Source organism: Vibrio sp. B183 (assembly GCF_000740665.1).
GTDB classification, from domain to species: domain Bacteria; phylum Pseudomonadota; class Gammaproteobacteria; order Enterobacterales; family Vibrionaceae; genus Vibrio; species Vibrio coralliilyticus.
The window spans coordinates 1-115,343 of sequence record NZ_JPQB01000026.1 but is presented as its reverse complement, the minus strand read 5'-3'; the positions used below and the strand labels follow the sequence as shown (position 1 = coordinate 115,343).

Genomic DNA, 115,343 nt, shown 5'->3' with positions numbered 1-115,343 from the left:
CCTGATAATATTCCCCTAAATCGATAGCTGCTAACATCTCTTCACGGCTTAGCAGAGATTCGTATAGCTTTTCACCATGACGAGTACCGATAATGTTAATCGGATGATGAGCAACACCCAATAAGCGGCACATCGCCTTAGCTAGAACTTCAATGGTGGCTGCTGGGGCTTTTTGGACAAAAATATCGCCATTGCGACCATTATTAAACGCATAGAGCACTAAATCGACTGCATCCTCCAGCGTCATCATAAATCGAGTCATACTTGGGTCTGTGATCGTGATTGGCTGCTTTGACTGAATCAAGTCTGCGAAAACTGGTATAACAGAGCCACGAGACGCCATCACATTACCGTATCTCGTTCCACATATCACCGTCTCACTTTCATCCACATTACGCGATTTGGATACCATCACTTTTTCCATCATGGCCTTCGAAATACCCATCGCATTAATTGGATATACTGCTTTATCTGTACTTAAACAAACGACTTTAGATACTTTATTGGTTATTGCAGCTTCCAGCACATTTTCGGTACCTAAAACGTTAGTTTTAACAGCCTCCATTGGGTGGAACTCACAAGAAGGAACTTGTTTCAGTGCAGCAGCATGAAAAATATAATCGGTACCACGGGTGGCGTTAAGGATACTTTGATAGTCTCTTACATCTCCAATGTAAAATTTCAATTTAGAGTTGCTATACTTCTTACGCAGATCATCTTGTTTTTTCTCATCTCTGGAAAAAATACGGATCTCTTTGATATCCGTATCTAAAAAACGATTTAGCACTGCATTACCGAAAGATCCTGTGCCTCCAGTGATCAGTAAAGTTTTATTTTTGAACATACACCCTCAATTTTCTGTCAACTAGGCAGAATCGTTTAACATTGCTAATCTAAAAAGCAATTGCCTAAAACCTCAAGTAGCTTAGAGCACATTAACAACGGTTTGGACAGAAGTTCCACAGAAACCGCGTCATACAGAGCCACAGTTAAAAATACCAGTATCTAAGTCCATAACCGATAAACCTAGAATAAATCGCGAGTATTCTGCACTTTTGCCCTCCCTTAATCAAGCTCACCATTCGATCAACAAATACCCAAAAAACAAAAAAACACTTAAATTTCAAAAATATAAAATCTTGCTGCGTACTTTTTTCCTATGAATTTTTCACGGTCGGACGGTATGGACATAACGAAGAGACTTACGAATCACTCACCTCTTTTCATTAATGAAAAACAAAAACGAAGCTTCATAGTATCGTAGACATTCAAAAAAGGATAATTTCTCTAATTAGACTTGAGCATTTTTCAGGCATATCTTAACATATACAGTCCACCGCTTATTAATAAATGACAGCCATCAATTATTAATAATTTCATATAGCAATAGAAACAATTTAGACAAAGTAAAAACTATTTTTATATGAAAGTCATTTCATTTTTGAAACACTTCGAGTCAATACTAAAAACGTACTCAATGCTAATAACCATATTTAGGAACTATTAATGGAAAAGTTAACTTGTTTTAAAGCCTATGATATTCGGGGAAAGTTAGGTGATGAGCTCAATGAAGATATAGCGTATCGAATAGGGAGAGCTTTCGGCCAATATATCAAACCTAAAAATGTAGTCCTAGGTGGTGACGTACGTGAAAGTTCTGAAAGTCTAAAGCAGGCTACTGCTAATGGCCTTATGGATGCGGGCGTTGACGTCATTGACATAGGTATGACTGGTACCGAGGAAGTTTACTTTGCAACCAAAGCATTGACCACAGGTGGTGGCATTGAAGTAACAGCTAGCCATAACCCTATAAACTACAATGGAATGAAGCTTGTAAGAGAAGAATCTAAACCTATTAGTGGAGATACTGGTCTAAAAGAGATACAAGAAATTGCCCAATCAAAAAAATTTGACGAGATCAAAAAACGTGGAACAATCAAGAAAGTCAACCATTTGAAGAGTTATGTAGACCATATTTTAACCTATATTAATACCAACAATATCACTCCGATAAAACTAGTCGTCAACGCTGGCAACGGTTCCGCGGGGCACGTAATTAATGCCATAGAAAATGAATTCTCTGCTCGCTCTGTGCCAATCGAATTTATTAAAATTAATCATGAACCTGATCCGAGCTTTCCAAATGGCATTCCCAACCCATTGCTCCAAGAAAATAGAAAAGACACTTCAGATGCAGTAATAGAATATGGAGCTGATATGGGGATAGCTTGGGATGGAGATTTCGATAGATGTTTCCTGTTCGATGAAAAAGGTAATTTTATTGAAGGTTATTATATAGTTGGCCTACTCGCAGAAGCCTTCTTGCAGAAACAGCCTAACTCTAAAATCATTCACGATCCACGCTTAACTTGGAACACAATTGATATCGTTAACTCTAATAAAGGTATTCCAGTTATGTCAAAAACCGGTCATGCTTTTATTAAGGAACGAATGCGGAAAGAAGATGCTGTTTATGGTGGAGAGATGAGTGCACACCATTACTTCAAAGGCTTTGGTTACTGTGATAGTGGTATGATCCCATGGCTACTTGTATCCGAATTACTATGCTTAAAACAAAAGCCATTATCTAGTTTGGTTGAACAACGTATAGGTGCTTATCCTTCTTCTGGAGAAATTAACTCTGTACTAGACAACCCAGAGCAGTCAATACAGAGAATACTTGAAAATTACTCAGATTCGGCACTAGAGATTGATCATACTGACGGGATTAGTCTTGAATTTACACACTGGCGCTTTAACTTAAGAACATCAAATACAGAGCCTGTAGTCAGGTTGAATGTTGAATCTAAAGGGGACTTCGAACTAATGGAGGCAAAAACCAAAGAAGTATTGAACATTCTCCGTCATAGCTAATCTCTATTTCTACCAAGTCAGGTATCATTGATTGTTACCTGACTATACATTTTCAACTGGCTACTTCTGATTGCCCTTATACTGTCAATCGACCATTAAAAGTACTCACTAAATAACTACCTAAGAGAGCGATTTCTTTTACGCGTTATTATCAATCTTCTTCTTGCTTTAATTTTTCTAATTCCCTTTCTCAAAAAAGTCGTGATTTTCCATATATTAGTCAGAAGAACGGTATAAACTAAAAAGCACCCAATGAATCCATAAAACATTATGTACTCTTCCACACCTATAAACTCAGAGTAGATTCCGACACCCGCATATAGAGTGGCTATAAAGCATATCACGATCAAAGTAGCAACCGGACTCAAACCCAGTCTTTGAAAAATATGATGAAGATGCTCACGATCAGGTTTAAAAGGTGAATCTCCCCTCCGCACGCGTCGAATCATTATGGCGGCCATATCCATAAGAGGTACAGCGATCAACCACAATGCCGTAACAGGGCGTAAAGGAGATGCAGAGCCGTTTTGGCTTGAAAGCAACAGTAACCAAATTACCGTAAACCCAATCAACATACTCCCAGCATCTCCCATAAAAATCTTTCGTTTTCGACCAAAAGCACCAAGATTAAGCAATATATAAGGAATAACGGCAACAATTAATACTAGGCAAAAATAAGCTAAGTCATGCTGACCATCCAAGAACAGCATAAGTCCAAGCCCACCGAAAGTAACAACAGATAAGCCACCTAGTAAACCATCGATCCCATCTACCATGTTAAAAGCATTAATAGCACCAACAACAGCTAGGATAGTTACCAAATATCCAAACCATCCCAAAGTGATAAGCTGCCCCGTCCCTAAAACATCCCCAATAGTATTTAGTTCAATATTACCTACAACCATCATTAGTACAGACAGTATAGCTTGAATAAAAAACCTAACCTTAAAGCTTATGTCGTATTTATCATCTAATGCACCAACTGCAACAAGTACAATGATGCATATAGAGAACAAAGGGGTACTTGGTAACAAATAAGGATTATTAAATAAAAAGTAAAGTAACGAAGTACAAAGAGCCACTCCACCAACAAGAGGTACGGCCCCTTCATGAAGCTTTCGTGAATTCGGCTGATCAACCAGTCCAACTCTCTGAGCCACTTTTCTCAGTGTGAATGTAGTAACTAATGAAAAGAAGAATAAAAAGAAGAGATCTATGAATGGTATTAACACAATAAAGTCCAGTGGAATTAGTTAAATGGTAACATTGAGCAATTAAAGCTAATTTATTCTCACAAAATCTGCTTCAACACTCTATCCGCTCTCACACGAGTTATCTTTCGTATTAGTTTCTGCACTGCGTCAGGGTAGTCTTCCGCTTTTTCTAATTGTCTATAAGTACAAATTAGCTCAGTGTGCTGAAGAATATTTTCCACTTCTTTTTCAAACTGAGGTGTCAAGTGGTGGAAGTTGTCTTGAATAAAGAGAGCGTTTTCCAAGTCTAAACTCCAAGCTCGTGGATTGAGGTTATTGCCCGTAATCAACATATAGCGTTTATCTACCCAAATACCTTTTAAATGGAAACTGTTTTCTTCGTGCTTCCATAAATTGATAGACAGCTTGCGGCTCGCGATATTGGCTTCATTCGACTTAGCAAACTGACGCAAATTACGCTCATAAAGATAAGGCAGACCACCAATGGTTTTAAACTCTTCCTCCGGTGAAATATAAAAGTCATTGGCCGTTTTATCACCTACGACGATAGTCACCTTCACACCACGCTTTAACGCTTTTTTTACTTCCTTAGCCACGCTGCGTGGGAAGTTAAAATAAGGTGTACAGATGAAAATCTCATATTTGGCTTGGGCAAGTAACTGGTTAATACCTTGATTAAGCTTATTACGTTTTTTCCCAACCCCTACGATAGGTGTTATAGCAACCTGTTCTTGAGAGACCGTCTGTGACTCAAATTGATAAGAGGACTTGGCAAGAGAAGCCCTTAATTGGCGAATCTGAGCTTTTATCTCTTTGGTCTCCGGCTTATTTGAACAGGCTAGATTGTTCACCGCAGGGTGGTCGATCATCTCTTTATGAACGAAGTTGACCATACTATCAGCTAGTGCTTTGTTATTTAGCACATGATAGCGATCGAAACGATAACGTTCTTTGTAGTTGAGATAGATGTTATTAAGGCTTGCACCACTGTAGATAACCTGGTCATCAATAATGAAGCCTTTTAAGTGCAAAACGCCGAATACTTCACGTCCACGAACTGGAACACCATAGATTGGAATTCTGTGCTCGTAATTGTCCGCGAAGCTTTTATACATAGAGGCGTTGGTTTCGCCAGGTTCAGCACCGATTAAGCCGCGCTGAGCACGATGCCAATCAACACATACATTGATTTCTAGACCAGGGTTGCGCTGTTTGGCTTCATAGAGTTCAGTTAAGATCTCTCTTCCTGCTTCATCATCCTCCAAATAAAGAGCAACCAGGTAGATTCGTTTACTTACCTGACGAATCGCTTCTATTAAGCGAGTTCGAAAATCTTTAGCGGCATAAAGTGTCTCAAACTGAGCAGGGTCTTGCGCCAAAGTAGGAAGTTGTTCGAATAAGTTCCTATTAGTCATCATGTTGGATGGGTTACCTTTACTTAAAGTGGACAAGGATATTAGCAAAATGTGCTAGCAGTTCCTAGTTACCAGATCCTAGTTCGACAATGCGAGTTGTAAAACCTGTGATTTACTGATTAGGACGAAGACTGATTTCACCACCGATGAAGGTTTCTAAGCCATTTTCGGTTTCTAAAAGAACCGCGCCTTGTTCGTTGATGCCTCTGGCGATTCCGCTAATCTCCCTAGGTCCCATAAGCAATTTTACAGGTCGGTTGATAAAGTTATCCAAGCGATTCCATCTCTCGACAAAGCCTGCCATCCCATACAGTTCATAGTCATCCAAAGCCTTATGTAGGGTGGTTATCATGCTAATCGCAAGTTGGTTTCTATCAATCTGTTGATTATCTGCCACCACATCTAGGCTAGCCCAAGGTTGGGTAATGCCTTCTGTTGCCTCTGACATCATCAAGTTGAGCCCCATACCAATGACAAGGTTGGCCGCTGCACCAGCTTGGCCTGACATTTCGACCAGAATACCTGCGAGCTTCTTGTCTTGATAATAGAGGTCGTTTGGCCACTTTAGTTTTACCCCTGTCAGCCCCATCTCTTCGAGAGATTCAACGATTGCCACACCAACGACTAGACTTAGTCCCATTGCGGCCGCCATACCAGCATCTAAACGCCAAAACATCGAGAGGTATAGGTTCGAGCCGAAAGGGGATACCCACTCGCGCCCACGGCGACCTCTTCCTTTAGCTTGATACTCAGCAAGACACACTGACCCTGACTCTAAGCTATCGACTCGATCAAGTAGATATTGGTTGGTTGAGTCAATAATAGGTATGAGTTCTACTCGATTAGCTAAACTATTTTGAAGGGTCTCTTTGTCGAGCAATTGCATAGGCTTGGCGAGTTGGTAGCCCTTGCCCTGCACGCGAAACATATCGACGCCCCAAGCTTGGATGCCTTTAATATGCTTACTGATCGCGGCTCTGGATACGCCAAGCTTGTCTCCTAGCTCCTCACCGGAGTGAAATCCCCCTTGTGATAAAACCTTCAAGATAGAAAGTTTTACGGAATGCTCTTTCATTGCTGGCTCTCTAATATTGTCTCTAGATTAGTTTCTGCATGAGAACCGATAAATCTCACTTCATGCTCTAACGCTATCTGATATTTTTCCAATACAATTTGACGCACTGTCGCTGCTAATTTGATTACATCATTTGCGGTCGCATTGTCTGTATTCACTAGCACCAAAGCCTGCTGAGGGTGGACTTGAGCACCACCGATTTGATGGCCTTTAAATTGGCATTGATCTATTAGCCAGCCAGCGGCGACTTTTACGCCATCTTGTGTTGGGTACGCGGCAATATTGGGAAATTGTTTGCTCAAATTTTCGAATTGCTGGTTCGAGATAACCGGGTTTTTAAAGAAGCTCCCTGCATTGCCTAGTTTGGCAGGATCTGGCAGCTTTTCCATTCGGATTTGGCAAACTCGCTCAAACACTTGCTGCGCGGTGAGCGTTTCGCTTTGAAGAGATTGGAGCGGGCCATATCCAATATTCGCTGACCATTGCTTGGAGAGCTGTAAGCCAATCGCGACAACCATGACTTTCTCAAACAGCTCATGTTTAAAAATAGAGTCTCGATAGCCAAATTGACACTCTTCAGCACGCAGCCGTTTGGTATTGAAGGTTTTTAAACAAAGTACGTCGACATATTCGCAGATGTCTTTCAGCTCAACGCCATAAGCGCCGATGTTCTGAATAGGAGCGCTGCCCGCACAGCCGGGGATCAGAGCGAGGTTCTCTAATCCAAAGTAACCTTGATCAACACTCCATTTCACCAAGCTTGGCCAATCTTCACCGCCAGCGATATGCAGATGCCAATGCGTGTCAGTTTCACTGACCGACTTACCGAGCAATTTATTGATTACCACCACGCCTTGGTAGGGCTGGGTAAACAAAACATTACTGCCTTTGCCCAAAATCAGTTTAGGAAGGTTTAACCACTCTTGCTTTTGATAGACATATTTGATTTCTTCAACGGTTGTGACTTCAACCAGATAAGAGCAGGTTTGCGAGATAGAAAAGGTATGAGAGCGACTAAGATCTGCGTTAGCTAATATTTGCATCGGATTTATCGAGTAATCTAAACTGCCTGCATTCTACCCTAAATTGAAGTTTGGTGATAATGAGCCCAATGTAATTTGGGCCGTCTACCTGCTCAACTAGAACCTCATTTAACGTCGCTTTTATTGCAAAAAAATCATATTGCATTGTGTATATTTGTAAACATCCACGTATTCGTGTGCCTTCAAGACAAGGCTTAGTAGATATGCACTTCGCATGTTATACTTGTGGTTATTTGAATTGACGAGAAATCAGTATGATAATTGTAACTGGCGGTGCTGGTATGATTGGCAGCAACATCGTTAAAGCTCTCAACGATAAAGGTATCAACGATATTTTAGTTGTAGATAATCTAAAGAATGGCAGAAAGTTCCAAAACCTTGTAGATCTAAACATAGCGGATTATATGGATCGTGATGATTTCCTTACGCAAATTATGGCTGGTGATGATTTCGGACCAATCGATGCAATCTTCCATGAAGGTGCATGCTCAGCGACTACTGAGTGGGATGGAAAGTACGTAATGCTCAACAACTATGAATACTCTAAAGAGCTTCTTCATTACTGCCTCGAGCGTGAAATTCCGTTTCTTTATGCTTCTTCCGCGGCTACTTATGGTGAAACTGACACCTTTATCGAAGAAAAAGAGTATGAGGGCGCGTTAAACGTATATGGCTACTCGAAGCAGCAATTCGATAACTATGTACGCCGCATTTGGCAAGACGCAGAGGAACATAGAGAGAAACTATCTCAGGTAACAGGATTCCGTTACTTCAATGTTTATGGCCCTCGCGAGCAGCACAAAGGTTCTATGGCATCAGTAGCCTTTCACCTAAACAACCAAGTGAACAGTGGCGAAAATCCAAAGCTGTTTGCTGGCAGTGAAACGTTCAAGCGTGATTTTGTTTACGTCGGCGATGTTGCAGCAGTAAACTTATCGTTTTTGGAAAACGGCCAGTCAGGCATCTTTAACCTCGGTACAGGAAACGCGGAATCTTTCGAAGAAGTAGCTAAAGCTGTAATTAAATTTCATGGCAAAGGCGAAATTGAAACTATACCGTTTCCTGAACACTTAAAAGGTGCCTATCAGGAGTTTACGCAAGCAGATCTAACCAAGCTACGCGCTGCAGGTTGCGATCATGAGTTCAAATCAGTGGCAGACGGCGTTGCTGAATACATGCAGAAGATAAACAAGTAGCCTCTAATATTTTAAAGGCTTATTATAGAAAGGTGGTTTCAATGCCACCTTTTTTATTACCTCTCCACTAGATAAAGGTAAATTGTGCCAAAACCAGCAATTCTTCATATTTGTCTTTCCCAAGGTTGGGGGGGATTAGAAATGTATCCGATCAGAACTGGCAAAGAGTTTCTTAAACGTGGCTATAAAGTATACGGGCTATGTACAGGTGGAACACAAGTTGCTGAAGGAATGCGAAACTCTGGTATTGAGCTCTTTGAGATATCAAGTAAAGGAAAGTTAATAGCATCTCAACTTTTACGGCTAAACTACTGGTTAAACAAAAGAAACGTCGAAATTATCCATTGCCATAAATCTGGTGATATTCTAGTTTCTGCGCTACTGAGCTTATTAACTAGACGGAAAACTTTTTTCACGGAGCACATGGGGGTTACTCGCCCTAAAAAAGATCTCTACCATAAGTGGGCCTATTCACATGTTGATCAGATTTTTTCGATCAGCGATGAAACCTACAGACGTAACCTAAAAGCACTCCCTGTACCTGAAAATAAAATTACCCGACTCTGGTTAGGCACTGATATCCCAGAGCAGACAATTGATAACCAAAATCAAATCGCTACGATTAAAGTTGAATTGGGGCTACCTACAGATAGTATTATTATTGGTAATCTAGGTAGGGTCTGCTCTGGTAAAGGGCAAATGGAGCTTTTAGAGGCCTTCAGTTTACTAAAAGACAAATACCCCGAACTTCATCTATTGCTAGTAGGAGGGCTAGATGTTTCAGAAGGTTCAGACAACACCTACGTTGACAAGCTAAAAGATAAAATTAATCACTTAGATTTAACTCAGCGCGTTCATCTAGCTGGATTTAGGACAGATACTAATCGCATGCTAGCAACAATGGATATTGTATGCCTGCCAAATCACAATGAAGCTTTTGGTTTAACTGCAATAGAAGCTATGGCAGCCAAGAAACCTATAATAGCAGCTAGTACTGGAGCACTGCCAGAAATACTAGTATCGACAGCTTTACTAACAAACCCATTAGAGCCTCAAAGAATAGCAGGTTGCATAGAGTCCTATCTTCTTGACAATGAGTTGATGAAGAAAAATTCAGCTCTAGCTTATCAACGAGCGCAGTCAGAATTTTCGATGAGTGCACATATTGAGAAGCTAGCAAAGCACTATCATGAGTAACCTCAGTCAACCAATTAACTCGACCTTGAGTTCATCTGATTCAAAGAGAATAGACCAGCTACCAAGGTGAATAAATAAACTACATGCGTATGGTGAAAAGGCACATCAGATAATCCCGCAATGAGCACAAGCATAACTAACACTTGAGTGATGACACTACCTCCTTCTCGAGCTTTATTAAGCCTTACTGGATAGAAAAACCAAACCATCATGATAAAAAGGCCAACAGAGCCATATCTAGCAAGTGTATCTATGTACTGGTTATGGAGGTGAGGTTGTCGATAAGCCATTCTGTTTGGTACTTTTCGAATACCTTCTTCTAGCATTATATCGCCTTCTCCAACCATAGGTTGCGTTTTCCAAACATCAACACCGAACGTCCATAAGTCTAATCGTGCCCCAAAAGATGTCTCATAATTCCCTTTACTTATAGAGTTAAACTCAGAGACTGTCCTGTCAACACGTTCATCTATTATAGGCTTAAATGAAAGATAGATAGCACTTAAACCAATCAATGTGAAAGCACTCAGCTTAACGAGTGATAAAGTATTAAAGCTCCTATAAACTACAAGCATCATTGCTATTGGGTATGCCACCCAGACACCACGAGAGTCTGTCAAAATTAATGCCCATAAAGACAATAAGAATCCAGTAATACATAAACCTTGAATTACCCGAGATTTATATTGCTTAGTTAAAGCCAAAGAAGATAAAGACACAAAAGAGCAGTAAAGTGCATAGGGTATTGGATTAGTTGCTATACCAACCCTAGCTACATTTAAATAGTAATGTTCAAATATCGCATTAAGCCCACATACAGATGCAGAAAATATAATTGTATTATATAACCAAGAATTAGAGAATTTACTCCAAGGAACAACAGATAAGTAAACTAAACATGTCAATAAAGTCCTAGGCAATCCAAAATTGTCACCTCTCCAAACATGCATAATAGAAAAATATGCAAAAACTAGAATGCTAGCTAAAAAAAACTTTTTGTAACCATACCGATTAAAATTAGTTTTAATACATTGCCTATATCTTATTATGCTATAAGCAATAACAATAACAGTAACCCTAGAAACTAAAGACTTAGTATCTGTGAAGTTAAATATTGAGATTAAAACTAAAAAAATTGGAGAGAAAAGAAACGCCTTCTCCAATTGCTGAACTAAATTCTTCATTGATACTTTCTGTTATAAATACGCAGGGCAATCTTTCTGTATAGAGAGTAAAGCTCTCGAGTAGGTTTTCGATACAACCTAGCTTTACTTTCTTCACCTAGTTGAATTGTTGTTGCGAATTCTTGAGGGTTTTCAACAACAGCAGGGGAAAGAATATAGGATGGCATATCATGAAGATACAAGGAGCCAACATAGTTATCTACTGGCATACACCATCGTTCAGAGTTACTAACAAGCTTTTTTGCAGCATACGGTGAAATGGCATAACACCTAAGTCCACCATAGTTATTCGTCATAAAAGAGATGCTAAAGTTATCACCCTCTTCCTTCAGACACAAAACCCCTTTGTCTGTTTTAGATTCTAAACGCAAGAAACCGTAGCTATCGATTTTTTCTTGAACCACTTTCAAGCTACTTGGAAATGAAGGCAAGATAGCAGCGTCATCTTCAAAAACTATAATTGGCTCATCAAGTTCAATCGACTTTTTCCATAGAAGGTAATGACTTCCGTATACACCGAGCTCTCCTTTCGAGGGCATTCGGCCACTCGTAAGCCATAGTCGTTTAGCATAGTTATAATTTTTGAACAATTCGTGAGGGGGCTCTGTCCTACCGTCAACTGCGTCAAAAAAATCAAAGTCAATATCAAGTTGGTCTAGCTGCTTCTTTATGTAGTCTCTGCGCTCAGGACTACGTTTTAAACTAATAACAAATATTTTCACTTAACAATACCAAACCAAGAGAATCGGACGCTATTAGACCATATATGGCAAACAAATTGAACTGACTTTAATCAACTCTCACGCACGCTTAACGTTGTCCCTTCAACATACTAAGCTCTTAACTCCTGATGCTTCTATATAACTGAGAACACAAGGGCAACTAGTTTCACTTGAAGAAATATTCCATATGTTTAGCACACCTCATTCATAGCTAAGCTCAATAACTATAAATCCAACTATACTTACTGCTCTTTCAAGTAGTCATAGTCAATATAATTATGCCGTCATAGCTTTATATTTAAACTAAAGAACTATAACATAAGAAGGTGATATGGATTGATACAGGTGAATAAAATGTTCAGCTTGGCTAACAAGTTAAGAAACAAAATAAAAATATCGGGCAGGCATCAAATTACGATAGATTCATCCTCAAAAATACGACAATGCAAGATTGTTATTAAAGGGGAGAACAACAACCTAAAGATAGGGAAAAACGTAAACTTACGTCATAGCAACATTGAAATAGATGGAAATAATTGTCACTTAATAATAGACGACAATACTATCATAGGACACGACTGCTACCTTTCTGCTAGAGAAAATGGAATTAAGCTAAAAATTGGCGAAGGAAGCATGCTATCCCGAAACGTGAAGATTATGACCAGCGATGGCCATAATATTACTAAAGATGGAAAGCGCATCAACAGTGCTCAGAGTATCGAAATTGGTCCTAAGGTGTGGCTTACGGATAATGTAACAGTTTTAAAAGGAGTTACTGTCGGTGAAGGATCAATCATTGGCATCAACTCTACCTTGACCAAATCAGTCCCATCGGGTGCCATTGCTGTTGGTAACCCTGCCAAAGTAGTACAGAATGGAGTATCATGGCAGCATGAACTGACTTATTAGATGAACCCTAGCTTCCTAAATGAAAATTCTCATTATCGGTCCCTCTTGGGTTGGCGACATGGTGATGTCGCAAAGCTTGTATACGACTCTCAAAGATAAATATCCAGACTGCGAACTGGATGTCCTTGCTCCTGCTTGGTGTAAACCTATCCTAGAACGCATGCCAGAAGTACATCAAGCCATAGAGATGCCGATTGGGCATGGGGACTTCAATCTATTTGGTCGAAGAGCAATTGGGCATGAGTTACGTAAAAATCATTATAGTCATGCATTCATATTACCTAATTCTGCAAAGTCAGCCCTAATTCCATGGTTTACTGGAATACCAGTACGAACTGGCTGGAAAGGTGAGTTCAGATATGGACTACTTACAGATCTTCGTCCTGATAAGCGTATATTTCAATATATGGTTGAAAGGTACGTCGCTCTCGCTTCAACTTCTAAAAAAATGTTGGAAGAGGTTAAGTTAGCCAATTGCCCAAAGCCCAGTTTAACCGTCGACTCCACTTCACAACTCGCTGCTCGTCAGAGGCTCAATCTAGATTTACAACTCCCAATTGTAGGTCTCTGCCCTGGCGCGGAGTTTGGCCCGGCTAAGCGCTGGCCAGACCGGCACTATTCTAAACTTGCTAAACATCTTGTAGATAAAGGCCAGCAAGTTTGGCTGTTCGGCTCAGAAAAAGACAGAGCTGTCACCGAAAAAATCAAATCAGCTCTCACATCAGAACAACAACAATATTGCTTTAACTTAGCTGGCGAAACATCACTAATCGAAGCAGTAGACTTATTAGCAGCTTGCCATACCGTTGTATCGAACGATTCAGGATTAATGCATGTTTCTGCTGCCGTAGGGTGCAATATAGTTGCAATTTATGGCTCTAGCTCACCAAAATATACGCCGCCTCTGACTGACAAGTTAGAAATGGTGCATACTGATATCGAGTGTCGGCCGTGTTTCAAACGCGAGTGTCCGCTTGGCCACCAAGACTGTCTCAATAAACTAATGCCTTCTCAAGTCATCAATGCTGTTGATAAATTTCTAGAGCAATAACTCATGAAACACCTATGGTTTGAGCGTGGTGCTTACGCTTCTAAAAAAGCACGCAAGTATATTCAAGATGATTTTCAGCCTCAAAAAATCAAGAAAATAGCAGTAATTAGACACGCAGCACTTGGTGATCAGGTTGTTGTTCGCCCATTTCTAGTTGAAGCCAGAAAGTTTTTTCCTAACGCTGAAATTACGTTAGTTCCAGTTTCCAACTATATGTATGGAATACCGAGTGACTTGGTTGATCATGTTCATGTGATGCCAGGAAAAGAGCCTGGGAAAACAACACCTGTCAAAGAAAAAGTTCGAAACATCAAACAACTAGGCGAGCAAGACATAATTTTCGATTTGGCGAGCACTAACCGTTCTCATTGGATGACAGCATTAAGCAAAGCCAAACTAAAAATAGGCTTTCCATACAAATGGTACTTCTGCGGTACTTTATTTAATGTTGCTGTTCATCGCTCTGATTTTCAGCCAGAAGTGGAATGCATGTTAGATATGCTCAAGTTACTAGGCCACAACCCCTCTCATCCGCTGGACTTTGCCTATCCAGATCATCGCGAACTGGTAGACACTGAAGCTCCCTATGTGCTCTATTTTAACGGCGCCTCGCAGCTGCGAAAAATATTATCCAAAGAACAAATGTTTGCGGTATTAGAGAAGGCCGTCCAAGAGAACCCAAATCATACTCACGTGTATCTGGAAGGAAAAAATGATTTTGAGAAAGGGGATTTTTGCCAAAGCCTTTTAAAATATCCTAACTTCAAAATTCAACCATGCTTACCACTTGAAGAGTTAGTTGATCTAACGGCAAAAGCTACACTAATGGTCGCTCCTGATACCGGCGTCCGGAATATTGCAATATCGACCCATACACCAACTGTAGGGATTTTCTATGCCACAGTACCGTTTAGATATACGCCTTTGTATGAGCACCATGACATCGTGATGAATGCTGATGGCTCAATACCGACCACAGGACAAATCACAGATGCAATTTCCCGTGCCCTATCGAGCCAATAACTTCATTTCGGAATTTTATAAGCAGCAATGAAAAATCTATCAATTTTAGTTTCCAATCGACTCATTAGGCTCATCGGCAACATTTTTAAAATGTTGTCATACCCTTTTCATGCCTTGTTTCCAAATAAGCGCTTTACGATTCCATCGCTCTCCAGTCCAAAGGTCAACTCTAACAAGCAAACCAAGATACCTAAGATAATCTGGCAAACAAACTTTTCTGCACAAAGCACTCTGCCTGTTTATCTCAACTATTTGTTCAATCGCCTGATGTCCTTAGATTATGAATACCGCTATGTGAGTACAGAAGAACGAGCCGAGTTCATTAAAGCAAATGCTCCTGAGCGAGTGTATAACGCCTACATGCAATTGAATGATGGTGCTGCGCAAGCAGATTTATGGCGACTCATCACAATCCACACTCACGGTGGTATCTATATGGATATTGATGCGACGCTTGTATGGCCACTTAAACGCATCTTACCTACCGATGAAAATGCGATGTATGTGAAGTTAAAAAAGAATCAGCACTATACCAATTTCTTTCTCGCTTCAGCTCCGAACAATCCAGACTACAAACTTGCGATCAATAAGATTGTCGAAAATATAGAAAGCCGAAACATAGAACAAGGTGTTTATTTTCTGACAGGTCCAATGGTTATAACTGGTGTACTGGATAACAAGCCAGTCGTATACAAAGAAAGAAAATACGTTTGCATACAAGGCACATTTACGAATGAATATTTCCAATACCTAGATAAGCCTCGTAGCAAATGGACACATAAAAAACCGGAAGATCTCCTCAAGTGATACGAGTTCTATATACACTCTTACTAGTCATTGCACTTCCTTTCCTGCTACCAAGCTTATATAGACGTAAGCTTGGTAAACCTTCCGTAGGCACTCGTTGGAAAGAACATTTCGGCTTCACACCTAGCCTGAACAACCCAGAAAAGAAGCCCGTAATATGGGTTCATGCTGTGTCAGTGGGAGAAGTTATTGCTGCATCACCGTTGATCAAGAAGATATATCAAGCCCAGCCAAATGCTAAAATCCTTGTCACTACTACAACTCCAACAGGTGCTAAGCAGGCAGAAAATTTAAAAGAATATGCTGAACACAGATATATGCCTCTGGATTTTACTTTCGCGGTAAAAGCATTTTTAAAAGTCGTCAGACCGAAACAGTTAATCATTGTCGAAACTGAGCTTTGGCCTAATACATTAATTACGGTATCAAAAAAACAGATTCCAATCACAGTAGTCAACGCTCGCTTGTCAGATAAATCTTTCCGCGGCTATTCAAAGGTCAAGCCTTTATTTAATCTACTCTCACCCTCTTTAAGTAAAGTTATATGTCAGCATAAAGATGATGCTAGAAGATTTGAAAATCTCGGGGTACGTCAAAGTAAAATCTTTGTCTCCGGATCAATAAAGTTCGATATATTCATTTCATCTGAGCAGTCAATCAAAGGAAGCCAACTCAGGTCTGAATTGAATAGCTCCCGTCCTATTTGGATCGCAGCCAGCACCCATGAAGGTGAAGATGAAAAAATACTCGCTGCTCACTCTCTGGTCTTAAAGCACGTGCCTAATGCTCTCCTCATACTGGTTCCTAGACATCCAGAGAGATTTAATGATGTCATGGATCAATGCAGTGAACTCTTCACGACTGTCCGTCGGACAGGTAATTCAACCGTATCAGCCAGTACACAAGTCTACTTAGGTGACACCATGGGTGAAATGTTAACACTCATTGGTGCTAGCGATGTCTGTTTCATGGGTGGAAGCTTACTTGGAAAAAAAGTAGGTGGGCACAACCTCTTAGAGCCCGCGGCATTGGCAAAGCCAACTCTGACTGGGCCTAGTTATTTCAATTTTTCTGACATCACTCGACAACTAGTTGCAGCGAATAGTTGTCAGCTCATCAACTCTGAATTTGAGCTCGCAGAAAAAGTTATTGAGCTTTTTCAATCCTCAGAGCTTAGGGACGAGCAAGGTCAGGCCGCATTAAGTGTGGTAGAGCGAAACCGAGGTGCACTCAATAACACTATCCAACACATTTTCGGAGAAGCAAGATGAGTTTGAAGAAGTTATCCAAGCTGTACCACTATGTGAGATGTATACCCAAAACTCTATTCTTTAATTTCTATTACCTACCATTTCACCAAGCGATAAAACTTCCAATTTTAGTCAATCATCGTACCAAGTTTATTTCTTTAGGCGGCAGAATATCTATCCCTGAATCAGCCAAACTGGGCAAGATCAAACTAGGATTTGGTCGAGTGCAAATTGCTGACAACAAATACTCTCGTTTTATATGGAATATTGGTAAGAATGGACATATAAAGTTTGGCCATCACATTAAGGTAGGTACAGGTTCCAAACTCCATATCAATGGCAAGTTAGCAATTGGCTCAGGTAGCAATTTTACTGGTGAAGCAACTATCATTTGTAATCATGTGATCTCTTTTGGTGATAACTGTCTAATCTCTTGGCAAACTCTTTTTATGGATTCAGATCTACACAAAATTACAGATTTAGAAAATCAACAAACTAATCCAGATCAGCCAATAACCATTGAAGAAAAAGTATGGGTTGGCGCTAGGTCCACTATCCTCAAAGGGACTCACATAGCAACCAATTCTGTTGTCGCAAGTGCCTCAACTGTAACTTCACAGTTTGGCAGTAATAATGTTATCGGGGGAAACCCAGCCAAAGCTATTTCTTCATTTTCTGGCAAGTACTTTCATCATTAAAGTCGCGTTAGAGACTTAGCTCTGCCCTTTATTAGGTAGTGCTTTGATGAATAAAATACGGTTCCAAGCGCTCATACGTAGAAACCTGTAAAACCTATATAACTCTCGGTTCAGTTTATTGATTAAAGATACTTTACTTTTCTCACCTAGCTGAATTGTAGATTCGTACTCAGCTTTTGAAGACGCATAAGGCATAATCCCTAGACAGGGAATCTTTGTTCTATATGCTTCGCCTATATAGTTATCTACTGCACAAATCCATTTTTCACTTCGTTTCAATAACTTGGCAGCACCTCTAGGTGAAATACTGTAGCATCGTGTAGAGCCACTTTGGTTATCACACCAATGCACTATGTTTTCATTAACATCTATAACTTGAGGAACTTCGCTAGTATCACTTATCCCTAATCTAAAATATTCGAACCCTTTGCTGTGTAGTTTTTCAACACGATTACATATTGAAACAAAACAATCTTCGAGGACCACGTCGTCTTCCATGATCAAAAAAGGTTCATTTTGCTGAACGCACTTTTCCCATAATAGATAATTGCTAGCATATATACCGCGCTCTCCATATGATAAAGGCCTGCTTCTAAATTTCTTCCGGTGTTCATCATCAACTTTGTCAGCTAGATAACTAGGCATCTGACTGCCATCGATAGCTTCAAAAAACTCATAATTGGCAACCCCAAGCTTTTTTAGCTGAGCTTCCATAGAAATTCGACGATCAACTGACCTTGGTAGGTTAATAACAAATATTTTCATATATACACTGACGGTTTAAAGCTATAAATTTGCGAATATCTCTATACGAGATTACTGTTTTAGATGCTGAAAATCATCTAGTTTCCAATGAATCCCACACTTACCTACTTCCTTCTCAAACGACCTTTTCAATCTATCCAAGTTGCTCTGCTTCCAGCCATTTCCTGACTGCTGGAAGCATTTATCAAAATCGATAATCCACACCTTGTCATGCTCATCTATGAGGATGTTGTGGATATTGAGATCAGTATGATTGACTTGTGCATCATGCATCTTACGGATTTCGTAGCCAATCTTTTGATACATTTCTGCGGGAAGTGGCTTTTCCATCAAAATGGAAACCAAGTCTCGTGCATTTGGGATTTTTTCGCTCAATAGATCCGCTTTGTAGGTTACGCCACTTTTTACCGCGCGAGCAGCGATGGGTCTAGGTACATTGACGCCAGCTTCAATCAAGGAGTTTAGCAACTGAAATTCCTGATAGCTGCGAGTTCTTTCCCAGCTTGAAAAGAGATAACTATCTTCTACTAGTTTTCCAAACAAGCCACCGCGACGATAATGCCTGAGCGCCGCTTCAATAGTTTCCGTTTGTACAAACCAAGTGGTACCACGTCCTTGAGCACTGCCGATAACTTTACCGGCATTTTGCCAAAATTCAGCGTCAAACACCTGCTGAGGATCTTCCTTAAGCAAGGTTTCGTCATACCAGATGGTTTGGTTATCCAATTGCACGGTTTTCATGCGGAGGCTATCTCTGATTAAATTTCAGTGGCCATTTTACATTTATTGAGCGCCTCTGCATAATCTTCACCATTGCTAGCTAAAAGAATTGTTTATGAGCCTTTTTTCTTCTGCCCCTGAGTCTTTGTGCATTCTGCGTTTATCTGCGATTGGCGATGTGTGTAATACCGTTGCGGCAGTTCAAGCCATTCAACATCAGTGGCCACAAACCGACATTGTCTGGATCACAGGTAAGCTTGAAGCCAAACTGATTGAAGACATACCCGGCATTCGTGTGATTGTGTTTGACAAGAAGGAAGGCTGGCAGGGCTATAAAAAACTCTGGGCAACGCTAAAAGGACACAAGTTTGATGCACTGCTGCACATGCAGTACGCATTCAGAGCCAGCATTGCCACTCTAGGGATTAAGGCGAAATACAAGCTCGGTTTTGATTCTATCCGCAGTCAGGACTTCCAAACTCTGTTTACCAACGTCAAAGTGCCTTCACCTGATTCCATGCACGTCTTAGATGGGCTACTCGCCTTTGGCCACACACTTGGTATTGAAGATATGAGCCCTGTCTGGACGCTTGAATATTCAGATGAAGATGAACATTGGGCACAACAGCAATTATCTACCGACAAACGCAACTTGGTTGTCGTACCTGCGGCAAGTAAAGCCTACAAGAACTGGACAGTCGAAGGCTACGTCGAACTTATCCAGCACGCCGTCAACCAAGGCTGGCAGGTCACCTTAGCCGGTAGCCCAGCACAAGTAGAATTAGACCTAGCAACGAAGATTGAGAACAAGCTGACATGCACCGTCAACAATCAAGTCGGTCAAAGTTCGCTGAAGCAAATGCTGGCACTGTTAGACCAAGCTGATTTGGTGGTCGCACCGGATACTGGCCCTGCTCATATGGCCAATGCGGTCAATACACCGATTATTGGTTTGTATGCCCACCACAACCCTGCACGCACTGGGCCGTATCAATATCGCCAGTATGTGGTGTCTGCTTATAAAGAAGCAATTCAGGCTGAAACGGGGAAATCTGCAGCTCAGCTTAGCTGGCGCGCCCGTGTCAAAGACAAAAACGCCATGCAGCGCATTCAACCACAGCAAGTCATCGCCATGTTTGATAAAGTAACCACAGAACTCCATTTACAATAAACTCCGAGAGACTTCAGAGGTACCACAGTGAGTAAACCAACCATTGCCGTCGCACTTATCGTTAAGAACGAAGCGCAGCACCTGAAAGCTTGTTTAGAAACCGTTCACGACTGGGTAGACGAGATAGTGGTACTTGACTCAGGGAGTACAGACAATACCGAACAGATTGCACGCCGTTTTACGGACAAGTTTTACATCAACCCTGACTGGCCTGGCTTTGGCCCTCAGCGCCGCCTAGCTCAGTCCTATGTCGAGTCGGATTACGTCCTGTGGCTAGATGCCGATGAGCGTGTCACTCCTGAGCTCAAGCAAAGCATTTTAAATTCAGTAAGTGCAAACAAGGCGGATACCATTTATCAAACGGCTCGTCTAAGTTGGGTGTTTGGACGCTATATTCGTCATTGTGGCTGGTACCCAGATCGTGTATTGCGCTTATACCCAACCAAGTTAACGCAATACAATGACTCTCTGGTCCATGAAAAAGTCGAAGTGACGAAAACCATGAAAGTCGAAAACTTGAATGGCGATTTGATTCACTTCACCTATAACGACATGAATCACTACTTAGTGAAGTCGGCGGGCTATGCCAAAGCATGGGCTGAGCAGCGCGAGAAAAAAGGTAAGAAAAGCAGCATCTCACAAGGCATTTTGCACGCATTAGGCTGCTTCTTGAAAATGTATGTTGTTAAAGCCGGTTTTCTTGATGGCAAGCAAGGCTTCTTGCTCTCCCTGCTTTCGGCACATTCTACTTTTGTGAAATATGCGGATCTGTGGATTCGCAGTGAAACAGACAAGATGCCAGATAAATTCTAAGTCTTTCAATACAAACAAAGGGTGATATTTCTATCACCCTTTTTATTAATTCAGTTTACGACTGATCCATGGTTGTAATTCTCTCGAGACCAAATCTATATCAATTCTGGCCATATTTTCCTGACTGGCTTTATCTTCTGCCACTGGTGGGCAAAAAGCGATATGGTTGCCTGCCGAGTTAATTGGTTTCCAGCGCAGCGGTGTCGCTGAACGCTTACTTGGGAAAAAGCCAACAGTCGGCACATCTATCGCCGCCGCGATATGCAAGGGCCCAGTAGAACCAGCAACAAACAAGTCAGCACAAGCGATAGAACAAGAAAAATCGACTAAGCCATCGTTCTTATCGTACACCACCGATGCTCTGCCCTTTTCTTTCAGTAGGCTATGTAACTCAGCGGCTTTCTGTTCTTCTCCCGGCCCAGCCGTCAGTATAATTTCAAACGGCTCTGGCATATCGCAGATTAACTGAGTGTATTGCTGTAGAGATAAGTTATTGGCTGAACCACCGCTACCAGCATGAACGAACAGCCATTGCTTCTCTACGTTCAAATTCAATTGTTGTGAGAGCTTGTGCTTTTGTCGCTGTATATCGTCAACTGAGAAAGAGAGATAAGGTGCGCTAGGCTCAGCCACCGCTTGACCAATATCCGTTAAAAACGCGCGCACTAAGTCCAGATTGTATTCGTATTCTGGTTTTGCTGATTGTGAACGCTTTTGTTTGATACGTTTGTTGTAAAAGATCTGCGCCAGCTTTGTCGCCGGAGCAAGACGGTAAGGAATCTTCGCTTTCCAGACCAATTTCGCGTTATATGTCGTAGAGAAAAGGTTGATGGATGCATCAAAGCGCTCCGCTTTTATCTGTTCAATCAAAGTTGATTGCGCCTGCTTAGTGCCCTTCTTCGTTGGATCAATCAACACTTTATCAATCCAAGGACAAAGCTCTGCCAGCGCTACCGTGTAATTAGGTACCAGCGCTGTAATCTGACAATCCGGCATCGAAGCTTTCAGCATCGCGAAACTGGGCCAAGCCAGCATAAAGTCGCCTATTTTGTCGTTACGAACCACCAGTATCTTTTTCATTACTTTTCCTAACTCTCAATCTTTGCTCCCAATGATAACGGCTAAGTTGGGTAAATGTGAGCCTTTTTGTTACCATTAAGCGATATAAAAGAATCATTTGAGTAACTGACTGTGAGCAAAAAACGCCTTTCCCGAGTGATCTATCCAGGAACCTTTGATCCGATTACCAATGGCCATTTAGATTTAATCGAACGTGCGGCAGATATGTTTGATGAAGTGATCATTGCTGTTGCTGCCAGCCCAAGTAAGAACACCATGTTTACGCTAGAAGAGCGCGTAGCCTTTGCACAGCAGGTGACTCAGCATTTGGACAATGTAAGCTCGAAGGGATTTTCGGGTTTGATGGTCGACTTTGCGAAGCAAGAAAATGCGAACGTTCTTATCCGTGGTTTACGTACCACCGTCGACTTTGAGTACGAATTTGGTTTAACCAATATGTATCGTAGACTGATGCCCGGATTAGAAAGCGTTTTCCTCACACCCGCGGAAGAGCACGCATTTATCTCCTCGACCATAGTCCGTGAAGTGGCTATTCATGGAGGGGATGTCACCAACTTTGTGCCTAAAGCGGTAGCTGAGGCATTGAAAAACAAAGCGAAGGTTTAAAAAGGCGAGCACATAGCTCGCCAATTTATAAATCACAATTCGTAGTATTTTTTGTACCATTCAACAAAGGCATTTACACCTTCTTTCACTTTTACTTTTGGTACATAGCCAGTCGCTTCAAATAGATCTTCAGTTTCAGCGTATGTCGCATAAACATCTCCCGGCTGCATCGGCATATAATTCTTCTTAGCTTCGATACCCAAAGAGGTTTCTAGAGACTCAATGAAATCCATCAACTTAACCGGACTACCATGACCAATGTTAAATACCTTATATGGAGCAGAACTTGTTGCTGGCGAACCTGATTCCACCGACCAATTATTTGATTTAACTGGAACAATATCTTGTATACGGACAATACCTTCAACAATATCGTCAATATAAGTGAAATCACGACGCATATCACCATTGTTATAAACGTCAATTGTCTCCCCATTCACAATTGCCTTAGTGAACTTAAACAAAGCCATATCGGGCCGTCCCCATGGCCCATAAACTGTAAAAAACCTGAGACCTGTCGTTGGAACGCCGTATAGATGGGAGTAGGTATGAGCCATCAATTCATTCGATTTTTTGGTTGCAGCATAGAGTGAAATTGGATGATCTACCGAATCCGAGGTACTAAACGGCATTTTTTGATTAAGTCCATACACTGAACTAGATGAGGCATAAACAAGATGCTCAATCTTATTATGTCGGCATCCCTCTAGAATAGTAAGGTGACCAACTAAGTTGCTATCCGCATATGACATTGGGTTATCAAGCGAGTAGCGAACCCCAGCTTGAGCAGCCAAGTGAATTACACGATCGAACTTTTCCTGACTAAACAGATTTGCAATACCGTCGCGATCGGCAAGATCCATCTCTAAAAACTTGAAATTTTCATGCTGAATGCGCTCTAGACGGTCATGCTTTAGCGATACTTGGTAATAATCATTAAGGTTATCAATACCTACAACACAGTGACCAGCTTCACACAACTTTTCCGTTACTGCAGACCCAATAAAACCTGCTGCACCCGTTACTAAATACTTCATCTATAATTCTCAGATCTACTTAATTACTCAAAGTCTAACGACTAGGACGCATAACTGCTAGTCATTAAAAACTAACCTAGGTTCAATTATTTATAACTGACACTTACAACAAAAAAACGTATTACGCTGACCAATTTTCTGCTCTTCAATCGCTTCGCCACAACTAGGACAAGCTTCACCGGCCTTGCCATAAATCTGCAACTCTTGAGCAAAGTAGCCCGGTTTACCATCGGCTTGAGCAAAATCTTTTAATGTGGTCCCGCCCTGCTTAATGGCCGTATCGAGCACCTGTTTAATCTCTTTAACCAAACGTTGCCACTCCTTCGCCGTTAGCGTGCCTGCTGATCGTGTCGGATGGATACGTGCACTAAACAATGACTCATTGGCGTAGATATTTCCTACCCCAACTACGACTTTGTTATCCATAATGAACTGCTTCACCGCGACACGCTTATTCTTTGCCTTATCCGCGATGTATTGCGCATCAAAGTCTTCCGTTAGCGGCTCTGGCCCCATATGGCCCAACGCATCATGTTCACCATCTTCGGTCCACAACCAAGCCCCAAAACGTCTGGGATCGTTATAACGTAGTACCTTGCCATTGGTCAGCTTTAAGTCGACATGATCGTGTTTTCCCGGCTCCATGTCTGCATCCAGTACACGTAAAGACCCCGACATACCCAAATGCACAATCGCGCTACCTACATCGGTTTCAATCAGCAAGTATTTAGCACGGCGAGAAATACTGCGGATCACCTGACCTTCCATCTTCTTTAGCTCATGTGGGATATCCCAGCGCAGCTTGGGGGTGCGAAAAGTCAGCTTGGCAACGGTTTGTCCAGCCAGATGAGGAGTGATCCCCATGCGGCTGACTTCAACTTCAGGTAATTCAGGCATAGTGGTATGGCAATTAATAACTCAGGGCGTTTAAGGTAGCAGATATTCTGGAGCAACTGAAACTGCTATCCATTGATCCTGCCAGTTTTTCAACAACCAGAATTGTGGTGTTTGATAGAAGGTGATCCTTTGAGGCTCTTCTTGATCGCGATACCAAACTTCAATCGTCTGTGGTGAGGTCAATTGAGGCTTCAATCCATCAAAAGTGTCCTGATCAACTTCGGTCCCAACTAAGCCCGACCAGCGTTCAACTAGCTCCTGTGGTGAAAGACTACTTTGCTTCGTCAAACTCCACTCACCGTTCAAGTGCTCCAGTGACCAGTCAGAAAAATGCAGTGCTTTCAACTCCGCCGACGGATTGAGCAAATAGGGGTAAGGACTAACTTCAGCGACCGGCTCGTCATCAATCAAATAGGTTTTGATGATAGTCGGCAAATTGAGGATCGCGATAAAAGCGATGATGCCCAATATCATGATGTTGTTCCAGCGACGACGCCGTGAAGTAGAAACACGCATGAACTTTGATTTCCCTGTAGGTAACTATAAGAAAAGGTAGCAGAAAACAGGAAAGAGGGAAATGAGCCGAGATAGTCTAGACTGTGACGCCTTTTGGGAATTTCAGGTAATAAAAAACCCAGCGAGAACGCTGGGTTTCTAATTCAGACTTCTGTTTAAGAAGCTTCAAAGAAGAAATCAATTACTTGATTTTAGCTTCTTTGTACATAACGTGCTGGCGAACAACTGGATCAAACTTTTTGATCTCAAATTTGCCTGGCATGTTACGTTTGTTCTTATCAGTAGTGTAGAAGTGACCAGTACCTGCAGAAGATACTAGACGGATTTTCTCACGTACGCCTTTCTTTGCCATTGCCTATTTCCTCTTAAACGTTTTCGCCGTTTGCGCGAATGTCAACAAGAACAGCATCGATGCCCTTCTTATCGATGATACGCATACCTTTAGCAGATAGACGTAGTTTAACAAAACGTTTTTCGCTCTCTACCCAGAAACGATGAGTTTGTAGGTTCGGCAGAAAACGACGCTTAGTAGCATTGCGTGCGTGTGAACGGTTGTTACCCGTTACTGGACGCTTACCAGTTACTTGGCATACTCGTGACATGAATGTCTTCTCCAAAATCGTTTCAGCTCGATATCAACCTTGGTGGCCGAACCTCTCAGTTTCTAAATATAGAAGTTTGAGGTCTTATACCGCTATGGAAACCCATACAAGGCTATCAAAGGTCGCGCATTATACTAACTTGACTAGCATTGCTCAAGACCCGAACAGATCCTTTTTCAAGGTTTTCGTGATCTTTTTTAGGCAGAGCTGATAATAGTTCAAAAAATGTCGGGGGATTGTAGCAGAATTCGCGCAACTCACAACAAATAATGTGATTTAAATCCATCCACGCTCAGCGAAGGAAATTACATCGCCATCTCCAACCACAAAATGGTCGAGAACTCGAATGTCGACCAAAGCCAGCGCATCACTGATACGCTGGGTGATTCTGCGATCAGCCTGACTCGGTTCTGCCACCCCAGACGGATGATTATGAGCAAGAATCAAAGCCGCTGCATTATGCTCCAATGCCCGCTTCACTACCTCTCGGGGATAAACAGACGCGGCGTCTATGGTTCCTTCAAACATCACTTCATCCTTGATTACCCGATGTTGGTTATCAAGAAACAATATATAGAAAGCTTCCCGCTGGCGATCACGCAAAATGCTAGAAAGATAAAGCTTGGTCTGCTGAGGGCTGATTAACGCTTCGCCACGTTGTAAGGTTTCACTTAGGTAGCGCTGTGTCATCTCAAGCACGGCTTGCAGCTGGACATATTTGGCTTCTCCCAGCCCTTTGTGCTGACAGAACTCCTCTTTGCTCGCCGCAAATAAGCGGCGTAGCGAACCGAGATCCTTAAGCAGTTTGTCCGATAACTGGAGTACATTCATGCCTTGCGTACCAGTGCGAAGAAAAATCGCTAACAGCTCCGCATCGGTGAGCGATTGTGGGCCTCGGCTGAGCAGTTTTTCTCTTGGCATGGACTCTCTAGGCAACATGCAAACACTTATCCTTGAGACAATAAATAGGGTGGTATTAGCTTAAACTTTCTTATTCACTCACTGGCGAGCAAAAGAATTATCTTCGTCGCAGTGAAAGATTTTCTGCAAATGATAGGTATATAAAGAAGCATTAAAGAGAAAGGCAAAAGCGTACGGAATCTGCAACAACACTTTCCATTTCTAGAGTCTCTATTGGCTGCGTGGTAATCTACTCGCAGTATTTTTTAAGGATGATCATCATGCAAACACTCGCGGGCAAAAAGATCCTACTTGGTATCGGTGGTGGTATTGCCGCTTATAAATGTGCCGACCTGACGCGTCGTCTGATTGAACGTGGCGCTGAAGTTCAGATTGTTATGACTAAAGCCGCAAAAGAATTCATTACACCACTGACAATGCAGGCGGTCTCCGGACGTCCAGTCTCCGATAGCTTATTGGATCCGGCGGCAGAAGCCTCTATGGGCCATATTGAGCTGGCTAAATGGGCGGATTTGGTCTTACTTGCGCCAGCCACCGCCGATCTGATTGCACGCATGGCAGCGGGCATGGGCAATGATTTACTCACCACACTGGTTCTTGCGACCGATGCTCCAATTGCAGTGTCTCCAGCCATGAACCAACAGATGTACCGCAATCAAGCAACACAAGAGAACATTGCGACGCTAGAGCGACGTGGCATGCATATCTGGGGGCCAGCAGCCGGTGAACAGGCCTGTGGCGATGTCGGCCCTGGCCGAATGTTAGAGCCAATGCAACTGGTGGGATTGTGCGAACAATTCTGGGGCGACAAACCTCTCAAAGGTAAATCAGTATTGATTTCTGCCGGGCCAACCCGTGAAGCCATCGACCCAGTACGTTACATCACTAACCACAGCTCAGGAAAAATGGGCTTCTCATTAGCGGAAGCGGCGACTCAACTCGGTGCAACGGTCACGTTAGTCGCAGGCCCGGTGAATCTTAAAACGCCAGCTGGTTCGCAGCGCATTGATGTGGCGAGCGCAGAAGATATGTATAACGCCGTAATGGACAAGGCTGGTGAGCATGATGTTTTCATCAGCTGTGCAGCCGTGGCGGATTATCGCCCACAAGCAATTTCAGAGCAGAAAATTAAGAAGACGGATGACAGCGAACAAATGACCATCACTATGGTCAAAAACCCTGATATTGTCGCTTCAGTGGCCGGTATGACTCAACAACGCCCGTTTACCGTTGGTTTTGCCGCGGAAACTCAGGATGTAGAACATTACGCTCGAACTAAGCTGACCAAGAAAAATCTCGATATGATTTGCGCCAACGATGTCTCAGTAGAAGGACAAGGCTTCAACAGCAACGACAATGCGATTAACCTATACTGGAAAGATGGTGAGCAATCACTTACCCTTGCATCAAAACAACAAATTGCGAAGCAGATACTTACAATTATCGCCGCAAAGTTAGACAATTAAGTCGCTATTCTAACAATCAGAAATTCGTCTATTCCGCCCGTCTTAGCCTGCTAAGTTGGGCGAATGCCTGTGTCTATGGGCATCATCAGTGGTAACAAAAGGAACACGTTCATGGCCGGAACAAGAAAAAGCAACCGCCGGGAAGAAATCTTACAAGCACTCGCACAAATGCTCGAATCTAACGATGGTGGTTCTCGCATCACCACCGCCAAGCTAGCGAAACGCGTCGGCGTATCAGAAGCGGCGCTATATCGACATTTCCCGAGCAAAGCTCGCATGTTTGAAGGCTTGATCGAGTTCATTGAAGAATCCTTGATGTCGCGCATCAACCGTATACTGGATGAAGAAAAAGATACCCTGACCCGCATTCGTCTGGTGTTGCAACTGATTCTGGCCTTTGCTGAACGTAACCCTGGGCTTACGCGTATCCTTTCTGGACACGCACTTATGTTTGAGAATGAGCGACTGAGAGAGCGCATCAATCAACTGTTTGAACGCATTGAAACGTCTATTCGTCAAATTCTGCGTGAACGTAAGCTCAGAGAAGGTAAGTCCTTCCCTGTGGACGAAACCATTCTGGCCGCTCAGCTTCTTGGGCAAGTAGAAGGCAGCTTGAACCGTTTCGTACGCTCAGACTTTAAATATCAACCGACCGCCAACTTTGAAGAATACTGGTCACTGTTGAGTGCACAGATTAAGTAATCACTATGAGCAAAAAAAATATCATCGAAAAGCCTAAGTTTACTCCAGCCCTACTCCACCCTAAATATTGGGGCGTATGGTTTGGGTTTGGTTTACTGGCCCTGACCGTCAACCTTCTGCCTTATGCATTACTGCTTAAAATCGGCCGAGGTATCGGTGCGTTGGGTATGAAGTTAGGAAAATCCCGAGTCAAAATCGCCAAGCGTAACCTTGAGATGGCTTTTCCTGAGATGGAAGCCAAAGAAGTCGACCGCATGGTCGTAGAGAACTTCAAAAACACCGGTATGGCTTTGATCGAAACGGGCATTACTTGGTTTTGGCCGACTTGGCGTTTCAAGCGTATTTTGATTGCGAAAGATATCAAAGAGCTACAGCGGCTCAACGATGAAGGTAAGGGTGTGCTGCTCTGTTGTGTGCATGCGCTGAACTTAGAAATTACCGCTCGTGCATTTGGTGTACTAGGTTTACCTGGATACGGCGCTTACCGCCCCCACACAAACCCTGCTTACGAATTCATCCAATATAGAGGACGCACACGTAACGGCAACCAACTCATCTATCGTCGTGATCTTAAACAGATGGTGCGCGTTTTACGCCAAGGCCATCGCCTGTTCTACCTACCAGATCAGGACTACGGCCATAATAAATCTGTGTTCGTGCCTTTCTTTGCTGTCGAAGAAGCTTGTACAACAACAGGAACCAGCATCCTTGCTTACACTAGTAAGAGTGCCATCGTGCCAGGTTCTGGATTCCGTAATCAAAACGGTAAATATGAAATCATGGCCGACAAGTCTATCGACCAAGATTTTCCGCAAAAAGATGAAACTGCGGCCGCTGCCTACATGAATAAATTCGTCGAAGAGATTATCATGCGCGCTCCGGAACAGTGGATGTGGTTACACAAGCGATTCAAATCGCTGCCAGACCACTCTCTTACTAACTCAAGATATCAATAACATAGGTGCTGCTTTCAATGAGCAACAACGATAAAAATAGCATCGATAAACATTTGCATAACCCAACCTTTGAGTGGGCATTTTTACACCCTAAACACTGGGGGACGTGGCTGGGCATTTTATTTGCCGCCTTGTTGGCCTTTATTCCATACCGCTGGCGCGATAGCTTGGCGCGAAAACTGTCTGTATTTGTGGTACGCAAAAATGGTCGTGTTGTACGTCGTGCACGAGTGAACCTAAAGTACTGTTTTCCTGAAAAGTCAGACCAAGAGCGTCAGGATATTCTGGAAGAGACTTTTGTTAAGGCAGCTCAGTACCTGTTTGGCTACTCTGAGTTTCTGGTACGTTCTACCAAGCACAACCAAGATCGTGGTGTCATGATCGGCGAAGAGAACATCTTACCGCTGCTCGATGCAGGGGAGAAAGTGATCATCTTAGCACCTCACGCTTGGGCAGTTGATTACCCAGCGGTAATGCTGGCTGCAAAGGGCTATAAAGTCACCACCATCATGAAGCCGCAGCGCAACCCAATCGGCGACTGGCTGATGCAAGTACAGCGCATGCAATATGGCGGTCGTATCTTTGCTCGTGAAGCGGGGGTAAAACCTTTTGTACGCTCGATTAAAGATGGGTATCTTGGCTACTGGCTACCAGACGAAGACTTCGGCGCCGCCAACTCGGTATTTGTCCCATTCTTTGGTACAGAGAAAGCGACTCTAAAAGGCTTTGGCAAGATGGCTCGCCTATCAAAAGCCAAGGTGATTCCGGTTTTACCTGCTTACAACGACAAATCAGGCAAGTACGAAGTACACATTCTGCCAGCCTTGGAAAACTTCCCGACAGGCGATGAAGAAGCCGATGCGCGAGCAATGAACCAAGCGATCGAAGACTTGGTCAGACCGCATCCTGAACAATACATGTGGAACCTGTCGTTATTGAAAACGCAGCGCGACGGGAGCGAAATCTACGATAACTCTCACTAAGGCAATAAAAGCTCGCGAGAGACAAGAAGCAAAAAGGGTTGATGCATCAGCATCAACCCTTTTTAACATTTGCAGCTCGAGGTTCAGACACTAGTTACTGACTGTGGCTAAACCTCTTCTATAGTGCTCTGCTAGATGCCGTACTCAGCTCGATAAGCTTTCACCGCTTCAAGGTGCTCGGTCGCATTACCTTTCTCTTCAAGATAAGTCACTAAGTCACCCAAGCTAACAATGGAAATCACTGCACAGCCAAAGTCACGCTCGACTTCTTGAATCGCAGACAACTCACCTTTGCCTTTTTCCTGACGGTCAATCGCCACCAATACACCAGCCAAATCTGCACCGTTTGCCTTGATGATTTCCATCGACTCACGGATTGCGGTACCCGCGGTAATCACATCATCAACCAACATAATACGGCCTTCCAGCGCACTGCCGACCAGATTTCCGCCTTCGCCGTGATCTTTCGCTTCTTTGCGGTTAAAGCAGTATGGCGTGTCAATCTCGTGATGATCCGCCAAGGCAACGGCTGTGGTCGTCGCAATTGGAATCCCTTTGTATGCTGGGCCAAACAAAACATCGAACTCGATGCCAGAATCTGCCAGCGCAGCGGCATAGAATCGACCCAGACGCGCCAAATCTCGACCCGTGTTGAAAAGACCAGCGTTAAAGAAATACGGGCTCTTACGACCTGACTTTAAAGTAAACTCACCAAACTTCAGTACTTCTTTCTCTAGTGCAAACTCAATAAATTCACGCTGGTATGCTTTCATCACTTTCTCTCTAAATAAAAGGTCTAGTTTTCTAGACGGTTTATAAACAGGTCAAAACTTCGCCGGAGCCAAGTCTTGATAAAAAAATAGCTTCCTTTTTAGGGAAGCTATTTAACAAAAATTAATTTTCTAACGCCGCCTTCTGCGCCGCTACAATCTCGGTGATCCCTTTGGTCGCCGACTCCAATAACTTCATCAGCTCAGCATGGGTGAACGGTTCGCCTTCTGCGGTACCTTGAACTTCAATCATGCGGCCATCTTCCGTCATGACAACATTCATATCCGTGTCAGCGGCAGAGTCTTCGACATACTCTAGGTCACACAATACGTCTTCACCTAGGATGCCGACTGAAACGGCAGCAACATGGCCTTTCATCGGGTTTTTCTTCAGCTTACCGTTCTCAATTAGGTGCTGGAACGCATCGGCCATTGCCACGCTTGCGCCTGAAATCGATGCAGTACGTGTACCGCCATCAGCCTGAATCACGTCACAGTCTACAGTCACCATAATCTCACCCATCGCTTCTAGGTCAACCACGGCACGAAGGCTACGTGCAATCAGGCGTTGGATTTCCATGGTACGACCGCCCTGTTTACCACTTGCCGCTTCACGACGCATACGTGAATGCGTTGAACGTGGCAACATGCCGTATTCAGCCGTCACCCAGCCTTTGCCCTGACCTTTTAGCCAACGTGGCACGTTCTCTTCAACGGTCGCATTACACAATACTTTTGTATTGCCGAATTCCACTAAAACTGAGCCTTCAGCGTAAGCCGTGTAATTACGAGTGATTTTGATTGGGCGAATTTGATCCGCCTGACGGTCATTTGGACGCATGGGCATCTACCTTAGTTATCTACCTAACGAGAGGGGGAGACGAATTTGGTTGGAGCAGGATTCTAGCAGAAAGCGGGATATCGGGAAAGCATCCCATCTGCGTTACGTTCCAAATCTCGTGCATTCTGCTACTATTGCAACGCGTTATTTTCAAAGATGATGAAATAGGAAAATTCGATGATCTACAGTATGACCGCCTATGCACGTAAAGAAGTGAAAGGCGATTGGGGTACCGCTGTTTGGGAAATCCGCAGTGTGAACCAACGTTACTTGGAAACCTACTTCCGCCTGCCGGAACAGTTCCGAGGTTTAGAGCCCGTTCTTCGTGAGCGTTTTCGCAAGCGCCTAGCACGCGGTAAAGTGGAATGTGCATTGCGTTTTGAAGCTAACCCAGCAGCAAAAGGCGAGCTGAGCATTAATGAAGGTTTGGCACAACAAGTGATCAACGCTGCTAGCCAAGTGATGAAGATGACAGGCGACGAAAGCCGACTTAACCCATTCCAGATCATGAACTGGCCGGGTGTGATGGAAACTTCTGAGCAGGACATGGATGCGGTCAATAAAGATTTGTTGGCGGCTTTTGACCAAGCGGTAAGCGAATTTATCGAAGCCCGTGGCCGTGAAGGCGAAAACATGAAAGCGCTGATTGAACAGCGTTTATCAGCGATTACTGACGAAGTGGTCAAAGTTCGTGCTCGCATGCCTGAAATTCTCGATTGGCAACGTGAGCGCCTATTTGCCAAATTTGAAGAAGCCAAAGTGGAACTTGACCCTTCACGAGTTGAACAAGAGCTGATCTTATTAGCGCAAAAGTCAGACGTAGCAGAAGAGCTGGACCGCTTGGACTCTCACGTTAAAGAAGCGACCAATATCCTGAAAAAAGGTGGCGCTTGTGGTCGTCGTCTCGACTTTATGATGCAAGAGTTCAACCGTGAATCGAACACGCTCGCATCTAAGTCTATCAGCACTGACATCACCGCATCTGGCGTTGAACTCAAAGTTCTGATTGAGCAAATGCGCGAGCAGATCCAAAATATAGAATAGATTCCCCTCTACTCCACACACTTCCACAAAGCCCTTATTAATAAGGGCTTTTTTTTGTTGTTATCATCCATACACATCCATTAAATTCATCAACAGCCACGAACAAACGGGGAGTATTGTGGGTAGCACTTTGCTATTTACTCCCCACCGTAGTATAAATATCACAATATACTCCCCACTTATGGAGGGTGATGTAATGATAACTTCGATTAGAGCTATAAATTCAAGGAGATAGAGATGGGTAATCTCACCGTCAACCAAGTTAAGGCGATAGTAAAAGACCAAAAAACAGGTCGGCATGCCGATGGTGATGGTTTCTATCTAATGATTCCTAGAGTAGGTCGACCATACTGGATGCTAAGGTACACCCTTTTTAAGAAAAGAAAGGAGGTGACTATTGGCAAGGTCGATGAACTTTCTCTTGCAGATGCAAGGTTGAAAGCATCTGAGCTTCGAAAGCAAATCAGCGAAGGGATTAACCCAATTGCAGAAAGAAAACGGAGTAAGCAAGCTGATATACAAATAATCGATGATCTCTTCGAAGACTGGTACAAGGAGCTATCCAAAAGGCTCAAGCACCCCAATATACCTAAGCGTATCTACCAGAAAGAGATCTCTCCGCAAATTGGTCAATACACGTTGAAACGTGTCACACCTTTAGATATCCGTAACATCATCCAAATAGTCGCTGACAGTGGCCGTCCAACCACAGCTAACGACACGCTAATGTATTGTAAGCAGCTTTTTAAACACGGTATGAAGATTGGTGTTATTGAGTCTAACCCTGCACTAGCATTTTCTAACTATGATGCTGGTGGCATTGAAGAGAGCCGAGATCGGGTCTTAGAGCTTGAAGAGATTAAACATGTTTTTTCCGTCTTCAACCAAAACATTTATAGCTTCAATCGAGACAACTACCTAGCTTGTGCTCTGCTTCTTTGTCTTGGCGTTCGTAAATCAGAGCTAACAGAAGCAAAGTGGACTGAGTTCGATCTAGATAATGCTTTATGGCACCTACCAGCGGAGCGAAGCAAATCAGGGACAGGTTTCACTATTCCGCTTCCGGAGCTGTGCGTAGAGTGGTTTAAAGAACTGCATATGCGAGCTTGTCGTTCGGAGTACGTCTTCCCAAACAGAAGGGAAAGCAAAGTACCTCACATGGGCAAAGACACACTGAACAGAGCTATTTCAAAGCTATTTGGTCGAGAGCCCGGTCGTAAGGTACAACCACCAAATAAAATGGGCGATATCAAACATTTTGCGGTTCACGATCTACGCCGCACCTGCCGCAGCCTACTCGCTTCGGTAAAAGTTCCTAGCCATATCGCAGAGCGCTGTTTAAATCACAAGCTGAAAGGTGTTGAAGGTATCTATGATCGATATGACTACTTGGAAGAGCGCAAAGAAGCACTGGAAAAAGTCACCGGTCTGGTTAAGAATCATATTGTCATTTAGACATAAGCAAAAAAAAAGAGGATGCCAGTGGCATCCTCTTTTCAAATGTGCGGACTCATACATGATCTGACAATTTTGATTTAGTAGCGTGACTTAATCGCCCTATACAGCCAACTTATGGACGAAATATGCCAGCGGCCATAATAAATTAGTAATTTATGAATAACTATAAGTATTGAAACTGCTTTAGTCAGCGCCCAAAACTTCCGATGCGAGTCACTTTATTAACATAGCCAAACACAGCGATGGGAAAATCGTCTACCTACGCTGAAGTTCTTAATGCTCATCTTGCAGCATATCGCATGCAAAACAAGCAAACGTTGACCGAATAGAACTGTTGTTACTCAGTAAACGCCCCATGACCCCACGGGGCGTTTACTAAATTCGTCGGTGTAGCGGCTTTCCTTTGCCATAAAAAGCGTCTATGGCGCTCAGGCCGAACCAGTCACTCACTTTACCTTCTGCATAATTGATAAAACTAGCTCACACCATTGCCGCTTCGTACACTTTTTCAACCTCGGTAAACTTAGTGACGCTCTCTAGGCGCGTTAAGGTTGTGAGTTTCATCGAGTTTTTCATTGGCCGATGCGGCACATTGGTCACTGGCGTTTGCAGTGATAGAGGTTTGCCAAGCTCAAATAAATAATACAAATCAGCAGAACCTGACTTCTTACCCGATTGTTCTTCAGTAATGGCATAGCGTGGTAACACTGTGACTCGTTTAACTGGCCAGAGCTTGTCAATTTGCTTGGTTGAACTTTGATTGTCTGAGGTAGACGCCAACGCTAAATAGCGAACTTCCTCGGCAATATGTTGCTTAAATTTCTGCAAAAACGTGCTTTGCGGCAGGTGATACCACAGCGCTGTGCCTTGCTCAAATTTTTCAAAGTAGCCATTATCTCGGCCACGTTGCCCACCTAATGCCACGGTCATCGTCAAATCAGGGTACAGTACTTGGCGCATGCCGTAATAAGGTATGCGTGCAGCGTCTTGTACGTAGAGCCTTTCCGCCATGCCAGCCACAGGGTAAATAACTTCATTGCCCAGTCCTGTTTGTGCATTTGGCGCAGTGCCAATTTGAGCTTGCAAGAACTCTAGCAACCACTGGTGACCGGAATAACTGCTCTTAGTCTGAATAGGAAGTTCGTTTTGGCTTGGCCTATTTTGGCTAGGTAACAGGGCAAATGCGCCAATACCCACCTCTTCTATCGCGGCTGCGTAGGGGTTGGTTTTTGTGGCTTGATCAAAAAAGCCTGGGTATAAAGCAAACGCACCAAAAACAGGACGGCTTTTCTTAGGAGATTGGCCAGCGTTTCCACTTGATGGTGATTTAGAATCGTGAGGTTCTGATAGGCGAATCAGTGCATCCCGATAACGATGCATTTGGTTGATAGCATCGTCTGGTACGTAATCCGTACTTTCAATATCTTCATTACTGTCATCAAAGCGGTTTTTCTCGGTTTTAATACGGTACTTGGCATCAAACAGCCAAATAAACTGCTTTTCTTCTGATGAGTCTGGTTTTGTTAAATGGGCGCTTTTAGGCAGTGTCACTTCCAACACAATATCCGGCTCTTGGTTAACCAAGTACGAGCGGATTGATTTTCCTTTTTTGGTAAATTTAGGCTCGTGTGCCAGCCTAGCAGTCACACCATCACTGCGTTTAAAACGAAAGGCACCGGCAAACCCATCTTTTAGTTGGTACTCAAAAAAGTCATTTTGGGCGAGATTAGTCGCACTGTTTTCCACCAATTCAAAGCCAAGATCCTGCTCTAAAATCTGTTTCAAACACAAAAAGCACCACACTTCGTAAATCTCAGCCACCGACTTCATTGAAATGCTCGACTGATTGCCAAACACATCTAAATAAAATTTCAGCTCCTGCCAAATACGATACACCGCGCTGTAACCGGTTTTTTGCTGTAGCACTAACGACTCGCGGTTTAACCCTGTGTATGTACCCACCTCTTTTAAAAAACTCTGACCTAACACTTTTTGCAGCGGTTGTTGCCAACTATGTAGCTCATTTAAAAATGAATCTGACAACCGTTGCCGTTCTGGCGCTTGGTTACTTTGCCTAAGCTTTTGTTCAAACTCCGCTAATTGCCGCTTGCTTTTACGCACCGCCATTTTGATAAAGCGATTTTCAGGGGTATCCACACTCAGTTGCTTTTTTTCGACTGCGTAGCGTTTATCGTACTGACCATTCGCAAAGTCTTGCTTGACTTGCTCGGCTAACTTATGGGACAGGCGGCCTTTTAATTTGGCCGCTTTTATGTTGGCCACTGTGGGTTGCAAGCGGCTATGGGGTGCGGCACAAATCACTTTTAAGCCTTGCTCAAAGCGCTCCCGTAACGCGGCAAAATTAGCCAACCACATGAGTGGAAAATGCCCGCGTTGTTGGCTAGTTGCTGCGTCTTGTTCTGTTTTTTCTACCAAGCTAAAGCGCCAAAGGGGGTAAACCTTATCAATGGCTTGATACATGGCGGGCAAGTCTTGGTGCAGTGCCATTTTGGTTGGCAACACTTCAAAGGCAATATGCTGAGTCTGTGTGTTGCCATTGTGTTCAAAGGTAAGTGGCAACCGTAACCAGCCCACATCATTGCCGGTATTGATGGTGCCGGTTAAACGTGCGGGCACCACGCCCCTTGCGGTTTTTACTTCGGGGGCAAAACGAAATGCCTCATTCACGCTTTGGCTGCGATGAGTTAACCGCGCATTAGTTACTTCACTAAAAAAGACCCACTCAAACTGGTACTGAGTATTCTCAAAAAACAGCGGATAATTTAATGTCAGCTCAGCGTGTTTCGCTAAGCCATTGGCAACAAGGTCATTTTCGGCTAAGTCACTTTCATCTAACGCACTTTTGCCTAAGCCATCTGCAACTAGCCCTTGCGGTTCAATAGCATTGCTCAGCTGCGCCGCAGGCGCAAAGCGCAATTCGTAGCTAGGTTGTGCATGATTAGCGCTCGCCCTGTGCGCAATTGTATTCTGATGCACGCTCAACCGCTGGCTAATATCATTCGCCCAAACCGAAAACTCAAAGTCAGGGGTTTGTAATCGTATTAACTCTGGCATTCCCTACCACTCCTTACACCTTCGCTGTACGGTTTTTATGGGTTGCACTCATTGCAAAAAGCATCAAAAAACACCAACCCATTAAGGCCAGAAACTGGTGAAGGTCGCACTAGCTAATCGCTCGCTCATCCACTGCAACTTAGCTTTTGAGCGGCAAGGTATGCGAAGTACTTTTTCCTCATCAGTAGCACCATCGGCCACGATTTTTTCGCGATACAAGTCAGGGCGTTGACTGTCTTCGTCTGTGTCAGACGCCAGCCAAATGGAGGCTAACTGGTCTGCCAACACTGTATTAAGTTCAACCAACAAAGCCTTACCATCAGATGTAGTCAGTTTGTCGGTATCGCCTTCGATGCGCGGCAGAACCTTGCACATCATAAAGTCGTCCCATACGGCTTTTAGGGTCAGGTCATCTTGTGGTTGGCTGCTAGCCACTGCGAGGAGCAGTTCATTGAGCGCACGGAACGCTAATTCAAACGGTGTATTTTTTAGCACTGCATTAACAGCCGATAAAAACGCTAGAGTTTTAGCGCCATCCGCATCAAAGGTATTGGCTAAGTCTGCCTTGCAGGCGTTTGACCAAATAGGATAGCTAAGGCGTTTATTGCAACTGGTTGGGGTGAAAAAGTCGTTATAGTCATTAGGGAAAAACGCACCAAAATCAAAGCTCAGCGCTCGGTCAATCACCTTGCGAGAAAAGCCATGGGTGGTTTCATCCATATTCACCGTGCCTGCGACCAACAGGTTAAACGGAATACCTAAGCCATATTGGCAAATCAAATCCCAAAGCTCGCTGTAATCTTCACTACCAAAACCTAGTGCTTCGCGTAGCTTTTCTTTGTCTGCGACTTCTTTAATGGTGGCAGGCTTTAATAAGGCATCACTGCTGTAGGTAAAGCTGTCATCAGTCCAACACCATTCGCGAGTTTCCAGTACAGATAAATAATCAGCAAAATACTGCTCAACAGGGGCAAGGTTCATTTCATCCAAACACAGCCAGTAAGGCAGCACCTTATCTAACTCATCACGTTCACCTGCTACGACTAAACGCTCGCCTTGGTCTTCGCTCTCTTGTACTTCAACGGTTAAGCCGCTATCAGCAATGGCACGCCAAGCTTTGGCCATAAATTGCAATACATCGGTAGTGATGTATTCGGCTTCGCCGTCTTTTGCAAGGCGAGAAATATAACCAAGCAAATCGCTAGGCTCATGCCAATCGGGGCGCACCGAAGTTAAACAATAGGTTTCAGCAAACTGGCCCGAGGTTTTAGCCTGCTCACGTACAAAACGGGTTTTACCTGTACCAGAGATGCCAGCGAGAAGAAGGAAGGGTTTGGATAAACCCGTTTTAACTAAGCTGAAAGGCTGACCAGATTTATTTTCTACATACAACGTTATTGATATAGGTTTCTGACTAGGCTTAACGATGAGAGCTGTTACACCGTATGAGCTTAAAATATCTACGACAGCCCCAAGCTCATCTTTCTGCTTCTCTACACCACCACAAGTCAAAAAAGCAAATCTAGTTTTTCCATTACTTCTTTTTCCGAATCGTTTTAAAACCGTTTGCCATTCGTTAATACTTGAACTAGTGCACTCAAACTCCTCACCTAAATATGAAATTTTAAAGACCCCATTCTCAAGATCTTTTTTTGCACCTAAAACAGAAATATCAGTCAACTCAACGAATACACTAAGTACATCATCTTCTGATATATATCTCTGCTTCTTACTATAATTATTTAAAATAGTGTCCTTAATGTAATTTCGAGAGAGCCTCTCTCCAGCAATTCTAATCAACTCAGGATCACTTTCCAATTCATCTTGAAACTTACCAGACCTAGCGGAATCAAGTCCCATGTAACCAACTTCATCGGCTTTTGAAAAAACATAAGCAAAAACCTCATCCCTATTTCCTTTCATATATTAATCAATCCTGTTTTAATAAAAATTCTCTGATTGATGTTGCCACCTCATATGACAACATAGGTGGTACTGCATTACCTATTTGCATAACATTTGAAGTAGCAGAATGAGGAAAAACAAAAGAGTCGGGGAACGTCTGTAGACGAGCACACTCCCTGATCGTTAGCCTTCTATCTAATTCATAATGAAATTGGACTCGAGACTTAGCGTTTGCTCTAATTGTGTAAGAGGGTTCGTCTGCTTTACAGTGCTCATCACCTTGACCATTTCCTTTCTTGGCTTTTGATGCCTTGAAGTACTGGCTCTGGTTTGGAATGGTTTCATCAATAACTTTTTCCAAATCTTCGATTGCCCATTTGGTTCCGCGATGCATGTTAACAAATTTTGGTTCTGGCTTTAAAGGTTCGCCTTCAAGATCATTTCTGGTACAAATAAAAAATAGTCTTCTACGACTTTGTGGCACACCGTAATCTGGAGCAAAAAGATCCCACACTTGGACTTTATAACCTTGCTCACTAAAATCATTAACTATAGTTTCTAGCACAGCCCCTTTTTGCATTCGCGCTAAATTAGGAACATTTTCAGCGCATACAATTTTAGGTTTGTGATGTTGCATATATCTAACTAGAACTTTGTATAGTTGACCTCTGTCAGAGCTAAGGCCTCTTTTAGGGCCACAAGAACTAAAATCTTGGCATGGAAAGCCACCGATTAACACATCAGCACTTGGAAAATCATTAACAAGCTCTTCAGATAACTCCACTTGGCTAATAGGTATATTTAAATTTTTCTTTATTGTTTCTACACACTTTTCATCTTTCTCATAAGCAGCCAGAGTTGAGAATGGTTGGCATTCAAAGTATTGATCTTTGTATTTAAAACCACCTTCAAATCCCATATCTAGCCCACCAACACCTGTAAACATTGAGACCAAAGTAAATTTATCTTCTAACAAATCTTTTTTTTCGTTATTCAAACTCAAATCACATAATATATTAAAATTACTATACTTAACTTTCGGTTTAATACTTTTCCCGCAGTTCTCAATATTAATAAGACCATGTTTCTCTAACGTTTTAATAGTCCGAGAAAGATTACTTACTGCTCGCCCAGTTAATTCAGATAGCTCTGTAATATTCTCAGGTTTCTTATCTGCAATAGTCCTTAGCAAATGCTGATTTTCTTCAGATAGAACCGATGCAATTGATTTAAGTGAGTCAAACCAAACATCTACTTGGTTTGTGGAACTTGGAATTTGACCTTTAATACCAATAATGCAGCTAGACACGCCTATACCCACCTCTGACACAAAACATCCTTAATACTAGGTAAATAAAAACAATGTATGTTATCAGTTAATGATAAGACGTCAACTGTAATTCAGGCGCTAATCATCCAAGATGTAGCCTTTAACACAGTACATGCTTGGGTGTATGTTGTCGAACGGGCAACCATACAAAGGCATCATAGACAGCCACTAAGGGTTGTTTTCCAAGAACTCAGTGTCCCAATCACATCCAGATTCGAATGACAATAAATAGGTCAATTAATGACGAAAGAAATATTCGTTCATTCCTTGATTGAGAAACTTTGGGCATAAATCATTTAGAGTAACGGCTCAATGAATTGTGTTCACACGCGATTCTGTCCTACCCTCTCTCATTCTAACGCTATCAGTGCTTTCTTCCTCAAAACTAACACCCCATATGCTCTCATTAAGAGCACGCCACCTCCTTCTACTGCCTACGATAGCCCTTCACCCTAAACCAAAAAATTTTCAGGCATATGTCATCAATGTGAAACCCCATCATTGATTCCGACAGGAGCCTGAAATGAACCCCAAAACCTCCGATTACCAAAAGCAGCAACGCTATCAGGAGAATGAAATCCTAGAGCATGCCGCAGAGATATTGGCTACACGCTACGTGCGTGGTGATGCCCTAACCAAACCTGAAGCCACTATAGAGTATGTGCGCTGTAAGCTAGGTAGCCATGAGCGTGAAGTGTTTGCCTTATTACTGCTGGATAACCAAAACCGATTGATTGAATTTAAAGAGCTGTTTCATGGAACGGTGGATGCGGCCAGCGTCTATCCACGTGAAGTGGTAAAAGCAGTGTTAGAAGTGAATGCCGCTGCGGTGATATTCGCGCATAACCATCCATTTGGTGACTCAACACCATCTCAAGCCGATAGGCGCATAACCGAAAGACTCAAGGACGCGCTCGCGCTGGTGGATGTCCGTGTCCTTGACCATATTGTGACAGGCGATACCTGCACCTCGTTTGCCGAAAGGGGGTGGTTATGATTGAACAACATTACGGAGAACTGTGCATTGATGACGCTTTACATTCGTCACTGGAAGCACTTCTGAATAAATACACTCTGCCAGAAAACGCAGAACGACTCGTACTGAATTGCCGTCAGATGAGTTACTACCGACATCGACAAGGTTTACATCCGATAGAGGTACAGCTTAAACGTGAGTCAGCCACGAGCTCTTGGCTAATGGTCTTCTTTGCCAGTTTCTCTTATCCCGATGACAACAGTACAACCGTTGAGCCTGAGTTGTACTTTCACCTTGCTAATCGTTGGTGCTATCAACCCGATGTGGGGAGCGTTGATTTATCCCACCCTGAGGTACAAGAGCTGCTCTCGGTATGGATGAAAGCCTTTGCTCGGCACCTTTCCAGAAACATCTTTGATGATGTGCAACTGACGATGGTCGGCACTTTCAACTAAAACCTAATCTCTCATTTCTTATTTGAATCCTGAAACAAGGAGGACCCACTATGTCCAAATTAAACTTCACAGCATCATTATTGCCTGTGTCAAAGAAACTGCAAAAGCTGCTAAGTGAACAGCTCACCGTTCATTTGCTGAGTAATGAAGCGCTGACCACCAGCCGTTATCTGGTGTTTAACTTTCGCGATAAAAGTTATAGCGCTGATGCTGGTGGCTTCCATCCGGTTGAGATAGCAATTTGCCACACCTCAACAGGAGAATGGAGCGTTGAGTACATCACCGACTTTGCTTATATGGGAAACTACTACCCAGAGCTAGAGCGCAACTTGGATTTTGATTTTCGGGTTGGACAGTTCTTTGTCGCCTATCGTGGTTGGCTGCCAATGCAGGGTAGCCATGATGCCAAAGAGCTCTATCAGTTGTGGGAGTGTAACTTTCTTACTTATGTCGATACGGACGCCTACAACGAGATAGCCGTCACTCCACAATAACTCATGACTTCTCTTCTCCTTAACACCATTAAGCTTGTCACCGCTCTTATTACTTTGTTTACCCTCTCTCCTTTCTTTGGCGCTATCGGAACTCTAACGACGTTAGGTTTTCTGGTGGTACTGCTGATTGGATTATTGGCTGCGATTGCAGAGTTCAGTGATAAGCATAAGCCTCGTTAATGTTAATCGGCTCACGCTTTCGTGTTGCCGATTGATGCAGTTTTCACCGTTGGACATTATGTGTCTGACTCACCTCTACTCTCCCGACATTAAATGTCCACCTCCGGTCTTGGAGCTTTGATGTATTGAGAGTGTAGTCATGAGCAATAAAACCAGCATTGAAGGGTTATCCGCTTTGCTGCACACGCTGATGCTTATTCCTCAACATCGTTGGATTACCGTTAGGGAGTTGCAGCAGCAGTTAGCCCAACTCGATATCCACCGCACCACGCGCAGCATTAAACGCTATCTCGATGAAGTCATTGTTGAGGTGTTTAACGTGGAGTGTGATTCGATGAGCATGCCCCATGTTTATCGCAAAACCTCAGAGCAATTACTGAAGCTCAACAAGCAGGAAACGCTCTATTGGCAACTGACCAACAAGTACTTACTGCCGCTTGTTCCTGATGCACTGAATTATGGGCAAGGTCGCTCCTCGGAGAGAGACAAACCCTTACTACACAAGGGTTCAGCGTATTCAAAAGAGCAAGCATGGTTAGCCAAAGTCCATGTAGCACTGCCCACTATTCGTGAGTGGAGTAATGAGCAGCGGCAAGTACTGAATGCGGTACACACGGCATTACTCAACAACCGTATGCTCAAGATATCGAGTCAAGTTTTGCAGCAAGAGAAAGCGCTCATCGAGCCACTGGGACTCTCGGTTCAATGTGACGCACTCTTGCTGCTTTTTCGATTATCCGGTCAACCCACGATACGCACCCTAACCCTACCTCTGATTGATGAGGCTAGCGTATCGACGTTTTCTTTTATCTATCCCACGGGTTTCAACCTAGAGCAGTTCATGCGTGAACACGCTGAAATCCGTGCATCCCAAATTTAACTCACCACTACGGAGAGATACCTATGAATACCTTAACTCGGACCATTATGCTGAGTGTACTGATCCTCGGAGTCACCGCTTGCAGCGAACAGGAAGAAGCGCAAACCGTCACCGCCGATATTGAAGTGTCGATATCCACCAACCCACATTGGGGAACATTGACCTTTGATATTCAAGCTATCACTGACAGCACAGTAGTAAGCAATGTCATTGTCAACCGAGGTAACTGCCGCCTGCCCGCTGGAACAAGCTCAGAACTTTCTAGAAACGTTTCATTAAAATTCGGTGAAACCTACACCGGATACAGCAACAACTGCACCGTAGACAGCGTGAAAGAAATCGAAGTCACTTCTAGCGCTGGCACCTTTGTCTACACCTTCTAGCCCTCAACAAACCTAACCAAAATTTACCCAATAAGGAAACACTATGAGTCACACTACAACGAACATTCTCGTTCTACTCGCAACCCTAATCACGCCTTTTGTTTTCGCTCAGGGAGGGGGAGCATTAGGAGGTAATCCAGCCGCTGAAACTGGTGCAGTCAACGTCAGTATTGGCAAATGCACTCAATACAAAATAGATGTGAAAGCAGCGCAACAGGCAGGTATGGACGCATCGACTATTACGATTCCTGAAGGCTGTGAAGCCATCAAAGAAAAGTAAGACCACCAGCAACGATAAAAAATGACAATGGGGAGCAATTTCGCTCCCCATTCTTTTTTGTCTCAACGCATCTGTTTGAAGGTATATGTTATCTATAAAAAATGCTTATCCGTACCCAAAATGATCGCGATATTTATCCTTTATACAAAAATAAATAGATAAAGCACGGTCATAAAAAACAACCAGTTTAAAAACATAAAAACGTCAGAAGAACACTTTTTCTCTCTTCTTCGATGTCTTACAAGAGGGTAAACTAGGCAAAAGTATGAGAATAAACCACCAGCCCCCATGCTATTCATAGCAATGTAGTTTTTACTCTTAAAGCTTTCGGGCTCTTTCGCTAAGTTGTCCACTAATTGATTGATACGTTTTTTATCTCCTAAGGAATAAACGACAAGGTGATAAAAATAGACGCCCCCCCACACGAAAAATAACAACCCTAATAGTGGTTTTATGCCCAACATTTATCCCCCTAGAAACTCGATCCAACACTGAAATCATTGAAAATCTGCTTATTTATATACTCTTCGATATCATCAGGTATATCTTTCTCAATATTGCTTTCAATTTCTTTCAAAAATAGGTCTAACTCGAAAAATTCATAAGCTTTTTCCGCTATATCCTTACCAGAGCCTGCACCATAGATTCCTGCTCCCAAAGCTCCGACTCCAACCACAAGCATAACAACGGGCGCGGAAGTTATCCCAACAAAAGCAACAAAAGCCCCAGCGGCCGCAGCACCAGCAGTACCTCCAGCCCAGCCTCCAATTACTCCGCCAGTCTCTTTAGCAGTGCTACGTGCACAAGCTTCAAGACTCCCACAATTCTCAGACACGTTATACACACCACTAGCTACACTGAGTCCTATAGCAACTTTTCCTGCTTTCTCCGCATAAGTTATCCACTTAGCGGTATTGGCTACACGGGCTCCCAGCTCGGGAACCGAACCTGCCTTTAATATTTCATCAGCATTGTGAATGAGTGACTTAGTAGAGTCTATGCCCAAACTTGTCTTTAAGCCTTGGTCGACTGGTATCTTCAGAGTACGCTGCGTAAGTTTATCCAACTGCTTATCGAGGATTTTCTTCAAACCTTGCCTCTGTCGAACAAAGCTTGCTCGGTCGATTTTTTTAGCTAGGAGATCGAGGTATAGACGATCCATCTTTTTAAGTGATGACGATACATTTTCCAGATTTTTCTGCATTGCTGGCGCTATTGTTCCAACTGCTGCTCCCATGTATGCGAATGAGTCCGACGGCTTACCCGTATTCCAATACTCCACCAGCTTATTTTCTATTACTTCAAAGTAAGCTTGATGCAACTCGATTTGATCGGAGCTCAGCTTGCCCAATTCTTCACTCGCTAGCACTGAATTATCTTTTATTGACTTTAGCTTCGCCTTGTCCTCTTCTGAAGACGGTTCCTTAGTTAGGAAGATAACCATTTCTCCAGGAATTAGGGGATCATTCAGATGTTGGTTATGTTCTTGGATCAGAGATTTCGTTTTCGAAGAGACACCACTTAGCGCTTGTTCCCAATAATCACTAAGGGACTGAGACTTTTCAACCCTCGCAAAGCCAAGTTGGAACTCTATCTGCTCTTCAACCTCTTTTAAGTTAGCAATGGTGAGATCATCGTGAACAATACCTTCAGAATTCACCGACTTAAATGTGGAGCCTTTGATGTAAGAACTTGAATAGTCATAAATTGAGTTTGAGGGCTTGTTGTACTCCTTCACTTCAACACTTGGTTTCCCATACTTTAAATCGGTCTGTTGTTCAATCTCGGCCTTATTACTTACTACTAATTGGTCACCAACCTTCAATTTCATCGGGTCAGCATCATACTGCGGGTTCATATCAAGTAACTGTTTCGCCGACAAACCATATTGCCCTGCAATGGTTCCCCATGATTCCCGTTGGTTGGTTTTGGAGTCAGCCCCAACGATATGCGTCTCTGGCTTGGTCTTTGCTTTATCTGCTTCCACAGATTGAGTGGTTTGCCTTTCCACGACAGGCTGTTTGGGTGTAGCAAGCAGCTCATTGATATCAAGCTTAATACCGTGCTCAACCAACCAGTCATCATTCAGGTTATTGAGCTCTTCTCGGGTGATTTGCTTTTCTAAGTAAATCAAATGTTGGTTATCAATCTCTTTACCTTCGAGCTTCCAGTAAACCAGAATGGCACTTTGGTAGACGTTGTAACCCTGCTCGTTATTCAATCGTTCATGAGTGGAGCATGTGGCATAGAACGCCCACTTGCCCTCACCCAGCAGCTTGTATTCTTGAACCAAACGGCCATTATGAAAGTGGTAATAATAACCTTCCGTCGGCAGCCCTAAACGCTCCCCTAGCCGCACAGATGGGATAACTGGAATAAAAGCCTCCCTCACTACACCTGAGCCTATCGGCTTGACCTGCACACTTTCAGGCACACTGATACCCATTGAGTTGTTCGCCACTTTCGCAAACAATTTTTTCGGCTCATCAAAGGCAGTATGGGCGGTGTATTTAGTACCGCGCTCCGTAGGCTCCGTCTCCCAGCGACCAATCATGGCTTCTTGCTTAGTCTTACCCAGTTGAAACGCACAGCCTACGCTTTTTCTTAACGTTTCATCGGAACAAGCGACCTCAAAACAATATTCATATTTGAGCTTAGGTGGTGCATCAGAAGTATCAGGCTTAATGGGCTCAGGGACATAGGTCTCTTCGATACTTGGAGCGTATGCCGCACGGCTTTGACTTGACGCTGCTCTACTTACCGCTCCACGAGATATTTTCGCTCTAGAGAGAAAGGCATTTTTTGCCTCTGGCGATAAGGTCTCCTGCCCTTCAGTAGACAAGCTCCACGATTTACTCATTCCATTTCTAAGCATCACTGGCTTAGATGGAGTGTCCGTCAACAGGGCCAATTCACCACTTTTGAGTTTATCTATAAAGCGAGAGAAACTCATCCCATGAGGGATTGCAGAACTCAGTGCCCTTTCCGTTAACCTTTCTATATCCCCTTCGACTTGACCGAACTCATGCGTCATCAGCTCCGTTAGCCGTACCACTCTATAACTCACTGTTAATTCCACCGCCACTTTTTAATGAGGCATATTCTACTCAATCCATAGAGTGAGCAGGACTGATAACCTCTATTTGTTCTCAGCAATGCGCTAGAGTGTGACCGTTGTTCCTTCAGCCTCTTATGTTAGTAACTCACTCATCAATAGGTTTTATCTCTTTCGTGCATCAACACTCAAATAGATAACTCTGTAGCTGTACTCGTTGCTTATCGGCCTTACACGCCGCATCATTGAACTACACCTAGGTGCTCTCACCATTAGCTCATAAGGACATGGATTTGATTGATATAGACTCTGAAAAGAAAATTGCCGTCTTAATCGACGCAGAAAACGCACAATATGCAGTTTTAGATTTTGTGCTCAAAGAGCTCTCTAAACACGGACATATTCTGGTAAAAAAAGCGTACGGAGACTGGAGTTCAGGATGTTTAAAGAACTGGAAACAACCACTCAATGAGTTGGCAATCAATCCTATTCAGCAGTTTTCGTACACTCAGGGCAAAAACTCCTCTGATGCTGCCATGATCATTGATGCCATGGATTTGCTCTACTCGAATAAGTATGACGCTTTTGCTCTCATCAGTAGCGACAGTGATTTCACCAAGTTGGCTTCACGCCTCAAAGAGTCTCAAATTTATGTCTTTGGTGTCGGTGAGAAGAAAACACCACTCGCCTTTCGTAATGCGTGTGATGATTTTATTTACACTGAAGTCCTTAAAGAACGATACGCGCCAAAAGAAGAAGTCACTGCCGTCATTTCAGACAAACCCAAGAAAGCAGAGCCTCGCGAGACTCGCAATAAACTACGAGGTGATACGAAACTGTTGAATATCCTACGAGGCGCTGCCAGTGAATACCAAGACGAGGACGGCTGGTCTTTTCTGGGCCAATGTGGTGGCCTAATCAAAAGACAATACCCGGACTTCAGTTCAAAAAACTACGGGTTCAACACTCTGAGCCAACTCATTGAGGCGACTGAACTGTTTGAAATAGACAAAAGGCAGACTCAAGCAGGGGCGGTACATATCTACATTAGAGATCAACGAAAAAGTACTTAATCACTCCCAGTAACTTTCGCTCTTTCCCCCCTCCCAATCACTCTCCGTATTCATGCATGATGGCTGTCGACGAATATTCGTCGACAGCCTCAACAAAAAGGAGCAACCCATGGGAAATAAACAACAATCAGGCAACAACGCCCCGCTATGGCCGACCAAAAATGGCACCTCGAATCCATCAGGTGGAGGTCGCACCAATAACCCACCCAGCAAAAAGTAAAAGCGGACCTAGGCTGCTTTAGTGCAGCCTAGTAAGCATGGTGTTGGTAGTAACGCTGGTAACGATTTGTCGTATAGATATCAGGTAGCGTACAGCCCCCTTCCTTATCAAGCGCTCTCATAAACAGTGCGTATATCAGTAAATCCGTACCTTGGCGCCCTAAGTCCATGTTGTCAAAAAACGTACTCAAGGCTTTTACAGAAGGGAGGCTTTTTCCGCTACGCCACTCTTTGAAGCGTTCTTGTTGAACATCGCGCTTTAGTACTCCATTTCGCTCATGCTCACTAAAAGGTAAGGCAACATACTCCGATAACTGAGCGTAAGTCTGATTAGTCTGCTCTTTTAATAGGCCAAAAAACTTGCCAAGGAATGTGCTCTCTTGTCGCTTAAAAACCTGACCGAACACCCCGTATTGTCGGGCATACGAACTAGGAGTGTACTCTTCATGGTGTTTATCCCAATCTTCAAGAAATATTGCATCAATGACCGACATTAAGGACCACCAAAAATCATGGCAGAAACACAGCATAGCCTGCTCAGTTTCTTGTGAGGCAGATTCACTTGGCGATTTGAGCCAGTTTTTTACAAGCACCTTTTCTGGCTCACTGAGCAACGTAAAGTCGAGAGCTGGTAGGTAATAGCCTGAGATTAACTCGCTTTGGTTGCACTCATTGATACCAGGCGCATCCTGCATAAAAGCCAACTGTTTTTGATAGGCGGCGCAGCGCCTATCGATATAGCTAACCAAGAGCCCGAGATTCAACTCACCAGACGTCGAAGACAACCCTTGCTGAACGCCTTTAAGAGTGTGTGACCACCAAAAAGATAAGTCTGCTTTATGAATACCACCATCGGGGAAAGAAACGTTAAGGGACCATCCTTTACGAACAAACACTCTCGCCAGTTGCCAAGCAAACTGACGTATCGATTTCCACCGTATTCCCTCCTTACTTATGTTATCAAGCGTGCGGTCTGTCGGCAGCTTACTCTTGACCACTGACGCATTTAACCACTTTATTTTTTCTCTGGGAGAAACAGGGAGTCCCAAAAACTCTGAGACTTCATCCGGCGAAGGTAGAAATGGGTTACCCAACTTGATAATGGGCATTCTAAACTTTTCGTTGAGCATTAGAGATAACTCGTTCCTCAGGCAATACCGGAACGTTAAGAGAAACAATCGAAACCATCAATACCAATAATAAATAAGAATAACAGCTTGTGGGGTACATCCCACAAGCTGCGTGCCACTGACCTTATAACGCCGCGGCTTCAACCGCTAACAAGTCAGCTCTCTCATTTCCTTCAACACCAGAGTGTGCTTTTACCTTTTCAACTTCAACATACTTCCTAGAACTCAGCTCATCCACTTGTTGCCACAGGTGACGATTTTTGACGGGTTTCTTATCCGCACGGCGCCAACCTCGGTCTTTCCAATCGTCCATCCAGATGTTGAAGCCTTTCACGCAGTAATCACTATCTGAGTAAATCACGTCCCCATCTTCGGCGTACTCCAACGCCTCAACCAAGGCCAGTAGCTCAAGCTCAGCACTATTGGTTTTGCGGTCAATGGTAATGCTCTCTTCATGCACTATCTCATTGTCTTCATCCATCACTACCAGCCCGATGCCACCTCGTGTACAGACGTGTTGATTGTTTGGGGCTGCGCCGTCTACGTAAATTGAATAACTCATTTTTTATCTCTCTCTAATTGAAAAAGGGCGCATGACTTTGCCTAGCCAGCGCCCTGTTGATGTGTAATTTAATGTTTGTGTTACTGAAAAGATTCTTGGTTGTCTCGCAGTGCTAGACGCGATTCCATCCATTCTTCGATTTCACTTTCTAGCCATCCCACTGCTCTTCCTCCCAATGGAATGGTTTTTGGAAAAATGTCTTCATCCATGAACTTGTAAATAGTGGAACGGCCTAGCCCTGTTAGTGACATCACGTCTTGTAGTCTTAAGAACCTCATTGTCATTGGGAATTATCTCCTGTGTATATACTCATGAGATAAGCCGCTACTGTAAAAAAATGCAGTCGGTCTAATCTGCACTAGAGCCAAAGAAGTAACGCTGCTCATTCCATGCTTCAGCAAGACTGCTCATGCGATGAAAGACACAACGCTTGATGTTCTTGTCCTGCTCCCTACAGCGTGTCCCCAAGCCATAGTTGCCTCGGTCATTGAGAAACACCAATGAGCGCGCTTTGCCGCTGTAGTGCTTTTCTATCGCTTCTTGCCAAGCCTCTTTAAGGTGCTCAACCAATTCGTTGCGTTTTTCCCAGCAAATGGCGGGGCCAAAATGCTGGCTGTAGTCAGTAAACAGCATCACGCGATAGTTGTGGGACGGCACCTTGTCCTCTCGCTTACGCCATACATAGAACACAGATTCCGTATCGAGCTTTTCTTTAAGCAGCTTAAAGTAATCGTTAATGATGCTGAGGTCGGTATCTTGATGGTCTTCTGGTAGAAACAAATCTAAGCGCGTAGCCAAGACCGCATCAAACACCTCCGTTGCTTGTTCAAAGACTTCCGTCATTCTGGTTAAGGCCGATTCGTATAACCCCTTGTCACTGAAAAATACGGGGTAGTCGTTAAACGTTTTTGAATGGGTAATGTTGGGAAGGTAAGTATTGTTAGACATGAGCAATTCCTATAAGTCTGTAAATGACATAGGAATTACTCACGCTGTATTTTTTTAAGGTGAGTCATGACTGCAACCAAAACTCATGCTGCGGTTCTCGTCGTTTAGGGAGACGGGCTTCGCGAGACGACTTATCCGATAGAAGAGCTCATTTAACTGCAATGGAAACGCTTCATCCCCTTTTTGAAGCTCATACACATCATCAGCTGGGGAATAGGCCAACCCCAAGCACCTTCTACCGCAGCTGGTTTCGACTGCTCTATCCCATGCTTTTCTAACTCTAGACAGATAGCGACTCCTCTCGCCCCCACTTTTACCCAAACAAAGATAAAGCCGTTTATCAAAGAACAAGACAAGGTGGTACTGGCTGGTGGACTCACACGCCTTGAACCAAACATGGCGAATGACCGTTTGGTGATATTGGTGAGGCCTACGCCTGTACTTCATTAGGCACAACTCATTGGTTTCCAGCTTCAAGGTACGAAAGAAACGACTGAATACCTCAGAATGGTTTCTATCAAAGTCACTTGGTAGACGTACAGTAAAGTGAGCGACACAAAGTTTAGGGTATTGGCCGAGCGCTTCAGTCAGCACTCGGTCGATGTCCTCCAAGTACTCAACGATAAGACCATTCTTGTGGTAGTAGAGTGGTTTTCCATTAAACGTTCTGTCATGGGTGATGGTGACTAAGCGGTTGTGAGCAACGTTGATGTGATTTGGCATGATGAGTTCCTGTAGTTTGTTGTTAATCCCACAGGAACTGTGACTACCGTAATTTTTAAGCTATTTACGGCTATGGTCGAAGTTGTTCATACGTTTGCCAAAATGCTTGGTTCTTCTCTTCGCTAGGTAACTTAGTCGATAAAAGACGGACTGAAACACCTCCTCAAACTCCTCAGAGTTACGTAGCAAATGATACTGGCCTTGTTTAGAAAAATGTATGGCTGGTTTCTCTTTGCCTGAGTAGATAGCATTCACAGATCGCTTCCAAGCATTGCGGATACGGTTAGCCAAACTTTGCTGATATTCACCAAAATCCCCTAAAGAACGAAAAACGTTTCTGTCAAAGATAAGCGCAACGTGGTAGTGGCTGCTTGTTGAGGTATCACACTCTTTCGCCCAGACATATCGAATAGTGGTTTCACGATAGGGTTTGCCATTTAACCGAGCACTACGTCTTCGATATGCCGCTATCTGAGATTTCAAAGATCGAAAGAAACGAGTCATCACTGCTGAATCATCCCCCCTAAAGTCTGCTGGTAAGTTAAGGTCCACTCGAACGACAAAAAGTCTCGCGTATTGCTCTAGAGCTTTCTCAAGGACTGATTCTATTCCTTCTAGGTATTCAACGACCAAACCCTCCTTGTCGATGTATATGTTGTTTCCGTTGAAAGTAGGTTCGTGTGTGATGGTTAGGTTCTTAGACATGATGGTGACCTATGTTTTGTTAATGACATAGGTACTGAGAGTGACGTTATTTTCTAAGTCTCTCTTTGAGTAGGGGATGGGTTCCCCTACCAAGATATCGTGTGATGAGGTCGTTGGTTGAGGTGTGGGATTAGGTTAGTAGATGGGTAGGTATATATATTATTAATTACCGTTCCTCCTCGATTTACTCTCCCTCTGTTTTTAGGTGATTACTGAGTCTTCACATCAGCTAAATCTATCCAGGTAACCTTAATTTTTTATCAAAAATCATGGTTTAAGCATTTTTTCTTCTGGAGTTTACTCACATAAAAAGTGATGATGCCATATACCTACATCCCGCCAAAAGCGTCGGATTACGGATAAAATTACATACAACCAGGGTAAATGAATGACACTAACTGACAAAGACGAAACCAATCGTTCAGAAGTACCGACCATACTGGAAACGCCAGCTATCAATCCTGACGCTGAGGTGAATATCATCAATTTGATTAACGAATTCGATACCAGAAGCAAATACTATTTCTACAACGAAAAGGAGAAAAAACTCATAGCAATGCCTCTACCATTTGGTGCCCAAAAGAGAACCAATTTCAATGAAGAGTTGCGTCGAGTTAAGACCATGGGACAATTTCGTGAGACCTATCTATGCAAGAAACACCCATCTCTAGCACGTCAAAAGTGGATTATTCTGCTACCGTACGCTCCCATTTCAAGAAGCCATATGCCGACAGAAACCTATTCCGAAAGAAACATTAATCAAACCAAAATTATCAACACATTTTGGAAAAGCGAGCTAAGCCTTCGCTATGAAGCTGCGGAAGCATCGATTCTGGTTTGCTCATTTTTAGCCAAGAATGTTGACCGCAATACCCTTGGATTAGGGATAAGCAAAACCAAGATGGCGGTCGTTTTAGGGATGAGTGTTCGCCGTGTATCCGATACTTTAAAACGCCTCAAAGAACTCGGTTATGTTAAGCTGTACACAAAGGAAACTAAAAGGGGGAATCTCAGTCTTGGCACTTTTATACAGGTAACAGAGACTTTTTCATCTCAATTTTTTGTCGCCAAAAAGCCCGAGGGAGAGTCAGAGAAAGAGCAACAAAAAAGTTCTGAACCTCAATCGCAAGACACCCCTGAAAAGCGTTATTTTCAATTTTTGGAAATATTGAGTGATCTACGGCTTGATCTAAAGAATTTCATCGTGAAAAACAAGGACCCGATACCACCAGCCGTTTTGCAGCAGATTTTTAAGGTTTTGGAATAAACATTTGCGGGAGGAACGCCGACTTTAATGGGGCTGAACACCTTCGCTTAGCTGTATAAAGGCATTTACCATACACGTGATAGGACAGTCTTGATGACGTACCGATCTAGAACTAGATATATCAACAAGAAGTGGGGATGGTGATCAAAATTCACGTTTCTCGAATACAGCTTAAGTCCCCTGATGAAGCAGCGTTTAAAATAAAGACACTGTTGCTTACGGCAGAATTACATGACACTATATTTACCTCAGTATGCACATATACCTCTCACAGCTCAGTGTTTCGGTTGTTAGGAATGCCTGAATTGATAATAATTATCATTACATAGATAACAGAACTATTGTCAACGTAAGAAACATAGCGACTTAAACCAACTGGGTAGTATATTGGGTAGTAAAACCCTAAAACAGACAACATAAGATCACTAAGCTTCTGATTTTTAAATAATAAAAATAGTTACTCAACGAACAGATCCAGAATATTGAGTAAGTTAATACTCAGAATGACAAAGCCCCGCTCTGAGAGCGGGGCTTTTAGTTTCAGAATCTTATCAAAGCAGTATCAAGTACGTCAGGAAGATAGCCGATAGAGCGTAAATTACCGGATGCACCTGTTTACCCTTACCTGCCACAACCATGGTAAATGCGTAGCTGATAAAGCCCATCGCCATACCGTTGGCTGGAGAAAAACTTAGAACAGTGAACATAATGGTAAAGAACGCTGCAATGCGGGATTCTTTTTGTTCCCAGCTAATTTGTCCTAAGCGCCCGATCATATAGATGCCCACTACCACCATCGCTGGTGCCACCATAGCGGCTGAAAAAATGGAAAACAGTGGATATAGGAACAGAGACACTAAGAACAGGCCTGCGACCATCACGGCAGCTAATCCGGTTTTGGCGCCCTGAGAAGAAGCGATGCCGGACTCTGAGAATGCAGTGATGGAGGTGGTTCCCAGAACTGAACCAATCACCGTGCCACCAGCATCTGCAACCAATGCAGAACGTGCATTGGGTACCTTGCCATCCTTATCGATGATCCCTGCATCACGGCCAACGCCAACAATCGTGCTCAGGCCATCAAAGAAATCGACAATCAGGAAAATAATCACAATAAACAGCAGATCAAACATTTTGTCCGCCGTTAATCCTGAAAAATCGAACACTGCACCAAAACTGCCCGCTAAGCTTGGCGGCGCGGAGACCAATTGCTCTGGAATCGGCGCGTTGTTGGTCCCCATCACCATGTCAGCAAAGACGGTTAACACAATAGCAGTAACAAAAGAAATGAAGGTCGCGAGCTTGATATCACGCACCATGCACCCTAAAGCGACAAAGATACTGATGTAAGCGATGATTACCTGTGGGTCTGTCACCTTGCCCATGCTGACCAGAATGATCGGGTTAGAAACAATAATGCCGGCGTTTTTCAGGCCAAGAAAGGCAATGAACAACCCAAGTGAAACAGTGATCGCCAGCTTGAGATCTTCTGGTATCGACTCAATCATCGCCTTGCGGATATTGGTCATCGACAGAATCAAATACAGCACACCGGATAGAAAGATACCAAACAGCGCTTCATGCCACACCAAAGCAACCGAGCTACTCAGCAACATCCCCTTGAAGAAGCCATTCATGCTCATACCTGGCGCCAGCATCACTGGGTAATTGCCCCAAATGCCCATAATCAAGGTTGCTACCGCCGCTGCGATCGCCGTCGCGGTAAACACCGCGCCTTTATCCATACCGGGAATACTGCCCAGAATGGCTGGGTTAACAGCCAGAATATAGCTCATCGCCAAAAACGTAATAAAGCCTGCGTACAACTCAGTACCTAGGGTTGTGTTACGTTGAGTGATTTTAAATACCGATTCCAGTACACCGGATTGATTCTGGCTTTTCAGGGTTGATTCGAGACTCACAATGAAACCTTTACAAGTGGGGTAAACAGTAAACGGATTCAATGCTGTATGAAGAGAAAAGGGGCAAAGCAACTGTAGTCACCGAGATAGGCTCAGCGGTAGAAACGTCCAATCCATTTCATCAGACATATACAGCATTTAATCGTTTGCGCGGATTGTAAGGATCTTGAGTGAAATCTCAATGCTTTTGTGTAAATTTAGCAAACGTTTGCTTCGGGTGTATATTGGTCAATCAAATGCTAGATTCATTCACTACTGAACGTAAAACCGAACCGGAACCGTCCAAGTTAAGGTCGCACCACTGACTTCATCTGGTGGTAATGGCAATGGCATAGCGCGGTAGACAAGAGCCACAGCTTCTTTATCAAGCGATTCTGTTCCGCTACTGCGCACCAGTTTGACGCCCAACACCTGCCCTGCTCTATCCATAGTAAAAGTTATCAAAGGCACACCTTGTTTACGCATTCGCTTAGCGCGGCGTGGATACTGCTTATGCTGCTCAAGGTGCAGAACCAGTTGCTGTTTCCAACTCACCTTGACTTGTTTTAAGTGCTGGCTGAATGCCCCAGACACGCCTTGAATCTGCTTGAGTTCTTTTTCAACTTCAAGCTTGGGAGCACTCTTTTTAATCTGAGCAACCGAAGCTTGCTGGCTGACTGAAGGCGTCTCGGCTTTCGGCGTTTCCACCTGTTTTTGAACCTGAGCTACAGGTTTACTCTCTGCTTTCGTTTTTGGCTTCGTTGGTTTTGCTGGCTTGGGCACAATAGTCGCAATATCTGAAGGGTGATGTGTTTCTGTGGCCTCAATCGGAGTTGGCTCTGGCACACTCTCGACTACTTGTGGGATCTTCTGGTGTGGCTCAATCGGCTCTGGGCGAGCCATTGATGCCATAGAATCCATCGACTCGTTCTGCTCTGGACCAGTGTTTAACGCAGGCTTTTCAACATGTGGCGCCGCAACGGGTGCAACCAAGGCAACACTGACCGGAATCGCTGCTGGCGGCCGAATAAATTCAGCTTTAGGTTGGTAAAAATAGTAGGCCGCGACAGCCAGATGGAGGCCGACACTAACGGCTATTCCAGGTAACAACCAAGGGCCAAAGCTATCATGCGATGTGGCTCTGCCTAACTGACTGCCCATCATGCCCCTGCTGTCTCTGGTTGTTCCAACCCGACCAAAGCGATCTGCGCATAACCTTCCGCGATCAAAGTATTCATCACTTTCATCAGGCTTTGATAATCCAGTGCTTTGTCAGCACGTAAATAGATACGCTGCTCTTTATCAGGCAGTGCTTGGGCTAACGCTTGAGGCAGTTGTTCGAGAGTCACCGTCCTCTCCTCGCCCAATGTCAGTGCCAGATCGGTGCTGACGGTCAAGTAAAACGGAGCCTTAGGTTGAGGTGTCGGTGTAGCCGACGACGTCGGTAAATCGACCGGTATATTGACCGTCGCCAGTGGTGCCGCGACCATTACAATGATCAACAGCACCAGCATGACATCAACAAACGGCGTAATGTTGATCTCATGATTGACCGCCAACTCATCCTGCTGCGAAGCAACTTTAAATCCCATTTCTATGCTCCGCTCAGGCTGCTAACTTTTTTCCGTCGATAGAAACGGGCTCTCTATCGAGATCTCGGCTCACCAGTACCATCAGCGCTGCAGAGATATCTGCCATGAGCGCGCGATATTGACTGACACCGCGAGTAAAGTGGTTATAAAGCACTACCGCAGGAATCGCGGCCACCAAACCAATCGCTGTTGCCAACAACGCTTCTGCAATCCCCGGCGCTACGACAGCTAATGTGGTGTTTTGAGATTTGGCGATGCCGATAAAGGCATTCATGATCCCCCAAACAGTGCCAAATAGACCGACAAAAGGGCCAACAGAACCAACCGTCGCCAGCACTCCAGTTCCTCCTATCATCGCACTGCTTAAACCAGCCTGAACACGTTCTAGTCTGAGCTGTAAGCGCTCTTTAATGCCATCTTCATTGTCTGCTCGAGCAGATAACGCAAGCTCTTTTTCTGTAGCTTCAATCAACGCCAGCCCAGCGCCTTCTGCACTGTCGCAGCGCAGCTTGCCTTCGACCAAGGTTTCAGAATCAAGCAATTCATTAAGAATATGACGCGCACGGCGACGCGCTAGGTTTAACTGGATTTGCTTTGCGATACCAATCGCCCAAGTCACGCCTGAGGCCACCAGCAGTAAAATCATCACCGCTTTAACCACCCAGTCAGCCGATTGATACATGCCATAGGGAGACATGTCGTGTTGAGGAGTAGCGGCGACCAAATCCGGTGGCAACATGTTGTCGCTCACCGGTGCAGGAAGCGCAGAGATTTCAGCCTTCTCTGCGATGGTCGCCCTTTCCTGCATAACGGGTTGTGACCCGATTTCCGACGTTGTTTCAGCCCAGCTGAATGGGGCCGCTAAAAAAAAGCAAATTATCAGTAGTGATCTGGATAAGCATTCCATTGTTTTACTCACATTCGGTTTATCTGTGCGCACTATGCCTAGCCAAACACGTGCACCTCTATCAGTAACACCGAACAACAATGAAAAATCCGTAAAAGTTTTTTCATTTATTTTTCAAACAACCAATAAACCATTGATTATTTTCAGAATCTTTTTTCTAGTTTTACGCTGTATTGATGCTGCTTGTAGCTGTATGCCCAATCAACATTACTCTTGGTCTGATTGGCTTTGACTTCGATGAGCGGTTTAAACCCGGCAAACAGCTCTGGCAGAGTCACCACTAAGGTATAATTTTGCTCAGTATCATCACGCCGCTCACCGAGCACCGCATTGAAGTCACCATAAATACGTTGCCGCAACGAAGCGAATAAGGTCACGTCAGTATTCAGCGATGTGAAGGTTTTATTCACGCCCAATCGACCTCCCCACAAATCGTACTCATGCACCGCCTGTCGGTTTTGTTTCAGTGTCCAGTCTACACCACCAAACACTAACCATTTGTCGGGTAACTGATGCCAGTAAGTGCCAAAGACAGACCATTGCCAGTCGGATTGATAGCGAAAGGTCTGATTACGATAATCGAGATATTCCCCTTCCACTTCGAGTTTCATAGCAGAAGTCTGGCTAAGATTGGCAAACCAATCCGCCTTGAAGCCGCCCGAAGCAAACAACGCCTGATTCGCTAAGGCGCGATATTCAAACTGCGGCGCAATACTGAGCTGATGTTTAGCGGTCTGATAGCTGTAACCAAAGGTCACGTTTAACGTCTGCTCGTTATGTTCTTTGCGGTTCTGGTAATTGGTGCCATAGGCAAAGCTGCGTAGCTGCAAGCCATGATGACCACTAAGCGAAAAGCGTCGATTTAAACTGGCGTCGTAGTCAATACCATAGGCAGATTTAACCTTGGGCGCGCTACGCTCTAAAAAGCACTGACCATTGGTGAAATAGACCAGACATTCATAGTGTTTCGAGGACAAATTCAGGTTGTCGTTGTAAGTCGGCCCAAATGAAAATGCACCTTGCCACTCATCACGATACTCCAGTGCACTAACAAAACTTTCTACAGTATTCCGGACTCCCGCCGCTCTCGGGTTATCAGCAGGTAAGCGACTGAGGATGTCATGAAATAATGATATAGAGGCGCTGTTTTCTCTGTCTTCAAACCAGACGCGAGCTAACTCTAACTCTGCGGGTAAAAAGTTTTCCTGCATCTCAAGCAATGTCGCGTAGTGCGTTTCTGCCCGATCATAATCACGCGCATTGCGTGCCAATGCCCCCGATGCGTAGTGCACCAACATAGGATCAAAATCCGCCAACGCCATATACCTTTCCAGCAGACTCTCTGCCAGTGCCCATTGACGCTGCCGAACCGCGACATGCAATGCCGGTCCAAGCTCATCTGCGGTATTCGCTACGATCGATTCTGAGCCTGACGCCGATTGCTCGGCTAGGCGTTCTTTTTCCAACTCTTCTTCAATAAGAGCATTTTCGTTCTGACGGGAGGATAACGCGTCACGTTGCTGGATACGCAAATCGGTATCCTGATCCGCGTAAGAGAAAGAGGAATAGCTAACGCTCACCATTAACAGTGAGCCAAGAATAAAGTTACGGTCGATTTTCATTGATGTGTTTCAATCGGAGAAAAAATGGGAGCAAGTCACTTGCTCCCCAAAGAGAAAGACAAAAACGAAAATTAGTTTTTGCTACCGCCAAAGGCAGTATCTAGCGTGCTGTCGCCAGCAAACTTAGCAAAGCCAGCGAGGAAAGCGGCATCGGCGCCAAAGAAGTGGCCCTGAGAGTGACCGATAGACATGCCATTCGCCACTGCGGTTCCAGAGAATTCCGCCGTAGAAGCATTAATAGCGTTGTTGTACAGATTGATCGACAGATTGCTGTTTGAAAGAGCGCCATTAAGTGTTTGAGCGCCAAAGTCCGCCGTGAACTGACCGCTTAGCGTAGCACCATTATTGATACCAGCGACTGTGTAGGTGGCTGAGCCAGATGTAGGTACGGTTGTGCCTGTGTCATCGCCCACGTAGTAAACTGCGCGATCCACAGCCTGACCGTTTTCAGTGCCTGAAGACCATTCACCAAACCAGATATCTTGACCAGCAACCTGAGAGAAAACGTATTTAGAGTTGTTGTGGTCACTGCCAGAGGTATATACATCTCCATTTTGGCTGGCAAAGACAGTTAGGCCGTCAAAGTCGACTTTTTTACCACCTGTACTACCGATACCTGCTTTACCTTTAGAGTGGATAAACGGAACCCAGACTTCAGATTCACCCACCTGACGCTGTGAACCGTCACTGATGGCACCATCAAAACCAGCATGTGCCAGTGAGCTTAGGCCAAGCATGGCCGCTGAAATCCATGAAAGTTGTACGATTTTCATTATTCAATCCTTAATAGGTATATGTTGTCATCTGCTGCCCAGACGTTTTTATCCGCTGTCTTTAGCAGCTTCATTCAATACACCGGATGAAACAGAGGAACCCGTAAATAAGCATGAAAAAAACCGCAGTCTTAGCTGCGGCTTTTTGATTGAAGTTAGAATCGATTGGTCAGTTTGACGCTGATGGTTCGACCCGGTGCTGGAATCCCAGTCACGGCTCCGGGCTCGAGGTAGTACATGTCGGTTAGGTTACTGCCCCGCACTTCAAACTGAAGATGTTCGTTGTAGGCGTAACCAATATACGCATCCACAGTAGTCACATGATCGCGTTTAACATAGTCTTCTGAATGGCTGTCTGACGCATAATAGGTACGAGTCCCGGCAATCAGCTTTTTGTTGAAGAATCGTGCCCCAAAATGAACACTACCACTGATTTCAGGGGGGACTTTATTAGCAAGGTAACTAGTATTGCTAAAGCCACCGCGTCGGCATTGTTTATATTCCGCAGAACCCGTGCTGGCAATGTCCGCCATAAAGCGCTGTGTGGCGGCATTCTCATCACATACTTCATACTCCAAGTTGTAGGCAACCGATAAATCACCGAAGTAATCTCCATCGTCATAATCCATCTGCAGCTCTAAGCCACTGGTACTCAGCTTCTCTAAGTTAGTAAAACTGGTTGTATTCAGTGACGTATTCCTGTCCATCACATCTTCAATCACCTGATCAAAGTAAGTCAGTTTGATATTGGCGTGATCGAAATAGTAGACATAGCCCAGCTCCCAGAGTTTGGAACGCTCTGGCGCCAAAGGGGATGACACCGATGGCACCGCCGAAAAACCAACCGTGCTTTCAAACATGCTAGGAAAACGCAATGATTCGGCGTAACGAATATAACTGCGGCTGTCTTCGGTCATTAACCAGGTCAAAGAAGCAGACGGCATCCAACCGCTGTCACTTGATTCGGTATTAGTGTAGGTACTGGCTGAGGAAGCACTGATGGATTGTGCTGAGCAGCTGCCCGCAACGTAGTTAGGATCGTTGGCAGCGGTAATACAGCCATTTTCTGATGCACTGTAGTTATTCTGGCCATCATGGCGCCATTCTGACTCAATATCTTCCACATAGGATGTGTGTGTGGCAGCGTCAGCGACTCCCTGAGCTACTAGCGCATCCTGCTCAACAATTTTGGCATCTAACTGTGTCTGCACAATGGGAATAAGAAAAGGAGGGACATCGTTTAACGCCTGCCTCAAATTTGCAATTTCTTCGTTTAATCTGGTATCCGCATTTCGGATGCCACTTTCAATACCAGATAAATACTCCGCACGATTCGCATCAGTAATCGGCACATTCATTTGATAAGAAAGCTTGTAGCCTTCACTGCCATACTGAGATAACGCTTGAGTATCACCCGCTGCCAAGCGATTTTTGACATAGTTATCGACGGTTTTGTAGTAGCCATAACGAATACCAGCGTTAAAGATCAATGACTCTGTCGCCCGCCATTCAATATTGGCACTGCCATTGTATTCCGTTCGCTCCCCCGCTCGCGCTTGCTCAAACTCCTCGATCACAGCGTTCAAGTCGCCTTTAGGCGCCAGCTCATGGAATTGGTAGTTACCAGAGAGAGTGAAATCAACATCGTTACCAAGCAGCATTTTGTTGCTGACACTCAAGCCATAGCGATCTTCTTCAGAGTTTATGCGTGCTGTGTTTTTAATAATTGTCGAGCCATCTGTCAGGCTGTTGGGGGAACCGGATCCCGAATTTGAACTAACATCGGACAAAGTCATCCACAGGTTGGATTTAAAATCGATATAGGGATTATCTGGCTTGGAACTTAGTTTAAGATTGTAGGCTTGCAGTCTGGTCTCATTTAACGGCCATTGAGCCACACCTGATAAGTACCTTGCTTCAGCACGGCTTGCAAGGATTTCACCGTGGGTACTCTTGGTGTAGCGAGCCCCCACCTCGACCTTAGTATCGTAGTTTAGGTTAAAGGCGAATTTGCCTAGAAATGATTCCATTTTAGAAGAAGTATTCGGTACCTCTTCACCGGGGTGATAGACCAAGGCTAAGTGCTCCGGACGAATCACTGTCTGGCGCCCTCCTAATTCTTCTCCTTCCGCCAAAGGCTGTCGGTAAAATCCAGCGTCATTCTTGCCTGAAAAGTAGTTGCCCCGATTGCGATACGCGTAAGCCGCCAACCACTCCACTTTTGGCCCAATACCCGAAACAGCCAGTCGGTAAGCCGTATCTTCACCATTTAACGGATTATCATCCTGACGCTGATCAGGATTAATAACCAAAGCAGGGTCGTTGTACAACAGATCACTTGCAGGATTATCGAGGTTAGCATATTCCGGAATGGTGCTAACATCTTGTCCTGTATACAACCTCGGCTCTTCTGGTGCAGTTGAGTTACTGCTGCTTTCGGCAATGAATTCCATACCAAAAGTTTCGCCGGGTTGCACAATATCTCGTGGAGATAAGGTCGTGATTTCCACCGCTCCGCCCACTGAGGTATTCACGTCTGGGTTGATTTGCGCACCTTTATGAACTGTCATGCCACCAATCAAGTTCGGGTCGAGAAAACTTCGATTAGACGCCCCGCGATAACCGTTGTTCACCGTAATCGCCTGCTCAGTACCGTCAATAATCACAGGGACCCGGCCCGGTCCCTGAATGCCGCGAATATTCGGGTCAATACCACCGCCATTGCGCGCATCGCCACTGTGTACGTTGGCCATCCCTTTAAAGATGTCCGAAGCGTCCGCTCCTTTGAAACGCTCAAGTTCTTCCTTGCCACGGTATTCCGTTGCGGCGTCTTTGTCATAGACATTGGCTTCACCCGCTTCATCGCGGCTAATGCCACCATCAAGGCTGGTCCCAACCTGAATCGCATCCAGCGACCATTCATCACCACCGTCAACCACATACGAACCATCAAGCTGCTTTTGCGCACTGAGCCCGGCATCCGCGAGTAAAACATTAAACGCATCATCCGGTTGATAATCTCCCTGTAAACCTAAGCTGTACTGGCCCTGACTCAGGCTGGCATCAATCGAATACTCAATACCCGCCTGAAGCGCAAACTGATTGAGTACGCCATCTAAATCACCGGCGGGAATATTGAAACTCTGTGCCTGAGCAGACAACGCCACAATGGGCAATACCAGACCAGCCAAGCCGAGCTGGGTACGGATGGCCGTCGACAAAAGGTTAGAGGTGAAAGGAGACTGCACGTTTATGTCCTTATTCGCTGGGTTAACTAGTGACTACACCGAGCGAATGAGTCAAAGCCTCAATCGATGAGAGAAAAATTATGCAAGTTGTCAGTAATTCATGCTCTTTTGCTAGCAATACTGACCCAAAAGCGAGTACGGAAGTACACTTCAATAGGCAAGATCTGGCGCAGATTTTCCAGTGTTTGGTCGGTATCTCGAATCGAGTACACACCGGAGATACGCAACGCTGATAGCTCAGGAGACACCTTGATCACGCCGCGGCGATAACGGGACAGCTCAGCAATAAACTCCGGTAACGGCGTATCGTGGGCGAGGATTTTTTCTTCTAACCACAACGCATCCGTGGCGAGCAAGCTCTGTTTTCGGCCTTGATGGTAAGCGCTAAACTCGCTTTTCTCCCCAGCGAGCAAGTGCTGGCCTTGTACCTGTCGCTGAGACTTCGCGATGACCTCGCCTTCGAACACACTGACTCGCGTCTGTTCAGGTTCGAGACGAACACTGAACTTAGTCCCGATCGGCGTCACACTGCCCTGTGGAGTGATGACATGGAAAGGCGTCAGGTGATGGCCAGTGGTGACCATAATTTCACCTTCCATCAGGCGGATAATCCTCTGATGTTGATTGAAATCAACACGCATGCGACTGGCGGTATTGAGCACAACCACGGTGCCATCCGACAGCTTTATTGGCTTCACTTCTCCAGTGGCGGAGGCGTATTCCGTTTCACCTTGTGGCATGGCTGCATCACTGGAAAGCACCAAACTCATAGTAGCTAGAGAAACGCCGCCCCAAATCAACACTTGCCTGCGTGATACGCGTTGACGATAGGTTCCTAGCACCTTACTACCCGACTGTGGATCCGGCAGGGAGGTAAATTTTTGCTGTAGCGACTCCATCTGCCGCCAAGCGTAATCATTATCTGGATGACGAGTGCGCCAGAGATGGAATGCACGCTTATCCTGCTCGGTCACATCGTCCGACCACATCCGTGCCATCCACAAAGACGCCTGTTCAATTGATTTGCGAGATACGCGCTCCATGTTCAGTAATAACCTTCCATGGCAGCCAACATGCAACCTTGCAACGCTTTGGCGACGTATTTCTCCACTGAAGAGACCGAAACCTCGAGACGCTGAGCAATTTCCTTGTAACTCAAGCCTTCCATCTGCCTGAGGATCAAAGCTTGACGGACCTTAAATGGTAATTTGTGCAACATGGCATCAATCTCCACCAGCACTTCAACCATCATGGTTTGGGTTTCCGGCGATGACGCCACGTCTTCAGGCTGTTGTTCAAGCAGCTCTAAATAGGCGGTTTCAATCCGGCGGCGGCGATAGAGGTCAATCACCAAGCCTTTGGCAATGTGCGTCAGGTAACGACGTGAATCTTTACGCTCGGGCAATTTACCGCTGACAAGAAGGCGCAAATACGTATCTTGGACCAGATCGGCACTGACTTGAGGGCAACTCAATCTCCGCTGAATAAACAACGAAAGCCAGCCATAATGTTCTCGATACATGCTGTCCACTTCGTTGATATCCACAGGGCTGATGGCCGTCATAATTTGCCACTCCTTTCTTTCAGTTGCATAAGATCACAAATGAAAATAATTATCATTAAAATTTATTCATAAGCAACGATTATCGAAAAAAAGTGTGCTATAGAAATTCAATCTATTGTCTAAATCATAAATAAATCAGTTAATTATGTTCAAAAATTAGACAAAAAAGAATTTAACCGCACATCAACTTATTTAAAAGACTGATTGGTAAGGAGAAATTTAAATCAGTCAGGGTCATTCAATTAAGCATTTCGGAGGAGGAAAAAGCGCCGATCGCCTGCACTTAAAAAGCGGCAACTCTCCACTCAAATGCTTGTGAAGATCCTTAGGATCATGCTACTCTTCGCCTCCATTTTTCTGACCTAATTTTCACCACTTCGGTGATCCTTCAAGGTCGGTGCTATCTTTAACATGTCGGCTTTTCAAGTCGGCAAGATCAAACCAAACGTGGAATTGTACCTATGGGCAAAGGCACTCTTTATATCGTATCTGCACCAAGCGGCGCGGGTAAATCGAGCTTGATTTCAGCTATGCTGGAAACCAATCCGACTTACGCAATGAAAGTGTCTGTATCGCACACGACACGTGGCATGCGCCCGGGTGAACAAGATGGAGTCCACTACCATTTTGTCCAGAAAGAGTATTTCGAAGAGCTGATCGACCAAGGTGCTTTCCTTGAGTACGCCGAAGTGTTTGGTAACTACTACGGCACTTCACGTCCGTGGATTGAAGAGAATCTCGATAAAGGTATCGATGTCTTCCTTGATATCGACTGGCAAGGTGCTCGTCAGATCCGCGAACAGATGCCTCAGGCACAAAGCATCTTTATTCTGCCACCATCAAATGGTGAGCTAGAGCGACGCCTTAATGCACGCGGTCAAGATAGCGAAGCCGTAATTGCTAAGCGCATGGCCGAAGCAAAATCAGAAATTTCACACTACAACGAATACGACTATGTGATCGTCAATGACGATTTCGATAGCGCACTGATGGACTTTAAAGCCATCATCCGTGCAGAAAGATTGAAGCAAGATAAGCAAGCTGCTAAATATAAAGGCATGCTTGACGCGCTTTTAGCAGAATAAACTGGCTTGTTAACAAGCTGTTTATCAAGAAATACTGTCTCTGCCTACTCTGATCTAGACACTGGGAACACTGAGACTGTATAATTTCTCGTCATACAAAATTTTAGTTAACTAATTTGGAGTCCTCATGGCACGCGTAACTGTTCAAGACGCTGTTGAAAAAGTTGGCAACCGTTTCGACCTAGTTCTCATTGCGGCTCGCCGCGCTCGTCAAATGCAAACTGGCGGTAAAGATTCACTAGTGCCAGAAGAGAATGATAAGGCAACGGTTATCGCTCTACGCGAAATCGAAGAAGGCCTTATCACTAAAGAAATCCTAGATGCTCGTGAGCGTCAGGAACAGCAGGAACAAGAAGCAGCAGAACTAGCAGCCGTAAGCAGCATTGCTCACAGTCGTTAATCTGACTTCCTTCTCATCAACTATCTTCCGGGCCTAAAGTTTGTATCTATTCGATAGCCTAAAAGACGTTGCCCAAGAATACCTATCAGAGCCTCAAGTTGAGGCTCTGCGTCAATCTTATGTGGTAGCGAAAGATGCCCATGAAGGGCAGACCCGCTCAAGCGGTGAACCTTATATCATCCACCCTGTTGCTGTAGCTCGTATCTTGGCGGAAATGCGCCTTGATATTGAAACGCTACAAGCCGCCCTTCTTCACGATGTGATTGAAGATACTGAAGTCACCAAAGAAGAGTTAGAAACTCAATTTGGTACTACAGTGGCCGAACTGGTCGATGGTGTGTCTAAGCTGGATAAGCTTAAATTTCGAGATCGCAAAGAAGCTCAGGCTGAGAACTTCCGCAAAATGGTCCTTGCCATGGTGCAAGACATTCGCGTTATTCTGATCAAACTGGCTGACCGTACGCACAACATGCGCACTTTGGGTGCTCTACGTGCTGACAAAAAGCGTCGCATCGCCCGTGAAACGCTGGAAATCTATTCTCCACTCGCTCACCGTCTTGGTATCCACAACATCAAAACCGAACTTGAAGAATTAGGTTTTGAAGCCTTGTACCCGAACCGCTATCGCGTTCTTAAAGAAGTGGTGAGATCGGCGCGTGGTAACCGTAAAGAGATGATTCAGCGTATTCATGATGAAATTGAAGGCCGTCTTGAAGACGTTGGCCTGAAAGCTCGTGTATTTGGTCGTGAGAAGAACCTGTTCTCCATCTACAACAAGATGAAGACTAAAGAACAGCGATTCCACACCATCATGGATATCTACGCTTTCCGTGTTGTGGTGGAAGATGCCGACACCTGTTATCGCGTATTGGGTCAGGTTCACAGCCTGTACAAGCCACGCCCGGGCCGTATGAAAGATTACATTGCGGTACCAAAAGCGAACGGCTACCAGTCTATCCACACGTCAATGGTAGGCCCACACGGTGTGCCGGTTGAAGTGCAGATCCGTACCGAAGATATGGATCAAATGGCAGACAAAGGTGTCGCAGCACACTGGTCTTATAAAGGCAGTGGTGATCGCACCGGTACCACAGCACAGGTCAAAGCCCAGCGCTGGATGCAAAGCCTGCTTGAGCTACAGCAAAGTGCGGGTAACTCTTTCGAATTTATCGAAAATGTTAAGTCTGACCTATTCCCGGATGAGATTTACGTCTTCACACCGAAAGGACGCATTGTTGAACTGCCTGTTGGCGCCACTGCGGTTGATTTTGCTTATGCGGTACACACTGATGTAGGTAATACCTGTGTTGGTGCACGTGTTGACCGTAACCCGTATCCACTCAGCAAAGCGCTTAAGAACGGACAGACGATCGAAATCATCAGCGCGCCTGGCGCACGTCCAAATGCGGCTTGGCTGAACTATGTAGTGACTTCTCGTGCGCGTACGAAGATCCGCCAAGTTCTGAAAACCATGCGCCGTGAAGAGTCGGTGACGCTAGGTCGTCGCTTGCTTAACCATGCACTTGGTGATCTCTCTCTGTCTGACATAGACGAAGAGAATATCAATCATGTCCTTTCTGAGCTGAAAGTCGACAGCGTGGAAGACCTGCTGGCGGATATCGGCTTGGGTGAGCTGATGAGTATTGTTATTGCTCGTCGCTTACTGGGTGATGTCGATGAGCTGACCGAAGTAGCAAGCAGCGATAGCAATAAACCGAAGAAGAAGCTGCCAATCCGTGGAGCGGAAGGGCTGCTTCTGACCTTCGCCAACTGTTGTCACCCGATTCCAGACGATCACATTATTGCTCACGTCTCACCGGGTCGCGGCCTAGTGGTGCACCGTGAAACCTGTCCAAACGTACGCGGTTATCAGAAAGAACCGGATAAGTACATGGCAGTGGAATGGTCTGAAGACTACGATCAAGAGTTCATTACTGAACTGAATGTCGATGTACAAAACCGTCAGGGTGCTCTGGCTGAGTTGACCAATGTGATCTCCCAAACGGGGTCAAATATTCATGGTCTTTCTACAGAAGAAAAAGATGGCCGCCTGTACACAGTCACCGTACTTCTGACAACAAAAGATCGCGTCCACCTCGCTGGAATTATGCGGAAAATCAAAGCGATGCCACACACACTAAAAGTGCGACGTCGTAAAAACTAATCTCTTTTTTCGAAGAAAAATGCCCTTGAAATGACCGTTTCAAGGGCTTTTGTTTTACTGCCATTATGAATTTAGAACGCTACAACCGAATCCAACAAGTCCTTAAGTCCCGTCAGGCTGACCTGACTTTCTGTCTTGAGGAAGTCCATAAGCCCAACAACGTATCTGCGGTGATCAGAACTGCCGATGCGACGGGTATCCATAAAATCCATGCTGTTTGGCCGAATGATATGCGCACTCTTAGCCATACTTCTGCCGGTGCCCGTAACTGGGTTGAAGTGGAAACCCACGACTCTATCGGTAAGGCAGTTGCCGAGCTGAAAGATCAGGGCATGCAGATATTGGTCACCAACCTGTCTGACACTGCAGTCGATTTTCGTGAGATCGACTACACCAAACCGACAGCCATTATTCTTGGTAGCGAGAAAATTGGCGCTTCCGAAGAGGCTAAGCAACTGGCGGATCAAGACATCATCATACCGATGATTGGCATGGTGCAGTCACTCAATGTCTCGGTTGCCAGCGCGGTTATCATGTACGAAGCTCAGCGCCAGCGCCAAGCGGCCGGCATGTACGACAATCAAGTCAGTAACTTACCGCAAGAAACCATTCATCGCATTTTGTTTGAGCGTGGCCACCCTGTTTTAGCAAAAGTTGCCAAGCGCAAAGGCTTAGCGTACCCACCACTCGACGAACAAGGTCAGATTGTCGCGGACGAAGCATGGTGGCAGGAAATGCAGAAGAAATAATCCCGCCGCTCAGCGTCAGGCAAGGCGCGCTATTTTCTCCTGTACAAAAACACAGCTCGGTGGTTAACTATTAGGGTAATCGCCTATGTAACTTACTGAATAACTTACCGAGCTTTGTTATGTCCAAATTGCTATCTGCTATTCCTCTCACTTCTCTGACTGGCGTTGGTGCCAAGGTCGCGGAAAAGCTGGCAAAAGTCGGGCTCAATTCAGTACAAGATCTACTTTTCCACTTACCGCTTCGTTACGAAGATCGCACACGTATTTACCCTATCGTAAAACTGCATGCTGGCTTATGGGCCGCAGTACAAGGGAAAGTGATGAGTGCCGATACCTTGTTTGGCAAGCGCAAAATGCTGACGGTAAGAATCAGTGATGGCAATGGCACCATTACACTGCGCTTTTTCAATTTCACCGCTGCAATGAAGAATAATTTTGCCGAAGGTAAAACCGTTCACGCCTATGGTGAAGTCAAACGCGGCAGTTTCGGGTTGGAAATCGTCCATCCGGATTACAAATTTTATGCCCCCAATCAGCCAACCGAAGTGGAACAGAACCTGACGCCAGTTTACCCGACCACGGACGGCTTGCGCCAAATAACCTTACGCAATCTGACCGATCAAGCATTAGCCTTAATTGACAAGGCCGCGGTCCAAGAACTACTCCCTGCTGGCCTGTATAACCAGCAAGTTTCACTCGCTCAGGCGCTGCACACCATTCACCGCCCGACACCGGATATTGATTTGCAGGCATTTGATGAGGGTAAGCACCCGGCGCAAATACGCCTGATTATGGAAGAGCTACTGGCTCAGAATCTCTCCATGCTTTCCGTCCGTAGCAAAGGCCAACAAGATGTTGCTCTGCCGCTGGCTGAGCGGAACCAACTTAAACAGCAATTACTCGATCAATTACCTTTCTCACCAACTAAAGCACAATCACGCGTTGTCGCCGAAATTGAGCAAGACCTTGAGAAGCCTCACCCGATGATGCGCCTGGTTCAGGGGGATGTCGGTTCAGGTAAAACCTTAGTCGCGGCATTAGCAGCGCTACGGGCCCTGGAGCATGGTTACCAAGTAGCGTTAATGGCGCCGACTGAACTGCTGGCCGAACAGCACGCGCTCAACTTTGCTCAGTGGCTGGAACCAATGGGCATAAACGTTGGCTGGCTTGCAGGTAAATTAAAAGGCAAAGCCAAAGAAACCGAGCTGGCAAAAATTGCCAGTGGCGAAGCTCAAATGGTGGTCGGTACCCATGCTCTGTTTCAGGAGCACGTCGCCTTTCATCACCTTGCGTTAGTCATCATTGACGAGCAACACAGATTCGGCGTCCACCAGCGCCTTGAACTGAGAGAGAAAGGCGAAAAGCAAGGCGCTTTTCCTCATCAATTGATCATGACGGCGACACCGATTCCGCGCACACTGGCGATGACCGCCTATGCCGACCTTGAAACCTCCGTCATTGATGAACTGCCACCGGGCCGAACGCCAATTCAGACCGTCGCCATCCCTGATACCAAGCGAGATGATATTGTCGAACGTGTCCGCAACGCCTGCCTCAATGAAGGAAAGCAAGCCTATTGGGTATGTACCCTGATTGATGAATCAGAAGTTTTAGAAGCTCAGGCCGCAGCTGATACCGCTGAAGAGCTACAAAGAAAGCTGCCTGACGTTAAAATTGGCTTAGTGCATGGCCGGATGAAACCGGCGGAAAAGCAGTCGGTCATGCAGGACTTTAAAGACAACAAGCTGCACCTATTGGTCGCGACCACTGTGATTGAAGTGGGTGTGGACGTCCCTAACTCAAGCTTAATGATCATTGAAAATCCAGAGCGATTGGGACTGGCTCAGCTGCACCAGTTACGTGGGCGAGTGGGTCGAGGTAGCGTCGCTAGTCACTGTGTGCTGCTCTACCATTCTCCACTGTCTAAAACCGCACAAAAGCGTTTAGGCGTGCTTCGTGAGAGCAACGATGGTTTTGTCATTGCGCAGCGCGATCTGGAAATTCGCGGCCCCGGAGAACTACTGGGGACCAAGCAGACCGGAATGGCTGACTTTAAGATTGCCGATTTAGTCCGGGATCAGCATTTAATCCCTGAAGTGCAACGTGTCGCGCGTCATATTCATGATAACTTCCCAGACAATGCAGCAGCGATTATCGACCGCTGGCTGGGAGACCGAGACATGTATTCGAAGGCATAGTAAGAAAAGTAGAAAGGGTTGGTACACAATGACCAACCCTTTTTATTTGAAGAGTGAGAGTAATAAACAGTGCGACAAGCGCTTTAGCTTAGCTAGTCTTTCACTTGGAGAATTTCGTCCCAAGGTAGGCGTTCATCGCCAAGAACGATGAAGTTAGGGTTTTCCAAGGTCTCACGCTCATTGTAGGACAGAGGCTCCAGCTGAGTACTTAGGATCCGGCCGCCCGCCTCTTCGACGATACACTGAGTCGCCGCGGTGTCCCACTCCCCAGTCGGCCCAAGTCTCAGGTAGCAATCCACCGCGCCTTCCGCCACTAAGCACGCTTTAAGCGCCGCAGAGCCCAATGGTACCAAGTCATAATTCCAACCACTGCTCATGCGACTAGTAATACGATTGATGTCTTGGCGACGGCTGATCGCAATCGCAATTGGGTGCGCCTGACCATCGTGATTGTGGGTCTTAATCCGCACACTTTCGTCCATGTCTGGGATTTTCCATGCCCCTTTATCTTTGTAGGCATAATACGTCACGCCAGACACTGGGCCATACACCACTCCCATTATCGGCTGGTGATTCTCTACCAATGCAATAATAGTCGCGAAATCGCCGCTACGAGCAATGAACTCCTGTGTCCCGTCTAACGGGTCCACCAGCCAATAACGGCTCCATTGCGAGCGCTTATCGAGGCTGATATCAGCGGCCTCTTCCGATAACACGGGAATATCCGGCGTCAGATCGGACAGCTTTTCCATGATCAGTTTATGTGCCGCGATGTCCGCACTGGTCACTGGTGTTTCATCACTTTTGGTGTAGGCTTGGTATTCTTTTTTCTCGTAAATATCGAGAATTAGCTGGCCAGCCGAGCGGGCAATATCAATCACGGCAGGCAAATGGTGGGAAAGGTCTTCTGTCATTGGCATAGTCAATCCTTCACGCTCTACATTGATTATGGTTTTAAGATACGTAGAGCAAGCATGAGCGCGGTAATACTGCGCGCCTCACAAAAATCGAGGTGAGTCAGAAGCTCTTCTGCCTGGGCAAGTGGCCAGCGAATTACTTCCAAAGGTTCAGGTTCATCCCCTTCTAATTGTTCTGAGTATAGATCCTCTGCGATAAACAGGGTCATTTTGCTCGAGAAATAAGAAGGCGCGAGCACCACATCTTTCAATGGTGTCAGCTTGTGGGTCCCGAAGCCGATTTCTTCTTTCAGCTCTCTGTCGGCAGCTTCTGCTGGCGACTCTCCAGCATCAATCAACCCTTTAGGAAAGCCGAGTTCATAACGTTCGGTACCTGCGGCATATTCGCGAACCAGCAATATATCTCCCTCTGCGGTTACTGGCACCATCATCACTGCGTTACGACCACTCGGTTTCATGCGTTCGTAGGTGCGTTCGACACCATTGCTAAAGCGTAAATCAAGCGCTTCAACGGCAAACAATTTGGATTGAGCTACAGTTTGTTTTGCCAGAATTTCTGGTGGGTTCCGTTTAGCCACTTGCTTACTCCTTAGCCATAGAGGAAGTCTTTAATATATGAGAAAACTGTCATGTTTGAAAACAAAAAAGGGCTGACTTTTTCGTCAACCCTTTGTATTGCATATGGTTAAATCTGTTATTTAGCCAGTTATCAGTAGTAAGAGTGTTCACCACGGTCATGCTCAGTCGCATCGCGAACTGCGCTCAACTCGCCTTCAAACTGTTGCAGCAGTTCTTTCTCGATGCCTTCTTTTAGTGTCACATCAACCATAGAGCAACCGTTACAACCACCGCCAAAGGCAACAATCGCGATACCGTCTTCAGTGATTTCTACCAGATTAACGTGACCGCCATGCCCTGCTAGTTGAGGGTTTACCTGAGTTTGAATCACGTATTCAACACGCTCAACCAATGGTGCATCGTCAGACACTTTACGCATTTTCGCGTTTGGCGCTTTCAGTGTCAGCTGAGAACCCATTTTGTCTGTCACGAAGTCGATTTCCGCGTCTTCAAGGAATGGCAAGCTCAGCTCGTCAACGTAAGCAGAGAAACCTTCATACTTGATCTCAGTATCTGTAGCTTCAATCGCTTCAGTTGGGCAGTAAGAAACACCACATTCTGCATTTTGCGTCCCCGGATTCACAACGAATACGCGGATGTTCGTCCCTTCTGGCTGTTGGCTCAAAAGGTTGGCAAAGTGTTTCTGGGCATTTTCAGTAATAGTAATAGGATTTGACACGACGAATACCTGAGTAAATTTGTAGGCTATTTGAGCACCATTTTACTCCTGATTTTCGCAAGATCTAGCCTTTTAGATCAAATCAGAGACACTTTAGCGGCTAGAAGGTTCAGGAGTACGACAAATGCAATAAATATCAATGGTTTTCACTCCAGTATCAAGCAATAATTCACATAATTGATGCACGGTACTGCCTGTAGTTAGCACATCATCGACAATAGCGACATGCTCGAAATTTATCGACTTTCTTAGATGAAAAGCCTGACGCACATTCTCCTTACGCTGCTTTTTATCCATTCCTTGTTGCCTTTCCGTTACACGCTTTTTCTTAAATAGAGCCTCACACGGCACATCCAGCTCTCGGCCAATTTGCCATGCCAGATGCTGACTTTGGTTGTAGCCACGATAACAGTAACGACGCCAGTGCAAGGGGACAAAAGTAATCAGGTCTGGTCGAGTGTCGATGCGTGGCACCAACAGCAAAGACAATGTTTTAGCCTGCCAGTACTGACCTTCGTACTTAAGTCGGTGAACGTAACTCGATAGCGGCGGTTGATAGTCTCCGACACAATACAAGTGCGTCCACAATGGCGGGGCAACTAAACATTCCCCACACATTTCGACGTACTCAGGGGTCACCAAGCCACATCGTCTGCAGCGAGGAACTGGCGCAAAACGTCGCTGACAGAAACAGCAGAATAAGGGGTGCGCCGCTTGCGATCCGATCGCCATCTGGCACAAATCGCAATGACTGGGTAACAGGTAGGCTGTGTGTTTCTTAATCCAATCGGTTAACATGACGCTCAATATCTGACAACTAGATAATTAACTTACCGCTTTAAATCAGGTGTAAAGGATGGAAAACGTGGCACAGAATGAGATCAAACCAACAACGCCATATTGGCAGTCAACGGGTCAAGGTGACGATTTGGTCTTAGTTCATGGGTGGGGGATGAATGGTGCTGTCTGGCATCAGGCCGTTGAGCAGTTAAGCCAGAATTTTCGCGTGCACGTCGTTGACCTACCGGGGTTTGGCCACAGCCATCAATTACACTTCGAAACGATGGAAGAGCTCGCCCAACAGGTTCTGCACAGCGCACCTGACAATGCGATTTGGCTCGGCTGGTCTTTGGGTGGCTTGGTGGCAACACACATCGCGATTCATCACCCAGAGCGCATAACCAAGCTAATCACCGTTGCTAGCTCACCTAAGTTTTCAGCAGAAAAGCGCTGGCGTGGAATCCAGCCCCAAGTTCTGAGTGCGTTCACCGAGCAACTAGTAGATGATTTTCGCGTCACCATTGAGCGATTTATGGCGTTGCAAGCAATGGGCAGCCCTTCTGCTCGCCAAGATGTCAAAACCCTCAAGCAAGCGGTCCTATCTCGCCCTGAACCGAACCCTCAGTCCCTGCTCGCAGGCCTACAGCTGCTTGCCGATGTGGATTATCGCCAAGCGCTACTCGATGTCTCAGTGCCTACCTTGCGTTTATACGGACGCTTGGACGGGCTAGTGCCAGCCAAAGTTGCGACTGATGTCGACACACTGATGCCAGCTAGTGAGAGTTATATGTTTGGCGCTTCATCACACGCACCATTTATGACCGAATTTAATGAGTTTTGTCAGCAAGTTACCCGATTTTCGACTGGTAGATAAAAATTATTTTATCCGATACGCTAAAATTTTGACTATAAAGGCCGATAAATAATCGAGCCAAGAAAACGCTGTTTTATTGCATTTTCTGGCTGGGCGTGAGGAGGTTAAAATGCTCGTATCACCTACGAACGTAAGTGTACCGCTGATCGCCCCATCGGTTAATGTGCAAACGGAGCAGGCAGCCAGAGACAATAAAGTCCGCGAGCCCGTCACTCCCACTGTAGCGTTAACCAAAAGTAACGCTGAACGTAAAGTCAAAGCCGATGATAAAAGGCGACGACAATCCTCTTGGGATCCAGCTGAGCACCCGAGCTATGAAGCCAGTGAACAGGAAGAAGTTAAAGCCACTTATCAGGAAGATCCAAAAGATACGCTCGAACGGATTTTCCAGCTGATTGCTCTGGACAGCTACAGCGAAGATCAGGGCAAGGGCTACGCAATGCGCTTTCGGTTACCAAGGCACATAATCGATGCGGCGATAACTGAAGGCAAGATGGCCAAGCGCAGAACCGTAATCAAGTTTCACTACGGTGATGCGGTTGCACCCAATACACCTTCAGATGTAATTGCGGTGTTGTAGTACCTAAGCATAATGATTAGGAAATACCGAAAAAAATCCCCGCAATTGCGGGGATTTGTATTTCTAACCGAGACTATTTCTTGGCTTTAGCAAAAGCAGCGGCAAATGCCCCGCCCATTGCACCATTTGCTGGCTCTTCACGACGACGTTGGCCACCTTTGTTGCCTTGGCTCTGACGTTGCTGACCACGTGGCGCAGAAGAACGCTGAGAGCGGTTATCTTGGCCCGGCTCATCATTAAGACGCATAGACAGACCAATACGCTTACGCTGAATATCCACTTCCATCACTTTAACTTTAACGATATCCCCCGCCTTCACGACTTCTCTAGGATCAGAGACAAATCGATCAGTTAAAGCCGAAATATGCACTAAGCCATCCTGATGGACGCCAATATCAACGAAAGCGCCAAAGTTCGCCACGTTGGATACCACGCCTTCCAACACCATGCCCGGTTCAAGATCCGACACTTCATTTACGCCATCGGCGAACGTTGCAGTCTTGAATTCAGGACGAGGGTCACGTCCCGGTTTGTCCAACTCTTTGATGATGTCGCTGACTGTCGGAACACCAAAATTGTCATCAGTGTAATCCACGGCATGTAAGCCACGTAGGAACTGAGTATCACCAATCAAGGCGCGAACATCTTTGCTGTTTTTCTCTGCGATGGCTTTCACCACAGGATACGCTTCTGGGTGAACCGATGACGCATCCAACGGGTTCTTGCCATCCATAATACGGAGGAACCCGGCACACTGTTCAAACGCTTTTGGCCCAAGGCGGGCGACTTTCTTCAGTGTGGTACGTACTTCAAAACGGCCATTCTCGTCGCGGTAATCAACAATGTTCTGCGCAATAGTGCTCGACAACCCCGCCACTCGCGTTAACAAAGCAGGAGACGCCGTATTTACATCAACACCAACAGCGTTTACACAGTCCTCAACAACCGCATCCAGACGCTTAGCCAGCATCGATTGGCTGACATCGTGTTGATACTGGCCAACACCAATCGATTTAGGGTCGATTTTCACCAGCTCTGCCAGTGGGTCTTGCAGACGACGAGCAATCGACACGGCGCCACGCAGTGACACGTCCAAACCTGGGAACTCTTTGGCCGCCAGCTCAGACGCCGAATAAACGGACGCGCCCGCTTCACTGACCATAATCTTCTGCACTTTGAGGTTATTTCGCTTAATCAGATCAGCGACAAAGCTGTCAGTTTCACGCGAAGCCGTGCCGTTACCAATAGCGATTAGGTCGACATTGAACTGCTGTACCAGCTTCGCCACCACCTGTGCCGATTTGTCATACTGTTTTTGCGGCGGATGAGGGTAGATGGTTTCCGTGGCTAACACTTTACCTGTTGAGTCCACCACCGCGATTTTCGACCCCGTTCTCAAGCCTGGATCGAGGCCTAGCGTGGCTCGTGGACCTGCTGGAGCCGCCATCAACAAATCTTTCAGGTTTGTGGCAAACACTTCAATCGCTTCGATTTCAGCACGCTCTTTCATCGCTCCCATCAGCTCAGTTTCCATGTGCATCGACACCTTGATGCGCCATGCCCAACTGATCACTTGCTTACGCCACACATCCGCTGGGGCTTGGCTAAGTGAAATACCGTAGTGATCTGCAATGATGGTTTCGCAATACGACTGGCGAGCCCCCTCTTCTTGCTCTGGGTCAGCATTCATCGCCAATGTTAAGAAGCCTTCATTGCGGCCGCGCAGCATAGCCAGCGCACGATGCGATGGCACCTTGCTTAAGGCTTCATTGTGCTCAAAGTAATCTTTGAATTTTTCGCCTTCGTGCTCTTTACCTTCCACAACGCGAGCCACCAGCTCTGCGTTACGGTTAAGGTGCGCACGAATTTTTTCCAGCAGATTGGCATCTTCAGCAATGCGTTCCATTACAATGGCACGCGCGCCATCAAGCGCCGCTTTCGTGTCTGCAACACCTTTGTCTGCGTCAATGTATTGAGCCGCTTCTTGCTCCGGCTCCGTCTGTGGTTCGTTCCACAATTTGTCTGCCAGCGGTTCCAAACCAGCTTCAATCGCAATCTGGCCTTTGGTGCGGCGCTTAGGCTTGTACGGAAGATACAAGTCTTCAAGGCGAGTTTTGCTGTCCGCCTGATTGATTTCAGTTTCGAGCTCAGTCGTCAGTTTACCCTGATCCTGGATGGATTTCAGAATCGTCTGACGACGATCATCCAGTTCACGCAGGTAAGAGAGGCGGCTGTCGAGATTACGCAATTGGGTATCGTCCAGACCACCTGTCACTTCTTTTCGATAGCGGGCGATGAATGGCACCGTGTTGCCATCATCGATCAGATTAACAGCAGCGGTAACTTGCTCAGTGCGAACATTCAGTTCTTGAGCAATCATTTGACAGATAGCTTGGCTCATCCGTTGATTCTCTTAATTCTATAATGTGAAGGAGTTTGTCTGTTCTAGAGATTGGGGCAAATCATGGATTTTGCAATGTTTTAAATCTTGTCCGGAAAAAATCACCGCTTCCTGATAGACGCGGTGCACATTTGTGTCAAAACTGCAGTCGCAATTGAAATATATTCATTATATTTAAGTAAGTTATACCTTTTCGAGTTACTTAATAACTATCGATACTTTGATTTAGTTTGGGAAATTATTGCATGAAGACGCTCTCTTTGATTCTGACTTTGACAGGCGCCCTAATGACCGCCCCACAAGCTTGGTCTGAGACCCTTTCCGCCACCACACAAAACCCAGCCTATCAGGTGGACAACGAACTGATTCTGGGCCGCATCGAGAACGTCTACTACAACGATATTCCAGAACTCAAAGGCGTACCCTTTATGGGCAAGATTGACACCGGTGCTGACACCACCTCGATTCATGCTGAAAACATTCACCTCACCAGCACGCATCCAGACTTTAAAGATTTGACCGATAATGACCTACTATGGGCGGTGGTCAACGACCGACGTGAAAACAAGCTGAAAAGAAATACAGAAACCTACTTGTCTTATCAGGTCACTATTGCCTTTACCATTCGCCATCCGTATACCGGTGAGGATATCAATATCAAAGATGATCTTGAACGCATCAGCATCATCCGCAGCCGCACCAGTAAAAAACCTATTCTTCGTCCAGCGGTAAGAATGCCACTAACAATTGGCGGCCGTACCGTGGAAGCCATGATTAACCTCACCAAGCGCAGCCAGTTTTCGTCGCCCATCCTGATTGGTAAAACCTTTCTTGAAGATAACGCTTGGGTAATGGCAGGTTATGATTACCTGCAAGAACAACCACATGCTCAAGTCATTGGCAAAAAAGAAACTGTGGAGGTTGACGGCGTACCCTATAAAGTCAGTGTAGCGACCACCAGTCGTTACTCCAACGCCCATGCTGTGGATGTAAAAATCGACAAAAAGGCTCAATCAGTATCGTTCAAGTTGGAAGATGAAAAGGGCGAGCGTAAAGCTATGACTCTGCCATTGATCCGTATTTTGAACACCAGCAATGGTGAGCGTCCACTGGTTTACCTACCAGTCAAGCTCAATCAGAATCACACTCAGCATTGGCTGGTTTATTTACGTGACCGCAGCCATTTAAGCAGTCAGATCAGCCTTGGACGAGATGTCGCCAGCGAACATTTCGTTATCGATACCGATAGCGAAAACGTGCTCAAAAAGGCAGATACTAGCTTCAAGACTGCTCTCAAATCTGACCCATTGGTGATCTCTCCCAAGGAGACCATCACCATAGACCAAGAGTTCAGCATTCCTGCGCAACCTAGTTTTATCGTTAAAACTCCACTGCTGAGAGTCAAAGAGTTTGAGCTCAGTAAGAAAAGCGGTAAGGAACAGGTCAGTTTCACGCTTGAAAACAGCCAAGGTGAAATGAAAACGGTGACTAAGCCTGTCCTACGTAAACTCAAAGTCGGTAAATCCGTTCGTCCGGTAGTCGAAGGCGTATTCGAGTTAGGAGACAAGAAACGAGAACTCGAATTTGCTATCGACAATCTTGGCAAAAGTGACACTAAGCCTTTCTTCGTCATGGGCCACAGCATGGCGAAAAGCAGTGTACTACTCAACACCCGCACAGAGGATCTACTCAGCCCAAGCCCACTGTTCAAAGCTGGTCACATTGAAGTTGTTCAGGTGGAAGATCTGGCTTTTCCGGTCAAGCTCGACACGGGAGCGGATGTCAGCTCAATCAATGCCAAAAACATCAAGCAATATCAGAAAGATGGCAAAGATATGGTGACGTTCACCTACGAAAATGATGTCGGGATGAAACAGGAATTCACTCGAGAAGTAGTCGATGTGATGCGCATTACAGCCAAGAAAGGGGAAAAAGCCAACGTGCGCCCTGTGGTTGAAATGCGAGTCAGGCTGGGAGAGTTGGATAAGATCATTCGCGTTAACCTGCAAGACAGAGGTCGCTTCCACTACAGCATGATTTTAGGCAAAAACTTCCTCAAATACGGGGCAATTGTCAGCAGTGATAAGGACTACATCATTACTGAAAAACCGGACTACGAAAAATAAAAGGCGAGTGCCGCGCTGCTCGGCGCGGCACCATTTCAATCGGTATAACAAATACTGTTCACAAACCACTCTTTCTCGCCTTCCGGCGTTTTGACGCTGAATTCGTCATCCACTTCTTTCTTTAACAGGGCTCGCGCCATTGGCGAGTCAATCGAGATGTAATCTTTGGCGCCACCATAAATTTCATCGGGGCCAACAATGCGAAACTTTTTAACTTCTCCGGCTTCATTTTCCACTTCGACCCATGCACCAAAAAACACTTTCCCTTCCTGCTGCGGAGCGTAATCTACCACTTTAACCTGCTCAAGACGCTTGCGCAGATAACGTGCTCGACGATCAATTTCACGCAGACGTTTCTTATTGTATTGGTAATCCGCATTCTCTGAGCGATCACCCAAACTCGCTGCCCACGTCACTTTTTTAGTCACTTCCGGGCGATCTTCCTTCCATAGAAAATCGAGTTCTTTTTTAAGTCGGTCAAAGCCTTCGCGTGTGATTAGGTTTGTTTTCATATTTCTGACGCTAGTGAATTGAATATGGCGTATACATTAGCTAAAAAGGACTTAAAAAGGTAATAATCGTTAACAATTCTTTGCGCCACTTTCATCAGAACAATGTTACATTCTGATTCGTGAAAAAGGGCTGCACAGCAGCTCTGTCAAAGCGCTAGCTTATTTAATAGGTGGAATCATTACATGCAAGAAAATCACAAGATCTTAGTCGTTGATGACGATGCACGTTTGCGTGCATTGCTAGAGCGTTACTTGTCTGAACAGGGATTCCAAGTACGTAGTGTTGCTAACAGTGAGCAGATGGACCGCCTGTTAACCCGTGAAAATTTTCACCTGATGGTATTGGATTTAATGCTGCCAGGCGAAGATGGCCTGTCGATTTGTCGTCGCCTGCGTAATGCCAACAGCACCTTACCGATCCTGATGCTCACCGCAAAAGGGGACGAAATTGACCGAATCGTCGGCCTGGAAGTGGGCGCAGACGACTACCTGCCAAAACCATTTAACCCACGTGAGCTACTGGCACGCATCAAAGCAGTACTGCGCCGTCAGACAACTGAGCTGCCGGGCGCACCGAGTTCAGAAGAGTCGGTGGTCGAGTTCGGTGAGTTCAGCCTAAACCTTGGTACACGTGAAATGTTTCGCGGCGACGAGGCGATGCCTCTAACCTCGGGCGAATTTGCAGTACTTAAAGCACTAGTGACCAATGCCCGCGAGCCGATGTCACGTGACAAATTGATGAACATGGCCCGTGGCCGTGAGTATTCTGCGATGGAACGCTCCATTGACGTACAGATTTCACGTCTGCGCCGTATGCTGGAAGTCGACCCGAGTAAACCTCGCTATATTCAAACTGTGTGGGGCTTAGGTTACGTATTCGTACCAGACGGCAAAGAAGCATAATTGCTCACCTGATGAGAGTGCGAGACTATGTCTCGCACTTTTGTTTTCACCTCTATCAAGGCCGCCAATATGCGTATTCGCAGTTCCTTTACTCAATCGATTTTTATCTTTCTGACCTTATTGATTGCCAGTCAGGTTTACTCCTACTACGCCGTATTTAACTATGCGTTGATGCCGAGTTTGCAACAGTTTAATAAGATCCTCGGCCACGAAATCAATCTGATGCTCGACGATTCAGCCGCCATCGAAGATGGCTTGCAGATGGACGCCCCACTGAGACGCAGAGTGCTGGAGCAGCTAGGCGTCACCATTCACGCCGACGATAGTCCAATAGCGGATGAGTATTATCATGCGGTCAGTATTGATCTCATGAGCGAAGAGATGAGTAAAGAGCTCGGTTCACCTACCGATGTGCGCATGATGCTGGGATCCGAAAGTTACATTCTGTGGATGAAAATCGATTCTTTGCCCGGCTCTCTGCTGCGTATTCCGCTGTCTGAATTGCAGGAAGAGGACTTTGCGCCACTATTTCGCAATAGCTTGATTATGGCGTTACTGATTGTCGCTGGCGGCTGGCTTTTCATCCGTTTACAAAACCGACCTTTGATTGCTCTGGAAAAAGCCGCTAAAGGTGTTGGTCGAGGGGATATTCCTCCGCCTTTACCAGAGAAAGGCGCGACAGAAATCCGTTCGGTAACGCGAGCATTTAATCAGATGTCAAAAGGCATTCAGGCTCTGGAAGAAGACCGCGCACTGCTGATGGCGGGCATCAGTCATGATTTAAGAACGCCTCTGACACGCATCCGTCTTGCCACTGAAATGATGTCACCGGAAGACAGCTATCTGGCTGAAGGTATCATCAGTGATACCGAAGAGTGTAATGAGATCATCAGCCAGTTCATGGACTACCTAAAACCGGTCAATAAAGAGTCATTCATCGAGGTTGATCTCAATGAAATCGCCAATGATATTGCGACTTCAGAGGGTGGTTACGAAATTCAAATTGAAACGGAGTTGCAGCAACCACTTAAGGTCACCAATGGTAGCCCGATTGCGATTAAGCGAGCGGTGAGTAACTTAGTAGTTAACGCAATACGCTACGGCAATGGCTGGGTCAAAGTCAGCACTGGCGTAACCGCAGACAACAAGCTGGTCTGGGTATGTATAGAAGATAACGGCCCGGGTATTGAACAAAGTCAGATCGGTAAGTTATTTGAACCTTTCACCCGAGGCGATACCGCACGTGGTAGCGAAGGCACAGGCCTTGGGCTAGCGATTGTGAAGCGTATCGCCAGCCAGCATAACGGTAATGTAATCATCAATAATCGTAGCGGTGGTGGCTTACGGGCGCAAATCAGCTTTCCGACTGCCGGCAAATAATCATTGAAACAAAAAAGGGGCCAAAGCCCCTTTTTTTATTGAATATCAACGGCCTTAAAGGCGCCCTTGATAAGTAAACTGATAACGACCTTCAGAGTCTGGCGTTGGTAACCATTTCAGTTGTTCTGCCAATGAGCCTGGAAACTCGTTGCCCGGTTTAAACCAAGCCGAAACCTGATAGCTGCGATTGGCTTGCATCACAACTTCCGCCGCACTGCTCACCTGTTGACTGTTTTGATCACCTTTCAGTGTGATCTGGCTATCCTGACAACTAAAGTCGACCACAACTGGGCCAACGCTCAGCTCATCCAATGGCGTAATCACTTTATCAGTATTCCATACTACTGACCCTTCACCGGTCTGACAATAAGGCGCGGCATACACCATCGACTTAATACTCAACTCAACCTGCCCTGTCAGTTCAACAGGCACTGGCATCGGAGGTGTCAGTTCGAGGATTTTTTCAACCGGTAATGAAGCGATCAGATTCTCGGCATAAGGGCCCGACATGCTGTAGCCTACAACACCGCGTCCAGTGACTTGCATGTCACTACCTCGACCAAAACGGACCTGTGCTTCAGCTTTACCCGTTAGCAGTTTCAGTGGCGCCAATTGCCAATGCAAAGCTCCTAACTTCTGTCTTTGCCAACTGACACCGGTGGCGCTGCCATCCCAGATGGTGCCTGAGACGCCATTAATCACTAACTGCGATGGTAATGGTAAATAGTTCAGCACAACCTGAGCGGGAACATGCGCCACAGCACTGACTAGAAAAACCATCACCAGCGCCAAACTGAGCAGAATGACTCTTTTCACTTCGCGTTATCCTTTAACAAACTGCAAGCGCTTGACTTCAACCGTCCCATCTTGCTCACCTTTATCAATATCCATAAAGGTTGCTGAGACACCATGCTTTTCCTGCAGGAACGTCATCCAATCAATCAGGCGGTTAAATGGCATCGGCTGAACCCAGACCTGCAGTTCCTCGCCACGCGGCTGGACTCTAACAAGCTCTGCACCAAAACGGGAAGCCGTTGAAGAAATGGACTGGTTAAGTGGCAAGCTCGACGACGCCACTCCGCCCTGAGCACGCAGCTGGCTGATATTGTCTGCTTTGTCTTTCACCCAGTTGAGCAGTTGTTTCTCGCTCTGGATACGATTCGTTGCCATTTCGGCACGCTGACTGACTGGTTGCAGTATGCCCCAGTAGATCACCCCCAAAAACAGCAGTATCGAACAAGCGATTAATAAGCGCTGCTCACGCTGGCTAGTGCCAACCCACCACGTCTGAAGTGAAGATAATAATTGTTTCATCAGCGGCTCCCTATAAACGCTTAAGCACAAAGGTGCCGTTAACTAGAGTCCCTGATTTACTCAGTTGTCCCTGCTCAACTGTAAATTGACCCGACATCAGCTCACGCGCTTTTTCAAACGTTTGGAAATCATTACTTTGCGCCTGAAGCCTGACTTCGCCACGGGTACTGTCGTACTTGAAGCTAGTGAGCCTTAGGCCCGGTACCTGCTTCATCACTTGAGGCATTTTCACCATCCATTCCAGAACTGAGTCACCACTACCGCCACCGGACAGTCGGCTCTCCTCTCGTTCCATTTCCCGTTTTAGATAGGTGACGGTCGGAATTTTGTTCTTGCTGGTCACTTGGCGGAAAATACGTTCACTTTCCTGACGATAGGCATTGGCTTGCGTTTCAGCACTTTGGATTTGCAGCCAGTTGTCGACACTGAGAATGGCAACCAAAACTCCTGCTGCAATCGCTGCTTTACGCCACACTTTGAGATGACGACCAAAAGACGATTTCGGCTTAAACTCACCAGACAACAGGTTGAGCTTACTTTTGACAGCTTGTTCAGCAAGCAGCTGCATGACCAACTGTGGTTGTTCATTGTGCCATTTTTGCTCCTCAGCCAATGTCAGCTCTGGTAAGTGTGAGTATGCCTGAAGTGGCAGGTACTCCTCCTCTTGCTTAACCCAGTCAGACTGAGCCAAAAGCGGCAACCAAGCTAGTTCAATACTTACCGCACTGAACTGACCTTTTTTCACTAACCACTGGCCATCCAGCTCTACTGCACTCAAACCTGACTCTTCAGCGACAGGCAAAGCCAATGCGTCAGGTAATACCTTACGCACCGCGAAGCCAAGCTGTCGCATGTCAGCCAATATTGATTCCAGCCAGCTGTAGTCAATACCACAGACATACGCCTGATTGGCTTCCTTTGCCAAGACAGTAAAGTGCAGCTCGTCGACATCCTGCGCCACATCGTCTTCCAACATGAATGGCAGCATAGAATCAAACTGACGATTCGCGCCTGCTGGGACTTCCAACTGAGTCAGAACCAGATTGGCTGCAGACACCAGTACAATAACTTGGCGCCCTTCTGCGTAATTGGCAAGCTCGGCCAAATCCTGGTGATCTTGCAGTTCACCGCTCGCTATCACTTCCTTTTGGCTTTCTGACCAAACCAGCCATTGAATCGCTGCTGTTTTACTTTTGCTCAGCCGAACGATTAGAAACTCGTTCACCGATCCCTCCAAAGCGACGGCGTATTACCGTTGCAGTTTCTCTATTATTACTAAACAACAGGCTGCGGATTCGCACCCTGGATTTATCCACCAGCACCTCAGCATCGAGCTCAAAATACACGCTGTCGACACTCAGGTAGCCTTTGACCTGCTTTTTAACATCCTCGCTCAAACCACTCAGGTCCGATTCAGCGAGAAAGTCATCCGTTGACGCCCATCCATCGGGGCCACGGTTTTCCAAAATCTGTTTTGCCTGAGACGAACTCAGATTCGGATAGAACATTGCCGCCAGCAGCGCTGCATGCTCGGGCGCAATGGTATTCACATTAAGACGAAAGTCAGAAGTTGGCAGCGCGCAAATCATCGGGCTGACTTTTTCCATCACTTCGCCGCTAACCTGATTTACTGATCGTAACTCACTGCTGTCGGCCAACAAGGTATTGGCACTCAAATATGCAGGCGATAAACCTTCGTAATGACTGTCTTCAACACCCGACGATGAGTTAACTGAATCATTGCTATCCACAAATTCCCACAACGACTGGGCAATGGTTTCTGCTTCGTAGTTGTCCACCTGCAGCTCTTCAAGCAGATTCTGAAACTTTTCTACCAAGAAAGGTAACTGTGCAGACCCAGCGGTTTGTTCCACATCAGACAACGCATTGATATTGAAGCACGCCTGAGCATCATGCAACTTGCCACTCACTGTGCCATAGTCCAATGGCATGCTATCCAACTCTTGAGCCCAAGGCTGGGACAGATTGATGCTGTCATCGTTGTCTTTATAGCTTTGCTCAATACCGTACTTAGCCAGCGCTTCAACACCCAAGCTGTACCAGTACGCTTGCTGATAATTGATTTGGCTGCCAGCACGCTTGAACTGACTGAACAAACGATCGGCCATACTGGCGGCGATACTGACCATGACCGCTAACAGCAGTAAAATGACAATCAGAGCGACACCGCGCTGAGGACGCTTAGCTGCCATCGCTCTTCTCCTCAGAACCGCCAATCTCACCACCCGCAGTCATATATATGCGTTCAATCTTGCCGTAATCTTCCAGTTCAAGTTCAACCGCTACCGCCTGAGGCAACATGGCTTTCTTATCCCACTCTTTTTTCCAGTCGGAGCCGTCAAAGAACTTCACATTAAACTTTTCCACTTTGTCGATAAGTGGCATCGCTATTCCCGCTTGCCCTGCAGGCGTATCAGCATAGCGCCACCAGACGCGCTCAAGCACGTCATCTTTAATTCGGTAGCCCACTTTACTCACTTCACCACGCGGAAACTGCTGTTGTGGGTTATGCCAGCCTAAACGGGTAAACATGATCCCATTGGCATCGGAATCCAGCAAATACTCTTTCCACTGCACCAACAGGCCATTGGACTCTTCACCATTAGTTCTAGTCTGGCGTAGAGCCATCTGACGAAAGTCGCCATCCATAAACACTAAGGCACGTTGCAGCGTTTTCAGTCGCTCACTGCGCTCCATCGACAGTTCGTTGCTGCGCTGTACTTGATTCAGTACCTGATAAGCGCCCACACTCAAGCTGGCAAAGATGGCAATCGCCACCAGTACTTCGATCAGCGTGAAACCGCCCTGAGAGGCCGATGTTTTACTTCGCCACATAGCTTCTCACCGTCACCACTGGCGAACTTTTTTCACTGGTGGCCACCTTGACATCAAACGCCTGCAAAATGTCACCAGTAGTCTCGACAGGCTCTATAGACCAGAACCAATCTCGCCCGGCCAGTTCTTCTTTGCCTTTTTTCTTACTCGGCTTGCTACCTGCCAGCATCACTTTGGCCATCTGGTTATCCGCGACTAACGCAGCGAAGGTTTTTTCTTCTAGATAATTTAAGGTGTTGATATGTTGGCTGACAGAACGAATGGTCGCTATCGCTGCAGTAGCGAATATCGCTAACGCAACCAACACTTCCAGTAACGTCATGCCCCGTTTAGCTTTCATCTTCGCTTTCTCCCGGAGCCAACAGCACTATCTGTCCATTTTCTTTTGCCACTACTTTCCAAGCATCCTGCTCTTCATCACCTTGTTCAGGATAAATGGCAACAGAAAATGGCGTCACTTCACCACTGGAGACAATAAACACTTGTGGCGGACGCAGCTTTTTCTCTTCTTTGTACTCAGCAAACATATCTTCATCAAACAGGGTTCCCGGCTTAAACAGACGGTCGTCATCGCCCCATGCGCCACCACCCAGAGTCAGTGTCACAGCTACCGACTCATTCAACTTCGTTTCGTAAGGAATCTGGTCGATATTGAGTTTCTGCCAGCCTTCACTTTCCAGCGACATCAAGTAGTAGATCGATTTCTTCTCATCGACGCGCAGACCGAAATCTCGGCCACTGAGCATAGCTTCTTCATTAAGGAGCAATATTCTCTGAAAAAGAGATTCAGCCTGCTTCTTTGCCACATCTTTTGAGCTGGTAGGTAACGTGGAGATCACCGCCACCGAAGCGAGGGACACCAGTACCAAAACCAGTAAGATTTCCAGCAGAGTAAAGCCAGTACGAGAAAGAGTTGGGTAACCTTGACGCATAGGAAAAAGAGGGCGGCTTATGCCGCCTCTGCCTTATTGAAAGTCCTGAATGTTCCAATTACCGATATCGGCATTGACACCTTCACCACCTTCTTGGCCATCAGCACCTAGAGTGAAAATATCGATGTTGCCGTTGTCACCTGGGCTCAGGTATTGGTAGTCGTTACCCCAAGGGTCAGTTGGCAGACGCTTGATGTAACCACCATCGCGATAGTTACGCGGTTCAGGGCTTGATGGCTTGTTAACTAGTGCTTCCAAACCTTGGTCTGTGGTTGGATAAACGCTGTTGTCCAGCTTGTACATATCCAGTGCATTTTCTAGCGCAACAATATCAGTAATGGCTTTTTGTTGGTCAGCCTTTTCTTTATTACCCAACAAGTTAGGAACAACAAAGCTCGCTAAAATACCTAAGATGACGACAACAACCATCACCTCTAAAAGCGTAAAGCCAGACTGCTTGTTCATTTTTCTTTTCATTATATTCTCCAAATAAAAATTCATAGCGAGAGGTTAAACTGCTCTCAGTATGACTATCCACTCATTAAGTTGTTCATTTCTAAAATTGGCATCAGGGTCGCCATTACGATAAACAGTACTAATCCTGCCATCAGTGCAATCAATGCCGGGGTGAAGATACCTAAGGCGATATTGACCGTTGATTCAAAGTTGGCATCCTGATTATCGGCCGCACGAGTCAGCATACTTTCCAGCTCACCACTCTGTTCACCACTGGCGATCATGTGCAGCATCATTGGTGGGAAAAGCTTGGTCTGCTCAAGTGACTTACGCAGGCTTGCCCCTTCACGGACGTTATCAGTCGCGCTGAGGACCTGCTGCTTAACGTAATGATTCGACATCACGTCCACCGCCACTTTCATGCCTTCCAATATTGGAATTGCACTGGAAGTACAGATGGATAGCGTACGCGCAAAGCGAGAGGTGTTCAGGCCACGAGAGATTTTGCCAATCATCGGCATATGAACAATTTTGCGGTCCCAACTCAGGCGCAGGTTAGGTTTACTGAGAGCAAACTTAAACAGATACACCAGCACGGTCATAGCGACTAAAATTTGAATGCCCCAGTTTTGAATAAAATCACTGGAAGCAAGAAGGAACTGAGTCGATTGAGGCAGTTCTTGTCCCATCTGAACAAACTGGCCAACAATCTTGGGCACTACTGCCGCGAGCAAAAACGCTACAATACCGACGGCAAACACCACCAGCACCACAGGGTAGATCATTGCCTGCTGCAGCTTAGAGCGCATTTTTTGGCGATTTTCTGCATAGTCCGCCAGACGTTCCAAAACCGCATCTAGGTGACCAGACTTTTCACCTGCCGACACCATAGAGCGGAACAAATCATCAAAGATATGCGGGAAGTCAGCCAAACTGTCAGCCAGCGTGTAGCCTTCGGTGACTTTTGAACGCACGGCGAGCAGCATGGTTCGAATGCGTGGCTTTTCAGACTGCTCTGACACTGCCTTGAGACATTCTTCTAGTGGCATTCCCGATTGAACCAGTGTCGCTAACTGGCGAGTAATCAAAGCCAAGTCAGGCGTACTGATACCACGCTTAAAAGTCAACCCAGCTTGCTCGGTCTGCTTCTTAGCTTTCTGGCGTGTTTCACTTACCTCAACCGGCATTAACCCCTGCTCTTTGAGCCGGGCTCGGGCCTGACGTGCGTTATCGCCTTCAATCACCCCTTTCTGGGTTTTGCCTTTTTTATTGAGGGCTTTATATTCAAACGCTGCCATTAGCCTTCCTTAGTCACCCGCATGACTTCTTCAAGAGAAGTGATACCTTGACGAACTTTACTCAGGCCATCATCACGAATACTTGGCGTATGCTCACGAATGGCTTTTTCAATCGCTTGTTCACCCGCTTCGCTGTGAATTTTCTCCTGCACCTGCTCGTTGACCACCAGCAGCTCATGAATACCCGTACGGCCACGATAACCTTTGTGATTACAGTGTTCACAGCCATTAGCTCGATAGAGGATCAGCTCTTCTTTCTTCTTCAGATCAAACAGCTTTTTGGTTTCTTTGTCTGCTTCGTAAGGCACTTTACAATCTGGGCAAAGCGTACGAACTAAGCGCTGCGCCAACACCCCTAATAGTGAGGAGGAGATCAGGAACGGCTCAATGCCCATATCCCGCAGACGGGTAATCGCACCCACTGCCGTATTGGTGTGCAGGGTCGACATCACTAAGTGACCTGTCAAAGAAGCCTGAACTGCGATCTGCGCCGTTTCCAAGTCACGGATCTCACCGACCATCACAACGTCAGGGTCCTGACGCAAAATTGCACGCAAGCCACGAGCGAAGGTCATGTCTACTTTAGGGTTAACCTGCGTCTGACCGATCCCATCGATATCAAATTCAATCGGGTCTTCAACGGTAAGAATATTGCGTTCGTTGCTGTTGAGTTCCTGGAGGCCAGCATACAAAGTGGTCGATTTACCCGAGCCCGTTGGGCCGGTAACCAAGATGATGCCGTGCGGGCGCTCTATCATGCTGCGGAAGTTTTCATGGTTGGCTGGCGTCATGCCTAAGCTATGCAGATCAAGTCGAGTGGCATTCTTATCCAGAAGACGCATCACCACGCGCTCTCCGTGCGACGAAGGCATGGTGGAAACACGCACATCAACCGCTCGACCACCAATACGCAGAGAAATACGGCCATCTTGAGGCACACGCTTCTCAGCGATATCCAGCTTAGCCATAACCTTAACGCGAGAGACCAATAACGGTGCTAGCTTACGACTCGGCGACAACACATCACGCAATACGCCATCAATGCGGAAACGGATTGAAAGCGCTTTTTCGAAGGTCTCGATGTGGATATCCGATGCCCCCTCCTTAATCGCTTCACCGAGCATAGCGTTGATCAACTTGATGATAGGCGCATCGTCATCTGACTCAAGCAGGTCCTCATCTTGCGGCAAATCCTCAGCCAACGAGAAGAAGTCATCACTGTCTGCACCCAAATCTTCCATTAACTGACGCGCCTCCGACGAGTCGCGCTGATACGCTTCCGTCAATTTGGAATCGAACTCATCTTTGGGCACTTCGCGCAGCTCAAAATGTTCGCCTACCACACGTTTTACTTCGATCAGGGCTTCAAATGCCAACGGCGCAACATAATACAGCGTGAGACCTTGCTCTGAAGGCTCAAGTACCAGTTGGAAGCGATTGGCAAAGCTAAATGGCAAACGACGGAATGTGACTAACTCATCCATCACTTAGTTTCCATTTGGTCTAGGAAAGCCTGAATCTCAGCAGGGTGACTAATATCTTCACCGAATTTAGGCAGTACAGGCGTTTGCACGTCTTCCATCAATCTCAGACCTTGGTCAGCCTTGTAAAGCTGCTCAGCACGAATAAAGTTGTATTTACGCTGAGTAATACCATCAGCAGTTACACCATCGCGAATGATGGTTGGCTTGATGAATACCATTAGATTGGATTTTTGTAGCTGAGAGCTGGTCGATTTAAACAGACGGCCTAAGTAAGGAATATCACCCAGTAGTGGGACTTTAGATTCACTTTCTTGTGCGCGTTCGTCAATCAAACCACCTAGTACAATCATCTGGCCATCTTCTACCATAACTGACGTATTGAGCTGGCGTTTAGCAAAGCTGACATCCACCGCTGCGTTACTGGTCGCAGGCAGAACGTTAGACACCTCTTGCTCAATGGTAAGCTGTACCGAGTTACCTTCGTTGATTTGCGGAACGACTTTAAGCTTGATACCAACTTCTTTACGATCAACGGTCTGGAATGGGTTGTCGTTGTTTGACCCTGCCGCAGACCCAGTGATAACTGGCACTTCTTCACCGACAATGAAAGATGCTTCACCGTTGTCCATGACAGTAATGCTCGGAGAAGACAGAATGTTAGAGTTGGTGTCGCTTGATACTGCGCTGATCAGTGCTGTCCAGTCGCCCATTACGACACTAAGTGCCGCACCATTGACCCCCTTTAACGCAGAAGCTAAGGTTGAATAATCACCTTTCGTCGTAGTTTGCTCGTAGTATTTGATCTCACCAGTATTACTATCTCTAATAGGCTTGCTCTCAATAGTATCCTTTGCCTCTTCCAGACCAACCATCACGTCACCGACTCTGGTTCCGGCATTACCGTACTGGATCACTGCACCAGTTTCGAGCGAGCCCCACTGGACACCCAAGTTAATACCGTCACCTTCTGTCATTTCGACAATCAGGGCTTCAATCAGCACCTGTGCACGGCGAATATCCAGTTGAGAAATTACATCCTGCAGCGCATTCATAATATCTGGCGGCGCAGTCAGAACCAATGCATTGGTACCTGGGTGAGCTGAGATCATCACCTCGCCACGTTTGGCACTGGACGACTGTTTAGAGCCCGATGATTTTTCTGCCTGAAGATTGTCAGAGACACCTTTCAGCACATCCACCAAGTCTTCCGCTTTGGCGTACTTTAGATACACCACGCGGTTATTGCCTTTGGTAGCCATCTCAATATCAAGCTGCTTAATCAGCTTACGCAGGCGCTGACGTACCTGAGGATCACCGGAAATGAGAATAGAGTTAGTGCGATCATCTGCAACCAGTTTTGGCTGTAAGAAAGCAGGTGTGCTTTTCGCATCAGTCGTCTTATTCAGAGCTTCAACAATACGAACCATCTCAGCAGCAGAAGCATTATCCAACTCAACTACTTCGATTTCTTTGTCACCCGCTTGGTCGACACGTTTAATGATGTCTGCCAATCGGTTTACTACCGCAGCACGACCTGTAATAAGAATGATATTAGCTGGGTCATAGTGCACAACGTTACCTGCACCCGCATTGTCGTTTAGCTGACGAAGCAGAGGTGAAAGCTCACGCACCGAGACATTACGAACCGCAACAACACGTGTTACGACTTCGTCGCCTTGGATTGAGCCATCGCCAACCACGGGAATCGCGGAGGTTTTCGCATCTTTAGATTTGATGACCTTGATAACACCGTTGTCCATTTCCACCACAGCGTAGCCATAGACTTCCAGAACGTTTAAAAAGAAGCTGTAATATTGTTCTTCCGACAGCATGTCGTAGCTGCGTACGTCAATCTTGCCACGTACGGATGGGTCAACAATGATGGTTTTTTCCAGATTCCGACCAACAATGTTGATGAACTCTTGAATATCTGTGCCTTTAAAGCTCGCACTGTATTCGTTAGCGAATACAGCGGCAGGTGACGTCAACAAGCTTCCTGCTAAAAGCCAAGCGCTTTTTTTAAGCCAATGGTTCACTCTCTACTCCTCGGAATGATTCACGCATCTGCATCATTCTTATAATTCAATATAAATTTCATAAGGTTGGCCATCTCGTTCTACCGTTAAGTTCAGCTCGGTAAGTTGAGACATATTTTTGAAGATCTCCCCCATCGTCGCGGGGTTACTCAGATCCTGGCCATTGATTTGTGTTGCTATATCCCCTGACTGTAAGCCAACTGATTCGAATAGTTCTTTCTCTTTTCCAGGGGTTAAGCGATAACCAATAACTTCGCCATCTCTTTTTATCTGAGACATACGAACGTATTGGAAAATTTGTTTCGCGTCTTTGCGAATGACAGAGCGTATTTCATCCAGCTTATCGGCGGACACGTCTGCCTTAATCGATTTGGTTTTAGGCTGTTGCTGTAGATTCTTGGTGTATTTAAGCCCTTCTAGCATGACAGTTTCATTACGGCCGGAGTTATCGACAATAATACGATCATACAAGACTTGAACTACAGTCGCCCTGGTACCTTCCAAGGTTTCACCGATACCATAAGTCGCCTGCTGACCTCGACTGGCCACCACCGCAAGGTTTTTATTCGCTTCAGTGCTAGTTACAACACCGACCAAGATGACGTTCAAGCGACTTTTAGGCGCTTCCGTTACTACAGGCTTTTTCTCAACCGGCGCCTGCGCTTGATAGCGACCAAACAAGTTACTGTTTTGCAGCTCAGCGATATTTAAACCCGAATCCTTGCTGGCACTACCTGCCACTGACGTTGGCTGCCAAGGGGTTACCGATTGCGACTCCATCGGCTTCCAGATCAATGCACCAGATACCCATGCGCTCATGCCTAGCAACACTACCGTTGCCATTGAGCTCAAGCGGTCCTGATTTTTCAGGAAACTATCCAGTTGAATTACACCACGTATGTTCACTCACAATCCTTTTGATCACCAGCTGACGAAGCCATGCAAAGTACTATTTACCAAGCAAAGTACTCTATAATTAGAGTTTTTATTTGAACCAATCATTCTACCAAAATATGAAACAGGCTAAATAGGTAACGGCCTGATTAACATGTAAAGCGGTGGAATTTTACCATGTACCTTGAAAAATGCGCGCTTCATCACCATTGTTACACCAATAATTTGGCACAAGATTCACCACCAGTTAGAGGCTAGTATCCACAATGGGTTCCCAAACTGAAGCAGTTCGACTCGATAAATGGCTATGGGCAGCACGTTTTTACAAAACTCGTTCCATTGCTCGAAATATGGTCGACGGCGGTAAAGTTCACTATAATGGCCAACGCAGCAAGCCGAGTAAGGCGGTTGAGCTTGGCGCAATCATTACTCTTCGTCAGGGGCATGAGGAGAAAACCGTGGTTATCGAAAAGATTTCGGATCAACGACGTGGCGCTCCCGAAGCACAAACCCTCTATACCGAAACTGGGGACAGTCTTGCTAAGCGCGAAGAAAATGCCGCCCGTCGCAAACTTCATGCGCATAGCCCAAGTCCAGATCGTCGCCCTGATAAAAAGCAGCGTCGCGACATCATCAAATTTAAACATCAATAATATCAGCCACCATCTGGCTGGTATCAGTAGTACCATACGTACGAGGAAATGCTTACATGGCAAACAATGTTTTAAACCGCTACCTTTTTGAAGACCTGTCTGTACGTGGCGAGTTGGTACAATTGGATGAAGCCTACCAACGCATCATTTCTAGCAAGGAATACCCAGCACCACTACAGAAGCTGTTGGGTGAGCTACTGGTATCGACAACCCTGCTGACCGCGACTTTAAAGTTCGAAGGCTCTATCACAATGCAATTGCAAGGTGACGGCCCGGTATCTCTGGCCGTCATTAATGGCGACCATGACCAGAAAGTACGAGGTGTCGCACGCTGGGAAGGGGATATCGCCGATGATGCCAGCATTCATGACATGCTGGGTAAAGGTCACTTAGTGATCACTATCGATCCTAAAAAGGGCGAACGTTACCAAGGTATTGTTGGTTTAGATGGCGACAACTTATCGGACATTCTTGAAAGCTACTTCGCAAACTCAGAGCAGCTGAAGACGCGTATCTGGTTGCGCCTCGGAGAACACGAAGGCCAGCAGCGTGCTGCGGGTATGCTGATTCAGGTGATGCCAGATGGTACAGGCACACCTGAAGATTTCGAGCACCTAGAGCAACTGACAGATACGGTCAAAAACCAAGAGCTATTTACGCTTGAAGCCAACGACCTACTTTATCGTCTATACAACCAAGAGAAAGTTCGCCTGTTTGACCCACAACCGGTCGAATTCCACTGTGGCTGTTCACGCGAGCGCAGTGGCGCCGCCATCGTGACCATCGATCGTGCGGAAGTAAATGACATTTTGGCGGAAGTCGGCTCAATTTCTTTACATTGTGATTACTGCGGCACGAACTATACGTTCGACGAAGCTCAAGTATCTGAGTTGTTCGACCAGACCGATTCAGGCAACAAAACGCTGCATTAATTTTCATAATTTAAGAAGCACGTAATTTACCAGTCAAAAGGCCAGCACATCGCTGGCCTTTTTGTGATCAAAGCCCCGTAAACATTAGCCTTTCACGTAATAAAGCAACCGCTTAATTTTAATCAATTAATAATCCTTTTTGATCTAGCGCAATCCTTTGCGCGCGGGATACACTATCCCAGCCAATATGTGATGAGTCGCTTAAAACCCCATAGAAATCATGGATAATTTTTGAGCTATATCCCTGTTTTCACTCAGACCCGTTGCTAGCATGGTGAGCAGATAACAATCAAAACATTATTACAAAATCCCTACAAAATATTCCTACAAGGAGCACCTATGACCGTTATGGAACATGCAAAGGCTGCAACAATTGATCTTACCAAACACGGGCTTCACAACGTAAAAGAGGTTGTCCGCAACCCAAGTTACGAAATGTTGTTCGAAGAAGAAACACGCGCTGATCTAGAAGGCTACGAAAAGGGTGTAGTTACTGAGCTGGGTGCGGTTGCCGTGGATACTGGTATCTTTACTGGACGCTCACCAAAAGATAAGTACATCGTTAAAGATGCAACTACAGAAGAACACATGTGGTGGACTTCTGATGCGGTTAAAAACGACAACAAGCCCATCACTCAAGAGATCTGGAATGACCTTAAAGATCAGGTCACTGACCAGCTATCAGGTAAACGTGTATTCGTGATTGATGGTTACTGCGGTGCCAACCCAGACACACGTCTAAGCATCCGCGTTATTACTGAAGTCGCGTGGCAAGCGCACTTCGTTAAGAACATGTTCATTCGCCCTAGCGAAGAAGAACTAGCTACGTTCGAACCAGACTTCGTCGTGATGAATGGTGCTAAGTGCACCAACCAGAAATGGAAAGAGCACGGCCTAAACTCTGAAAACTTTACTGTCTTCAACCTGACTGAACGCATGCAGTTGATCGGCGGTACTTGGTACGGCGGTGAAATGAAGAAGGGTATGTTCGCTATGATGAACTACTTCCTTCCTCTAAAAGACATTGCTTCTATGCACTGTAGTGCTAACAAGTGTAAAGAAAACGGCGATGTTGCGGTCTTCTTCGGCCTATCTGGCACAGGTAAAACTACACTATCCACCGACCCTAAACGTGAGTTAATCGGCGATGATGAACACGGTTGGGACGACGATGGCATCTTCAACTTTGAAGGCGGCTGTTACGCGAAAACCATCAAGCTTTCAAAAGAAGCAGAACCAGACATCTACAATGCGATTCGTCGTGATGCGCTGCTTGAAAACGTAACGGTACTCAGCGATGGCTCGATTGACTTCGACGATGGTTCAAAAACAGAAAACACTCGTGTTTCTTACCCAATTGAACACATTGAGAACATCGTTAAGCCAGTATCAAAAGCAGGTCATGCCAACAAGGTAATCTTCTTGTCTGCGGATGCATTCGGTGTGCTGCCTCCTGTATCTAAGCTGACTCCAGAGCAAACCAAGTACCACTTCCTGTCTGGCTTTACCGCGAAACTTGCTGGTACTGAGCGTGGCATTACAGAGCCAACACCAACCTTCTCTGCTTGTTTCGGCGCGGCGTTCCTGACGCTACACCCAACCAAGTACGCAGAAGTACTAGTGAAACGTATGGAAGCAGCGGGTGCAGAAGCGTACCTAGTTAACACAGGTTGGAACGGCAGTGGCAAACGTATCTCTATTCAAGATACTCGCGGCATCATTGATGCGATCCTAGATGGTTCGATTGAAAAAGCAGAGACTAAGCACATTCCAATCTTTAACTTGGAAGTGCCGACTGCACTGCATGACGTTGACCCAGCGATCTTAGATCCACGCGATACCTACACTGACCCACTGCAGTGGGAAAGCAAAGCCAAAGATCTGGCTCAGCGCTTCATCAACAACTTCGACAAGTACACAGATAACGATGAAGGTAAATCTCTGGTTGCGGCAGGCCCTCAGCTAGATTAGTGATATCGTCACCAATTGCTTAGCTAAGCCCCTCTTTCGAGGGGCTTTTTGTTGCCTGAAAAGCAAAAATGTTCCAAGCTAGCTACATCTACTCCTAGGGAAGGTCGAGATTTTGAAGAAAGCACTGCTGCTGACCACCATTGCAATTGTCAGCCTGATCAGCTTACCGCTACTGGCCCTGTTCGTTCTGCTCAACACCAGCTATGCGAGCCAAGTGGTCAACGTGATGCTACAAAATCTGACCCCTTATACCATCACGGCTCAGCAAGCGTCATATTCCCCTCCCTTCCAACTGACATTAGAAGATGTTGAAATTGACGCCGAGCCAAAAGCTATACTCATCCCCAAGCTGACCGTCTGGTTAAGTCCAACACTGTGGCAAAACAACCAAGCCTCGTTTGACTCTATCTTAATTGAAGGCGCCAATCTAGACATCAACGAACTGAATTCACCTTTGCTGCATGCCATTCACTTGCAGCAACTGGCGCTGCAGCATGTCGACATTACTGCGCCGGGTTGGTCAGCCAGAGACGTCAATCTACAGGTGAAAAAGCCTCAATGGCTCAACCAAGAGCAAAACCTGCCCTATGGTGACATTCAACTGTCAGCCAAGCAGCTGTATGTCAAAGGGGAAGCATTAGATAACTTGCTGATCGATGCACAATATCAGGCACAAGACAGCACCATCTATGGCGCGTCATTCAGCTGGTATGGCGCGGAAATTTCCGGTCAAGCGGAGCAATTTGGCCAAGGATGGTCGTTGATCAACGTCACCGTCAATAAACTCGATTTACCGCAAAATAGCTCGGCTGAGAAATTACTCTCAAGACTCAAATCGCTCGACCTACCGATTTATCATATTAATAGTCTCGACCTCCTCAGCAGCAACCTCCATTACGCTGGGTGGCAATTCAATCATCTCGATGCGTCTTTGGAAAATCTCACGCTCGATCGCCCTCTGTGGCAACAAGAACAAGGCTATATCTCGTTTGATGCTGAGAGTGTGGATTTCGACCAGCTAAGGTTTATCGCACTAACAGCCAAGCTGGGCTTCACTTCAAATCACATCTCAGTGGATGAGTTTGATACTGATTTCAAGCAAGGCCGTGTCCAGCTAAGCGGAATACTGACACCAGAAGACGTTGCGCTTAACCGCTTAAAGATCACTGGGGTAAAATGGCTGGAGCAAACCGATCAACTCATCAGTACTTTGGCACAAATGTCACAGCCTCTGCACTCGCTTAAGATTGCTGAACTCGACATCGAAAATGCCCAACTTATTCAAGTCGAACGTCCTCCCTACTGGCAGTTATCTGGCCTCAATATCGAGGGGCAGGAGCTGACTTTGATTCATGATGATCAAGTCGGGCTTTACGATGGCAGCCTAGAAATCAGTGCCAACAATGCCAGTATTGAACAGCTGCTGACCACCCAAGCCGTACTAAAAGCGACGGCCAAGCAGGGTAACATTACCTTAGAGCGCGCTTTTATTCCGCTAGATCAAGGCTATATCGAAGCAAGCGGACAATGGCAGCGTCAATCTGTCAGTGCCCCATGGCAACTGTCACTGCATGCCGATGGTTTTCAAGTCAATCAACCGCTACTGCAGGCCCAATTGCCGTTTAAGCTCGCCGGGCTAGCTGAAGTCGAACTGGAAATGAGTGGTTTATCTGGTGATTATTCAATGCTGGCGCATAGCCTGAGCGGTACGCTCAATGGCTACCTGCATGACGGTGCGCTGGAAGCAAAAAGTGTCGATGGCGATCAAAGCTATCTGCAGCTCTGGCCCTTAGATAGAATCACACTCCAAGCCGATCGTGGCCGGATTGAGATTGCATCGAAAAGGGAGAAAGCGCAACTGGCAGGGACATTAGATATGACCAAACCTGAGTTTGGCACATTAATTTTTACCAGCGAGCATAACTGCCAGAGATTATGGTCCGATATATTCAATCTGACCAATGTGATTCAAGATGTGTGTGGCGAGCCGATTGAACCAATCGTACCCGCCAACGAAGCAAATTACTCTTCAGAAGATGATGAAGCAGGCAAATCCAGCATCGACTTGTAATTCGGTAGCAGCATATAAGTACCGACAAACTCCACAGCTTCCGTATCGCCACTGTGAATCGTGACATGAATAACAATACGTGCCTTTCGACCGGAAGCCAGGCGGTCTAAGTCTCCACTGATCCCATCTAACGAGGTTGAAGCCACTGGATTCTGTGTCACCGGATGACGGTAGCGAATCTGGCTGTCAGCCAAAACGATATCACCACTCAAACCACGTTCTTTCATCAACAACCACGTCATCCCCCACCCTGTCAGGGTCGCAAGGGTAAAGGCTGAACCTGCGAACATAGTGTTGTGTGGATTGAGATTAGGGTTGAGCTGAGAACAACACTCGAACTGATAACCCGTGTACTGATTGATCTTAATGCCCATCTTATCGCTGATAGGGATTTGATGCTCCCAGCGCTCTTGCAGCTCAGTACACCACTCAGGCTTACGTAGCACATTAGCCATCGGGTCGAGCTTTTTGACCATCTGCTGGTGACGCACAGGGCCGCGCTCATCAGTTAATTCACCGCGACGCTCAAAACCGTTCTTTTCGTAGAAAGAAATGGCATCCTCACGCGCATTACACACCAGACGCTTAGCCCCTTCCTGTCGGGCAAGCGACTCCAGAGCCACCAGCACCAGCGAGCCCATACCTTTGCTACGACGATTGCCTTTCACCGCCATATAACGAATTTGCGCTTCGCTGTCCGGAGTAATGTAGAGGCGGCCGATAGCCATAGGTCGACCACGACCATCGACAATCATGCGGTGGTGGCTCATCGGATCGTATTCATCACGCTCAGAGCCTAACGGCATGCGCCAAGGTTCGCGCAGCATTTGCCAGCGAAAGTGGTAATACTTATTGAGTTGGTTATCTGTTTTTGGCGTGATCAGCTTAAACATAAAATTCCTTTTCCATGGAAACGCACTTGGCGTTTCCCCTCTAGCCTATCTTTATAATTATACCTGTAACCAGAAGGTTACTGGGCCGTCATTAACCAGTGATACTTTCATATCAGCGGCGAAGCGCCCTCGCTCTGTCGGCAGCACTTGCGAGCACTGGTCAGCAAAGTAATCGTATAAACGCTCAGCATCCGCTGGATGCGCTCCACGTGAGAAACCGGCACGGGTGCCTTTATTGGTATCTGCAGGCAAGGTAAATTGGGAAACCACCAGCACTTTACCTTCGACCTGTTTCACGTTGAGATTCATCTTGCCTTCATCGTCACCAAATACTCGGTAAGTGGTCACACGCTCCATCAATCGCTTCGCTTTAGCTTCATCATCGTCCTTTTCTACGCCAAGTAGAACAAGTAGACCTTGGTCGATTTCACCAACTACTTCACCATCAACGCGCACTGCGGCTTCACTTACTCTTTGGATCAGCGCTATCACTGCTTTTTCCTTCTTGCTGCTGTTTAATCGTTTCCGCCGAGTGTACCATTTCTTGGTCATCACTCCACTGCTCTCGCTCACCTAATGCCGCCGTGACCTCGGCGCCAATCAAAACAATCAGCCAGCACAAGTAAACCCAGACAAACAGAATCGGAATCGCGGCCAGCGCGCCATAAATTAACTGGTAGGAAGGAAATTGAGTAATGTACGCCGCGAAACCTTTTTTACTTGCCTCAAACAACAGTGCCGCAACAATAGCTCCGACTACCGCATGAGAAACATAGACCTTCTTATTCGGTACTAAGATGTACAAGCCCATAAACGCAAAGAAAGACAGCAAAAAAGGCAGCCAGCGCAACAGAAAGTCGTAAGCCCCTGAAATGGCTTCGCTGTCGATAATTTTTAATGACGTCACATAAGAAGTCGCGGCAATACTCGCTCCAACCAAGATCGGGCCTAGCGTCAGCACCATCCAGTACATGGAAAATGAGAACACGGCACGACGTTTGTGCTCCACTCGCCAGATGTAATTGAGGTTCTTGTCGATGTTGGAGATCAACATTAAGGCAGCGACAAATAAGAACAAACCACCCACGGCGGTCATCTTGCCAGTGTTGGCGACAAATTCGAGTAGTGCCTGCTTCACTGCATCTCCTGCTGCAGGGACAAAATGGGTAATGACAAAATCTTGGATCACGTCCCCAGCATTAGCGAATACAGAAAACGAAGACAGTACAGATAACAGCACGGTTAACATTGGTACTATCGACAGCAAGGTAATGTATGCCAGATAGCCCGCATTGACGTTCACTCTGTCATGCCCCATTCTGGTGAGCAGATATCGCCCAAAGTTCAGACTTTGCTTGCTCAGTTGCTCGATATTCAACTTGTAACTCCTCATCAACTCCGCCATCCTAACATCATCATTTTAAAGGAAAGGACACAATCATGCCGTACTTACTGGCGCTGATGCTCTCCATTTTTACTCTCACTGGCTGCCAATCTGCTTATTACTCAGCGATGGAACAAGTAGGCTATCACAAACGCGACATCATGGTAGATCGTGTCGAAGATGCCAAACAGTCTCAGCAAGATGCGCAACAAGAGTTCACCAGTGCACTGGAAGCGCTCTCAGCACTCACTCAGTTTGATGGTGGCGAACTGGAAACCGTCTACAACCAGATTAACGATAAATACCAAGACAGTGAAAAAGCAGCACAAGAAGTCAGTGACCGAATTGCAGCAATTGAAGATGTGTCGGACGCACTCTTCGCCGAATGGCAAAGCGAGTTAGATCTTTACACCAGCACTAAGCTCAAACGGGCAAGTGAACAGAAACTCAAAGAGACTCAGCGCTCATACAACACTATGTTAAGCGCGATGAAGCGTGCAGAAGATAAGATGACACCTGTACTCAATACATTGCGCGACAATACGCTTTACTTGAAGCACAACCTCAATGCGAGTGCGATTGGTTCACTGCAAGGCGAGTTTGCAAACTTAGAACAAGATATCCAGTACGCAATCAAGGATATGAATGCCGCGATAGCAGAATCAGATAAGTTCCTGCAAAAGCTCAATCAAAAGTAGTGCTTTAAGGCCGCCTCCAAGTGAGGCGGCTTTCGTTTGTGGCCTCAGCGACTATAGCTGTTACCTGATGAACAAAGGCCACGCATTCTTTTACGACTGCGTAACAACAAAAAGCCCTGAGTTGATATCAACTCAGGGCTTTAAAGCTTAAATAACGATTAAGTAGAATTACTTAGCGTTACGTGCTTCACGCTTACGATCGCTTTCCGTTAGGAACTTTTTACGGATACGGATACTTTCAGGCGTTACTTCTACTAGCTCGTCGTCATCGATGAACTCAAGTGCTTGCTCAAGCGTCATGATGATTGGCGGAGTAAGAACCTGTGCGTCATCAGTACCTGATGCACGAACGTTGGTTAGCTGCTTACCTTTCAGTACGTTTACTGTTAGGTCGTTGTCACGGCTGTGGATACCAACAACCATGCCTTCGTATACTTCAACACCGTGACCGATGAACATACGGCCACGCTCTTGAAGGTTGAATAGTGCGTTGGTTAGCGCTTTACCCATACCGTTAGAAATCAGTACGCCGTTGATACGTTGACCGATCTCGCCACCTTTGTGCGGACCGTAGTGATCGAATGTGTGGTAAAGAAGACCAGAACCCGACGTTAGCGTCATGAATTCAGTTTGGAAACCAATCAGACCACGAGATGGCATGATGAAGTCCATACGTACACGGCCTTTACCATCTGGAGACATATCAGTCAGCTCACCTTTACGTAGGCCGATGTTCTCCATGATGCCGCCTTGGTGCTCTTCCATCACGTCGATAGTTACCGTTTCGTACGGTTCCATTAGCTGACCATCTTCTTCTTTGATGATAACTTCAGGACGAGATACCGCTAGCTCGAAGCCTTCACGACGCATGTTTTCGATCAGAATAGATAGGTGAAGTTCACCACGGCCTGATACGCGGAATTTGTCTGGATCATCTAGTTGCTCAACGCGCAGTGCTACGTTGTGTACTAGCTCTTTTTCTAGACGCTCAAGGATGTTACGTGACGTTACGAATTTACCTTCTTTACCAGCAAACGGAGACGTGTTTACTTGGAACGTCATGGTTACCGTTGGCTCATCAACAGAAAGTGCTGGCAACGCTTCAACTTGGTTTTGTGCACAGATAGTATCGGAGATTTTTAGCTCACCAAGACCCGTGATTGCAACGATGTCACCTGCGTTCGCTTGGTCAACTTCGTGACGTTCAAGGCCTAGGTAGCCCATTACAGTGCCGACTTTACCGTTACGAGTCTTACCGTCCGCACCGATAACAGTAACCTGTTGGTTAGGTTTAACGCTACCACGAGTGACACGAGCAACACCGATAACACCAACGTAAGAGCTGTAATCTAGCTGAGAAACTTGCATCTGTAGTGGACCGTCTAGGTCAACTTGCGGTGCTGTCACTTCTTCAACGATGGTTTCGAATAGCGGTTCCATATCTTCGCCGGTTTCGCCTTCTTCTAGAGAAGCCCAACCGTTAAGCGCTGATGCGTAAACCACTTTGAAGTCTAGCTGTTCATCAGTTGCACCTAGGTTATCGAATAGGTCGAATACCTGATCCATAACCCAGTCAGGACGAGCGCCAGGACGGTCAATCTTGTTGATAACAACAATTGGCTTAAGACCGTGAGCAAATGCTTTCTGTGTTACGAAGCGAGTCTGAGGCATAGGGCCATCAACAGCGTCAACAATCAGTAGCACTGAGTCTACCATTGACATGATACGCTCAACTTCACCACCGAAGTCCGCGTGTCCTGGAGTATCTACGATGTTGATGCGGTAGTCATTCCAGTTAATTGCTGTGTTTTTAGCAAGGATGGTAATGCCACGCTCTTTTTCGATGTCGTTCGAGTCCATGACTCGCTCTTCAGCTTCACCGCGAGACTCTAAAGTGCCTGATTGCTGTAGCAGTTTATCAACCAGTGTTGTTTTACCGTGGTCAACGTGCGCGATGATCGCGATATTTCTCAATTTATCAATCTGTGGAGTAGCCATGGATTTGATTCACTCGATAGTAGAAGCTCGCTTCAAACATGGTCGATGAATGAAGCGAGCTTACTTGATTAAAAAAACGGCCATAATGTACCAGATTTTAGCGAAAAACCCAGAAATATGTGATCTGATACGTTGGTTTTCTGAAGAATATGCTTTGATCGAACACAATATCGCTCTGAATATGCAAAATTGTGCATTGACATAGGTAGCGAATGGCGGCTGAATGGAATACGCTTTTGTTTCATATTGGTGCACTTCAAGATATTTGCACCAATAAAGTGCAATTAAAGATCATTTTGGTGCAAGTTGGTGCACCAAACTGATACCTAAACCACTAATTTATTGAAATTAATGGAATAATTTTTTTGGCATGGTTTTGGCTTTATTGATATCAGCATCGATTAATACGATTGAAATGAAATTAATCAATGCTGGATTTGTTCATCAATCGAGCTAACACCGCTTTAATAACACTGGAGGTTATCCAAGATGTCAGTTGAAAACGTTCTATCGCTGATCCAAGAAAACGAAGTTAAGTTTGTTGACCTACGCTTTACCGATACAAAAGGTAAAGAGCAGCACATCTCAATTCCTGCTCACCAGATCGATGCAGACTTCTTCGAAGAAGGTAAGATGTTCGATGGTTCTTCAGTTGCTGGCTGGAAAGGCATCAACGAGTCAGACATGGTTATGATGCCAGACGCGTCATCCGCTGTACTTGACCCATTCACAGAAGATGCGACACTGAACATCCGTTGTGACATCCTTGAACCTGCAACCATGCAAGGCTACGACCGCGACCCTCGCTCTATCGCCAAGCGTGCTGAAGACTACATGCGCTCTACAGGTGTTGCAGATACCGTGCTTATCGGTCCTGAGCCAGAGTTCTTCCTATTCGACGACGTGAAGTTCGCGACTGATATGTCAGGCTCTTTCTTTAAGATCGACGACGTAGAAGCTGCATGGAACACAGGTTCTGATTACGAAGAAGGCAACAAAGGCCACCGTCCAGGCGTGAAAGGTGGTTACTTCCCAGTGGCTCCTGTCGATTCATCTCAAGACATCCGTTCTGCTATGTGTCTAATCATGGAAGAAATGGGGCTGGTTGTAGAAGCACACCACCACGAAGTAGCGACTGCAGGTCAGAACGAAATCGCGACTCGTTTCAACACACTGACTTCAAAAGCAGACGAAATCCAAATCTACAAATACGTGGTTCATAACGTTGCTCACGCATTTGGTAAGACAGCGACCTTCATGCCTAAACCACTAGTTGGTGACAACGGCTCTGGTATGCACGTTCACCAATCTCTAGCTAAAGATGGCGTTAACTTATTCGCGGGTGACAAGTACGGCGGCCTATCTGAAACAGCCCTTTACTACATCGGTGGTATCATCAAGCACGCTCGCGCAATCAACGCATTCGCGAACGCAGCGACTAACTCATACAAGCGTCTAGTTCCTGGCTTCGAAGCGCCTGTAATGCTGGCTTACTCTGCTCGTAACCGTAGTGCTTCTATTCGTATCCCTGTGGTACCAAGCCCGAAAGCACGTCGTATCGAAGTTCGCTTCGGTGATCCATCTGCTAACCCATATCTATGTTTCGCAGCAATGCTAATGGCTGGCCTTGACGGCATTAAGAACAAGATTCACCCAGGTGAAGCGATGGACAAAGACTTGTATGACCTACCAGCAGAAGAAGCAGCTGAAATCCCAACGGTTGCTTACTCACTGAAAGATGCACTAGATTCACTAGATGCAGACCGTGAGTTTTTAACAGCTGGTGGCGTGTTCTCTGACGACTTCATCGATTCTTACATCGGCCTTAAGTCTCAGGACGTTGAGCAAGTAAACATGACGACTCACCCACTTGAGTTCGAACTTTACTACTCAGTGTAATCGCCCGATCGATTAACCCTTCCTTCGAGGCTCACCTTTTTGGTGAGCCTTTTTTATGTCTTATATATCAATAAAATTCACTTCAAATCTTTTCTATTCAATATCTTATGCACGGCAAGCTTATTGCATTGTTACAGTTCATAACGGTGCAATTAACGACAAGGATACTGAAAAGCCTGTGATATATGGACTTTTCTCTTCTTCTGCATGAGTTATTGCGCCATACTTGGAATGTAACCGCACCAAATTGGTGCATTGCACATTTTAAGGTCAAGGATGAGGGACGACAGTGAGCAGCGAACTCGATAACATAATACTCAATCATCAGGTCACCTCCGTGCTGATCATGAACGAATCGCTTCAGGTTCGTTATGCCAACCCAGCCGCAGAACAGCTGTTTTCACAAAGCGCTAAACGCATCGTTGACCAGCCATTATCCAAGCTCATTCAACACGCTTCCATGGACTTAGCCTTGTTGTCTCAACCGCTACAAAGTGGCCAGAGCATCACCGATAGCGACGTGACTTTTGTGGTCGATGGAAAACCCTTAATGCTTGAAGTCACCGTCAGCCCAATCTCCTGGCAGAAAGAACTCATGCTGCTAGTCGAAATGCGCAAAATTGGTCAGCAACGTCGTTTATCACAAGAGCTCAACCAACACGCTCAACAGCAAGCCGCCAAGCTGCTGGTACGCGGGCTCGCTCATGAGATAAAAAACCCGCTGGGCGGGCTGCGCGGCGCGGCTCAATTACTTGAACGCATGCTGCCCGACCAATCTCTGACGGAATACACCCAAATCATCATCGAACAGGCGGACCGATTACGCTCCTTAGTCGATCGCCTGCTTGGCCCACAAAAGCCTGGCAAGAAACAACAGGAAAACCTTCATCTGATTCTGGAGAAGGTACGCCAGTTAGTTGAGCTCGAAGTTGCTCAATCCGTGACGATTGAGCGCGATTACGACCCGAGCTTGCCTGAGTTTTTAATGGATTCGGATCAGATTGAGCAAGCGCTTTTGAATATTGTCAGTAATGCTGGGCAAATTCTGCAAAAGCAGAACAATGGCAATATCATCATTCGCACCAGAACGGTGCATCAAACCAATATTCACGGTCAGCGCTGCAAATTAGCGGCGCGGGTGGAGATCATCGACAACGGGCCGGGCATCCCTGCAGAGTTACAAGACACCCTTTTCTATCCCATGGTCAGCGGAAGAGAAGGCGGTACAGGGCTGGGCTTATCCATTGCTCAGAACCTGATAGACCAGCATCAGGGCAAAATTGATGTCGAAAGCTGGCCAGGCAGAACCACATTCACCATATATCTGCCAATTTAAATTTTACGTTAGTGGCATTGCTGAAAGGATAAGTTTGTTATGAGTAAAGGATACGTATGGGTAGTAGATGATGACAGCTCTATCCGCTGGGTCATGGAGAAAACCCTTTCATCAGCCAATATTAAGTGCGATACATTTTCTGATGCAGAAAGCGTTTTGCTGGCACTGGAACGCGAAACACCAGATGTACTGGTCTCCGACATTCGTATGCCGGGCATTGATGGTATAGAGCTCCTCAAACAAGTTAACGAACGCTCACCAGACTTACCTGTGATCATCATGACGGCGCACTCTGATCTGGATGCCGCGGTCAATGCCTATCAAAAAGGGGCTTTCGAATACCTACCTAAGCCATTTGATGTGGATGAAACGCTAACGTTAGTTGAACGTGCCATCACCCACAGTCAGGAGCAAAAACGCGACCAAGCGAATTCAGACCCCAACGACTACAATGCGCCAGAAATTATTGGTGAAGCACCCGCAATGCAAGAGGTGTTTCGCGCTATCGGCCGCCTGTCTCGCTCTTCAATTTCAGTATTGATAAATGGTGAATCTGGTACAGGTAAAGAGCTGGTCGCTCACGCTCTGCACCGCCACAGCCCGAGGGCCAGTAAACCATTTATTGCGCTTAACATGGCAGCAATTCCCAAAGACCTGATTGAGTCTGAATTGTTTGGGCATGAAAAAGGGGCGTTTACCGGTGCCAATAGCGTTCGACAAGGCCGTTTTGAGCAAGCTAACGGGGGGACTTTGTTTCTGGATGAAATTGGTGACATGCCACTCGACATTCAGACTCGACTGCTACGTGTCCTAGCTGATGGTCAGTTCTATCGAGTCGGGGGGCACTCTCCAATCAAAGTGGATGTGCGAATTGTCGCCGCGACGCACCAGAATCTGGAAAAGCTGGTTCATCAAGGCGACTTTCGTGAAGATTTATTCCATCGTCTTAATGTCATCCGAGTACAAATTCCAGCCCTTCGGGAACGTAAGCAGGATATCGAAAAACTCACTCTGCACTTTCTTTCCTTAGCCGCAGAAGAACTTGGTGTGGATGTCAAAACCCTGCATCCTTCGGCGATTGAAGCGCTGAATAAACTTAGCTGGCCAGGTAATGTCAGACAGCTAGAGAACATCTGTCGCTGGCTAACCGTCATGGCCAGTGGCAGCGAAATTCTCCCCGCCGATCTACCCGCTGAACTGCTAGAGGAAAAATCCAGCACCAGCTTTGATACCAATGTCAGTTGGCAGCAGCAGCTTTCTAGCTGGGCAAGGCAGTCCCTCTCTCAAGGAGATACCGAATTGCTGACCTACGCACTTCCTGAATTTGAACGTATACTTTTGGAAGCGGCCTTAGAGCATACTAACGGCCATAAGCAAGATGCAGCCAAAGTGCTTGGTTGGGGCAGAAACACCTTAACCAGAAAACTAAAAGAGCTTTATTAACATCTAGCTCATTAATTTATTCCATAAAGCCTGTCGCATTGTACAATTGATAAGCATTTTAGGGCTTTATGGGTCAGCACCAGTGCACTATGGCTGTTTGCTTGCAGACTCAAACCCGCCAACACGGATTTTAGTTTCAGGTATTTAAGGACAGCATGTCGGCAACTACGCAAATCACATTAAGAACCGCAGTCGTTCTCCCTTTTGTCATGATCTTTATCTTTACAATAGGGGTCATTGTCGCTGTGCAAAAGCGCAGCTACGAAGAGATGGTTCTCGATATCAGCGACAAACAACTCACGGCGCTCACAGATAACGTCACTCTTGAACTTAATGACTTTCTCAGCAAACCATTCGAAGCCAGCCTGTCTCTCAGCCATAACATCGGCTTTAATCGGCTCTACGAGAAAGGCGACACCAGTAAGATAGAACAGTTTCTCCTAGCCAGCTTCCAAGATTTGTATCGCTCCATACCGCAATTAGACGTGATCGGCTTTGGTGGCGAGGGCGCAGAGTATGTCGGCTTTCGCAAAGAGTCGAATCAGGGTTATACCTTAATGATTCAAGACGACCGCACAGCACAAAAATTGGTTATCTATCGCGGTCAGGTGATGAGCAAGGATGTTCGCTCTGTTTTTGAGGGTTATGACCCTAGGATTCGACCTTGGTACGCTCCGGTCGCCGAAAGCCAAGCGCCGATGTGGTCATCCATTTATGCCAATGCTGATGAACGTCAGGAAATCACCTTGTCAGCGTTAACGCCCGTTTACCAACAACAAGCGTTTCAGGGAGTAGTCGTCACCGACGTCAAAATCGACACCTTTAATACGTTCTTAAAGCATCAACAGGAAAAAACCAACGCGGCCATTTACCTGTTTGATGCGAAGCAAAGGCTGGTTGCACACTCTACTGGTGGAAGTGTGGTCTCGTGGGGAACGCCCCTCAGCGACAAAGGCCAGCGCTTATTGGCGACCGAGAGCTCCAATCCGATAGTACAATCCAGTGCCCAATACGCCTTTGACCAAGGCTATCACGCCTCGCAGGAAACCAATCGCTTTAGTATCGATATCAATGGTGCAAGATACTTCAATCACATCACACCTTACACCGATCAATTCGGCCTTAAATGGTATATAGGAGTAGCCATTTCTGAATCCGACTTACTCGGCCAATTACCTGAAAGCCAGCGTGATAGTTGGATCATCGGGGTCATTGCCAGTTTTATCGGCATCTTGATTGGTTTAGTGGCGTTTAATCGAGTCGTTGCACCCATCACTTCAACGGCTGCGGCTGCAAAACATTTGGCAAAAGGTGACTGGGACAGCACTATGCCTAAACCGGGCTACATCTACGAAACCAGCATGCTGGTCTTCGCCTTTAACGAGATGGCCAATAACCTCAAAGCCTCATTCCGCGCCTTGCGTTCACAATTACTCTACGATTCATTGACCAAGCTTTACAGCCGAGAAGGGCTGATTGAGACCTGCGATGCATTGCCGAAGATGAATGGTTGCCTGCTGCTGATCGGGATCAACAAATTCCGTGATATCAACGATAGTCTTGGCCACTATAAAGGTGATCAGTTGCTGGTGATCATCGCCGAGCGCCTACGAACCTTGTTTGACGATGATTGGTACCTCGCAAGAATTGCTGGTGACGAGTTTGCGTTTTATTTTTCTCAACTACCAAGTGATGAGCAAGTTACCCTGGCGATCCATCGAATCCAGCAAATGTTTGCATCACCTTTTGTCATGGAGCAAGAGAGTGTGGTGGTAAATGTGTCAATTGGTGTGGTTACCGAAAGTGAGCACGATAATATGACGCTTTGGCTTCGCAACGGCAGCATCGCGCTGAGTAATGCGAAGCAGGAACTGACTCAAGTCAGCTACTACAAACCTGAAATGGCCGATGTTTCACGTAAACGCACGTTAATGCAGGCCAAAATCAAAGATGCTTTGGAGCATCAAGAGTTTGTTCCTTTCTACCAACCGATTGTTGATCTTAACACCGGAGCAGTCATCGGTGCCGAGGCTCTCGCGCGTTGGCTATCCCCCTCATCGGGTCTCATCTCACCACTCGACTTTATCCCTATCGCTGAAGAAAGCGGGCTAATTGGCTCCATCGGTGAGCAAATACTCACTCAGGCCTGCAATGACACGGTGAAAGGCATGAAAGAAGGCAAGTGGGACGAGCGCTTCCATCTGCATGTCAATCTGTCAGTTAATCAGCTTTCTCAGCCAGATCTCATCAGTTCACTGCGCTCAGTACTTTCTTCATCAGGTCTAAACGCTGGCAACCTGACTTTAGAAATTACCGAGTCGAGGATTGTCGATAATGATCCTGTCATCGTTAAAAATATGCAGGCTATCCGAGATCTGGGTATTCATATCGCCATTGACGATTTTGGTACTGGCTACAGCTCCTTAGCATATCTGCATAAGCTGCCTTTTGACTGCCTGAAAATCGATCGTACGTTCGTGCAGAAAATGGAAAAAGAGAATCTCGACACATCCATTGTCGCCGCCATCATCAACATGACTCGTGGTATGAAAGTCGACTTGGTCGCTGAAGGCATAGAGACATCAGAGCAGGCACAAATGCTGACGTCTCTCAATTGCCCTCAGGGACAGGGATTCTTATTTAGTCGTCCAGTTCCGTTCGAAGAGTGGCCAACAGATCTGGTTAACATGAAGTAAATAACACCACTCTTGGCCGGTTTTGCGAGCATTTGCTACTGACACTTCTGGTATTGATTCTTATACTTAGCTCAATTCAGACAATCGGAATTACTATAATGATAACCAAGAACATACCACTTACAGATTTGCACCGTCATCTTGACGGAAACATCCGCACCAAAACCATTTTAGAACTTGGCCAGAAGTTTGGTGTTGCCCTGCCAGCTTACGATGTGGAGTCATTGACACCGCATGTACAAATCGTTGAGGCAGAGCCATCTCTTGTCGCGTTCCTGTCTAAGTTAGATTGGGGAGTGTCTGTTCTTGGTGATCTGGACGCTTGTCGTCGCGTTGCTTACGAAAACGTTGAAGATGCACTGAATGCGCAAATTGATTACGCTGAGCTGCGCTTCTCACCTTACTACATGGCGATGAAACACAAACTGCCTGTAGAAGGTGTGGTTGAAGCGGTTGTCGATGGCGTAGAGGCTGGTGTTCGTGATTTTGGTATCAAAGCTAACCTAATTGGCATTATGAGTCGTACATTCGGTACAGATGCATGTCAGCAAGAACTGGATGCCATCCTGACACAAAAAGACAAAATCGTAGCCGTTGATCTGGCCGGTGACGAACTCGGCCAACCAGGTGATCGCTTTGTTAAACATTTCACTCAAGTCAAAGATGCTGGTCTGAATGTAACGGTTCATGCAGGTGAAGCGGCTGGTGCCGAAAGCATGTGGCAAGCAATTCAAGAGCTAGGTGCTACTCGTATTGGTCATGGTGTCAAAGCTATTCACGATCCTAAACTGATGGATTACCTTGCAGAAAACCGCATTGGTATTGAGTCTTGTCTAACCTCTAACTTCCAAACCAGTACAGTAGAATCACTAGCCAACCACCCGATCAAACAATTCCTTGATCACGGTGTACTAGCTTGTCTAAACACCGATGACCCAGCAGTGGAAGGTATTGAGCTGCCATACGAATACGAAGTGGCTGCGCCGCAAGCGGGCCTATCACAAGATGAAATTCGTCAAACACAGATCAACGGCTTAGAGCTGGCATTCATCTCAGATGCAGAGAAGCAAGAACTTAAGGATAAAGTCGCCAAACGCGCTTAATCTTTTTATTCGCTTTTTATTTGGCCGACATTATGTGTCGGCTTTTTTATATCTTCAGAAACTAGATATAGAGGTAATGAGTTCAGCTTTTGGGCTGTCAGAACCGTTCTTTGTAGAAGTAGTATTTGTCAGGTAATAGTTTTCTAATGCCAGAAATACAAAAAGCCCGTTGCGTTAGCAACGGGCTTTCTTAATAGTGGCGGAGAGATAGGGATTTGAACCCTAGATACGCTATTAACGTATGCCGGTTTTCAAGACCGGTGCTTTCAACCACTCAGCCATCTCTCCACAAATTGTCATCGTCAGATTGGTGCACTGATGATGTTGTTACACGTATTACGAGTAACGATATTTGAAGCCTGGCGATGTCCTACTCT

The 115,343-nt window shown here is 45.7% G+C and carries 106 protein-coding genes, 1 tRNA gene and 1 riboswitch (1 of these 108 running past the window's edge); of the genes, 47 read left to right on the top strand and 60 right to left on the bottom strand.

Annotated elements, in window-relative coordinates; all coding sequences use genetic code 11:
* Window positions 1-844: the 5' portion of a polysaccharide biosynthesis protein gene (locus tag IX95_RS22515; RefSeq protein ID WP_019276555.1), read on the bottom strand. It extends 173 nt beyond the left edge of the window; the window shows 844 of its 1,017 coding nt (coding positions 1-844); the start codon lies at window positions 842-844; its stop codon lies beyond the left edge, outside the window.
* A gap of 662 nt (window positions 845-1,506) precedes the next feature.
* Between IX95_RS22515 and IX95_RS22510 the strand changes: the two genes are divergently transcribed.
* Window positions 1,507-2,874 (top strand): phosphomannomutase/phosphoglucomutase, encoded by a 1,368-nt coding sequence (locus IX95_RS22510; protein ID WP_019276556.1) that lies wholly within the window; start codon window positions 1,507-1,509, stop codon window positions 2,872-2,874.
* 116 nt (window positions 2,875-2,990) lie between these two features.
* Here the strand turns inward: IX95_RS22510 and wecA are convergent, their stop codons facing one another.
* The 4 genes from wecA to murB all read right to left on the bottom strand — a co-directional run bounded on the left by wecA (window position 2,991) and on the right by murB (window position 7,621).
* Window positions 2,991-4,106 (bottom strand): UDP-N-acetylglucosamine--undecaprenyl-phosphate N-acetylglucosaminephosphotransferase, encoded by a 1,116-nt coding sequence (wecA, locus tag IX95_RS22505; RefSeq protein WP_019276557.1) that lies wholly within the window; start codon window positions 4,104-4,106, stop codon window positions 2,991-2,993.
* Window positions 4,107-4,165: 59 nt separating this feature from the next.
* On the bottom strand, window positions 4,166-5,506 hold the full coding sequence (pssA, locus tag IX95_RS22500; protein ID WP_038164202.1) for a CDP-diacylglycerol--serine O-phosphatidyltransferase: 1,341 nt from the start codon (window positions 5,504-5,506) through the stop codon (window positions 4,166-4,168).
* Window positions 5,507-5,615: 109 nt separating this feature from the next.
* The gene (birA, locus tag IX95_RS22495) at window positions 5,616-6,578 is read right to left on the bottom strand and encodes a bifunctional biotin--[acetyl-CoA-carboxylase] ligase/biotin operon repressor BirA (protein ID WP_038164201.1); all 963 of its coding nucleotides are present in this window, start codon (window positions 6,576-6,578) and stop codon (window positions 5,616-5,618) included.
* Window positions 6,575-7,621 carry a UDP-N-acetylmuramate dehydrogenase gene (gene murB / locus IX95_RS22490; RefSeq protein WP_038164199.1) on the bottom strand — a complete coding sequence of 349 codons (1,047 nt, stop codon included), beginning with the start codon at window positions 7,619-7,621 and terminating at the stop codon, window positions 6,575-6,577. The genes birA and murB overlap by 4 nt, the downstream gene beginning before the upstream one ends.
* Before the next feature lie 254 nt (window positions 7,622-7,875).
* Between murB and rfaD the strand changes: the two genes are divergently transcribed.
* Together rfaD and IX95_RS22480 are read left to right on the top strand one after the other, a co-directional pair.
* Entirely contained in the window at window positions 7,876-8,817 is a 942-nt protein-coding gene (gene rfaD / locus IX95_RS22485) for an ADP-glyceromanno-heptose 6-epimerase (RefSeq protein ID WP_038164197.1), read from the top strand.
* Window positions 8,818-8,901: 84 nt separating this feature from the next.
* Window positions 8,902-10,014 carry a glycosyltransferase family 4 protein gene (locus tag IX95_RS22480; RefSeq protein ID WP_235202661.1) on the top strand — a complete coding sequence of 371 codons (1,113 nt, stop codon included), beginning with the start codon at window positions 8,902-8,904 and terminating at the stop codon, window positions 10,012-10,014.
* Window positions 10,015-10,028: 14 nt separating this feature from the next.
* Here IX95_RS22480 and IX95_RS22475 read toward each other — a convergent pair whose 3' ends face one another.
* On the bottom strand, window positions 10,029-11,198 hold the full coding sequence (locus IX95_RS22475) for an O-antigen ligase family protein (protein ID WP_038164193.1): 1,170 nt from the start codon (window positions 11,196-11,198) through the stop codon (window positions 10,029-10,031).
* Complete coding sequence (locus tag IX95_RS22470) at window positions 11,195-11,920, bottom strand: glycosyltransferase family 25 protein (protein ID WP_019276565.1); 726 nt, start codon at window positions 11,918-11,920, stop codon at window positions 11,195-11,197. The genes IX95_RS22475 and IX95_RS22470 overlap by 4 nt, the downstream gene beginning before the upstream one ends.
* Before the next feature lie 354 nt (window positions 11,921-12,274).
* Here IX95_RS22470 and IX95_RS22465 point away from each other — a divergent pair, with 354 nt between their 5' ends.
* From IX95_RS22465 to IX95_RS22440, 6 genes are read left to right on the top strand one after another with little or no spacing between them, the layout of a single operon-like run.
* Window positions 12,275-12,829, top strand: a complete 555-nt coding sequence (locus IX95_RS22465; RefSeq protein WP_038164191.1) for an acyltransferase — start codon at window positions 12,275-12,277, stop codon at window positions 12,827-12,829.
* A 19-nt stretch (window positions 12,830-12,848) separates the two neighbouring features.
* Window positions 12,849-13,880, top strand: a complete 1,032-nt coding sequence (gene waaF / locus IX95_RS22460) for a lipopolysaccharide heptosyltransferase II (RefSeq protein ID WP_038164187.1) — start codon at window positions 12,849-12,851, stop codon at window positions 13,878-13,880.
* Window positions 13,881-13,883: 3 nt separating this feature from the next.
* Complete coding sequence (locus tag IX95_RS22455; protein WP_038164185.1) at window positions 13,884-14,903, top strand: glycosyltransferase family 9 protein; 1,020 nt, start codon at window positions 13,884-13,886, stop codon at window positions 14,901-14,903.
* A gap of 27 nt (window positions 14,904-14,930) precedes the next feature.
* A complete protein-coding gene (locus IX95_RS22450; protein ID WP_038164183.1) occupies window positions 14,931-15,710 on the top strand; it encodes a glycosyltransferase family 32 protein in 780 nt (259 codons plus the stop codon).
* Window positions 15,707-16,981 carry a lipid IV(A) 3-deoxy-D-manno-octulosonic acid transferase gene (gene waaA / locus IX95_RS22445; protein ID WP_038164181.1) on the top strand — a complete coding sequence of 425 codons (1,275 nt, stop codon included), beginning with the start codon at window positions 15,707-15,709 and terminating at the stop codon, window positions 16,979-16,981. The genes IX95_RS22450 and waaA overlap by 4 nt, the downstream gene beginning before the upstream one ends.
* Window positions 16,978-17,658, top strand: a complete 681-nt coding sequence (locus IX95_RS22440; RefSeq protein WP_038164179.1) for an acyltransferase — start codon at window positions 16,978-16,980, stop codon at window positions 17,656-17,658. The genes waaA and IX95_RS22440 overlap by 4 nt, the downstream gene beginning before the upstream one ends.
* Window positions 17,659-17,673: 15 nt before the next feature.
* On the opposite strand, the gene IX95_RS22435 is transcribed toward IX95_RS22440, so the two are convergent.
* Both IX95_RS22435 and IX95_RS22430 read right to left on the bottom strand, forming a co-directional pair.
* On the bottom strand, window positions 17,674-18,423 hold the full coding sequence (locus IX95_RS22435) for a glycosyltransferase family 25 protein (protein ID WP_038164176.1): 750 nt from the start codon (window positions 18,421-18,423) through the stop codon (window positions 17,674-17,676).
* A gap of 51 nt (window positions 18,424-18,474) precedes the next feature.
* Window positions 18,475-19,164, bottom strand: a complete 690-nt coding sequence (locus IX95_RS22430; RefSeq protein WP_038164174.1) for a 3-deoxy-D-manno-octulosonic acid kinase — start codon at window positions 19,162-19,164, stop codon at window positions 18,475-18,477.
* A gap of 94 nt (window positions 19,165-19,258) precedes the next feature.
* Here IX95_RS22430 and IX95_RS22425 point away from each other — a divergent pair, with 94 nt between their 5' ends.
* Window positions 19,259-20,314 (top strand): glycosyltransferase family 9 protein, encoded by a 1,056-nt coding sequence (locus IX95_RS22425; RefSeq protein WP_038164172.1) that lies wholly within the window; start codon window positions 19,259-19,261, stop codon window positions 20,312-20,314.
* Between the two features lie 27 nt (window positions 20,315-20,341).
* On the top strand, window positions 20,342-21,127 hold the full coding sequence (locus IX95_RS22420; protein WP_038164169.1) for a glycosyltransferase family 2 protein: 786 nt from the start codon (window positions 20,342-20,344) through the stop codon (window positions 21,125-21,127).
* A 45-nt stretch (window positions 21,128-21,172) separates the two neighbouring features.
* Here the strand turns inward: IX95_RS22420 and IX95_RS22415 are convergent, their stop codons facing one another.
* Window positions 21,173-22,207 (bottom strand): glycosyltransferase family 9 protein, encoded by a 1,035-nt coding sequence (locus IX95_RS22415; RefSeq protein ID WP_038164167.1) that lies wholly within the window; start codon window positions 22,205-22,207, stop codon window positions 21,173-21,175.
* A 111-nt stretch (window positions 22,208-22,318) separates the two neighbouring features.
* On the opposite strand from IX95_RS22415, the gene coaD reads away from it, so the two are divergent.
* Window positions 22,319-22,813: a pantetheine-phosphate adenylyltransferase gene (coaD, locus tag IX95_RS22410; RefSeq protein WP_019276577.1), complete on the top strand. Its 495-nt coding sequence runs from the start codon at window positions 22,319-22,321 to the stop codon at window positions 22,811-22,813.
* A gap of 32 nt (window positions 22,814-22,845) precedes the next feature.
* Here the strand turns inward: coaD and IX95_RS22405 are convergent, their stop codons facing one another.
* The 6 genes from IX95_RS22405 to radC (IX95_RS22380) form a co-directional block, all read right to left on the bottom strand.
* The gene (locus IX95_RS22405; RefSeq protein ID WP_038164165.1) at window positions 22,846-23,850 is read right to left on the bottom strand and encodes an NAD-dependent epimerase; all 1,005 of its coding nucleotides are present in this window, start codon (window positions 23,848-23,850) and stop codon (window positions 22,846-22,848) included.
* Between the two features lie 90 nt (window positions 23,851-23,940).
* Entirely contained in the window at window positions 23,941-24,747 is an 807-nt protein-coding gene (gene mutM / locus IX95_RS22400; protein WP_021457897.1) for a bifunctional DNA-formamidopyrimidine glycosylase/DNA-(apurinic or apyrimidinic site) lyase, read from the bottom strand.
* Between the two features lie 30 nt (window positions 24,748-24,777).
* Window positions 24,778-25,263, bottom strand: coding sequence for a hypothetical protein (locus IX95_RS22395; RefSeq protein WP_019276580.1), 486 nt, complete (start codon window positions 25,261-25,263; stop codon window positions 24,778-24,780).
* Window positions 25,264-25,444: 181 nt separating this feature from the next.
* Window positions 25,445-25,615, bottom strand: a complete 171-nt coding sequence (rpmG, locus tag IX95_RS22390; protein WP_004410866.1) for a 50S ribosomal protein L33 — start codon at window positions 25,613-25,615, stop codon at window positions 25,445-25,447.
* Between the two features lie 13 nt (window positions 25,616-25,628).
* Window positions 25,629-25,865, bottom strand: a complete 237-nt coding sequence (rpmB, locus tag IX95_RS22385) for a 50S ribosomal protein L28 (RefSeq protein WP_004410867.1) — start codon at window positions 25,863-25,865, stop codon at window positions 25,629-25,631.
* A 276-nt stretch (window positions 25,866-26,141) separates the two neighbouring features.
* Entirely contained in the window at window positions 26,142-26,816 is a 675-nt protein-coding gene (gene radC, locus IX95_RS22380) for a RadC family protein (RefSeq protein WP_038164161.1), read from the bottom strand.
* Window positions 26,817-27,046: 230 nt separating this feature from the next.
* Between radC (IX95_RS22380) and coaBC the strand changes: the two genes are divergently transcribed.
* From coaBC to lpxM, 4 genes are all read left to right on the top strand, one after another.
* On the top strand, window positions 27,047-28,252 hold the full coding sequence (coaBC, locus tag IX95_RS22375; protein WP_038164159.1) for a bifunctional phosphopantothenoylcysteine decarboxylase/phosphopantothenate--cysteine ligase CoaBC: 1,206 nt from the start codon (window positions 27,047-27,049) through the stop codon (window positions 28,250-28,252).
* 111 nt (window positions 28,253-28,363) lie between these two features.
* Complete coding sequence (gene slmA, locus IX95_RS22370; RefSeq protein WP_006963404.1) at window positions 28,364-28,954, top strand: nucleoid occlusion factor SlmA; 591 nt, start codon at window positions 28,364-28,366, stop codon at window positions 28,952-28,954.
* A 5-nt stretch (window positions 28,955-28,959) separates the two neighbouring features.
* Window positions 28,960-29,910: a Kdo(2)-lipid IV(A) acyltransferase gene (locus tag IX95_RS22365; protein ID WP_038164156.1), complete on the top strand. Its 951-nt coding sequence runs from the start codon at window positions 28,960-28,962 to the stop codon at window positions 29,908-29,910.
* A 17-nt stretch (window positions 29,911-29,927) separates the two neighbouring features.
* Window positions 29,928-30,893: a lauroyl-Kdo(2)-lipid IV(A) myristoyltransferase gene (lpxM, locus tag IX95_RS22360; protein ID WP_019276584.1), complete on the top strand. Its 966-nt coding sequence runs from the start codon at window positions 29,928-29,930 to the stop codon at window positions 30,891-30,893.
* Window positions 30,894-31,024: 131 nt separating this feature from the next.
* Here lpxM and pyrE read toward each other — a convergent pair whose 3' ends face one another.
* Together pyrE and rph are read right to left on the bottom strand one after the other, a co-directional pair.
* Window positions 31,025-31,666 carry an orotate phosphoribosyltransferase gene (gene pyrE / locus IX95_RS22355; RefSeq protein WP_006963407.1) on the bottom strand — a complete coding sequence of 214 codons (642 nt, stop codon included), beginning with the start codon at window positions 31,664-31,666 and terminating at the stop codon, window positions 31,025-31,027.
* A gap of 121 nt (window positions 31,667-31,787) precedes the next feature.
* The gene (gene rph, locus IX95_RS22350; RefSeq protein ID WP_006963408.1) at window positions 31,788-32,504 is read right to left on the bottom strand and encodes a ribonuclease PH; all 717 of its coding nucleotides are present in this window, start codon (window positions 32,502-32,504) and stop codon (window positions 31,788-31,790) included.
* 177 nt (window positions 32,505-32,681) lie between these two features.
* Here rph and IX95_RS22345 point away from each other — a divergent pair, with 177 nt between their 5' ends.
* On the top strand, window positions 32,682-33,548 hold the full coding sequence (locus tag IX95_RS22345; RefSeq protein ID WP_006963409.1) for a YicC/YloC family endoribonuclease: 867 nt from the start codon (window positions 32,682-32,684) through the stop codon (window positions 33,546-33,548).
* Window positions 33,549-33,785: 237 nt separating this feature from the next.
* Complete coding sequence (locus IX95_RS22340) at window positions 33,786-35,003, top strand: tyrosine-type recombinase/integrase (RefSeq protein WP_038164152.1); 1,218 nt, start codon at window positions 33,786-33,788, stop codon at window positions 35,001-35,003.
* Between the two features lie 483 nt (window positions 35,004-35,486).
* On the opposite strand, the gene IX95_RS22335 is transcribed toward IX95_RS22340, so the two are convergent.
* The 3 genes from IX95_RS22335 to dcm form a co-directional block, all read right to left on the bottom strand.
* Window positions 35,487-38,081, bottom strand: a complete 2,595-nt coding sequence (locus IX95_RS22335; protein WP_038164150.1) for a restriction endonuclease-like protein — start codon at window positions 38,079-38,081, stop codon at window positions 35,487-35,489.
* 81 nt (window positions 38,082-38,162) lie between these two features.
* Window positions 38,163-40,004 carry an McrB family protein gene (locus IX95_RS22330; RefSeq protein ID WP_235202659.1) on the bottom strand — a complete coding sequence of 614 codons (1,842 nt, stop codon included), beginning with the start codon at window positions 40,002-40,004 and terminating at the stop codon, window positions 38,163-38,165.
* Window positions 40,005-40,011: 7 nt separating this feature from the next.
* Window positions 40,012-41,295: a DNA (cytosine-5-)-methyltransferase gene (gene dcm, locus IX95_RS22325; RefSeq protein ID WP_235202658.1), complete on the bottom strand. Its 1,284-nt coding sequence runs from the start codon at window positions 41,293-41,295 to the stop codon at window positions 40,012-40,014.
* A gap of 544 nt (window positions 41,296-41,839) precedes the next feature.
* Between dcm and radC (IX95_RS22320) the strand changes: the two genes are divergently transcribed.
* The 7 genes from radC (IX95_RS22320) (at window position 41,840) to IX95_RS22290 (ending at window position 44,964) form a co-directional block, all read left to right on the top strand.
* Window positions 41,840-42,313 (top strand): RadC family protein, encoded by a 474-nt coding sequence (radC, locus tag IX95_RS22320; RefSeq protein WP_038164145.1) that lies wholly within the window; start codon window positions 41,840-41,842, stop codon window positions 42,311-42,313.
* A complete protein-coding gene (locus IX95_RS22315) occupies window positions 42,310-42,747 on the top strand; it encodes a DUF2787 domain-containing protein (RefSeq protein ID WP_038164143.1) in 438 nt (145 codons plus the stop codon). Before radC (IX95_RS22320) ends, IX95_RS22315 begins: the two co-directional genes overlap by 4 nt.
* A gap of 50 nt (window positions 42,748-42,797) precedes the next feature.
* Entirely contained in the window at window positions 42,798-43,241 is a 444-nt protein-coding gene (locus tag IX95_RS22310) for a DUF2787 domain-containing protein (protein WP_038164141.1), read from the top strand.
* A 3-nt stretch (window positions 43,242-43,244) separates the two neighbouring features.
* Window positions 43,245-43,421 carry a hypothetical protein gene (locus IX95_RS26385; protein WP_038156520.1) on the top strand — a complete coding sequence of 59 codons (177 nt, stop codon included), beginning with the start codon at window positions 43,245-43,247 and terminating at the stop codon, window positions 43,419-43,421.
* A 139-nt stretch (window positions 43,422-43,560) separates the two neighbouring features.
* A complete protein-coding gene (locus IX95_RS22300; protein WP_038164138.1) occupies window positions 43,561-44,301 on the top strand; it encodes a transcriptional regulator in 741 nt (246 codons plus the stop codon).
* 23 nt (window positions 44,302-44,324) lie between these two features.
* A complete protein-coding gene (locus tag IX95_RS22295) occupies window positions 44,325-44,684 on the top strand; it encodes a hypothetical protein (protein WP_038164136.1) in 360 nt (119 codons plus the stop codon).
* A 43-nt stretch (window positions 44,685-44,727) separates the two neighbouring features.
* On the top strand, window positions 44,728-44,964 hold the full coding sequence (locus IX95_RS22290; protein ID WP_038164134.1) for a hypothetical protein: 237 nt from the start codon (window positions 44,728-44,730) through the stop codon (window positions 44,962-44,964).
* Between the two features lie 472 nt (window positions 44,965-45,436).
* On the opposite strand, the gene IX95_RS22280 is transcribed toward IX95_RS22290, so the two are convergent.
* On the bottom strand, window positions 45,437-48,043 hold the full coding sequence (locus IX95_RS22280; RefSeq protein ID WP_038164390.1) for a LysM peptidoglycan-binding domain-containing protein: 2,607 nt from the start codon (window positions 48,041-48,043) through the stop codon (window positions 45,437-45,439).
* A 269-nt stretch (window positions 48,044-48,312) separates the two neighbouring features.
* On the opposite strand from IX95_RS22280, the gene IX95_RS22275 reads away from it, so the two are divergent.
* Entirely contained in the window at window positions 48,313-49,092 is a 780-nt protein-coding gene (locus IX95_RS22275; protein WP_038164389.1) for an NYN domain-containing protein, read from the top strand.
* 248 nt (window positions 49,093-49,340) lie between these two features.
* Here the strand turns inward: IX95_RS22275 and IX95_RS22270 are convergent, their stop codons facing one another.
* The 6 genes from IX95_RS22270 to IX95_RS22245 all read right to left on the bottom strand — a co-directional run bounded on the left by IX95_RS22270 (window position 49,341) and on the right by IX95_RS22245 (window position 53,379).
* The gene (locus IX95_RS22270) at window positions 49,341-50,441 is read right to left on the bottom strand and encodes a hypothetical protein (protein ID WP_038164128.1); all 1,101 of its coding nucleotides are present in this window, start codon (window positions 50,439-50,441) and stop codon (window positions 49,341-49,343) included.
* A 124-nt stretch (window positions 50,442-50,565) separates the two neighbouring features.
* Window positions 50,566-51,003, bottom strand: a complete 438-nt coding sequence (locus tag IX95_RS22265; RefSeq protein ID WP_038164126.1) for an RNase H family protein — start codon at window positions 51,001-51,003, stop codon at window positions 50,566-50,568.
* An 80-nt stretch (window positions 51,004-51,083) separates the two neighbouring features.
* Window positions 51,084-51,281, bottom strand: a complete 198-nt coding sequence (locus IX95_RS22260; RefSeq protein WP_038164388.1) for an AlpA family transcriptional regulator — start codon at window positions 51,279-51,281, stop codon at window positions 51,084-51,086.
* 70 nt (window positions 51,282-51,351) lie between these two features.
* Window positions 51,352-51,951, bottom strand: coding sequence for an inovirus Gp2 family protein (locus IX95_RS22255; protein ID WP_038164124.1), 600 nt, complete (start codon window positions 51,949-51,951; stop codon window positions 51,352-51,354).
* A 54-nt stretch (window positions 51,952-52,005) separates the two neighbouring features.
* Window positions 52,006-52,674, bottom strand: a complete 669-nt coding sequence (locus IX95_RS22250) for a YagK/YfjJ domain-containing protein (RefSeq protein WP_038164122.1) — start codon at window positions 52,672-52,674, stop codon at window positions 52,006-52,008.
* Window positions 52,675-52,734: 60 nt separating this feature from the next.
* Window positions 52,735-53,379 (bottom strand): inovirus Gp2 family protein, encoded by a 645-nt coding sequence (locus IX95_RS22245; protein WP_152562060.1) that lies wholly within the window; start codon window positions 53,377-53,379, stop codon window positions 52,735-52,737.
* A 388-nt stretch (window positions 53,380-53,767) separates the two neighbouring features.
* Here IX95_RS22245 and IX95_RS22240 point away from each other — a divergent pair, with 388 nt between their 5' ends.
* On the top strand, window positions 53,768-54,646 hold the full coding sequence (locus IX95_RS22240) for a winged helix-turn-helix domain-containing protein (RefSeq protein WP_038164120.1): 879 nt from the start codon (window positions 53,768-53,770) through the stop codon (window positions 54,644-54,646).
* A 551-nt stretch (window positions 54,647-55,197) separates the two neighbouring features.
* On the opposite strand, the gene IX95_RS22235 is transcribed toward IX95_RS22240, so the two are convergent.
* From IX95_RS22235 to IX95_RS22195, 9 genes are all read right to left on the bottom strand, one after another.
* A complete protein-coding gene (locus IX95_RS22235; RefSeq protein ID WP_038164118.1) occupies window positions 55,198-56,568 on the bottom strand; it encodes an NCS2 family permease in 1,371 nt (456 codons plus the stop codon).
* A 55-nt stretch (window positions 56,569-56,623) separates the two neighbouring features.
* Window positions 56,624-56,723: riboswitch (purine riboswitch) on the bottom strand.
* Window positions 56,724-56,820: 97 nt separating this feature from the next.
* Window positions 56,821-57,711 (bottom strand): energy transducer TonB family protein, encoded by an 891-nt coding sequence (locus tag IX95_RS22230; RefSeq protein WP_038164116.1) that lies wholly within the window; start codon window positions 57,709-57,711, stop codon window positions 56,821-56,823.
* Complete coding sequence (gene exbD, locus IX95_RS22225) at window positions 57,708-58,139, bottom strand: TonB system transport protein ExbD (protein ID WP_038164112.1); 432 nt, start codon at window positions 58,137-58,139, stop codon at window positions 57,708-57,710. Before exbD ends, IX95_RS22230 begins: the two co-directional genes overlap by 4 nt.
* Before the next feature lie 13 nt (window positions 58,140-58,152).
* Window positions 58,153-58,947, bottom strand: a complete 795-nt coding sequence (gene exbB / locus IX95_RS22220) for a tonB-system energizer ExbB (RefSeq protein WP_038164385.1) — start codon at window positions 58,945-58,947, stop codon at window positions 58,153-58,155.
* Between the two features lie 242 nt (window positions 58,948-59,189).
* Window positions 59,190-60,668 carry a surface lipoprotein assembly modifier gene (locus IX95_RS22215; RefSeq protein ID WP_038164110.1) on the bottom strand — a complete coding sequence of 493 codons (1,479 nt, stop codon included), beginning with the start codon at window positions 60,666-60,668 and terminating at the stop codon, window positions 59,190-59,192.
* Window positions 60,669-60,739: 71 nt separating this feature from the next.
* Complete coding sequence (locus IX95_RS22210; protein ID WP_006957179.1) at window positions 60,740-61,441, bottom strand: Slam-dependent surface lipoprotein; 702 nt, start codon at window positions 61,439-61,441, stop codon at window positions 60,740-60,742.
* A 155-nt stretch (window positions 61,442-61,596) separates the two neighbouring features.
* Window positions 61,597-64,689 carry a TonB-dependent receptor gene (locus IX95_RS22205; RefSeq protein ID WP_038164107.1) on the bottom strand — a complete coding sequence of 1,031 codons (3,093 nt, stop codon included), beginning with the start codon at window positions 64,687-64,689 and terminating at the stop codon, window positions 61,597-61,599.
* 98 nt (window positions 64,690-64,787) lie between these two features.
* Window positions 64,788-65,732 carry a FecR domain-containing protein gene (locus IX95_RS22200; RefSeq protein WP_038164105.1) on the bottom strand — a complete coding sequence of 315 codons (945 nt, stop codon included), beginning with the start codon at window positions 65,730-65,732 and terminating at the stop codon, window positions 64,788-64,790.
* A gap of 2 nt (window positions 65,733-65,734) precedes the next feature.
* Window positions 65,735-66,253, bottom strand: coding sequence for a sigma-70 family RNA polymerase sigma factor (locus tag IX95_RS22195; RefSeq protein WP_038164103.1), 519 nt, complete (start codon window positions 66,251-66,253; stop codon window positions 65,735-65,737).
* A gap of 461 nt (window positions 66,254-66,714) precedes the next feature.
* On the opposite strand from IX95_RS22195, the gene gmk reads away from it, so the two are divergent.
* The 5 genes from gmk to recG all read left to right on the top strand — a co-directional run bounded on the left by gmk (window position 66,715) and on the right by recG (window position 72,849).
* Complete coding sequence (gene gmk / locus IX95_RS22190; RefSeq protein WP_006957183.1) at window positions 66,715-67,338, top strand: guanylate kinase; 624 nt, start codon at window positions 66,715-66,717, stop codon at window positions 67,336-67,338.
* Window positions 67,339-67,465: 127 nt separating this feature from the next.
* Window positions 67,466-67,738 carry a DNA-directed RNA polymerase subunit omega gene (gene rpoZ, locus IX95_RS22185; protein WP_006957184.1) on the top strand — a complete coding sequence of 91 codons (273 nt, stop codon included), beginning with the start codon at window positions 67,466-67,468 and terminating at the stop codon, window positions 67,736-67,738.
* Window positions 67,739-67,778: 40 nt separating this feature from the next.
* Window positions 67,779-69,902 (top strand): bifunctional GTP diphosphokinase/guanosine-3',5'-bis pyrophosphate 3'-pyrophosphohydrolase, encoded by a 2,124-nt coding sequence (gene spoT, locus IX95_RS22180; RefSeq protein WP_006957185.1) that lies wholly within the window; start codon window positions 67,779-67,781, stop codon window positions 69,900-69,902.
* 65 nt (window positions 69,903-69,967) lie between these two features.
* Window positions 69,968-70,651 carry a tRNA (guanosine(18)-2'-O)-methyltransferase TrmH gene (trmH, locus tag IX95_RS22175; RefSeq protein WP_006957186.1) on the top strand — a complete coding sequence of 228 codons (684 nt, stop codon included), beginning with the start codon at window positions 69,968-69,970 and terminating at the stop codon, window positions 70,649-70,651.
* A 119-nt stretch (window positions 70,652-70,770) separates the two neighbouring features.
* Window positions 70,771-72,849 (top strand): ATP-dependent DNA helicase RecG, encoded by a 2,079-nt coding sequence (recG, locus tag IX95_RS22170; RefSeq protein WP_038164101.1) that lies wholly within the window; start codon window positions 70,771-70,773, stop codon window positions 72,847-72,849.
* Between the two features lie 92 nt (window positions 72,850-72,941).
* On the opposite strand, the gene cysQ is transcribed toward recG, so the two are convergent.
* The 4 genes from cysQ to IX95_RS22150 all read right to left on the bottom strand — a co-directional run bounded on the left by cysQ (window position 72,942) and on the right by IX95_RS22150 (window position 75,861).
* A complete protein-coding gene (cysQ, locus tag IX95_RS22165) occupies window positions 72,942-73,769 on the bottom strand; it encodes a 3'(2'),5'-bisphosphate nucleotidase CysQ (protein ID WP_006957188.1) in 828 nt (275 codons plus the stop codon).
* A 26-nt stretch (window positions 73,770-73,795) separates the two neighbouring features.
* A complete protein-coding gene (gene nudE / locus IX95_RS22160; RefSeq protein ID WP_019276595.1) occupies window positions 73,796-74,344 on the bottom strand; it encodes an ADP compounds hydrolase NudE in 549 nt (182 codons plus the stop codon).
* A gap of 131 nt (window positions 74,345-74,475) precedes the next feature.
* Window positions 74,476-75,063 (bottom strand): Fe-S biogenesis protein NfuA, encoded by a 588-nt coding sequence (gene nfuA / locus IX95_RS22155; protein ID WP_006957194.1) that lies wholly within the window; start codon window positions 75,061-75,063, stop codon window positions 74,476-74,478.
* Between the two features lie 93 nt (window positions 75,064-75,156).
* Window positions 75,157-75,861 carry a ComF family protein gene (locus IX95_RS22150; protein WP_038164099.1) on the bottom strand — a complete coding sequence of 235 codons (705 nt, stop codon included), beginning with the start codon at window positions 75,859-75,861 and terminating at the stop codon, window positions 75,157-75,159.
* A gap of 58 nt (window positions 75,862-75,919) precedes the next feature.
* Between IX95_RS22150 and bioH the strand changes: the two genes are divergently transcribed.
* Together bioH and IX95_RS22140 are read left to right on the top strand one after the other, a co-directional pair.
* Entirely contained in the window at window positions 75,920-76,717 is a 798-nt protein-coding gene (bioH, locus tag IX95_RS22145) for a pimeloyl-ACP methyl ester esterase BioH (RefSeq protein ID WP_038164097.1), read from the top strand.
* 109 nt (window positions 76,718-76,826) lie between these two features.
* Window positions 76,827-77,297 (top strand): hypothetical protein, encoded by a 471-nt coding sequence (locus IX95_RS22140; RefSeq protein WP_006957199.1) that lies wholly within the window; start codon window positions 76,827-76,829, stop codon window positions 77,295-77,297.
* Window positions 77,298-77,370: 73 nt separating this feature from the next.
* On the opposite strand, the gene IX95_RS22135 is transcribed toward IX95_RS22140, so the two are convergent.
* Window positions 77,371-79,698: a Tex family protein gene (locus IX95_RS22135; RefSeq protein ID WP_038164095.1), complete on the bottom strand. Its 2,328-nt coding sequence runs from the start codon at window positions 79,696-79,698 to the stop codon at window positions 77,371-77,373.
* Window positions 79,699-79,943: 245 nt separating this feature from the next.
* On the opposite strand from IX95_RS22135, the gene IX95_RS22130 reads away from it, so the two are divergent.
* Complete coding sequence (locus IX95_RS22130; protein ID WP_038164093.1) at window positions 79,944-81,824, top strand: putative ATP-dependent zinc protease; 1,881 nt, start codon at window positions 79,944-79,946, stop codon at window positions 81,822-81,824.
* Window positions 81,825-81,859: 35 nt separating this feature from the next.
* Here IX95_RS22130 and greB read toward each other — a convergent pair whose 3' ends face one another.
* Window positions 81,860-82,336 carry a transcription elongation factor GreB gene (greB, locus tag IX95_RS22125; RefSeq protein ID WP_038164091.1) on the bottom strand — a complete coding sequence of 159 codons (477 nt, stop codon included), beginning with the start codon at window positions 82,334-82,336 and terminating at the stop codon, window positions 81,860-81,862.
* A gap of 183 nt (window positions 82,337-82,519) precedes the next feature.
* Between greB and ompR the strand changes: the two genes are divergently transcribed.
* Both ompR and envZ read left to right on the top strand, forming a co-directional pair.
* Window positions 82,520-83,239, top strand: a complete 720-nt coding sequence (gene ompR / locus IX95_RS22120) for an osmolarity response regulator transcription factor OmpR (protein WP_006957204.1) — start codon at window positions 82,520-82,522, stop codon at window positions 83,237-83,239.
* Between the two features lie 69 nt (window positions 83,240-83,308).
* The gene (envZ, locus tag IX95_RS22115) at window positions 83,309-84,619 is read left to right on the top strand and encodes a two-component system sensor histidine kinase EnvZ (protein WP_038164383.1); all 1,311 of its coding nucleotides are present in this window, start codon (window positions 83,309-83,311) and stop codon (window positions 84,617-84,619) included.
* A 54-nt stretch (window positions 84,620-84,673) separates the two neighbouring features.
* Here envZ and IX95_RS22110 read toward each other — a convergent pair whose 3' ends face one another.
* Genes IX95_RS22110 through gspC form a run of 12 tightly spaced genes read right to left on the bottom strand, consistent with a single transcriptional unit; the run spans window position 84,674 to window position 95,901 of the window.
* Window positions 84,674-85,435: a type II secretion system protein N gene (locus IX95_RS22110; protein ID WP_038164089.1), complete on the bottom strand. Its 762-nt coding sequence runs from the start codon at window positions 85,433-85,435 to the stop codon at window positions 84,674-84,676.
* A gap of 6 nt (window positions 85,436-85,441) precedes the next feature.
* Window positions 85,442-85,933: a type II secretion system protein M gene (locus IX95_RS22105; RefSeq protein ID WP_019276604.1), complete on the bottom strand. Its 492-nt coding sequence runs from the start codon at window positions 85,931-85,933 to the stop codon at window positions 85,442-85,444.
* 10 nt (window positions 85,934-85,943) lie between these two features.
* Window positions 85,944-87,158 carry a type II secretion system protein GspL gene (gspL, locus tag IX95_RS22100; protein ID WP_038164087.1) on the bottom strand — a complete coding sequence of 405 codons (1,215 nt, stop codon included), beginning with the start codon at window positions 87,156-87,158 and terminating at the stop codon, window positions 85,944-85,946.
* Window positions 87,121-88,146, bottom strand: a complete 1,026-nt coding sequence (gene gspK / locus IX95_RS22095; RefSeq protein WP_006957211.1) for a type II secretion system minor pseudopilin GspK — start codon at window positions 88,144-88,146, stop codon at window positions 87,121-87,123. The genes gspL and gspK overlap by 38 nt, the downstream gene beginning before the upstream one ends.
* Window positions 88,136-88,789, bottom strand: a complete 654-nt coding sequence (gspJ, locus tag IX95_RS22090) for a type II secretion system minor pseudopilin GspJ (protein ID WP_006957213.1) — start codon at window positions 88,787-88,789, stop codon at window positions 88,136-88,138. Before gspJ ends, gspK begins: the two co-directional genes overlap by 11 nt.
* Window positions 88,776-89,129 (bottom strand): type II secretion system minor pseudopilin GspI, encoded by a 354-nt coding sequence (gspI, locus tag IX95_RS22085; RefSeq protein ID WP_038164085.1) that lies wholly within the window; start codon window positions 89,127-89,129, stop codon window positions 88,776-88,778. Before gspI ends, gspJ begins: the two co-directional genes overlap by 14 nt.
* Complete coding sequence (gspH, locus tag IX95_RS22080) at window positions 89,119-89,721, bottom strand: type II secretion system minor pseudopilin GspH (protein WP_038164083.1); 603 nt, start codon at window positions 89,719-89,721, stop codon at window positions 89,119-89,121. The genes gspI and gspH overlap by 11 nt, the downstream gene beginning before the upstream one ends.
* Before the next feature lie 33 nt (window positions 89,722-89,754).
* The gene (gspG, locus tag IX95_RS22075; RefSeq protein WP_006957217.1) at window positions 89,755-90,198 is read right to left on the bottom strand and encodes a type II secretion system major pseudopilin GspG; all 444 of its coding nucleotides are present in this window, start codon (window positions 90,196-90,198) and stop codon (window positions 89,755-89,757) included.
* A 53-nt stretch (window positions 90,199-90,251) separates the two neighbouring features.
* On the bottom strand, window positions 90,252-91,475 hold the full coding sequence (gene gspF, locus IX95_RS22070) for a type II secretion system inner membrane protein GspF (RefSeq protein ID WP_038164081.1): 1,224 nt from the start codon (window positions 91,473-91,475) through the stop codon (window positions 90,252-90,254).
* The gene (gene gspE / locus IX95_RS22065) at window positions 91,475-92,959 is read right to left on the bottom strand and encodes a type II secretion system ATPase GspE (RefSeq protein ID WP_038164079.1); all 1,485 of its coding nucleotides are present in this window, start codon (window positions 92,957-92,959) and stop codon (window positions 91,475-91,477) included. The genes gspF and gspE overlap by 1 nt, the downstream gene beginning before the upstream one ends.
* Window positions 92,959-94,995: a type II secretion system secretin GspD gene (gene gspD / locus IX95_RS22060; RefSeq protein WP_038164077.1), complete on the bottom strand. Its 2,037-nt coding sequence runs from the start codon at window positions 94,993-94,995 to the stop codon at window positions 92,959-92,961. Before gspD ends, gspE begins: the two co-directional genes overlap by 1 nt.
* 39 nt (window positions 94,996-95,034) lie before the next feature.
* Entirely contained in the window at window positions 95,035-95,901 is an 867-nt protein-coding gene (gene gspC / locus IX95_RS22055; protein ID WP_019276607.1) for a type II secretion system protein GspC, read from the bottom strand.
* A 254-nt stretch (window positions 95,902-96,155) separates the two neighbouring features.
* Here gspC and hslR point away from each other — a divergent pair, with 254 nt between their 5' ends.
* The 4 genes from hslR (at window position 96,156) to IX95_RS22035 (ending at window position 101,516) form a co-directional block, all read left to right on the top strand.
* Entirely contained in the window at window positions 96,156-96,542 is a 387-nt protein-coding gene (gene hslR / locus IX95_RS22050; RefSeq protein WP_006957222.1) for a ribosome-associated heat shock protein Hsp15, read from the top strand.
* 56 nt (window positions 96,543-96,598) lie between these two features.
* Window positions 96,599-97,474, top strand: a complete 876-nt coding sequence (gene hslO / locus IX95_RS22045; RefSeq protein ID WP_038164074.1) for an Hsp33 family molecular chaperone HslO — start codon at window positions 96,599-96,601, stop codon at window positions 97,472-97,474.
* A 339-nt stretch (window positions 97,475-97,813) separates the two neighbouring features.
* Window positions 97,814-99,445: a phosphoenolpyruvate carboxykinase (ATP) gene (gene pckA / locus IX95_RS22040; protein WP_006957224.1), complete on the top strand. Its 1,632-nt coding sequence runs from the start codon at window positions 97,814-97,816 to the stop codon at window positions 99,443-99,445.
* A gap of 112 nt (window positions 99,446-99,557) precedes the next feature.
* Window positions 99,558-101,516, top strand: a complete 1,959-nt coding sequence (locus IX95_RS22035) for an AsmA family protein (RefSeq protein ID WP_038164073.1) — start codon at window positions 99,558-99,560, stop codon at window positions 101,514-101,516.
* Here the strand turns inward: IX95_RS22035 and IX95_RS22030 are convergent.
* Genes IX95_RS22030 through IX95_RS22020 form a run of 3 tightly spaced genes read right to left on the bottom strand, consistent with a single transcriptional unit; the run spans window position 101,468 to window position 103,814 of the window.
* Window positions 101,468-102,409, bottom strand: coding sequence for a bifunctional GNAT family N-acetyltransferase/hotdog fold thioesterase (locus tag IX95_RS22030; protein WP_006957226.1), 942 nt, complete (start codon window positions 102,407-102,409; stop codon window positions 101,468-101,470). The two genes, IX95_RS22035 and IX95_RS22030, sit on opposite strands and share 49 nt — an antisense overlap.
* 57 nt (window positions 102,410-102,466) lie before the next feature.
* Window positions 102,467-102,901 (bottom strand): D-aminoacyl-tRNA deacylase, encoded by a 435-nt coding sequence (gene dtd, locus IX95_RS22025; protein WP_006957227.1) that lies wholly within the window; start codon window positions 102,899-102,901, stop codon window positions 102,467-102,469.
* Complete coding sequence (locus IX95_RS22020) at window positions 102,873-103,814, bottom strand: virulence factor BrkB family protein (protein ID WP_019276612.1); 942 nt, start codon at window positions 103,812-103,814, stop codon at window positions 102,873-102,875. The genes dtd and IX95_RS22020 overlap by 29 nt, the downstream gene beginning before the upstream one ends.
* Window positions 103,815-103,849: 35 nt before the next feature.
* On the opposite strand from IX95_RS22020, the gene IX95_RS22015 reads away from it, so the two are divergent.
* On the top strand, window positions 103,850-104,491 hold the full coding sequence (locus IX95_RS22015; RefSeq protein WP_019276613.1) for a DUF2959 domain-containing protein: 642 nt from the start codon (window positions 103,850-103,852) through the stop codon (window positions 104,489-104,491).
* A 168-nt stretch (window positions 104,492-104,659) separates the two neighbouring features.
* Here IX95_RS22015 and typA read toward each other — a convergent pair whose 3' ends face one another.
* On the bottom strand, window positions 104,660-106,489 hold the full coding sequence (typA, locus tag IX95_RS22010; RefSeq protein ID WP_006957230.1) for a translational GTPase TypA: 1,830 nt from the start codon (window positions 106,487-106,489) through the stop codon (window positions 104,660-104,662).
* A 489-nt stretch (window positions 106,490-106,978) separates the two neighbouring features.
* On the opposite strand from typA, the gene glnA reads away from it, so the two are divergent.
* The 5 genes from glnA (at window position 106,979) to add (ending at window position 114,966) form a co-directional block, all read left to right on the top strand.
* Entirely contained in the window at window positions 106,979-108,388 is a 1,410-nt protein-coding gene (gene glnA, locus IX95_RS22005; protein ID WP_006957232.1) for a glutamate--ammonia ligase, read from the top strand.
* Window positions 108,389-108,677: 289 nt separating this feature from the next.
* Window positions 108,678-109,724 carry a nitrogen regulation protein NR(II) gene (glnL, locus tag IX95_RS22000; protein ID WP_019276616.1) on the top strand — a complete coding sequence of 349 codons (1,047 nt, stop codon included), beginning with the start codon at window positions 108,678-108,680 and terminating at the stop codon, window positions 109,722-109,724.
* 39 nt (window positions 109,725-109,763) lie between these two features.
* The gene (gene glnG, locus IX95_RS21995; RefSeq protein ID WP_006957234.1) at window positions 109,764-111,167 is read left to right on the top strand and encodes a nitrogen regulation protein NR(I); all 1,404 of its coding nucleotides are present in this window, start codon (window positions 109,764-109,766) and stop codon (window positions 111,165-111,167) included.
* 155 nt (window positions 111,168-111,322) lie between these two features.
* Window positions 111,323-113,863, top strand: a complete 2,541-nt coding sequence (locus IX95_RS21990; RefSeq protein WP_038164072.1) for a bifunctional diguanylate cyclase/phosphodiesterase — start codon at window positions 111,323-111,325, stop codon at window positions 113,861-113,863.
* A 98-nt stretch (window positions 113,864-113,961) separates the two neighbouring features.
* The gene (gene add, locus IX95_RS21985) at window positions 113,962-114,966 is read left to right on the top strand and encodes an adenosine deaminase (protein WP_038164070.1); all 1,005 of its coding nucleotides are present in this window, start codon (window positions 113,962-113,964) and stop codon (window positions 114,964-114,966) included.
* Between the two features lie 197 nt (window positions 114,967-115,163).
* Here the strand turns inward: add and IX95_RS21980 are convergent.
* Window positions 115,164-115,254: transfer RNA gene (locus IX95_RS21980), tRNA-Ser, on the bottom strand.
* Window positions 115,255-115,343 lie beyond the last annotated feature (89 nt).

Excerpts from the sequence above, each read along its gene's own strand:
- IX95_RS22510 (WP_019276556.1), top strand. The coding sequence starts at position 1,507 with ATGGAAAAGTTAACTTGTTTTAAAGCCTATGATATTCGGGGAAAGTTA.
- pssA (WP_038164202.1), bottom strand. The coding sequence starts at position 5,506 with ATGATGACTAATAGGAACTTATTCGAACAACTTCCTACTTTGGCGCAA.
- birA (WP_038164201.1), bottom strand. The coding sequence starts at position 6,578 with ATGAAAGAGCATTCCGTAAAACTTTCTATCTTGAAGGTTTTATCACAA.
- murB (WP_038164199.1), bottom strand. The coding sequence starts at position 7,621 with ATGCAAATATTAGCTAACGCAGATCTTAGTCGCTCTCATACCTTTTCT.
- rfaD (WP_038164197.1), top strand. The coding sequence starts at position 7,876 with ATGATAATTGTAACTGGCGGTGCTGGTATGATTGGCAGCAACATCGTT.
- IX95_RS22475 (WP_038164193.1), bottom strand. The coding sequence starts at position 11,198 with ATGAAGAATTTAGTTCAGCAATTGGAGAAGGCGTTTCTTTTCTCTCCA.
- IX95_RS22465 (WP_038164191.1), top strand. The coding sequence starts at position 12,275 with ATGTTCAGCTTGGCTAACAAGTTAAGAAACAAAATAAAAATATCGGGC.
- waaF (WP_038164187.1), top strand. The coding sequence starts at position 12,849 with ATGAAAATTCTCATTATCGGTCCCTCTTGGGTTGGCGACATGGTGATG.
- IX95_RS22455 (WP_038164185.1), top strand. The coding sequence starts at position 13,884 with ATGAAACACCTATGGTTTGAGCGTGGTGCTTACGCTTCTAAAAAAGCA.
- IX95_RS22450 (WP_038164183.1), top strand. The coding sequence starts at position 14,931 with ATGAAAAATCTATCAATTTTAGTTTCCAATCGACTCATTAGGCTCATC.
- IX95_RS22440 (WP_038164179.1), top strand. The coding sequence starts at position 16,978 with ATGAGTTTGAAGAAGTTATCCAAGCTGTACCACTATGTGAGATGTATA.
- IX95_RS22435 (WP_038164176.1), bottom strand. The coding sequence starts at position 18,423 with ATGAAAATATTTGTTATTAACCTACCAAGGTCAGTTGATCGTCGAATT.
- IX95_RS22430 (WP_038164174.1), bottom strand. The coding sequence starts at position 19,164 with ATGAAAACCGTGCAATTGGATAACCAAACCATCTGGTATGACGAAACC.
- IX95_RS22425 (WP_038164172.1), top strand. The coding sequence starts at position 19,259 with ATGAGCCTTTTTTCTTCTGCCCCTGAGTCTTTGTGCATTCTGCGTTTA.
- IX95_RS22415 (WP_038164167.1), bottom strand. The coding sequence starts at position 22,207 with ATGAAAAAGATACTGGTGGTTCGTAACGACAAAATAGGCGACTTTATG.
- IX95_RS22405 (WP_038164165.1), bottom strand. The coding sequence starts at position 23,850 with ATGAAGTATTTAGTAACGGGTGCAGCAGGTTTTATTGGGTCTGCAGTA.
- mutM (WP_021457897.1), bottom strand. The coding sequence starts at position 24,747 with ATGCCTGAATTACCTGAAGTTGAAGTCAGCCGCATGGGGATCACTCCT.
- IX95_RS22395 (WP_019276580.1), bottom strand. The coding sequence starts at position 25,263 with ATGCGTGTTTCTACTTCACGGCGTCGTCGCTGGAACAACATCATGATA.
- rpmG (WP_004410866.1), bottom strand. The coding sequence starts at position 25,615 with ATGGCAAAGAAAGGCGTACGTGAGAAAATCCGTCTAGTATCTTCTGCA.
- rpmB (WP_004410867.1), bottom strand. The coding sequence starts at position 25,865 with ATGTCACGAGTATGCCAAGTAACTGGTAAGCGTCCAGTAACGGGTAAC.
- coaBC (WP_038164159.1), top strand. The coding sequence starts at position 27,047 with ATGCAAACACTCGCGGGCAAAAAGATCCTACTTGGTATCGGTGGTGGT.
- slmA (WP_006963404.1), top strand. The coding sequence starts at position 28,364 with ATGGCCGGAACAAGAAAAAGCAACCGCCGGGAAGAAATCTTACAAGCA.
- IX95_RS22365 (WP_038164156.1), top strand. The coding sequence starts at position 28,960 with ATGAGCAAAAAAAATATCATCGAAAAGCCTAAGTTTACTCCAGCCCTA.
- lpxM (WP_019276584.1), top strand. The coding sequence starts at position 29,928 with ATGAGCAACAACGATAAAAATAGCATCGATAAACATTTGCATAACCCA.
- pyrE (WP_006963407.1), bottom strand. The coding sequence starts at position 31,666 with ATGAAAGCATACCAGCGTGAATTTATTGAGTTTGCACTAGAGAAAGAA.
- rph (WP_006963408.1), bottom strand. The coding sequence starts at position 32,504 with ATGCGTCCAAATGACCGTCAGGCGGATCAAATTCGCCCAATCAAAATC.
- IX95_RS22345 (WP_006963409.1), top strand. The coding sequence starts at position 32,682 with ATGATCTACAGTATGACCGCCTATGCACGTAAAGAAGTGAAAGGCGAT.
- IX95_RS22340 (WP_038164152.1), top strand. The coding sequence starts at position 33,786 with ATGGGTAATCTCACCGTCAACCAAGTTAAGGCGATAGTAAAAGACCAA.
- IX95_RS22335 (WP_038164150.1), bottom strand. The coding sequence starts at position 38,081 with ATGCCAGAGTTAATACGATTACAAACCCCTGACTTTGAGTTTTCGGTT.
- IX95_RS22330 (WP_235202659.1), bottom strand. The coding sequence starts at position 40,004 with ATGAAAGGAAATAGGGATGAGGTTTTTGCTTATGTTTTTTCAAAAGCC.
- radC (WP_038164145.1), top strand. The coding sequence starts at position 41,840 with ATGAACCCCAAAACCTCCGATTACCAAAAGCAGCAACGCTATCAGGAG.
- IX95_RS22315 (WP_038164143.1), top strand. The coding sequence starts at position 42,310 with ATGATTGAACAACATTACGGAGAACTGTGCATTGATGACGCTTTACAT.
- IX95_RS22310 (WP_038164141.1), top strand. The coding sequence starts at position 42,798 with ATGTCCAAATTAAACTTCACAGCATCATTATTGCCTGTGTCAAAGAAA.
- IX95_RS26385 (WP_038156520.1), top strand. The coding sequence starts at position 43,245 with ATGACTTCTCTTCTCCTTAACACCATTAAGCTTGTCACCGCTCTTATT.
- IX95_RS22300 (WP_038164138.1), top strand. The coding sequence starts at position 43,561 with ATGAGCAATAAAACCAGCATTGAAGGGTTATCCGCTTTGCTGCACACG.
- IX95_RS22295 (WP_038164136.1), top strand. The coding sequence starts at position 44,325 with ATGAATACCTTAACTCGGACCATTATGCTGAGTGTACTGATCCTCGGA.
- IX95_RS22290 (WP_038164134.1), top strand. The coding sequence starts at position 44,728 with ATGAGTCACACTACAACGAACATTCTCGTTCTACTCGCAACCCTAATC.
- IX95_RS22270 (WP_038164128.1), bottom strand. The coding sequence starts at position 50,441 with ATGCTCAACGAAAAGTTTAGAATGCCCATTATCAAGTTGGGTAACCCA.
- IX95_RS22265 (WP_038164126.1), bottom strand. The coding sequence starts at position 51,003 with ATGAGTTATTCAATTTACGTAGACGGCGCAGCCCCAAACAATCAACAC.
- IX95_RS22260 (WP_038164388.1), bottom strand. The coding sequence starts at position 51,281 with ATGAGGTTCTTAAGACTACAAGACGTGATGTCACTAACAGGGCTAGGC.
- IX95_RS22255 (WP_038164124.1), bottom strand. The coding sequence starts at position 51,951 with ATGTCTAACAATACTTACCTTCCCAACATTACCCATTCAAAAACGTTT.
- IX95_RS22250 (WP_038164122.1), bottom strand. The coding sequence starts at position 52,674 with ATGCCAAATCACATCAACGTTGCTCACAACCGCTTAGTCACCATCACC.
- IX95_RS22245 (WP_152562060.1), bottom strand. The coding sequence starts at position 53,379 with ATGTCTAAGAACCTAACCATCACACACGAACCTACTTTCAACGGAAAC.
- IX95_RS22240 (WP_038164120.1), top strand. The coding sequence starts at position 53,768 with ATGACACTAACTGACAAAGACGAAACCAATCGTTCAGAAGTACCGACC.
- IX95_RS22230 (WP_038164116.1), bottom strand. The coding sequence starts at position 57,711 with ATGATGGGCAGTCAGTTAGGCAGAGCCACATCGCATGATAGCTTTGGC.
- exbD (WP_038164112.1), bottom strand. The coding sequence starts at position 58,139 with ATGGGATTTAAAGTTGCTTCGCAGCAGGATGAGTTGGCGGTCAATCAT.
- exbB (WP_038164385.1), bottom strand. The coding sequence starts at position 58,947 with ATGCAGGAAAGGGCGACCATCGCAGAGAAGGCTGAAATCTCTGCGCTT.
- IX95_RS22215 (WP_038164110.1), bottom strand. The coding sequence starts at position 60,668 with ATGAAAATCGACCGTAACTTTATTCTTGGCTCACTGTTAATGGTGAGC.
- IX95_RS22210 (WP_006957179.1), bottom strand. The coding sequence starts at position 61,441 with ATGAAAATCGTACAACTTTCATGGATTTCAGCGGCCATGCTTGGCCTA.
- IX95_RS22200 (WP_038164105.1), bottom strand. The coding sequence starts at position 65,732 with ATGGAGCGCGTATCTCGCAAATCAATTGAACAGGCGTCTTTGTGGATG.
- IX95_RS22195 (WP_038164103.1), bottom strand. The coding sequence starts at position 66,253 with ATGACGGCCATCAGCCCTGTGGATATCAACGAAGTGGACAGCATGTAT.
- gmk (WP_006957183.1), top strand. The coding sequence starts at position 66,715 with ATGGGCAAAGGCACTCTTTATATCGTATCTGCACCAAGCGGCGCGGGT.
- rpoZ (WP_006957184.1), top strand. The coding sequence starts at position 67,466 with ATGGCACGCGTAACTGTTCAAGACGCTGTTGAAAAAGTTGGCAACCGT.
- trmH (WP_006957186.1), top strand. The coding sequence starts at position 69,968 with ATGAATTTAGAACGCTACAACCGAATCCAACAAGTCCTTAAGTCCCGT.
- recG (WP_038164101.1), top strand. The coding sequence starts at position 70,771 with ATGTCCAAATTGCTATCTGCTATTCCTCTCACTTCTCTGACTGGCGTT.
- cysQ (WP_006957188.1), bottom strand. The coding sequence starts at position 73,769 with ATGCCAATGACAGAAGACCTTTCCCACCATTTGCCTGCCGTGATTGAT.
- IX95_RS22150 (WP_038164099.1), bottom strand. The coding sequence starts at position 75,861 with ATGTTAACCGATTGGATTAAGAAACACACAGCCTACCTGTTACCCAGT.
- bioH (WP_038164097.1), top strand. The coding sequence starts at position 75,920 with ATGGAAAACGTGGCACAGAATGAGATCAAACCAACAACGCCATATTGG.
- IX95_RS22140 (WP_006957199.1), top strand. The coding sequence starts at position 76,827 with ATGCTCGTATCACCTACGAACGTAAGTGTACCGCTGATCGCCCCATCG.
- IX95_RS22135 (WP_038164095.1), bottom strand. The coding sequence starts at position 79,698 with ATGAGCCAAGCTATCTGTCAAATGATTGCTCAAGAACTGAATGTTCGC.
- IX95_RS22130 (WP_038164093.1), top strand. The coding sequence starts at position 79,944 with ATGAAGACGCTCTCTTTGATTCTGACTTTGACAGGCGCCCTAATGACC.
- greB (WP_038164091.1), bottom strand. The coding sequence starts at position 82,336 with ATGAAAACAAACCTAATCACACGCGAAGGCTTTGACCGACTTAAAAAA.
- ompR (WP_006957204.1), top strand. The coding sequence starts at position 82,520 with ATGCAAGAAAATCACAAGATCTTAGTCGTTGATGACGATGCACGTTTG.
- envZ (WP_038164383.1), top strand. The coding sequence starts at position 83,309 with ATGCGTATTCGCAGTTCCTTTACTCAATCGATTTTTATCTTTCTGACC.
- IX95_RS22105 (WP_019276604.1), bottom strand. The coding sequence starts at position 85,933 with ATGAAACAATTATTATCTTCACTTCAGACGTGGTGGGTTGGCACTAGC.
- gspK (WP_006957211.1), bottom strand. The coding sequence starts at position 88,146 with ATGGCAGCTAAGCGTCCTCAGCGCGGTGTCGCTCTGATTGTCATTTTA.
- gspJ (WP_006957213.1), bottom strand. The coding sequence starts at position 88,789 with ATGTGGCGAAGTAAAACATCGGCCTCTCAGGGCGGTTTCACGCTGATC.
- gspI (WP_038164085.1), bottom strand. The coding sequence starts at position 89,129 with ATGAAAGCTAAACGGGGCATGACGTTACTGGAAGTGTTGGTTGCGTTA.
- gspH (WP_038164083.1), bottom strand. The coding sequence starts at position 89,721 with ATGCGTCAAGGTTACCCAACTCTTTCTCGTACTGGCTTTACTCTGCTG.
- gspG (WP_006957217.1), bottom strand. The coding sequence starts at position 90,198 with ATGAAAAGAAAAATGAACAAGCAGTCTGGCTTTACGCTTTTAGAGGTG.
- gspF (WP_038164081.1), bottom strand. The coding sequence starts at position 91,475 with ATGGCAGCGTTTGAATATAAAGCCCTCAATAAAAAAGGCAAAACCCAG.
- gspE (WP_038164079.1), bottom strand. The coding sequence starts at position 92,959 with ATGGATGAGTTAGTCACATTCCGTCGTTTGCCATTTAGCTTTGCCAAT.
- hslR (WP_006957222.1), top strand. The coding sequence starts at position 96,156 with ATGGGTTCCCAAACTGAAGCAGTTCGACTCGATAAATGGCTATGGGCA.
- hslO (WP_038164074.1), top strand. The coding sequence starts at position 96,599 with ATGGCAAACAATGTTTTAAACCGCTACCTTTTTGAAGACCTGTCTGTA.
- pckA (WP_006957224.1), top strand. The coding sequence starts at position 97,814 with ATGACCGTTATGGAACATGCAAAGGCTGCAACAATTGATCTTACCAAA.
- IX95_RS22030 (WP_006957226.1), bottom strand. The coding sequence starts at position 102,409 with ATGTTTAAGCTGATCACGCCAAAAACAGATAACCAACTCAATAAGTAT.
- IX95_RS22020 (WP_019276612.1), bottom strand. The coding sequence starts at position 103,814 with ATGGCGGAGTTGATGAGGAGTTACAAGTTGAATATCGAGCAACTGAGC.
- IX95_RS22015 (WP_019276613.1), top strand. The coding sequence starts at position 103,850 with ATGCCGTACTTACTGGCGCTGATGCTCTCCATTTTTACTCTCACTGGC.
- typA (WP_006957230.1), bottom strand. The coding sequence starts at position 106,489 with ATGGCTACTCCACAGATTGATAAATTGAGAAATATCGCGATCATCGCG.
- glnA (WP_006957232.1), top strand. The coding sequence starts at position 106,979 with ATGTCAGTTGAAAACGTTCTATCGCTGATCCAAGAAAACGAAGTTAAG.
- glnG (WP_006957234.1), top strand. The coding sequence starts at position 109,764 with ATGAGTAAAGGATACGTATGGGTAGTAGATGATGACAGCTCTATCCGC.
- IX95_RS21990 (WP_038164072.1), top strand. The coding sequence starts at position 111,323 with ATGTCGGCAACTACGCAAATCACATTAAGAACCGCAGTCGTTCTCCCT.
- add (WP_038164070.1), top strand. The coding sequence starts at position 113,962 with ATGATAACCAAGAACATACCACTTACAGATTTGCACCGTCATCTTGAC.